Raw genomic sequence first — 110,113 nt, 5'->3', positions numbered from 1 at the left:
CACGGCCATCATGGCCGCTATCGGTGGATAGGTGAACGGCAGTAACTGCGGGGCTGGCGTGACGTAGTCGTACACCGGCCGTCCTTCGAGCAGCATCTGCCCGCCGGTACGGTAAACGTCCAGGTCGACCAGTCGTTGGTCGTCGGGATTGGTGAGCCACGCGTGCACCAGCGGCGCCACGGCCGCCGCGACGGCGAGCGCCACGATCACCCACGCCCACCACTGCCGCTGCGTCACCCGCACCTCGCCACTTGTCACGGTGTGGCACGTTACCGTGGCTGTTGTTGATCGAGGGGCACACATGGGGAGTCCGTACATGCCGAACGCCACGCCGCACCCGCTCCAGGGCCGGCACGGAGCGCGCCACCACCCCAGCCCCCGCCTGTCCTCCCTCTTCCCCGGTCGCCACCTCACCCGCTCCCTCACCACCGCTCTGCTCGCCCTCGCCCTCACCCCCCTCCTGACCGCCCCCGCCACAGCCACCCCGTCCTCCGACGCGGTCACCCACGCGGCCAACCCAACCGAAACCGGCACCCTCACCACCTCCGCGACCTTCACCGCCCCCGGGACCTTCGCCGCCTCCGGTGCCTTCAGGACCTCCGGTGCTCTCGGGACCTCCGCTCCCTCGGTCGCCTCCTCCACCTCCCCCTCCAGTTCCACCGTCGCCCGCGCCGCCATTCCCGCCGCCCTCTCGGCGTCCGGCCCCTCCGCCTCCTCCATCACCTCCACCGCCATCTCGGCCGCCGGCCCCTTGGCCCCCGCCGGTTCCTTCACCTCCGCCGCCTCAGTCGCCTCCCCCCATCTCCCCGCCGCCGGCGCTTCCGCTTTCGGCCGTGGTACGGGTCAGGCGCAGGCCGCGATGGCCGGGCGGGTGGTCATCGTCGGCGTGCCGGGGTTGGAGTGGAGCGACCTGGACGAGGCCAGGACCCCCAACCTGTGGCGCCTGGTCGCCCAGGGCGCTTCGGGCTCTCTCTCGACGCGTGCCGTACCGCCGCCTGACCGTGGCATCACCTGCCCCATCGCCGGTTGGCTGACCGTTTCGGCAGGTCAGCGAGCCGGTACGGCGGGCAAGGGCTGCCCGGAGCCGCCGCAGCCCGAGCCCACCCCACAGGGCGGTGCCACGGTTCCCGGCTGGAGTGCCCTGGCCGCGCACCAGGCGGAGACCGGTTACAACGCTCAGCTGGGCACGCTGGGGCAACTCGTGACGGACGGCGGTGGCAAGGTCGCCGCCGTCGGCTCGGGTGCCGCGCTGGCCGCAGCCGACAAGTCAGGAAATATCGCTAAATACGCCCCCACTCCGGCTGCCCTCGGCGACCCCACTCCGTACCACCTGATCGTCCTGGAAGCCGCCGACCTCGCGGACGCCTGGGCGGAGCAGCCGCTCGACGAGTACGGAGTCCCCGCCCCCCTCACCCCCGCCGCCCGCCAGGAGGCGGCGAAACGAGCGGACCAGCAGATCGGCGCCCTGCTCGGACGGCTCCCCACCGACACCACGGTCCTGGTGGCCGGCGTCTCCGACGTGACCCCGAACGCCCACCTCCACGTCGCCATCGCCACCGGCCCCTCGCCGGACGGCCCGCCGTACCCGCACGGCCTCCTCACCGCCACCTCCACCCGCCAGGACGGCCTCGTCGCCATCACCGACCTGACCGCCACCGCCATCGGCGTCCTGGGCCTGCCCGCCCAGCGCGCGGTGGTCGGCCGCCCTTGGCGCCCCGGCGGCGCCGCTCCTGCCACGCCGTCCGGCACGGTGGCCGAACTCGCCGACGAAGATCTCGCCAGCCAGGTCCTGCGTGAGGTACGCGGCCCGTTCTTCGCCGTCTTCGTCACGATCCAGCTCCTCTTCTACGCCTTCGCCGCCCTGGCCCTCCGCCGCCGCCGCGCAACCGGCCGCACTGCGGCCGAACCGGGTGATCGTGCTACGTACGGCTCCAGCGTTCCGCCGGCGAACGAGGCGGACGTTCGCGTAGCGGATGACTCGGACGCCCGCACCAGCCGGACCGAGGGCGGCACGGACCCCGCCGCACGCGCAGCGGGAGACACGGACAGCACCGCCGCTCGGGCAGCGGGTGACACGGACAGCCCTGTTGCTCGGACAGGGAGCGGCACGAACAGCGCTGCAGGTCGGGCAGGGAGTGACGCAGACAGCACCGCTGCCCGGGCAGAGAGCGACGTGGCCGCTTCTGCGAGCGACCCCGGAGGAGGTGGACGGCCGCAGGCGAGCACGTCCAAACTGCTCGTCTCCGTGCAGATCGTCGCGGTCGTCAGCGGCGCCATCGCCGTCTCCACCTTCCTGGCCCAGCTGGTGCCCTGGTGGAGCCTGCCCGTGCCGATGGTGTCGGTGATCGTGACGATCCTGGCCATCGCCGGTCTCATCACCGCCGCCGCCTTCGCCGGTCCGTGGCGGGCGGACGTGCTCGGCCCGCTCACCGTCGTCTCCGCGGTCACGTCGGTCGCTCTCCTTCTCGATGTCATGACGGGCTCGAAACTGCAGGTCAACGCGGTGTCCGGTTATGAGCCGGTGACCGGGGGCCGCTTCTACGGGTTCAGCAACATCGCCTTCGCCATCTACGCCACGGGCACCGTTCTGGGGCTGGCGGGGGTGGCTCAGTGGCTGCTGCGCCGGGGACTGCCCAGGGTCGTGGTGGTGGTCGTGTGCGGTCTGTACGGGGGGTTCGCGGTGTTCGCGGACGGATGGCCCTCCTGGGGTGCGGACTTCGGTGGTGTGCCGGCGTTCGTGATCGGTCTGGCGGTCTTCCTGATCCTGCTGTCGGGCAAGCGCGTCTCCCTGCTCCGGCTCGTGCTCGTGGGCTTGGCCGGGGTGGCGCTGGTGGGCGCCCTCTCCGTGTTCGACTGGTTGCGGCCGGACTCGGAACGCACCCATCTGGGCACCTTCGTCCAGCAGATCATCGACGGGGAGGCGTGGACCGTCGTCAGCCGCAAGTTCGGCGCCATGATCGGCGTAACCGTGGGGAACTGGTCATTGACGCTCCTCTCGCTGGTCGCGCTGGCCTTCCTGTTCCTGGTGCTGGCCCGTCCTTCGCGCTGGGGCGCCTCCGCCCTCGGCCAGGCCTACCGCCTGGCGCCGACGCTCAGGGCGGGCCTTTTCGGCGCGCTGACGTGCGCCTTCGTCGGCTTCCTGATGAACGACTCGGGCATCGCCATCCCCGCTATGGCCTTGACCGTGGCCGTTCCGCTAACGCTGGCGGCGTGCGTTCGCGCCCTGCAGCTCTCCAAGCCCACACCAGCAGCGCCGCGGTCAGAGCGAGCAGAGCCCAGGCGAGCTGAGGCCTGACCACCTCCCTGAGCCACAGCAGGTCGGCGGGCTGCCCGTCCACCCGCGCGGGCAGGTAGGCCAGCGACAGGACCAGCAGGTGCGCGACCACGAACCCGTCGAGCGCGGAGGCCCCGACGAGCGCCAGCAGCCCGAAGGCCAGCCCGTCGTACCAGGGCAGGATGTACGGCGTCGCGAACAGGTAGGCCACCATCAGCCCGGCCGCCACCACCGGCGCCTCCAGCCCCCCACCGGGCGAAGGGTAAGACCTCTGCGTGAGGGAGGCCGTGCGGCCGGGGCCGGTGAAGGCGCGGGCGTGACGGCGGAGCAGGGACCAGGCGATGAGGGTGAGCAGGAGGAGCGAGCCGATCTGGATCTCTCCCCGATAGGCGCTGCCCAGGCCCACGATCGACTGCAACCAGCCCTGGACGAGCTTCCAGAACGAGACGTGCGAGATGGACTTGCTCGTCCGGGTCATCGGCTCGAACGCCTCCGGCCCGACGATCGCGTACCCCACGGCCACCACCGCGACCGCGCAGCCCGCCATGAGCGCCAGCCGGGCGGGACGTCGCCGCAACTCCCAGGCCGGGCCCAGCGCCACGAGGCCCGCGTTGACCTTGATCGCCACCCCTAGGCCGAGCAGCACACCGGAGCCGACCGGCCGGCTTCTGGCCAGGAGCGCGGCGACCATGCAGGCGATGGCGAGGGTGTCGACGTGCATGCCCGCCACCAGGTGGTAGAGCAGCAGCGGGTTGGCCGTCCACAGCAGGGCGCCGCGCAGGCGTCTGGCCGGGTCGTCTTTGGTGCAGCGGTCGATGAGCAGGGCGGTCGCGATGAAGGCGGCGGCGTTGAACAGGGCCAGGATGAAGATCGTCAGCCGGAGCGAGTCGCCGCCGATCCAGCTCGCCACCACCTGCAGGGCGGTGGCCACCGGGCCGTAGACACTGGGCTCCTCGCGCCATGGGTTCTCCACGGCGTCGGCGATCGGGTCGCCGGGCAGGTCGGCCGCTCCGTGGGTGTAGGGGCTGAGGCCCAGCGTGACCATGCGGCCGTACGCGGCGTAGTTGAGGTGGTCGCCGGAGCCTGAGGGGGGCAGGAAGGCCAGGATCGCGGCGGCCGTGCAGCCGATGAGCACCAGTGCCTGCGCCCCATCGGAGAACAGCCCTCCCTGCGGTCGTCCTTCCGTGGAGGGTAGGGAGCGGGCTCTCCCTTGTGGTCGGGAACGGAGGATTGGTGGGTGGTTGGGGGCTCTTGTCGCGTACAGGGCGGTGAGGAGGCCGAGGCCGCCGAGGATGAGGGCGGCGGTGGCGAGGATGACCACCAGGTGGGGGTCAGGGGCCAGGGCGAGCGAGTACGGCGGGTGCCAGGCCGGCCCTGGCAGGGCGGGGACCATCGGTGACGGGCCCAGAAGGCCGATGATGATCGTCAGCAGGATCGAGACGCCGATCGCCGCCATGGCCAGCCCGGCGAGCCGACCTCTGACCCTTTCCTGCCACGTCTCCGAAGTCACCGGGAAATTCCAGCACACTCCCGGAACGGTGACGGCCAGACCCGGCCCGCCTGTGGATAACGAGCTTGCCTGTGGATGACTACGAGCGGGCGCCGCACCCTCAGATGTGCCCGTGCTCCGCCCACTCCGGCTGCTCAAGGTCAGCACGTCCCACCTCCCGGCCATGGTGGACGACGTCCAGCGCCCGGGCATAGGCGGCAAGTCCGCCGATATCGCACTTTCAAACACTTTGAAGTGAGCCGTCGTCCCGCGAGCACTGGATAGCGTCACGGTTCCTGATCAACACAGGTCCTGAACAACGACAGGTCCTGAACAACGGCACTCGTGGGAGCGACGACATGAAGAGGTTCCCGGTTTACGCCGGCGCGTTGGTGCTGGCGCTCGCCGGCCCGATGGTCACGGCCGCGGTCACGGCTTCCGCCCAGGCGGCCACGGTCCAGGAGCGGCCCCGTACCACGTGGCTGAACCCCGGTCAGCGGCTGCAGGCGGGTGACTCCGTGCGCTCGTCGAACGGCGAGTACGTCCTGCAGCAGCAGAAGGACGGCAACCTCGTCCTCTACCGCGGCACCAAGCCGCTGTGGAACAGCCAGACCGGCGACAGCCCCGGCGCTTTCGCCGCCATGCAGGAGGACGGCAACCTGGTCGTCTACCGGGGCAGGACCGCGCTGTGGGCCTCCAACACCGGTGACACGCCCGGCGCCCGCCTGGCCGTGCAGGACGACGGCAACCTGGTCATCTACGACGGCAAGTCGCCCGTGTGGACCCGCCAGTCCACGATCAGCGTGCTCAAGCCCGGCTTCAGCCTCAAGGCCAACCAGTACGTACGCTCCCAGAACGGCGACTACCAGTTCGTCATGCAGGAGGACGGCAACCTGGTGCTGTACAAGGCGGGCAAGCCCCTGTGGGACACGGAGACGGGCGGCCATCCCGGCGCGTCCGCGCAGATGCAGAAGGACGGCAACCTGGTCGTCTACCTGGGCACGAGGCCGCTGTGGAACTCCGAGACCGGCAAGAACCCGGGCGCCAGGCTGGAGGTCCAGAACGACGGCAACGTGGTGATCTACGACGGCAGGACGCCCCTGTGGTCCACGAAGACGGGCCGCTGACAGCACGTGAGATGACGTGAGACCGCCTCCCTGACGCGTTCCCCGCGTCGAGGGCGGCGGTCTCGCCCGTGCGACCGGGTACGGATCACGGCCGATGACGCCGCCGCCACTATCGGTCAGGACGAAGCCGTACGAAGTGGACGGGCTACTCGCCGACGAAGCCGTACGAAGTGGACGGCCTACTCGCCGACGAGGCCGTCCACCGACTCCCGGATGAGGTCGGCGTGGCCGTTGTGGCGGGCGTACTCCTCGATCATGTGCACCACGAGCCACCGCAGACTGGGCGCCGTCCCGTCCGACCGGATCCGCTGGGCGAGCTGGTCCATGCCGCCGCCGCCCGCCAGCGCCTCCTCCACGGCCGCCCGTGAGCGGGACACCGAGTCGTCCCAGAGCGCGTAGATCTCCTCGGGGGAGTCGTCGGCGGCCGAGTGCCAGTCCCAGTCGACGTCGGCCTTCCAGTCGACCGTGCCCCACAGCGCCTGCCCCTCGCGGGCGTGCAGCGTCCGGGAGAACCAGTAGTCCTCCACGTACGCCAGATGCTTGAGCATCCCGCCCAGCGTCATCGACGACGCCCCGACGGTCGCCTTCAGGGCACCCGCGTCCAGGCCGCCGCACTTCCACGCGAAGGTCGCACGGTGGAATTCCAGGAAGCCCAGCAGGGTCCCCGTCTCGTCGGCGGCGATGGGAGGTTCGGGACGGCCCTGCTCGTCCAGGTCTGTCATGGCCGGTGAGTCTAGATCACCGGACCCGGGACGCGACAGGGTCAGCGTTTGGGGCGCAGCAGCTTGTCGAAGTTGTGGGCGACCAGATGCTCGCGAGCGGCCAGCGCCCGCGCCACGTCCCGCAACTGCCTGGCCCGGTGGAGCTGGGCCCGCCAGTCGGTGCCCGTCGCCCGGTGGGCCATCTCCACCTCGACCTCGGCGATCCGGTATCCCCTGCGCAGCAGGTCGATCGTCAGCGCCGTCTCGACGCCGAACCCGTGTGCCAGCGGCCTGGCCGCCTCGAAGGCCGCCCTGGTGAGGCAGCGCTGCCCGTTGAGCGGCTGGGCGGCGTCGAAGCCGGTGGCCCGGCGGATGCCCTCCTTCGACAGGCGTACGACTAAGCCGTGGCCCCCGAGCTTCACCCTCGTGCTGAACACCGCGATGGTCATGTCGGCGGTGCCCTCGCGTACGGGGGCGATGAGCGGGGCCGCGGCCTGGGCGGTTTCGCCCAGGTCGGCGTCGAGGAAGAGGAGGTGGCGAGGCTCGGCGTCCTCGTCGAGGAGGCGTACGGCCTCCGCTCCGGTCTCCATCGCCGCCGCCTTGCCCCTGTTGCGGCTGTGCCGCACCACCCGGGCTCCGGCCGCGCGCGCCACCCGTCCGGTCTGGTCGGACGAGCCGTCGTCGACGACCACGACGAGATCGACGCCCGGCAGGGCCGCGGCGGCCTTGACCGTCGAGGCGATCCGGTCGGCCTCGTTGACGGCCGGGATGACGACGGCGGTGTCGCCGCTCACGCGCCCTCACCTCCCCTGCGGGAAACCGCGGAACGGCCGCGCTCCGCATCCGCCGATCGCGAGATCGCGGAACGGCCGCGGCCCGCGCCCGCCGATCCGGTCATGATCCCTCGGCGATGAGGAATTCCTGCGGCACCTCATCATGCACGGTGAACACCGAGTCGAGCCCGGTGACCTGCAGAATCTTGCGTACGGCAGGGCGCGGCGCGGCGACTTCGAGCGACCCGCCCTGTTCTTTCATGCGTTTGAGTGCCGACAGCAGCACGTTCATCCCCGTGGAGTCGCAGAAATCCACGGCGGACATGTCGATGACCACCCGGCTGGGCCCGTCCTGCAGCAGCCGAGTGAACTCGGACTGCAGGTGGGGCGCCGTATAGAGGTCGATTTCTCCGGTGATGGCGACGAGCGCGCACCCGGCATGTGATCGAGTCGAGACCTTGAGCTCCACATGGGCAGGCTAGCGGGGCGATGGCTTCCGGTCACGTTGTCACGCCGATAGGGGAACCACAGGTTTTTGTCCTCCGTTTGGGCTCCATGAAAACGGAGAGTACGCGAAGCTTGACAGCGTGACACCGGAAGCGGCACATCTTCGCGGCGAGGGAGGGGCTGGGGCGCGACCGACGGGCCCCGCATCGATGAACGCAGAGAAACCCGAAGATCCTCAGCGTCAGGGGCTCCGTGAACGTCTGGAGGCCATCCTCATCAACACAGAGAAGGCGACGCCATGGCATGACGAAGCCGACCGCCTGCGCGGCCTGGTGAACCACGAGGGCTACGTGCCGATCCGCACCCGGCTCGGGATCGAGGACCTGGAGTTCCTCGGCGGGGCCCGCACCGAGCTGCTCAGGTTCTCCGAGCTGGGGCTCAGGCTGCTCGACCTGCACCAGCCGCGGGACGCGGGCGGGATCACGAGTGACACCGCGCACCCGATCCTGCGCTGCCGGAGCTGCATGTGGCGCTGGCCGTGCCCGACATTTCGCGCCATGTCGGAGTCGTTCGGCGCCACCCGCGACCTGCCGGAGAACGCCTGACCGGCGGTGACGACCGCCGCGCGACGCGCGCACGGCCGGCACGACGACGAACGCGCCTGAACGACGGACACGCGGCCGGTACGACCGCGGGAGCGCGTCCGGCCGGTGGTCAGCCGCCGATCTGGGGCAGGCGGATCTCGAACCGGCACCCCGGCCCGTCGTTGACCACGCCGATCATCCCGTCGTGCGCCTCCACGATCCCCTGCGCGATGGCGAGCCCCAGCCCGGCCCCGCCATCGGCGGTAGGCGTACGCGCGGCCTCCCCCCGGAAAGCCACCTCGAACACCCGGGGCAGGTCCTCCTCGGGGATCCCCCCGCAGCAGTCGGTGACCGACAGGCAGGCCATCCCCTCGTCGTCCACCCCGGCCCTGAGCACCACGCTGCGGTCGGACGGCGTGTGCCTGATGGCGTTGACCACCAGGTTGCCCAGCGCCCGCCCCAGGGCCCCCGCGTCGGCGTCCACGGGCACGGCCGCCGACGCCTCGGCGGTGAGGAGCACCCCCTTGGCCCTGGCGAGCGGCTCGGCGCCGGCCAGAGTGTCGGCGACCAGGTCGGCGAGCCCGATCTTGGCCCGCGAAAGCCGCAGCGCCCCCGCGTGGATCCTGGACAGCTCGAACAGGTCGTCCACCATCCCCGACAGCCGCTCGACCTCCAGCTTGATCTGGCCGTGGTAGCGGGCGACCGTCTCGGGGTCGGACACCACGCCGTCCTCCAGCGCCTCGGCCATGGCCCGCATCCCGGCCAGCGGCGTACGCAGGTCGTGGCTCACCCACGCCACCAGCTCCCGCCTGGCCTCCTCCAGGGCCCGCTCCCGCGCGTACGCCTCCTCCAGGGTGTTGGCGATCGTCTGCAGCTCGGCCGGCAGTCCCTGGGGCGCCACGAACGGCAGGTCGCGTACGGCGGCCATCAGCCTCTTGCTCTCCCCGACCACCCGCTTGGCCAGCACGAACGCCACCCCCAATCCCACGAGTCCCCCCACGGCGACGACGCTGAGCACGAAGTCCTTGATCTCCCCCTCGATGATCATCTTCTGGATGATCGCCACGACGCCCGCCAGCGTGGCCGCCACCGCGACCACCACGACCACGGCCAGCATCACCCCGATCGACCGGGTGCGCAGCCGCCACATCACCCAGACGCCGGCCAGCGCGATCAGCAGCCCGAATCCGGCTGTGACCGCCACCACCATCGGCAACTCCCCGGCCGCCACGGCCGGGGAGGCCGCCGCACGCAGGCCCGCCCCGATCGCCACGACCGGGGCAGCCGCCGCGAGCGCGCCCGCACCGACCATCAGGAGCCCTCCAACGGCTCGTACCGGTATCCGACCCCCCACACCGTGACGATCCTGCGCGGCTCGGTCGGATCGGGCTCGATCTTCTCCCGCAGCCGCCGCACATGGACGGTCACGGTCGAGGAGTCGCCGAACGACCAGCCCCACACCTGGTTGAGCAGCGCCGACCGGCTGAAGGCCTGCCGGGGGTTGCGCATGAGGTAGGCCAGCAGGTCGAACTCCCTGGCCGTCAGCATCACCTCGCCGCCCCGCAGCCGCGCCTCGTGGGCGCCCACGTCCACGACCAGGTCCCCGTCACGCAGCACGCCGGTGCCGCCGGTGACGGAGGCCCCGCGAGCCCGCCGCAGCACCGACTGCACCCGAAGCGCCAGCTCGCGCGGGCTGAACGGCTTGGTCACGTAGTCGTCGGCCCCGGTCTCCAGCCCGACCACCCGGTCGATCTCCTCGCCCAGCGCGGTCAGCATGATCACCGGCACCGGCCAGCGTTCCCTGAGCTTCCTGCACACCTGCAAGCCGTCGATCTTGGGCAGCATCAGGTCGAGCACCATGAGGTCCGGCGGGTTCGCCAGCGCCCTGCGCAGTGCCTCAGCGCCGTCGCCGACGCACTCGACCTCGTGCCCGTCGCGCTCCAGATAGCGCGCCACGACCTCGGAGACCGTGGGATCGTCGTCCACCACCAGGATGCGCGTGTTCACCACTTCACCGTACGGCCACAACCCCAGGAGGCGGCGTTCACGTCATTGGTTCGTAAGCCTCGCAGATCATCCGCCGAGGACGTACGGTTGCCGCATGGGTAAAGTCGTCATGCTCGTCGTCGGGACCTTGCTGGGTCTCTTCGTCCTGTTCAACTTCCTCCTGCCGATGCTGGTAGGCCTGGTCAAGCTGGCCCTGATCGTCGGCGTGGTCGCCCTCGTCGCCTTCATCGCGGTCACCGTCGTGAGCAAGTCCTCCCGCTCACACTGATGCAGTTCCTGTTCGATCCGTGGCTGGTCGGGATCACCATGATGGCGATCCTGCTGCTGGCCGCGTGGGCGGCCACGCTGCTGCCCGTCCTCGGCGGAGAGTCACCGGGCTTCCCGCTGTCCTACGCGCGCCGCACCGCCTTCCAGCGGCAGCGCGATCCTGACGCGGCCGGTCGCCCGCGTCCACGAGCTCCTTAGGCGTGCCCCGCTTCCCGTCAAGCGGGGCTCCCTCCTACGGGTGAGCCCTCGGTTCACGAGACACCCCACAAGGAAACAGGGCTCATGATCGATTCTCTCGTCACGTTCGTCATCGGCATGTCCGGCGGCAGCGCCGCGCTCGGCATCGTGCTGTTCACTCTGGCCGTACGGCTGCTCCTGCTCCCGCTGAACGTGCGCCAGGCCCGCACGATGAAGATCCGCGAACGGCTCGCGCCCAAGCAGAAGGAGTTGCGCAAGCGCTGGAGCCGCAATCCCGAGCGCCTGGCCAAGGAGCTCAACGCCCTCTACGCGAAGGAGGGCAGCTCGCCGTTCGCCGGGATTCTGCCGATGCTGGCGCAGCTGCCGTTCATGTGGCTGATGTTCCGGGTGGCCACGCATCCGACCGCGCTGGCCGGGCACACGTTGCTGGGGGCTCCGCTGGGTCAGCAGGTGGCGGGTATTGTGGCCAATTACGGTCTGGTCAGCGTGCCATTTACGGTCTTTGTACTGGTCATCGCGCTGGTCGTGGCGGTGGCGTGGTGGTCTTCCCGGCTGATCGCGGCGAACGCCGGCCGGCAGGAGGAGATCGCGGGCGTGCGGCCCGAGCTGATGTCGAAGATCACGCGGCTGATGCCGTACGGCTCCGTGCTGGCCGCGCTGGTGCTCCCCCTGGCCGCCGGGCTCTATCTGCTCGTCTCGACGGCGTGGGCCACCGGTGAGCGCGCAGTGCTCGCTAGCCGGCCTCTCTGAGTGCCGCCACCTGCCCGTTCACCGTCTGGCTCGGGGCGGGCAGGATGGCCCAGACCGTCGTCGTGTCACCGTCGTGCCTGACCCCCCAGCTCTCCGCCACGTATTCCACGATGCCGAGCCCCCGGCCCCCGAGCGATGACAGTGTCGGGCGGCCCGCGCGCGGCTCGGTCGCCGCACCTCCGTCACTCACCGCCACCTCTACGTGATCGTCGCTTCGCAGCCACGCCACTCTCACCATGCCGGACGGCAGCGGGTGCGCGTGGCGCAGCGCGTTGCTCAGCAACTCGCTCACCACGAGCACCGCGTCGTCGATCGCGGCGGTGAAGACCCCACTGTCCTGCAGATCTGTGCTCAGACGCTGGCGGGCGACGGCGACGCTGGACGGCGCGTACGGTAGCAGCACCACGCTCGACACACCCACCTCCCCGTTACCTGTGCCCCCCGCGGGAACACTCCCCGGTACGACCGAAATGCCCCGTTACTCGATCCCAGAAACCGCATTGCGATCACAGCTTGTACTCATTGGACGATAGATCAGCTCAACCGTGACCACCTCGTTACCGCATCGGTGTGTCGGATCCGATAGGGGAAGCGCATCGCAGCACGAGTCGCATCCTGGTGCCCCCTTCCGGTCGCGGATGAGCGCTCACATCTCCTCCCTGTGCTCGGGCGAGGCTGCGGACGATGTAGAGACCGAGCCCCACTCCACCAAACCGTCTCCGGTCGCCGCTGTCCACCTGGACGAAGCGCTCAAAGATCCGCTCCCGGTCAGGCGGGGCGATACCGACTCCCTCGTCGTCCACGACGACCACCACGTTGTCGTCCTCGTCCGGCCAGGCGGCCACGCTGATGAGCCCGCCCTTCGGCGAGTACTTGAAGGCGTTCTCCAGCAACTGGCCGAGGATGATGTCCGTGGCCAGCGGATCGCCGAAGACGGGCGGCAGCCCCTCGGCGATGTCCACCTCCACCCGGTGCTTGTCCGACAGCGCCGGCAGGCCCAGCGTGGCCGCGTCGATCCGCTCGGCCAGATCGACCTTCTCGATCCGCACCTTGAGCTCGTCGGCCCCCGCCCTGGCCCCCAGCAGCAGGTGGTCCATGAGCTCACCTAACGACCTGGAGCGCTCGGCGATCGTGTGCACCGCGGCCCGGCGCTCGGGGTCGGCCATCTTGTCCCAGCGCGCGTCCAGCGTGCTGGCGAAGCCCCGCACGATCGTGATCGGCGTCCGCAGCTCGTGGCTGGTCGTGGCCAGGAACAGGTCCTTGGCCTCCTCCAGCTCCTTGGCCGAGGTGACGTCGCGGAAGTCGACGACCACCTCGCCCGTCTCCTCGATCTGCGCGCTCACCACGTCCAGCCACCTGCCGTTCTCCATCTGGAAGGTGACCTTCTCGCCGGGCTTGGGCATGGGGAACGGCGGCGGCGCGCCGATGACGGACTCGGGGGCCAGCGCGGTCAGCCCGGCCGCTGCGGGGTTCCAGCGCACCACCAGGCCGTCCTGGTCGAGCACGGCGATGCCGTCGGCGCTGGCGTCGAAGACGGCCCGCTCGTGCGCCCGCTGGCGTACCGCCTCCTGATAGGCCACCGCGTTGCCGACGGCGATGCCCGCGTGCCCGGCCAGCAGCTCCAGCAGCTCCAGCTCCAGGTGGCCGGGGTTACGCCGGGCGAAGAGCGCGTACAGCGCGCCGTACGGCCGCCCGCCCACGGCGGCCAGGCCCAGCGCGATCGTGTGCAGGCCGCGCAGCCGGGCCCACACCAGGTCGCCGAGCCCGTCGGACTCCAGCATCACGGTCTTGCCGGTGCGTAAGAGCTGATCCACCAGGCTCGTGCGCAGGTCGGTGGTGGTGCCCCTGATCGAGTCGGGCAGCTGGTACGTGCTCACCAGCCGCAGCCGGTCACCCTCGATGAGCACGAACCCGCCGGCGTCCGCCCCGGTCAGCTCGGTGAGGTTGGCCGAGATCCGGTCGAGCACGGCCGACAGCTCCAGCTCGGAGTTGATGTCGCCGACCACGTCGGTGAGCCGGCGCACGAGCCTGGCCCGGCGCGCCATCCGGTTCCTGGCCAGCTCGTCGGCCCGCGCCGGGTGGTAGACGCACACGTAGCCGCCCACGGCGCTGCCCAGCCGCAGCGCGCTGATGTCGACCCGCAGGTCGAGCAGGGCGCCGTCGCTGTGCAGCCGCTTGGTGCGCAGCGACACCGGCTCCCCGGTGCGGACGCGCTCCAGGACGGCGTTGTGCTCGGCGGTCAGCTCGCCGGGCACGATCGGCGCCCTGCGCCCCAGCACCTCCTCGGCCGCCCAGCCGAACACGCGCTCGGCGGCGGCGTTCCAGACCAGGACGCTCTGGTCCCGGTCGAGCGCCACGACGGCGTTGGGCGAGCTGTCCAGCGCCGCGCGAGCGATCTCATCGTCACTACCGGCCCATTCGTCCCCCACTACTCCATAGTGCACGTGGCGCGGTGGGTGCGTCGGGCGATCCGTCCGATACGCTGCGGTCACGGTGATTCCGGCGGGTGGAGGTTGAGGGTATGTCGAGCAACGATCTCGATGCCCTGCTGCGTGTGACCTCTAGCACCTATCGAGGTGATACGCCGCCCGACATCGCTTTCGGCACCTATGACGGGGCTGTGGGCCGGTTGGTGCTGGCCGTGACGGGCAAGGGCGTCGCGGCGTGCAGCTTCGAGGCGGAGAACGACGTCTTCGAGCTGGTCAGCAGGCATGTGGGCAGCTTCATCGGGCCCGACGCGCGACGGCTCGACCCGGTCCGCAGAGAGCTGGACGCCTACTTCTCCGGGCGGCTGCGCGCGTTCACGCTGCCGGTGGACCTGGCGCTGGCGACGCCGTTCGCGCGCACGGTGCTGCAGAAGACGATGGCCGTCCCCTACGGCACGACCACGACGCTGGAGGAGATCGGCCAGAGCATCGGCCGGCCGCGCGCGCTGCGGGCGATCGGCAACGCGCTGTCCTCCAACCCCGTCTGCGTGATCGTGCCCTGCCACCGGGTGGTGCGCGAGGACGGCGCGCTCGGCGACTACGCCGGCGGGTCCGTCGCCAAGCAGCACCTGCTCAACGTCGAACAGCGGGCCGCCGCAGCGCCAGGCCGATGAGCAGCGTGACGAGCGCGGCCACCAAGGCCCCGCCGAGCGCGCCGTTCATCCAGGTCTGCCGGGTGAAGCCGATGGCCTCGCGCAGGCTCGTCCAGAGCCCGTCCCACGCCTCGACCGTCGGCGTCGAGGTGGTCAGCCAGTAGGCCGCGAAGCCGAGCGCCCACGGCACCAGCATCGACCAGCGTGAGGGCGCGTCCTGCGCGGTGTTCCAGCTCTCGCCGCGGCGCAGCACGAAGTAGTCCACGGCGAGGACGGCGAACATCGGCACGAACACCGCCCCGATCACGCCCAGGAACGCGCCGTAGGACGTGACGTCGACCAGCAGCGCGATCACCACGGTGAGCACGCCGATGAGGACGGAGAAGACGCGCCGGTCCATCCGCGGCAGCAGGTTCTGCAGCGAGACGGTGGTCGAGTAGACGTTGGCGAAGGACTGGTCGGTCTCGCGCAGGACCAGGATGCCGAAGAACAGCGCGCCCAGCGGCATCGCCACGAACGGGCTGAACACCGAGGTCCCGTCGGCCTGCACCTGGGCGACCCCCGCCATCGCCACCGCGTAGACGCCCAGCCCGAGGCAGGCGACCTGGGCCAGGGTGTAGCCGCCGACCACGCCGGTGAAGGCGGCCCTGCTGGAGCGCGAGTGGCGGGCGAAGTCCGCGGCCATGGGAACCCAGGACACCGACAGCGCGATCACGTAGTCGACCGCGGCGGGGAAGGCCGTCCACGTCCCGCCGGTCTGCGGCGGCGCCTCGCGCAGGAAGAACACGGTGAACCAGATCATCGCGATGATCACGCCGACGGTGACGTACCGGCGCAGCAGCCGGATCGAGCCGAGCGGCCAGATGCTCAGCGCGGTGGTCAGCACCCCGGCCACGATCACCCACACCTGGTACGGCACCGAGCCGAAGATCGCCGTGGCGCCCTTGGCGATCACCCACAGCTCGAAGGCGCCCCAGCCGAGCATCTGCACGATGTTCAGCACCGTCGGCACGTAGGAGATTTTGGCGCCGAACAGGCCGCGCAGCAGCACCATGGCCGGCTGCCCCGTACGCGTGCCGGGGATCGCGGACAGGCCGACCATGGCGGTGCCGATGAGGCTGCCCACCACCGTGGCCACGAGCGCGGCGCCCAGGGTGAGCGGGGCGCCGCCCAGTGGGTTGATCAGGAACAGGGCGCCGGAGAAGCCGAGGAGGCTCACTCCGAGATTCGCCCAGAGCGCACCCTGATCGAGCACGCCCAGGGTCTTCGGGGGCTCGCCTTCGAGGGTCAGCGGAACTTCTTCGACGCCGTGCGACATCGCACACTCCCTACGCCGGCATTATCCGGACAGGTTCCGGCGGTCGGCAGCGGAACGTGCTGCCCTCTCAGCCCGGCGACCCCGAGCTCCCGCGACAATCTGTAGTTTGCGCCCTCATCATGCCTCAATGGCGGCAGAACCGCCATAGTGGGCGACTTGCTGCCCTACCCCCGATTCAGGCGACGAACGGCTCCTGCCCCGTCTCGCTCACCATCGGCCGGCGGGCGAACTCCCACGACTGCATGCCGCCGCCGACGTTGATCGCCTCGCGCCCGAGCTGGTTGAGCCAGGCCGTGACCTGCATCGACCGGCCGCCCACGCGGCAGACGACGTAGACGGTCGTGTCGGCGGGAACCTCGTCGACCCGGCCCTGAATCTGGGTCATGGGGATGTGCACGGCCTGCGGCGCGTGCCCCGCCACCCATTCGTCCTGCTCACGGACGTCGAGCAGGTAGGCATCGGCGGGAACGGCGTTGGCCTCGATCTCGGGAACGGTCATGCCTCCATCATCTCGCGTCGCTGGTCGTAGGCGGCACGCGCCGCGGCGATCTCCTGCTGGTGCGCCTCGGTCCACGTGACCAGGGACTTGATGGTCTCGTGCAGGGTACGGCCGAGCGGCGTCAGCGCGTAGTCGACCCGGGGCGGGACCACGGGGTGGACCGTGCGGCTGACCAGGCCGTCGCGTTCGAGCTGGCGCAGGGTGACGCTGAGCATGCGCTGGCTGACGCCGTCGATCTCGCGGCGCAGCTGGGTGAAGCGCAGGCTCTCGCAGTCGAGCAGGGCGATCACCAGCAGCGACCACTTGTCCGCGATGCGGTCGAGGATCTGCCGGACCTCGCAGTCCTCGCGGGTGTCCCACTGCCGAACGTCGTAGTCGTCCATGGTGCCTTCGCGGTAACCGAGTGATTCGAAAGTGCCGTCTTCCATCGTCTCCCATGGTGACTCATGATGTGACCGGTTACAAGAAATAACCGATATGCAGAGAAGTAACCGGGGGTCTGAGATGTCCGTGCCTGCCCGATCGTGGGGTGTGCTGATCGTTCTGTGCGGTGCCATCTTTCTCGAAGGCATCGACGTGGCCATGCTGAACATCGCCCTTCCGGCCATCAGGGCCGACCTCGGGCTGTCCACGGGCATGCTGAGCGGGGTCGTGAGCGCGTACGTGCTCGGTTACGGCGGTTTCATGCTGCTCGGCGGCCGGGCGGCCGACCTGCTGGGACGGCGGCGGATGTTCCTGCTCTGGCTGGTGGTGTTCCTGGTCTTCTCCGGGCTCGGCGGCTTCGCGGACGAGGGCTGGGTGCTGCTGCTGGCCAGGTTCGTCACGGGGGTGGCCGCCGCGTTCCTGACGCCCGCCGGGCTCTCGCTGATCACCACGACCTTTCCCGAGGGCAGGCTGCGCAACCAGGCCCTGCTCATCTACGCGGGCACGGCGGCGGGCGGCTTCGCGCTCGGGCTCGTGGCCGGCGGCCTGCTGACCGCGATCGGCTGGCGCTGGGTGTTCTTCGCGCCCGTGCTGATGTCGCTGCTCATCCTGATCGCCGCCGTCCCCCTGATCAGGGAGCCGGTCCGGGAGGACCGTCCGGCGGGCGGCTTCGACGTGATGGGCGCGGTGACGATCACGGGCGCGATGATGCTCCTGGCCTATGGCGTCGTACGTCTGGAGCACCCGGCCGACGGCTGGCCCCTCACGGTGGCGGCCTTCGCCGGCGGCCTGGCCCTGGTGGCGGCCTTCACCGCCGTCGAGCGCCGGTCGGCCAGCCCGCTCGTCCGGCTCGGCCTGCTGCGCTCGGCCACGCTGATCCGCGCCAACGTGATGGCCGTCCTGCTCACGGCCTCGTTCTTCGGCTTCCAGTTCCTGGTCACGATCTACCTCCAGGAACTGCGCGGGTGGTCGACCATCCAGACCGGCCTGGCCCTGCTGGCGGCGGCCGTCGACGTGGTGATCGCCCCGGTGCTCACCCCCTGGCTGGTCAACCGATTCGGCAGCGCCAGGGTCGTGCTCGGCGGCCTGCTGTCGGGCCTGCTGGCCTACGCGTTGTTCCTGGGCGTGGGGCTCGACTGGACGTACGCGGCCATGCTGCCCTCCATGCTGCTCATCGGCCTGATGTTCGCCTTCGTCTACGGCCCGGTGACCATCGTGGCCACGGACGGGGTGGCCGAGCACGAGCAGGGGCTGGCCGGCGGGCTGATCAACTCCTCGTTCCAGTTCGGGGCGGCGCTGGGCCTGTCGATGGTGACCGCGGTCAACGTGGCCGCCCTGGGCGGCGGCACGGACCCCGAGGCCGGGCTGGCCGCGATGCGCACGGCGCTGCTGGTGCCCGTCACGGCCACGCTGCTGGGCGCGCTGGTCGCCGTGAGCGCTCTGCGCCCCCGGACGAGAGACCGCGCCCTCAGCGCCGCCTGAGCCCGCGGGGCCGGCTCCGCCACCCGGGCACGCGGTCAATGGCCAGGCGGCTATTTGAGCAGTTTGGACAGGCGGCGGTCGGCCAGCGGCTTGCCGCCCGTCTGGCACGTGGGGCAGTACTGGAGCGAGGAGTCGGCGAACGACACCTCTCTGATCGTGTCGCCGCACACGTCGCACGGCTGCCCCGCCCGGTTGTGCACGCGCAGCCCCGACTTCTTCTCCGCCTTCAGATCCTTGGCCGCCAGCCCGTGGGCCCGCTCGACCGCGTCCGCCAGCGTGGTGACGATGGCCTCGTGCAGGTCGGCGATCTGGGCGTCCGTCAGACTACCGGCGATCTTGAACGGGGACATCTTCGCGGCGTGCAGCACCTCGTCGGAGTAGGCGTTGCCGATGCCGGCGATGACCTTCTGGTCGCGCAGCAGCCCCTTGATCTGGGTGCGGTTGCCGCCGACGATGCGCTTGAGCGCCTCGACCGTGAAGGAGTCGGCGAGGGGATCGGGGCCGAGAGCGGCGACGCCGGGCACTTGGTCCGGATTTTTCGTCACATAGACGGCGAGACGCTTCTGCGTCCCCGCCTCCGTCAGCTCGAACCCCGGCGCCAGCCCTTCGTCGTCAGGGGCCAGCCGCACCCGCACCGCCAGCGGCCCCTTCCCCGGCCGCACCGGCTTGGCCCCCGACAGGTCGTCCCGCCAGCGCAGCCACCCCGCGCGGGCCAGATGGATGACCAGATGGAGACCGTCGCAGTCGAGGTCGAGGAACTTGCCGTGCCTGGTCACGCCGGTGACGGTCAGCCCGCCGAGCGCGCCGACCGGCGGATCGAACGTCTTGAGCGCCTGGAAGGCGACCACGTCGACCCCCAGAATCGTGCGGCCCACCGCCCGCTCGCGCAGGAAGTGGGTGAGCGACTCCACCTCGGGAAGTTCGGGCATGCCACCAGACTACGACGCGCCACCGACTGTTCTACGGCACGTCCCAGAACGCCAGTTCGTGCGCCATCCCCTCCCTGAACAGGGCCTCCGCCCGCTCCGGGGCCGGATCCGCCTCGTCGATCATGCGCGCGATGCGTTCGGTCAGCGCCGCGAACCCCGGGTCCGCGTACGTGTCCACCCAGGCCCGATATCTCGGCTCAGCAGGCGGATTCTCCGCCAATATCCGCCCGAGACTCGAATATCCCCACATGCACGGATAGAGGGCCGCCAGCCCCTCCCCGTACGTCGCCGCCGACTCCAGCAGGAACCGCGTGTACGCCGCGCACGCCGGCCCCTTCACCGCCCCCTCCAGATCGGCCCCGAACCCCGCCGACATCGACCGGTGCAGGCTCAGCTCGTCGTGATAGGTGGTGTGCGCCAGATCCACCAGGTCGCCGAGATGCCCGTCGGGCGCCTGCCAGGCCAGCCGGGCGAAGACCCGTACATAGTCCAGCAGGAACAGGTAGTCCTGCTCCAGCCACGAACGGAACACCTGCTCCGGCAGGTCGCCACGCCCGATCCCGGCCACGGTCGGGTGCGCGAGCTGGTCCTGGAGCAGGGGCCGCCCGATGGCATGAAGCTTGTCGGAAATGCTCATGGTCAGGAGGTTAAGCCCACCCCTGACACAGACTCATCCGGCGTCCAGGATGTCCTTCGGCACCGGCTTGTCCTCCTTCAGCGCGTTGAACAGCGCCAGCGCCTTGGTGCGATCCCACTTGACGGCCGCACCGCCGCCCGCGACCGTCTCGTTGCCGCCGAACGGCACCACCGTGGTCACCGGGCTGTCACCCATGGCCAGCCCCAGGGAGAGCATGTTGAACGCCCCCGTGCCCGAGTCGACCTCGACCGCGTCGGTGGCGCTCATCGCCAGCGGGATGGCGGTGAACGGGTTGAGCAGCACTCCGGGGCTGGCGGCCTTCTTCACGACCGCGCCGAGGAACTGCCGCTGCCGCTTGGTGCGCTCGAAGTCGGGCAGCGCGCCGCCCTTGCGGGTGCGGACGTAGCCGAGGGCCTGCGAGCCGGTGAGAACCTGGGGGCCCTTCTTCAGCTTGAGCCCCGCCTTGGGGTCGTTGACGGCCGCGCGTACGTTGATCTCGACGCCGCCGACGGCGTCCACGATGTCCACGAAGCCCGCGAAGCCGATCTCCATGTAGTTGTCGACGTGCACCCCCGTCACCGTCTCCACGGTGCGGACCAGCAGCTTGGGCCCGCCCAGCGCGTACGCGGAGTTGAGCTTGTCGCGGCCCCTGCCCGGGATGGTGACGGCCGAGTCGCGCGGCAGGCTGACCAGCGTCGGCTTGTCGCTGCCCTCGGGGATGTGCAGCAGCATCATCGAGTCGGTGCGCTGCCCGGCGGCCCGCCCGGTGGCGAGCTTCTTGCGCTGGGCCGCGCTCAGCCCCTTACGGCTGTCGGAGCCCACCAGCAGCCAGTTGGTGCCGGGGGTGTCGCCGGGACGCCCCTCGTAGTCGTCGAGCACGCCGTCGATGCCGGCCAGCCGGGAGTCGATCCAGAAGAACATGCCGATCGCGGCCACCAGCAGCAGAACCAGTAACCCGGCCAGACCTCCGACGACGATCTTCCAGGAGATCTTCCTACGCGGCCGTCGCGGAGCCGGCTCACCGGAGTCGCTCCGCGACCCGAACGGCTTGACCGGACTCTGCCCGGACCGCTGACGCCCGTAGACCCGCGACCGCGAGCCGGCACCCCGCTGCTGGTCCTCAGGGGCCCCAGGCTGAGGCCCGGGGGAGCCCACGACGGGAAGCTTGTGCGTGGGCGCCGCGGGATTGCCCACAGGGCCTCCCGAGGGGCCCGCGGCGGGCATGCGGTGCGCTGGCGCGCCACCCGAACGCGGCACGTCGCCGGGCCGTGGTGGCAGCGGGCGGCCGTCGCCTGGTGAGCGCATCGCCCGCGTACGGTCGTCCTCAGTCACTTCGCCTACTTCCCTTCGCTTTGTCATAAACGCTACGTCGAACCCCTCAGCAGTGAAGACGTTCCGGCAAGGTTTTCCCACGGAAAAGTACGCGGAACTAGCTGAGAGTCACTGCGGAAACATAGATGCCAACAGCGTCGTTACGGTTATGGACGATGTCTATCGAAGGGATGATCGTGTCCGATCCGGACCCGTGGGATCTTCGCCCGTGCTCGGGCACGGGTTCCTCTGAGGGCTCACTCCGGTGAGCGCCTATCTCGGGCTTCTCGCCCTCCTGCTCCTCACCGCCGCGACCGGTTATTTCGTCGCCCAGGAGTTCGCCTTCGTCGCCGCCGACCGGTCCCTGCTGCGTGAGCAGGCCGCCGCGGGCGACGCCGCCGCCGAGAAGGCGCTGCAAGTGACCTCCCGCCTGTCCTTCATGCTCTCCGGCGCCCAGCTGGGCATCACGGTGACGGCGCTGCTGGTCGGCTTCCTGGCCGAGCCCGCGATCGCCGTCATCGTACGGCCGTGGCTGACCGACGCGGGCCTGTCCGACGCCATGATCACGGGTGTCTCCGTGGCCAGCGGCGTCTTCGTGGCGACGGTCGTGCAGATGGTCTTCGGCGAACTGGCCCCGAAGAACCTGGGCATCGCCAGGCCGGAGCCGGTGGCCAAGTTCCTGGCCTCCTCGACGCTGGTCTACCTGGCCGTCGTGGGCCCGGTGGTCAAGCTGTTCGACTCCGCCGCCACCGGCCTGCTCAAGCGGGTCGGCATCGAGCCGGTGGAGGAGGTCGAACACGGCGCGACCCCGGAGGAGCTCTCTCGCATCATCGCGGAGTCGACGCAGGCGGGCGAGCTGCCGCCGCGGCTGTCGGACCTGCTGGAGCGGGCCCTGGAGTTCGGCGACCGCACCGCCGAGGAGATCATGGTCCCCCGCCCCAGGGTGGTGGCCCTGCGCACCTCACAACCCATCGCCGACCTGCTCGACGTCATGCGCACCTGCGGCCACTCCCGCTACCCGGTGCTGGGCGAGGACGGCGACGTCGCGGGTGTGACGGGCGTACGCGAACTGCTGACCTCCGGCCTGGAGACCGGCGACATCGCCCGCATCACCCGGCCCGCCCTCATGGTGCCGGACTCCGTCCCGCTGCCCGCCGTCCTCGACCGGATGCGGACGGCGAAGGACGACATCGTCCTCGTCATCGACGAGTACGGCGGCCTGGCCGGCGTCATCACGGTCGAGGACCTGGCCGAGGAGCTGGTGGGCGAACTGGTCGACGAGAACGACCCGGAGCCGGCCGGCGCCGTCGAGCAGCCCGGCGGCGTCTGGGAGGTGCCCGGCACCCTCCGGCTCGACGAGGTCGAACGCGCGACGGGCGTCTCGCTGCCCGAGAGCGACGACTACGACACCCTCGCCGGTCTGGTCCTGGCCAGGCTGGGCCGGATGCCGAACCCGGGCGACACGGTCACGGTGCCGGTCGTGCCCGACAACCAGGACCCGTTCGCGGAAGAGGACCAGGAGCACCTGGCTGAGCTCATGGTCATGTCGCTGAACCGCCGCGTACCCGAATGGGTGCGCCTGACCCCCATCCAGCACGCGGAGGCGACCCGCCGATGACCATGATCATTCTCAGCCTCGCCCTGCTGGCGCTCAACGCCCTGTTCGTGGCCGCCGAGTTCGCCTTCGTCTCCTCCAGGCGCCACCGCCTGGAGGAGATGGCGACGGGCGGCAACCGCCTGGTCAGGCTGGCGGCCAAGTCGGCGGCGGGCGGCAGCCGCCGCCTGTCCCTCATGCTCGCCGGCGCCCAGCTCGGCATCACCCTGTGCACGCTGGGTCTGGGCCAGGTGACCGAGCCGGCGATCGAGCACTATCTGGAGCCGGTCTTCGCGGCCATCGGCGTTCCCGAGGCCCTGCGACTGCCCATAGCCCTGACGCTGGCGCTGGCCCTGGTCACCTTCCTCCACATGGTGGTGGGCGAGATGGCCCCGAAGAGCTGGGCGCTTACCCATCCCGAGCGCGCGGCCCTGATCCTGACCTTCCCGTTCAGGGCCTTCACCACGGTCATGCGCCCGCTGCTCTCAGCGCTGAACGCGGTGACCAACTTGATACTCCACCTCTTCGGCGTCCAGCCGAGAGACGAACTGGCGACGACGAGAACCCCACGCCAGCTGGCCCTGCTGGTGGGCGAGTCGGGCCGGATGGGCCTGCTGGACCGGGAGGAGCACGACCTCCTCACCAGAGCACTCCGCCTGGACGACGAGGGCATCGAACGCCTCATGGTCCCCATCGACCAGGCGATCAAGGTCAAGGCGACGGCGACGGCGACCGAGATCAGGAAGACGGCGGCGGGCAGCGCCCACCTCCGCCTCCTGGTGGAGACCCCCACGGGCATCGACCAGGCGCTCCACGTGCGGGACGCCCTGCTGACGCCGGGAAGCACGGCCGGCGACCTGGCCAGGCCGCTGCCCAAGCTGCCCTGCACCACCCAGGTCCCCGAGGCGGTGACCACCCTCCAGGAGCGGCGATCCCACCTGGCCCTGGTAACGAACCAGGAGGGAACCGTCATAGGAATGGTCAGTCTCACCGACCTGGTGGGCGAACTCCTCGACACCAGAGCCGCTTAAGTGTGACCTAACCCACAAAAGGCCCGGATGGCAGCAAGCCACCAGAAACCACCTTGCAACCATCCGGGCTCAAGCTCCGAAGGCGCCCACAGCCGTTACCAACAGGTGCCAGAAAAGAAAGACGCACCCTCTTGCGACCCTCCCCAACCTTCGCCAAGGTGGTGAAGCCAGCAAGCGGCACAAAGACCCAGACGGCCAGACGGGGGGCCACGGCATCAACGCCAAAGCACCCACAAAGCCAAGAACCCAGCAGCATCAGCAAGACCAGAACAGTCACCTGGAGCTGGAACCCAGCAGGACTTGCCCCGGGAACCGACAAGGGAAAACAGTCACCCAAGCCGGAACCCCAACAGGGTTGTGCCGGGGGTCTGGGGCCTCCGGCCCCAGGAGCAAAGCGAAAAACACTGGGGGTCCGGGGGTCATCCCCCGGTCAGATATGACGAGGGGACCCAAGGAAAGCTGGCCAAAGGCCAGCGACCAAGAGTCCCCAGTCACCGAGTGGGCGAGGAGGGATTTGAACCCTCACGTCCTTTCGGACACACGGACCTGAACCGTGCGCGTCTGCCGTTCCGCCACCCGCCCTTGTGGGTGCGGAAAGAACAGTAGCACGGAACAGCCACTGGTACTGAACCCGGATACGATCGCATAAGACACGGGAGCGGAGGAGCTGGGCGCGACAGCCGATGAGCGTCTGGAAGGCCGTGACGTGGGAACGAGCGGAAACCGGGCGCCGGAGCGTCTGGGGGCCGCGATCATATGCACGGAGGAAGGGAGGTACCCGGTGGGAGTCCTTCAGCGCTTCGAGCGAAGGCTCGAAGGCTTGGTTGAGGGAGCCTTTGCGCGGGCGTTCAAATCTGACCTTCAGCCGGTCGAGGTCGCCAGCGCGGTTCAGCGGGAGATGGATGAGCGTGCGGCGATCGTCGCGCAGGGTCGCACGCTCGTGCCCAACGACTTCGTGGTTGAGTTGTCCACGACCGACAGCGAACGGCTTGAGGTCTACGCCGACAGCATCAGCCACGAGCTGGCCAACCTCGCCAGGGAGTACGCCAAAGAACAGGGCTACTCTTTCGTGGGACCGGTCCGGGTCCGTTTCGAAACCGCAGGCGATCTGGCTGTGGGCTTGTTCCGCATCCGGTCTGGGGTCATCCGCGGTGCGACGGTGGAGCAGGACGAGATTCGCCAGCCGGCGAGCGACCTGCCTCCGTCGAGGCCGCACGCGTTCAACGGGCGGCCTCGGCTGCTCGTGTCCACCCAGGACGATCCGCAGGGTGACCGCTCTTACGAGCTCACCACTCCGGTGACCTTGCTCGGCAGGGGCACGGACTGCGATCTTCGTCTAGTCGATCCGGGCGTCTCTCGGCATCACGCGGAGCTACGTGTCGAGGGCCAGCTGGTGGCTCTCGTGGATCTCGGATCGACGAACGGCACTTTCGTCAATGGCCAGCCGGTACGCAGGATCGAGCTCCAGAACGGCACGCGAGTGACTCTGGGGCGTACGACTCTGGTGTTCCGGCGCGATTAGGGGTAGACAGACGGTCCATGTCCGAGCTCACGCTGCTGCTGATCCGGCTCGCATTCCTGGCGGTGCTGTGGTTCTTCGTCATTGCCGCAGTCGGCGTGATCCGGACTGACTTGTTCGGTTCACGCACGGCCACCGCAGGTGCACGCAAGGCCGCGAAACCCGCCAAACCCGTGGCGAAGCCCAAGAGCAAGAAGGGCGAGCCACGCCAGCTCATCGTCACCGGTGGCCCCCTCCAAGGCACCACCATCACTCTCACGGAGACGCCCATCACCATTGGCCGGGCGAATGACGCCACGCTGGTAGTCACCGACGACTACGCTTCCAGCCGGCATGCCCGGCTCTTCCCTCAGGACGGTCAATGGATCGTGGAAGATCTTGGGTCCACCAACGGCACGTATCTCGACCGCTCGAAAGTCACCCGCCCGACCCCGGTGCCGCTCGGTGTTCCGATCCGCGTCGGCAAGACAGTCATTGAATTGCGCAAATGACCATCGCACTCCGCTACGCCGCCCGCTCGGACGTCGGCCTCCTCCGCGAAGGAAACGAGGACTCGGCGTACGCTAGCGGCCGCCTGCTGGCCGTCGCCGACGGCATGGGCGGGCACGCACACGGCGAGGTGGCGAGCTCAGTCGCCATCGCCGCCATGGCCTCTCTCGACGAGGCCCAACAGGGGGGTGACCTGCTCAACGCCATCGAGGCCGCGGTACGCGACGCCAATCGCAAGCTGCACGAGATGGTGGGGCGGGATCCCAGCCTCAAAGGCATGGGCACGACTCTCACGGCCATGCTCTGGCACGGCACCCAGGTCGCCTTGGTCCATGTGGGCGACTCGCGCGCCTATCTACTGAGACGTGGTGAGCTGTACCAGATCACCCACGATCACACGCTGGTGCAGCAGCTCGTCGACGACGGGCGCATCACGCCGGAGGAGGCGGCCACCCATCCGCAGCGTTCGATCCTGCTGCGCGCCCTCGACGGCAGTGGCGAGGTCGATCCCGACCTCACGCTGCGCGAGGCGCAGATAGGCGATCGTTACCTGCTGTGCTCCGACGGGCTCTCCGGGGTGGTGAGCGCGGAGACGATGCACGCCACGCTCACCAACATCGACGATCCTGAAGAGGTCGTCCGCCAGCTCATCGATCTGGCGAACCGGGGTGGGGGGCCCGACAACATCACCTGCGTTCTGGCCGACGTGCTGGAGATCAACGACGGGCAGCAGGTGCCTGTGGAGGCCGCCGTGGTCGGCGCCGCGGGCATGACCAGGCTGCACGGAAGTCCGCAGGACACTTCGCCGGGGCGAGCCGGCGCGGTGACCGCACCCCAGCCGGTGCTCACCGATGACGCGTTCGAGGAGCCGGTCGCCGAGGCGGCGTCCCGGCGGCCGCGGAAACGTCGTCGGATGTGGCCCGTTCTGGTCACCGTGCTCGGTGTAGGCGTCGTCGTGGTGGGCGTCGGCGGTTACTTTGGATATCAGTGGACTCAGGACCAGTTCTTCGTCGGTGCTAGGGGCGACGAGGTGGTCGTGTTCCAGGGGATACAGAAGGAGCTGGGCCCCTTCCCGCTCTTTCACGTCTCCAAGGCCACTGGCAGGAAGATCTCCCAGCTGTCCGAGGCGGACCAGGCACTGATCAAGGGTGGCATCCCCGTCACCACCGAGGCCGAAGGCATCACGAAGATCAACGGTTTGAAGTTCACCGAGCAGCAGAAGGACAACGAGGAAACCCCACCGGAGGCGAGTGAGAGCCCCACTCCCACCGCCTCCGCCACCAAGACGAAACAGCGATAGATGAGCGAAGTCGCCGTCACCCCCGTAGCGATGCCCGCCAAGCGGCGCATGGCCCAGCTGGTCATGCTCGCCCTGGCGGTCGTGGTCATCATGGGCGCGTACGCCAATGTGGGCCTGGCCGTCGACGGCCAGATCCCGGCCGGCATGCTCGCCTACGGGCTCGGGCTCGGCGGCCTGATGCTGGCCGCCTATTTCGTCCTGGCCAAGTTCGCCCCGTGGGCCGATCCGCTGATCCTGCCGCTGGTGACGCTGATCAACGGCCTGGGTCTGGTGGTGATCTACCGGCTGGAGGCGGCCGGGATGGGCGGCGCCTCCACCAACAGCCAGATCATGTGGACCGCGCTCGGGGTCGTCATGTTCTCGATCACGCTGGTCGTGGTGCGTGACCATCGCATGCTGCAGCGCCTGACGTACACGGCGGGCGCGGTGGGCCTGGTGCTGCTGGCGATCCCCGCGCTGCTGCCCGGCAGCCTCAGCGAGGTGCAGGGCGCGAAGATCTGGATCAGGATCGGCGGCTTCTCCATCCAGCCGGGCGAGTTCGCCAAGCTGGCGCTGGTGGTCTTCTTCGCCGGTTACCTGGTGGCCAAGCGCGACGTGCTGGCGCTGGCCGGGCGGCGGCTGCTGTTCATCGACCTGCCGCGGGCTAGAGACCTCGGCCCGGTGCTCGCCACGTGGGTGCTGAGCCTGCTGGTCCTGGTGTTCGAGAAGGACCTGGGCACCTCGCTGCTGCTGTTCGGCACGTTCATCGCGATGCTCTACATCGCCACGCAGCGCACCTCGTGGGTGCTGATCGGCATTCTGCTGTTCGTCGGCGGCGCCTTCCTCGCCGGGCAGGTCTTCGACCACGTGGGGGCCCGCTTCGACTCGTGGCTCGACCCGGCCAACCCGGTCTACTACGGCAACGCCGACGTCTGCCAGACCAGCCCGCCGGGCGACGCGATGTGCGGCAAGAGCTTCCAGATCATGCAGGGGCTCTACGGCTTCGGCGCGGGCGGCATCCTGGGCACGGGTCTCGGCCAGGGGCACCCCTACCTGATCCCGCTGAGCTTCTCCGACTTCATCTTCGCCGCGACCGGCGAGGAGCTGGGCCTGACCGGCCTGATGGCGCTGCTCATGCTCTACGCGCTGCTGGTGCAGCGGGGCCTGCGCACTTCGCTGGCGGCCCGCGACCCGTTCTCGAAGCTGCTGGCGGGCGGCCTGTCGTTCATCCTGGCCTGGCAGGTCTTCATCATCGTCGGCGGCGTGACGAACCTGATCCCCCTGACCGGCCTGGTGACGCCGTTCATGTCACAGGGCGGCTCGGCGCTGCTGGCTAACTGGATCCTTATCGCGCTCCTGGTACGCATGTCGGACGCGGCGCGCAGGCCCCCGCCCCAGGCGATCCAGAACGAAGGACTGACGCAGGTGTTCCAGCGATGAACCGGACATTGAAGCGCGCGGCCGTGGCCTGTCTGGCCATGTTCGCGCTCCTGATGGTCAACGTGAACATCATCCAGGCGGTGCGCGCGGAGAATCTGCAGAGCGACTCCCGCAACCAGCGCAACTTCTTCGAGCGGTACGCGATCGAGCGGGGCCGCATCACGGCCGGCGGCAAGGTGATCGCCCAGTCGGTCGACACCGGCAACAAGGAGTTCCGCTTCATCCGGAAATATCCTGACGCGAAGCTCTACGCCCACGTCACCGGCTTCTTCTCCCCCGAGAGCGCCGACGCCATCGAGGCGACCGAGAACAAGCTGCTCGACGGCTCCAGCGCCGACCTGCTGCTGCGGCGCAGCATCGACCTGTTCACGGGCGAGCCCACCCGGGGCGCCAACGTCGATCTGACCATCAACCCGAAGGCGCAGAAGGCGGCCTACGACGCGTTGCGGCAGAGCGGCAAGCGCGGCGCGCTGGTCGCGCTCGACCCGAAGACCGGCGGCATCCTGGCGATGGTCTCGCTGCCCACCTACGACCCCACCGAGCTGTCGGGCACGAACAAGGGCAAGGTGTTCAGCCGCTACGACGAGCTGGCCAAGGACAAGGACCAGCCGCTGCTCAACCGGGCCATCGGCCAGACGTACGCGCCGGGGTCGACGTTCAAGGTCGTGACGGCGGCGGCTTTCCTCGAGGACGACTCCTCGCGCGGGCCCGACACCACCGTGGAGGCCCCGCAGCGGCTGCCGCTGCCCAACACGAACATCAGCCTGCCCAACTACGGCGGCGCGGCCTGCGGCAGCGGGCAGGTCACCCTGGTCTACGCGCTGGAGAAGTCCTGCAACACGCCGTTCGGCTCGATCGGCATGGAGCTGGGCTACGACAAGATGAAGGAGCAGACCGAGAAGTTCGGCATGGGCGAGCCGATCGCCGTGCCGATGCCGGTGGCTCAGAGCGACTTCGGCAAGAAGGAGGACCAGGCGGCCGTGGCCATGGCCTCCATCGGGCAGCGCAGCAACCGGATGACGCCGCTGCAGATGGCCATGATCGCCGCGGGCATCGCCAACGACGGCACGGTGATGAAGCCGTACCTCGTCAACAAGATCACCGACTCCAAGGGCGACGAGCTCGACGCGGCCGACCCCCAGGAGCTGACCACCGCCGTCAGCTCCGGGACGGCGGGCAAGCTGCGCGACATGATGGTGAGCGTCGTCTCCAACGGAACGGCCAACCTGGCGCAGGTGCCGGGCGTCCAAGTAGCGGGCAAGACGGGCACCGCGGAGACCAGCGACGGCAAGCCTCCGCACGCCTGGTTCATCTCCTTCGCGCCCGCGGAGGACCCCAAGGTGGCTCTGGCCGTCATCGTCGAGTCCGGTGCCGCCTCGGTCGGCGCGGAGGCGACCGGCGGTCACACCGCCGCGCCGATCGCAAAGGCTGTGCTGGAGGCGGTGCTGAACAAGTGAGTGACGGTACCCTGCTGCATCATGCGGCTCCGTAACCGCTATCTGCTGATCTCCCGCATCGCCACGGGCGGTATGGGAGAGGTCTGGCGTGCCCGCGACGAGTTGCTGGGCCGCGAGGTGGCGGTGAAGATCCTGCGCAGCCACATCTACGCCGACCTCACCTTCCGCGAGCGCTTCCGCAACGAGGCGCGCATCACCGCGGCGCTGGCCGACCCGGGTGTGGCGCAGATCTTCGACTACGGCGAGCAGGACGACCTGGCCTACCTCGTGATGGAGCTGGTGCACGGGGAGCCGCTGTCGGCCATCCTGGCGCGCAACGGCGCCATCGGGCCCGAGGTGACCCTCGACGTCGTCCACCAGACGGCCAAGGCGCTGCACGCGGCGCACTCGGCCGGGATCATCCACCGCGACATCAAGCCGGGCAACCTGCTGGTCACGCCCGATGGCGCGATCAAGGTGACCGACTTCGGCATCGCGCGCGCCCTGGAGGCGGCGCCGGTGACGCAGACGGGCACCGTGCTCGGCACGGCCCAGTACGTCAGCCCCGAGCAGGCGCAGGGCTTCGCGCTCACGCCGTCGACCGACCTCTACTCGCTGGGCGTGGTGGCCTACGAGTGCCTGGCGGGGCGGACACCGTTCCGGGCCGACAGCCAGGTGGCGATCGCGCTGCTGCACCTCAACGAGCAGCCGCCGCCGCTCGGGGTCGACGTGCCCGCGCCGGTGCGCGAGCTGGTCATGTCGCTGCTGGCCAAGGAGCCGGCGCAGCGCCCGGCGACCGCGCTGGAGCTGTCCGACCGCGCCTACGTGCTGCGCGAGTCGCTGGCCGGCGTGGCGCAGGGCGCCGAGCTCAGCATGCTCACCGACCCGGGAGGCTTCCGCGTCCGCGAGCCGGCCGCTGAGGACGAGCGGGCGACCGACGACCTCCAACCGGCCGCGACGATGCAGGAGCGGTCTGGGGGCCGCAGGAGAGGCGCCAGGACGCTGGCACTGGTCGCCGCGGCGGGTTGCGCGGCGGCGGTGGGGCTGACGGCGATCTCCTTCGCCAACCGGCAGCCACCGGCGCCGCCCGAGGTGGCCGAGCCGTCGGCGACGGTACGCCAGACGACGAAGAGCCCGTCGCCCCCGCGGGTGAAACCGTCGAAGACCAAGCCGCGCACTCGCCGGCCCACGGTGGTTCCGACGAAGTCGCAGCGGCCTATAGCCTCGCCTTCGGCTACGGTAAGCAAGACGGCTACTCCGACGAGGAAGCCGACGCCGAAACCGACCCGGACCACCCCTACCCCTAAGCCCACCCCGACCCCAACGCCCACAGATACACCGACAAGTCCGACACCCACCGCCTCGCCGGACCCGGGTGAAACAAACCCGCCCAAAGAGGAGACGTGATGCGCTACGGGGTCGATGATGGACACCGGCGGCCCCCCGAGCCGGCCGGTACCCAAGATGAACGGTAAGGGACAGTGCAGGAAATGACTCAGCCTCGGCTACTCGGAGGTCGCTACGAGCTCGACGGTGTCGTCGGGCGCGGCGGCATGGCCGAGGTGTATCGCGCCCGAGACATCCGGCTGGACCGCATAGTCGCGATCAAAACCCTCCGCTCCGACCTGGCGCGCGACCACACCTTCCAGGCCCGCTTCCGCCGTGAGGCGCAGTCGGCGGCCTCCCTGAACCACCCGGCCGTCGTCGCGGTCTACGACACCGGCGAAGACTCCACCGACGGCACCCCCGTGCCGTACATCGTGATGGAGTACGTCGACGGCCGGACGCTGCGCGACCTGCTGCGCCAGGATCGGCGGTTGCTGCCCGAGCGCGCGGTCGAGCTGGTCGACGGCATCCTGCGCGCTCTCGACTACAGCCACCGCGGCGGCATCGTGCACCGCGACATCAAGCCAGCCAACGTCATGATCACCCGCGCCGGCGACGTCAAGGTGATGGACTTCGGCATCGCCCGCGCGATGGCCGACTCGGCGGCCACGATGACGCAGACGGCCCAGGTGATCGGCACCGCCCAATACCTGTCGCCCGAGCAGGCCCGCGGCGAGCGGGTCGACGCGCGCAGCGACATCTACTCCACCGGCTGCCTGCTGTACGAGCTGCTCACCGGCCAGCCGCCGTTCACCGGCGACTCCCCGGTGGCGATCGCCTACCAGCACGTGCGCGAGGACCCGATCCCGCCGTCGCAGATCGACCCCGAGATCCCGGCCTGGGCCGACGCGATCGTGCTCAAGGCCATGGCCAAGGATCCGGCGCACCGCTACCAGAACGCCGGCGAGATGCGGGCCGACATCCAGCGGGCGATGTCCGGCATGCCGGTCGACGCCCAGACGATGGCGATGAGCAACTACCAGGGCACGCGGATGATGACCGCGACCCAGTCCGCCGCCGGCCCGGCCACGCAGCGCTCCGGCGCGATCCCCGACTACGAGTACGACGAGGGCGGCCGCGGCGGCGGCCGGCGCCGGGCCGGCAACAGCGGCGGCAACACCGTGCTCAAGACCGCGTTGTGGATCATCATTCCGCTGCTCATCATCGGTGGCTTCATCACCATCGGCTACGTGGTGTTCGCCGGCAAGGACTCGCCGACCGACACGATGGTCACGATCCCGTCGCTCGCCTCGCAGGAGGGCTCCTACGCCAAGGGCGAGCTGGAGAAACTCGGACTGACCGTCCAGGTGACGCAGGACTTCAGCTCGGAGATCGAGAAGGGCGCCGTCATCAAGACGGAGCCCGCCGAGGGCACCAAGGTCGAGCCGGAGTCCGGGGTCAAGCTCATCGTGTCCAAGGGCACGGAGAAGGTGAAGGTCCCCGACGGTCTCATCGGCAAGTCCAAGGAGGACGCCGAGGCGATCCTCACCGAGGCCAACCTGCGCGGCGTCATCAAGACGAGAAACTCGTCCAGGCCGCAGAACACCGTCATCGCCACCGACCCGAAGGCCGGATCCTCGGTGGAGAAGGGCGGCACGGTCACGCTCTTCATCCCGAAGGAGCTCGGCGAGGTGCCCAGCGTGATCGGGCTCACCCAGGCGGACGCCACCGCGCAGCTCAAGTCCTCGGGCTTCAAGGTCAAGGTCAACCCGCAGCCCAGCAACGAGGTGCCGGAGGGCACGGTCGTGCAGCAGAACCCGGGTGAGGGCGCCAAGTACCCGGCGAACACGACGGTCACGATCGTGGTGTCCACCGGTCCCGAGGAGAGCGCCCCGCCGCCCACCGACGAGGTGCCGACGGACGAGGTCCCGACGGACGAGCAGCCGAGCGACGGTTTCCCGGACCAGGACGAGCCTCCGAGCGACGGTGACACCGGCGGCGACGACGGCCTCGGCGGCGGCCTGAACGGCTGAGGTCCCGCGTACGCGCGAAGGGCCGCCCTTCCCCGGCGAGGGGGAGGGCGGCCCTTCGGCTGTGCGCCCTTCGGGCACAAAAAGAACGCCCCCGCCGCTCGGGGGCAACGGCGGGGACGCTCACTTGTACCTCGCTCCGGGCGAGAGGTTCGTTACACGATTCCGCGCAGCCAATTCCGGAGCAACCGGTGACCATGCTCCGACAGCACGGACTCGGGATGGAACTGGATGCCCTCTATCGGGGCCTCACGGTGCCGCAGGCCCATGATGACGCCGTCCTCCGTGCGCGCGGTCACGTCGAGCGCCGCGGGCACCGTGCCGGGCAGCACGGCCAGCGAGTGGTAGCGGGTCATCCGGACGGGTGAGGGCAGGGTCCGGAACACGCCCTGGCCGTCGTGGGCGACGGCGCTGGTCCTGCCGTGGAAGAGCTCGGGGGCGCGGGTCACGGTGGCGCCGTACGCGATGGCGATGGCCTGGTGGCCGAGGCAGACGCCGAGCAGCGGCAGGCGTCTATCGGCCGCGTGATGGACCAGGGGGACGCTCACGCCGGCCGCCTCGGGGGTGCCGGGGCCCGGGCTGATCAGGACGCCGTCGAAGCCGTCGGCGTCGTGGACGCGTACGTCGTCGCGCGGGCGCACGTCGCAGTCGGCGCCCAGCTCGCGCAGGTACTGCACGATGGTGTGGACGAAGCTGTCGTGGTTGTCCACGACCAGCACGCGGCTCATTTGGCTACGGTCACCTCGTCCAGCGTCACCACGGGCTCCAGGAGCGGGAACACGACATACCAGAGTACGGCCACCGCCGCACCGGCCAGGACGAGGGCCGTCAGGATCCGGGTGCGCGGGCGGCCGGGCAGCTTGCGCCAGAGCCAGGCGTACATTTCACTCCTCGCGTGGTTCGCTGTCCTTCAGGACGCCGTAGACGATGAGCCGCTCGGCGGCCGAGTATTCGGGGTGGCAGGTGGACAGCGTGATGAAGGCGCGGATGGGCCGGATGTCGGGCTTGCCGGGCACGGGGGCCAGTACGTCGACCTCGTCGGGCCGCACGATGTCCTGGGAGGTCACGCGGTAGGTGTGGCGGGCCTCACGGGTCTCCACGACGATCTCGTCGTCGCGTTCGAGCTCGTCGATCTCGTTGAACGGCGCCGCGTACGTGGTGCGGTGGCCCGACAGCACGAAGTTGCCGACCTGGCCCGGCATGGCGGTGTCGGGGTAGTGTCCCGGGCCCTTCCTGAGCTGGTCGGCGCCGACGCCCTCGACCACGGCGTACTGATAGTCGCGGCCCAGCTTGGGGATGCGCAGCAGCGCGACGGCCTGGCCCGGCCGGACCGGCTGCTCGGGCCGGGGCGGCCCCGCCTTCTTCGCGGCGAGCTGGCGCTGGAGCAGCAGCTGCTGGCTCTCGGTGTAGGCGCCGGTGCCCCAGAGCAGGTAGGCGCAGAACAGCATGAGGATCAGGCCCGCGGTGATGCACATCTCCCCCACGGCCCGCAGCATGGCCCGCATCCGGTCAGCGTATTCGGCGGCGAAGCGGCCCAGGGGGATCGCCATGTCATGCGCGTGGCGACTATCCTGGGGCACGCTTCAACTACGCTTATCGAAGAGCCTGTGGACGATCCGGAAGCCCAGGCCGCCAGCAGGAGTTATCCAGTGCCCAAGTCCAAGGCTCGCAAGAAGGCGGTTTACACCCCGCCGCAGAGGTCACAGCAGGTCAAGGTCAGCCCGCGCTGGCTGGCGCCCACGATGGTCGTCGCATGGATCGTCGGCATCCTGTGGATCTCGATCTATTACGTCGCACCGCAGGCGCCCTTCTTCAGCGACCTCCAGAACTGGAACCTGCTGATCGGGTTTGTTTTCATCATCTTCGGTGTGGTGCTTTCCACCCGCTGGCGCTAGTTCTTTCCACAGTCTTTTCCACAGGCTGTTGAAGTCAGGCCGCGCCGCTCAGGATGGCCGACACCCTGACCATCACCAGCACGGCCAGCACGGCCAGCGCTCCCGCGATCGCCAGCACCTGCCAGAGGGTCCTGTTGTTCCTGGGGGCGTAGGCCAGTGCTCCTGACAGCAGCGCTCCGGTGATCAGCCCGCCGATGTGGCCGGTCCAGCTGATGCCGGGGACGATGAACGTGATGGCCAGGTTGATCACGATGAGCACGGCGATGCCGCGCACGTCGAGGTCGAGCTTGCGGCCCACCACGAAGACGGCGGCGAACAGGCCGAAGATGGCGCCGGACGCGCCTACCGTCGGCTGCATGAGCGGGTCGAGCCAGAGGCCGAGCACGGAGCCGCCGAGCGCGCCGATCAGGTAGAGCGCCGAGAAGCGGACGTGGCCGAAGGCGCGCTCCAGATAGGGGCCGACGACGTAGAGGGCCCAGGAGTTGAACAGGATGTGGAAGATGTCGTTGTGCACGAAGGCCCCGGTGATCAGCCGGTAGTACTGGTCGTGGACGGCCACGCCGCCAGGCCACATGGCCAGCTCGGCCGTGACCTGGTTGCCCGTGAGGTATTGGGCGCCGAAGACCAGGACGTTGATCACCAGGAGGGCGTACGTGACGATCGGCGTGCGTACGACGTTGCCGCCGAAGGTGGACCTGGCCTGGCGCAGGCCCTTGTTGCCCTCGGCCACGCACTCGGGGCACTGGAAGCCGACCGCGGCGTCGCGCATGCAGTCGGGACAGATGGGGCGCTCACATCGCTGGCAGCGGACCCACGTCTCCTTGCCCGGGTGTCGGTAGCACGTGGGCACCGCCTGCTCGGGCTGCTCGGGCTGCGGGGGCGGGCTGGGCGGCTGGCTGGTCATGACCGAAGCCTAAGGCTTGCCGAAGCGTGCCGCGCGGGCCGGGAAGGGCAGCGCGGACTCCCCCGGCTCAGGTGAGCCGGGGGACCGCGATCGGGTCAGGTCAGGCGGGAACCTGCTCGATGGTGACCGACTCGATGATGACGTCCTCGGCCGGCCGGTCGCGCTGGTCGGTGCGGGTCTTGGCGATGGCGTCGACCACGTCCTGACCCTCGATCACCTCACCGAAGATCGAGTGCTTGCCGTTGAGGTGCGGCGTCGGCACGACCGTGATGAAGAACTGCGAGCCGTTGGTGCCCCTGCCGCCGCGGACTCCGGCGTTGGCCATGGCCAGCAGGTAGGGGCGGTTGAAGTAGAGATCCGGGTGGATCTCGTCGTCGAACTCGTAGCCGGGGCCGCCGATGCCCTGGCCGAGCGGGTCTCCGCCCTGGATCATGAAACCGGAGATGACCCGGTGGAAGATCGTGCCGTCGTAGTAGCGGCCGGTGCTCTTCGCACCGGTGCCCGGGTGGGTCCACTCGCGCTGGCCTTCGGCCAGTTCCACGAAGTTTCGCACCGTTTTCGGGGCCTTGGTGGGGAAGAGTTCCACCTTGATATTGCCGCGGTTGGTGTTCAGATTTGCGATCAGCTTCTCAGCCACGAGACAGCTGCCCCCCTCTATGCACAGGGTTGGTTTTGTGGTGTTTTGAGATTTATGGCCGTCCGGCCTTCCGAGCCATCCTCCCATGGACGGCCATGATTGAGCCGCCTTGTCCAGGGAAGGTCAGGCTCGGGGCCCCGATAGACAGGGGAGGTTGTCGTGTCCCTGACAATGAAGAGACGCCGCGTGGTCATAGAGGTTCCCGCCACGTGGATGGGCCGAATGAAGGCTCAGGCCGTGCGAACCGGCCACCGGATGCAGCCCATGGCGGACCAGGCCAAGGTGGTCGCCGCCCAGCGCATCGAAGACGCCCGATACTGGGCGGCGCCGCGGCTGGAGTCCGCGGCGCACGGATTCGAGGACCAGGTCGCACCCAGGGTCAGCGAGATGCTGACCACCGCGGCCAGGAAGATCGACCCCACGCCGTCGCGGTCGCGGCGCTGGCCGATGCTCGTCCTGCTCACCGGTCTCGCGGTGGGGGCGATCGGTTACACGTTCTACCGCCGCAACGCACAGCAGTGGACCGAACACATGAAGGACTCCGCCTCCGATGCCTCACGATGGGTCAATGAGCAGGCGGAGCAGACTTCCGGGTCCACGGACCGGATGGCGACCGACGTGTCGAACAAGGCGGACGAGACGTCTCGCAAGATGTCCTGATCTCGCTGGAAAGCGCGCCCTCGCGAGACTGCGGGGGCGCGCTTCCGTCTTCAGCGGGCGCTTCCTCCACGTACGGGAGCGTTGACGTACGACCAAGCGCTTGTTACAACCCCGCTATGGCGCTGTCACCCCTCGACGACTTCCCGGTGCACCAGGCGGCCCAGGTCATGCGGCACGTGACCACCGGCGACCGCAACTTCTACGACCGCTACTACTTCAACTGCCACGCCGCCTCCGACGAGCTGATGCTGATCGTCGGCCTCGGCCAGTACCCCAACCTGGGCGTCACCGACGCCTTCGCCTGCCTGCGCACCCGCGACCTGCACCGTGTCGTGCGGGCCTCGCGTGAGCTGGGCGCCGACCGGATGGACACGCGCGTGGGCCCGTTCCGCGTCGAGGTGATCGAAGGGCTCAAGCGGCTCAGGGTGGTCCTGGAACCGAACGAGCACGGCCTGTCCTTCGACCTCACGTGGGAGGGGACGATCCCGGCCGTGCTGGAGCCGCGGCACTTCCTGCGCTGGCAGGAGCGGGTGGTCTTCGACTCCGTACGCCTGGCGCAGACCGGCCGCTGGTCCGGAAACATCAGGATCGGAGAGGACGAGGAGATCCCGGTCACCTCCGACCGCTGGATGGGCACCAGGGACCGCAGCTGGGGCATCAGGCCCGTGGGCGAACCCGAGCCGCCCGGCATCCAGGCCAAGAACTCCGGCACGTTCTACTGGCTCTACACGCCGATGCGCTTCGACGACCACGCCATCCTCTGCATCATCCAGGAGGACGAGCGGGGCCGCCGGCTGCTGGAGGAGGCCGTCCGCGTCTGGTCCGACGGGCGCGAGGAGGAATACCTCGGCCGGCCGGAGTACCGCCCGGTCTACGCCCCCGGCACCCGCGACGTCGTCGAGGCCACGATCACGTTCGCACCGCCCGGCGGCAAGCCGTTCGACGTGCGCTGCACGCCGCTGCTGCCCGTCCACCTCATGGTCGGCACCGGTTACGGGCTGGAGCAGGAGTGGCGCCACGGGATGTACCAGGGGGCCGATCCCGTCGTGCAGGGCGTGACGCACCGGCTGCCCGACGACGCGGCCAGGATGTGGGGCCTGGTCGACGCCGTCGGGCGCTTCGAGTACGACGGCCTCGTGGGCCACGGGCTCTACGAGTACTGGGCCCTGGGACCGCACCCGTCGTTCACGGACTGACCGGGAGCCGCTACTCCGCCTTCTTGCAGCTGATGGAGACGGTCTCGGCCAGACCGTTCTCCGGCGGCGCCACGCCCTCCGCCGCGTCGCCCGGCTGCGCGAGCCTGGCCGGAAGGGCGACGCCCATCTCGGGGACCTCCTCCGACGCGACCATGCTGCCCTTGACGACCTGGCCCGGCTCTCCCTCGGCGCCGTCGCGCATGGCCGTGACCCGCACGGCCACCCCGTCGGCTCCGGCCCGTACTGCCTCGCCCTCCCGCGCGGCCAGGACGTCCCCGGCCGGGAGCGCCGGCATGAGCTCGATGGTCTTGCCGTCGCTCGTCGTGCAGACCATCTTCGAGCCGGCGGTGGGCGCGGGGGTCTCGTCGGCCATGGCGGATCCGGCCAGACCGGTGATGGCGAGCACGGCGACCGCGCCGAGCACCGCGAGACGTCGTCTGAACATGAGGGCTCCTCACTGGGGTAACGATCGAACGCCTCCGAGACTGGCCTGCCGTACCTGAAGTGATCCTGAAGAGCCCTCAAATGATCTTCAGGTTGGCTTTAGGTCCGGTGCGGCACTCTGGACGGCGTGCGAGTGTTACTGGTGGAGGACGAGGAGCGGCTGGCCGACCTGGTCAAGGGCGGGCTGGCGGGCGAGGGCTTCGCGGTCGACGTGGCCCACGACGGGCGCGACGGGCTGTGGATGGCCACCGAGAACACCTACGACGTGATCGTCCTGGACGTGATGCTGCCCCGGATGAACGGCTACGCCGTCTGCTCCAAGCTGCGCGAGGTGGGCAACTGGACGCCGATCATGATGCTCACGGCCAAGGACGGCATCTACGACGAGGCCGAGGCGCTCGACAACGGCGCCGACGACTACCTGGCCAAGCCCTTCTCGTACGTGGTGCTGCTGGCCAGGCTGCGCGCGCTGGTCCGGCGGGGCGGGCGCGAGCGGCCCGTGTCGATCAGCGTCGGCGACCTCGTGATCGATCCGGCCGGGCTGCGCTGCCGCAGGGGCGAGGTGCAGATCGGGCTGACGCCGAAGGAGTTCGCGGTGCTGCACGCGCTCGCCCGCCGGCCCGGCGAGGTGGTCTCCAAGAGCGAGCTGCTCTCCCAGGCGTGGGACTTCTCCTACGACGGCGACCCGAACATCGTCGAGGTCTACATCAGCGCTCTGCGGCGGAAGATCGACGTGCCGTTCGGCAGGATGACGCTCATGACGGTCCGCGGGGCCGGCTACCGGCTGGAGGCGGCGTGACGATCGAGCCGAACAGGCTGGCGGGTGGGTTGTCGTCGGTGCGGCTGCGGGCGACCGCCGCGGCCACGCTCGTCGTCGCGCTCGCCCTGGGAGCGGCGGCCCTGGTGCTGATCATGGCGCTGCGCGGCACGCTGGAGAGCAGCGCCGACGCCGCAGCGGCCAGGAAGGTCTCGGCGGTGCTGCCGTACGCGGAGACGATAGAGCTCTCCGCCACGGAAGCCGCGCAGGCCGCGGAAGCGCCGCCCGGCCGGGCCGCCGAGCCCCTGAAGCCGCCCGCCAGGACAGAACCCGCCCCCGCGGGCGTGTCCGCGCTGATCAGGGCGGGCGAGGTACAACTGACCGACGGCACGGTGGCGCGGATCGCCGACCCCGACGTCCTGCTGACCAGGCGGGCCGACGCGGTGGAGAACTGGGCGGCGTCCGGCCAGTACGCCGTCGCGAAGGCCCAGGTGGCCACCGCGGCCGGCCCCGCCGTGGTGCTCGGCCGGGTCTCGCTGGAGGGCGCGGAGGAGGCGCTGAACACGCTGTACGGTGCGCTGCTGCCCGGCGTGCCCGCGGTGCTGCTGGTGGTGGCCGGCATGACCTGGCTCTCGGTGGGCCGCGCGCTCGGCCCCGTGGCCGCGATCAGGGCCAAGGTGGCCGACATCACGGCCCGCGATCTGCACCAGCGGGTGCCCGTACCGAGCTCGAAGGACGAGATCGCGGCGCTCGCGACCACCGTGAACGGCACGCTCGACCGGCTGGAGACGGCCGTGGAGCGGCACAAGCGTTTCGTCGCCGACGCCGCGCACGAGCTGCGCAGCCCCATCGCGACCCTGCGGGCCCGGCTGGAGCTGGCCGAGTCGAGCGAGCTGACCGTGGAGGCCCTGGCCGACGTCGAACGCCTGCAGTCACTGGCCGCCGACCTGCTCATGCTGGCCAAGCTGGACGCGGGCGAGCCGCTGCGGGCCGCCGAGCTGGACCTGGGCCAGGTGGCGGCGGAGGCGTCGCTGCGGGCCAGGCGGCGGCCGGAGGTGCGGGTCGAGCTGGACGTCGAGCCCGACGTCGTGATGCGGGGGTCGAGCGCGCATCTCGACCGTCTGGTGACGAACCTGGCCGACAACGCCGTCCGGCACGCGGCCTCGACCGTACGGGTGCGGGTGGCCGCCGAGGACGGCCAGGCGGTGCTGGAGGTGTGCGACGACGGCCCGGGGATCCCGCCGGAGCACCGGGAGGCGGTGTTCGACCGCTTCACCCGGCTGGACGAGGCGCGGGCCAGGGACGCGGGCGGCGCGGGGCTCGGGCTGCCGATCGCGCGGGACATCGCGCTCCTGCACGAGGGCTCACTCGTGTACGCCGGCTCCGGCTTCGTCGCGCGCTTCCCCCTGGACCACGGGTAGCGCGTACGTGGTGTGCCGCCTGGTGATCGCGAACCCGGCGCGCGTGTAGACGCCGACGGCCCCCGTGGCGTTGTCGACGTCGACGCCCAGCCCGGCGCTGTGGTAGCCCTGGCGGGCGAGGACGGTCAGGGCGTGCGCCATCAGCGCGCCCGCCACGCCCTTGCCGCGCCACTCCTTGAGCGTGCCGACGATCTGGATCCACGCCTGGCGCTCCTCGCGGCGGGCGTTCCTGGCCTCGAAGACGTGCGTGATCAGCACGCCCACGGCCCGGTCGCCGGCCAGCGCCAGGAACGACGACTCCGGACGGAAGTTCACGGAGCCGGTGATCTGGCTCGTCCAGCTCTCCCGTGTGTGCGCCACGTAACCCCAGTGGTCGCGGAACGACTCGTCGCGTACGTGGCGGGCCTGTTCGTCCAGCTCGGGCGACCAGGTGGCGATGCGCACGCCGTCCGGCGTCCTGAGCGGGGGCGGGTCGCCCGGCAGGGGGCGTTCCATGTCGGCGAAGGTGCGGACGGCGGCGAACCCGGTCCGCTCGGCCAGTGCCCTGACGTCTTCGTTGTCGTGGGCGGCGAGGAGATGGAGCTCCGCGTCCACGCCGGGGAACGCCCTGGCGCTCAGCCCCGGCGCCGTACGGACGGCCCAGTCCACGATCCGGCGGCCGAGCCCCTGCCTGCGGTAGGCGGGGTGCACCCCGCCGGAGAAGCGCAGATAGTGCTTTCCGCCCTCGGCGGACTGCCGGACCGGCAGGTAGCCGAACGCCACGATGCGCTCGCCCTCCCTGGCCGCGATCGTGCCCTCGGCCAGGTCGATCAGGGGGTGGGCGAGCCGCTCGGCCGCCTCGTCGACCCCGTGCGGCTCGCCGGTCCTGTCCTCTGCCTCCACCGCGGCGTAGAGCTCGGCCAGTCTCCCGGCGTCTCCCCGCTCAAGCGATCCCCACCTCATGCCGGGCAGCCTAGGTGAGCCGGGCCGCACATCCCAACCGCTCGCCGATGCGGGCCAGCCCTTCGGCGAAGGACCTGCGGGTCTGCTCGTCGAAGCCGTGGAAGAACTTGTTCACCAGGGTGACAGCCCAGCTCAGCCGCTCGGCCACGTCGTAGACGCGGTGGATCACGCGCGTGCCCTCGGGGTCTGCGACGACCGCCCACTCGCCGCGGTACCACCAGCCGCCCTGGTAGGCGACGGTGTGCTCGCCGAGCTCGGTCTTCATCTCGTATCGCGGCCGGTCGTCCAGCAGGGCCCGCCACACCCGGTCCACCGGCGCCGCGACCACGCCGGAGACCTCGGTGATGAGCTTCTTCCTCATGGCCGACCCACCCGGGTGTTCTGGAAGGAGGCGAAGCGCCAGCCCTCGGGGGTGCGCAGGGCGGTCAGCGTGATGACGGAGGCGCGGCTGGGGTCGGGCTCGCCGTCCATGGTGGAGGTGCCGCCGATGACCAGCACCGCGACGTCGGCGGTGAGCTGCCTGATCCGCGGCGCCTGGTCGCTCTCCGCCAGCTTGATCGGGGTCTCGAACAGCTTCCTGTGCACCTCCTCGATGGCCTTGCGGCCCTCCAGGTGCAGTCCGAAGTAGGTGATGTAGTCGGCGTCCTCGGTGAACAGGCCGGCGTAGCCCGCGGCGTCCCCGGCGTTCCAGGTCTCGGTCATGCGCTCGACCAGTCGGATGATCTCGGCGGACATGTCATGACTCCTTCTTGTCGCGGCACGGCCGGGGGACCGCGCCAGGTCATGGCATGACGCTATAGCGCTCCCTACTATATTGCAAGTTGCACTATTGAAGATGCGTCAGGTCGCTCGCTGCGTCGTCTCAGGCGTCCAGTTGCATGAAGGCGCGCTCGATGACCTGCCTGGTGACGTCCTCGGAGTAGGGGAAGAGTTTGATCAGGTCGCGCAGCCCCTCCACGTGGGCCCGCTTGGCCAGCTCGGCCACTTGCACCAGCTCGTCGTGCTGCGCCTGGGCGAACGCCCGGTCCACCACCGCGCCGTGCCCCGGCACGATCACCGGCTCCGGCATCTCCGCCAGCATCGCGGCCGTCGTCGCGGGCCAGTCCAGCGGGTACGAGTCGCTGAACGCCGGCGGCGCCCCCTCCTCCACCAGGTCCCCGGCGAACACCACGCCCGCGTCCGGCACCTGCGCCACGATGTCGTTGCTGCTGTGCCCGAGCCCGAAGTGCCGCAGATGCACCATGCGCCCGCCGATGTCGAGGCTGGCCGCGGCCGTGAACGTGTGGTCGGGCGGAACGATCGTGACCTCCTCCATCTCCTCGCGCCGCTCAGGATGATGCTTGATCACGCCGGCCCGGCTGTCCTCGCCGTACCGTTCGATCTCCTCGGCGCACCTGGCGTGCCCCCAGATCTCGGCGGGGCGGAAGAGCGCGTTGCCGAAGTAGTGGTCGAAGTGGGAGTGGCTGTTGACGACCGTCCACGGGGCGGCGGTGATCCGCCTGACCGCCGCCACGAGATCCGCCGCCTCCTGGTGGGAGCTGCGCGTGTCGAGCACCAGGCAGTGCCCGTCGCCCACGATCAGCCCCGTGTTCAGGTCGAACGACCGATGACGCCGGACGTATACCCGGTCGCCGACCTCATGCCATTGCTCGTTCATGCCAAGGAACACTACTTTTAGCCGCGGTGAATGGCATATGCCCCTGCCTCACCCGCGCAGGTACGCCAGCACCGCCAGCACCCGCCGGTGCCCGTCGGCGGCGGGCGGGAGGTCGAGCTTGGCGAAGATGCCGGCGATGTGCTTGGCCACGGCCGCCTCCGTGACGAAGAGCTCCTTGGCGATCGAGGCGTTGGAGCGGCCCTCGGCGATCAGGCCCAGCACCTCGTGCTCGCGCGGGGTCAGCCGGGCCAGCGGGTCGCGCCTGCGTCGCAGCAGCTGGCGCACCACCTCGGGGTCGACGACCGTGCCGCCCGCGGCCACCCGGTCGAGTGCCTCGACGAACTCGCGTACGTCGCCGATGCGGTCCTTCAGCAGGTAACCGATGCCGGCTCCCGCGCCGGACGCGAGCAGTTCGGCGGCGTACGTCTGCTCCACGTACTGGCTGAGCACCAGCACCGCCAGCCCCGGCTCTCGTCCGCGCAGCTCCAGCGCGGCCCGCAGCCCCTCGTCGGCGAAACCGGGCGGCATCCGCACATCCGTCACCACCACGTCGGGACGGTGTGCGGCGACGGCCTCGATCAGGGCGGGGGCGTCGCCGACGGCGGCGGCGACGATGTGGCCGAAGCGTTCGAGCAGCCCGGCCAGGCCCTCGCGGAGCAAAACGGCGTCCTCGGCGATCACCACGCGCACGTGCTCTTCCTTCCCATCCTGGTCACTGGCACGGGATCTCCGCCCGGCACGGGGTTCGCGTTCATGGGCACGGGATCTCCGCCCGGACCAGGGTCGGGCCGCCTGCCGGGCTCGACAGGGCGAGTCTTCCGCCCACCACCGCCAGCCGGTCCGCCAGCCCGGTCAGCCCCGTCCCCTTCGCCTGGTCGGCGCCCCCGACGCCGTCGTCGCGCACCTCGACGACCAGCGTGCCCGCCTCGATCCGGCCGGCGACGTGTCCCCTGGTGGCCTGGCCGTGCCTGGCCAGGTTCGTCAGGGCCTCGCTGACGACGTAGTACGCGGTCACCTCGACCGGCGCGGGCAGCCGGCCCGGCACGGAGACGTCCACGTCGACCGGCACCGGCGAGCGTCCCGCCACGTCGTGCACCGCCGCCGCCAGCCCCCGGTCGGTGAGCACCTGGGAGTGCACGCCTCTGATCAGCTCGCGCAGCTCGGCCAGCGCCTGCTTGGCCTCCGCCTGGGCCACCCCGATCAGCCTGGCCGCCTCGGAGCCCTCGGGCAGGTCCAGCCCGGCCATCCCCAGCGTCATGGTCAGCGCGACCAGCCGTTGCTGCGCGCCGTCGTGCAGGTCCCGCTCGATCCGGCGGCGCTCCGTCTCGTACGCGTCCACCAGCCGCGCCCGCGACCGCAACACCTCGCCCAGCTCGGAGCCCTGCGGCGCCAGCACCGCGCGCACCATGGCCCCCCTCGCCCCGGCCCAGGCGGTGATCGTGTACGCGGCCACCGGCAGCAGCAGGACACCCGCGACCAACGCCAGCACGCCGGCGACCGGCGTCGCCTCGGGCTGGACGAACCAGGTGAGCGCCACCACCAGGGGCCCGCCGACCGTGACCGCCAGCATGACCAGGTCGATCCACCACAGCGCGACCACGGTCATGACGACCAGCCCCGCCTCCCGCCTGCGCCGGTCCTGGGTGTCCGGCAGGGGGACGGCGTCCACCAGGCGCAGCCGGGCGCGTTCGAAGCGGGCGACCAGCGGGATCGCCAGGGCCAGGGCGGCCAGGCCCGTCACGAGGCCCAGCGCCGGGGTGACCAGCGTGCCGCCGTAGGCAGCCGCGGTCACGAGCCCGGCGGCCGCGCCGGGGACGAGCCCGGCCACCAGGTACGCCGCGCCGCGCCACGGCCAGGCGGAGGCGAGGAACGGGAGGGGGCGCTGCGTCAGGGCTTCGAGCGCGGTCCTGTTGAGCACCTTGTGACCGTATCCGCTGGTGGGAGGGCAGGCAGTAGTGCTGGGTAGAGGATTCGTCCCGTACGCCCGCCCCTTGTGCCCGATCAGCGCCCGATCAGCGACGCTTGACTGCGGGGCGTCAGGCGGTCACGGTGCCGCGGCGGCCGTACCGGTCCGCCACGGCGTCGAACAGCTCCACCGCGCGCCCCAGATCCCCGACCTCCGCGGCCGGCTGCCCGAGCTGCGGGTCGAAGCACTCGAACCCGGACGCGCCCGCCACCACGGCCGCCACCTCGTACAGCAGCCCGACCACCCGGCGGGCCTCCTCGCCGTGGGTCCGGTAGGGGACGCTCATCTCCCAGCCGCCCTCCCAGTGGTTCACCGAGATGCCGGTGTCCTCGTGGTCGAGCTCCCAGTTCGGCGGGTACTCGACGATGCGCACCTCGCCCAGCAGCTCGCGGGTGCGGCCGACGATGCTCTCCCACGCCTCCAGATCGGGCCGCAGCGGCTCCGCCCGCGCGTCGTCGGCCGCCAGCGCCTCGTCCCATGACTGGCCGGGCGCGCGGCGGGTGAAGTAAAGGTCGTAGCTCATGGGGGACGAAGGTACTAGGTGCCGGATCTTGACGGTTACGTCCGGAACGTCAGGCCCTCGAAGGCGCCCGACGTACGCCACCGGTCGATGTAGGCGAAGTACGCCACCGCCCCGTGCGGATGGCCGACGTTGAGCCGGTCCTTCATGCCGAGGTCCCGGCCCTCGTTGTTGTAGTAGCCAGGGGTGCAGTCGGGGGAGCCGAGCATGCGACCGGCGCCGGACAGCAGCAGCTCGACCCAGCTCTGCTCGGCTTCCGCCGACGCCTCGACCTGGGCGTATCCGTGCTCGACCGCGTACCTGACGGTCGTGGCGATGGTCCTGCCCGCCTCCGTCAGGTTGTGCGGAATGTTGGAGATGAGGTTGGCGCCCTGCGTCGGCTGCGCGAGGAAGGCGTTCGGGAAGCCGTGCACGTGGATGCCGTGCAGCGTGCGCATGCCCTGCGCCCAGTGCTCCGACAGCAGCACCCCGTCGCGCCCGGTCAGGTCGTAGCCGGCCCGGCGGGTGTAGTCGGTGCCGACCTCGAAGCCGGAGGCGTAGATGACGCAGTCGACCTCGTACTCCTTGTCGCCCGCCAGCACACCCCGCTCGGTGATCCGCGTGACGCCCTTGCCGTCGGTGTCCACGAGGTGGGTGCCGGGCACGTTGAACGCCTGCAGGTATTCGTCGTGGAAGCAGGGCCGCTTGCAGAGCTGGCGGTACCACGCCTTCAGCCGCCGCGCGGTCTCCGGGTCCTGGACGATGGTGTCGACGCGGGCGCGGATCTCCTCCATCTTCTCGAAGTCGGAGTCCTCGAACGCGGCCAGCATCGTGTCCTGGGTGAGCTCGTCCCGCGGGATGGCGTTGATCTTGGAGCGGTAGCGGCGGGCGATGTCGGTCCAGCCGTCCATCACCAGGTCCTCGTCGGCCGCGCCGCCGGTCTGGTTCGCGGTGAAGTTCTCCAGCCAGCGCTGCTGCCAGCCGGGGCTCGCGATCGTGGCGAACCAGCCGGGGTCGGTCGGCCGGTTGTCCCGTACGTCGACCGACGAGGGCGTGCGCTGGAAGACGTACAGCTCGGCGCAGGCCCGCGCCAGATGCGGGACGCACTGCACGGCCGTCGCGCCGGTGCCGATGACGGCCACCCGCTTGTCCGCCAGCCGGTCCATGGGCGCGCCCGAGGGGTCGCCGCCGGTGTAGTCGTAGTCCCAGCGGCTGGTGTGGAAGGAGTGGCCGCCGAACTCCTCGATCCCGGGGATGCCGGGCAGTTTCGGCAAGTGCAGCGGCCCGATGCCCATGGCGACGAACTGCGCGGTGAACGCGTCGCCTCTGTTGGTCCTGACGAGCCAGCGGGAGCGGTCCTCGTCCCAGGTCAGGTCCAGGACCTCGGTGTGGAACAGGGCGTTGTCGTACAGGCCGAAGTGTTTGCCGATGCGGCGACAGTGTTCGAGGATCTCGGGGGCGTGCGCGTACTTCTCGGTCGGCATGTGGCCGGTCTCTTCGAGCAGCGGCATGTAGACGAACGACGCCGTGTCGCACTGGGCGCCGGGGTAGCGGTTCCAGTACCAGGTGCCGCCGAAGTCGCCGCCCTTCTCGACGATGCGCACGTCGTCGATGCCGGCCTCCTTCAGCCGGGCGCCGGTGACGAGCCCGGCGAAGCCGCCGCCGATGAAGGCGACGGTCACGTGGTCGGTCTTGGGGTCGCGCTCGGTCATCGGGGTGTACGGGTCGTCGAGGTAGTGGGCGAATCGGCCAGTGAGGCGGAGGTACTGGTCGTTGCCGTCCGGCCGGAGCCGCTTGTCGCGCTCTTCGCGATATTTCCGGCGAAGGGCGTCCCTGTCGATGGTCGGGCGCTCTGTCATGCATCCCTCCGGGGGCGACGACGGTAATTCCAGAATGGCATTCGGAAATGGCGTCCGACAAGCTCCGCGCCGCGATTGCGCGCGGCCTGCCACCCGGCGGCCACGGGGGCAGGATGAAACGCCCGATTACCTGAGCGGGATGTCCACTATTGTGGTGGCTCGGACACACGGAGGAAGCGGATCCATGCTGGCCCATCGCGCACTCGTCATCGCCATGTTGCCGGCGATCGGGCTGCGGGTGCTGGCCGTGCTCGGCTTCCCTCCCGCGATCCTCTTCTACGGCGACTCCTTCGCGTTCCTGCGTGAGGAGCTGACGCCCGGGACGACGAGACCGTCCGGCTACTCCCTGCTCCTCGCCGTGCTGCGGCCCGCGCACAGCCTCAGCCTGGTCACGGTCCTGCAGCACCTGCTCGGGCTGGCGCTCGCGGTCGGGGTGTACGCGCTGCTGCGCCGCCGCGGCCTGCCGGGCTGGGGCGCGGCGCTGCTGGTCACCCCGCTGCTCTACGACGAGTTCCTCCTGCTGCTCGAACACATGATCATGGCCGACGCCGTCTTCATCGTGCTCGTCACGGCGGCCATCGGGCTCATCGTCTGGCGCGTCTCGCCGACGACGGCGGCCGTGGGCGGGCTGCTGCTCGGGCTGGCCGGGATCACCAGGACGGTCGGCCTGCCGCTGCTCATCCTGACCGCCGCCTACCTGCTGATCAGGCGGTACGGCTGGCGCCCGCTGGTGGCGCTGCTCGTCGCCGGGGCGATTCCGCTGGGCGCGTACGCCACCTGGATGAAGGTGGAGAAGGGCAAGTTCGGCCTGACCGAGGCCGACGGCAACTTCCTGTGGTCAAGGACGATGAGCTTCGCCGACTGCGCGGTGATCAAGCCGCCGGAACGGCTGGCCGTGCTCTGCCCCGACATGCCCGTGGCGCAGCGGCCCTATCCGCCGCACTGGCTGTGGGAGAGCTTCTCGCCACTGCTCAAGGTGCCGGGGGCGGCCAACCGCAACCAGCTGGCCGGCGAGTTCGCCAGGCAGGCCATCCTCGCCCAGCCCGGGGGCTACCTCGGGGCCGTCGCGACGGATCTCACCCAGCTGCTGCGCTGGGAGCGCACGGCCGTCGACGAGAAGACGCCGTACAAGCTGCCGGCCTCCGAGCGACCCATCAGCGAGTCCGTACGCGGCGTGGCCGAGTCGTACGAGGCCGGGCCGGCCGCGACGCGGGTGGTGGAGCCGTTCGCCGGGTGGCTGCGGGCGTACCAGCGGTTCGGGTACGTGCCGTTCCCGCTGCTCGTGCTGGCCCTGGTCGGCGCCCTCGTGGCCGCGCCGCTGCGGCGGCGATGGGACGCGCTCCTGCCCGGGGTCGCCGCGCTCGCCCTGGTCGTCTCGCCGCCGTTCCTGGCCGCGTTCGACGTACGGTACGTGATCCCGGCGATCCCCCTGGTGTGCCTGACGGTGGGACTGACCTTCGCCGGCACCCGTACCCCGTTCATCGCCCGCCGCGCGCGGCCTGCCGAACAGCGAGAACCGGCCCAGGTCGCCTAGCCACCTGTCCGCGCGTGCTGGCAGGCGCCCGGCGGCCGGTGTTACCGTTGCACCTGTAACAGCGCACTTACACGTGATGGGAAGCTATGACGCAGGCCGGGCCGACGGGTGACGACCTGGTCGAGATGCTGGCGGCGCTGTCCAACCCGCTGCGACTGCGCATCGTCGCGCAACTGGCCGCCGGGCGCGACTACGTGAGCCACCTGGCCCGCGTGATCGGCATCAGCCGCCCGCTCCTGCACATGCACCTGCGCCGACTGGAGGCCGCCGGCCTGATCGCCGGCAACCTGGAGCTGTCGGACGACGGCAAGGCCATGAAGTACTACCAGGTCACCGACTTCAGCCTGCACCTGACCGCGTCGACGCTGGCCGAGGCGGCCAAGACACTCACCACCCCCGACCCCACCGAGGGTCCCGGACGCTAGGAGCCCTCCCGATGCCCATGGCCTGGCCCGAGGTGATCTTCTTTCTCGGTGTGCTGATCCTCGTCACGTTCCTCATCAGCGTGGTCATCGTGGGCCTGTTCGAGTCCCGCAAGTCCAGACTCCAGGCCGACCAGGCGGACGACCTGCGCCGGCTCGTCCAGCGCTTCGAGCAGTTGGCCGAGAACACCATGGACGCCCAGCAACGAGTGGCCGCCGACCTGGCGGAGCTACGCGCCCGCACCGCCACGATCGAGCAGATCTTACGCACGGTGGAGTGACACGGGGCGGAGTCCTCCGCAGATGGCCGGTCGAGCACCGGTCGGCCGATTGAGAACCGCTCGGTGGCCAGGGCCTCTCGGGTCAGCACCACCCCGGGACACGGCCGCTCGGTGATCAGGATGGCTGGGCGGTCAGGGTTGCTGGGCGGTCAGGGGCGGTCGGGCATGCTCGCGTCGAAGCGGGATACGAAGCGGCGCTGCCAGGGGGTCTCGACGGCCTGTTTCGCGTAGTGCTCGCGAACGTAGGCCACCGCCTGATCCGCCGGCACGCCGTCGAGCACGGCCAGACAGGCCAGGGCGGTGCCGGTGCGGCCGCGCCCGCCGCCGCAGGCGACCTCGACGCGCTCGGACCCGGCCCGCTCCCACGCCTCACGCAGCGCCTCGGCGGTGGCCGCGCGGTCGGAGGGCAGCCAGAAGTCGGGCCAGCGTAACCACCGATGCTCCCATTCGACCGGTGGCGGCGGCTTGCCCAGCAGGTAGAGGGCGAAGGCCGGCTGCGGCCCCGGCGGCAGCGGATGCCGCAGACCTCTGCCCCGGACGAGACGACCCGAGGGCAACTTCAGCACTCCCTCGGCAGCGGGCTCCCACGTCATGTCCCCGAGGCTAACCCGCCCGCACGGCACGACCCCGCCCGTTCATCCCAGGGCGGACAGCGGAACGGCTCCTGGGAGCCAGCGCGTGGTCAGGTCGGTGACGACGGCGCCGCCCGTGTCGGTGAGGTGGACGTGGTCCACGAGGATGCGCCGTCCGCCCGCGCGGGCGATGTCGTCCCAGTCGCGCCCGAGCAGGTGGTGCTGGGCCGCGACCCAGAAGGCGAGCGGAAAGCCGAAGTCGTAGGCCGTAGGCGAGCCGCCGTCCTGCCGCAGCAGGTCGGTCAGCCGCTCGTGCAGGGGCAGGTAGTCGGCCCCGGTCCGCTCGGCGACCTCCTTGACGGCGGTGTTGTAGCGGGTGAGCCGGCGGTTGATCTCCGTGTCCTGGTCCTCGCCCAGCGGAGGGAGGGACATGAGGGCGACGCGGGCGCCGGTGGCGGTCCTGACGCGGGTGACGATCTCGCCGAGGGTGTCGCGGTACTGCTCCACGGGAACCGCATTGCGTACGTCGTTGGTGCCGACGAGGAGCGTGACGGCGGCCGGGCGGCAGGCCACGATGTCGGTGCCGACGCGCCGCGCCAGGTCGGCGGCGGTGTCGCCGTTGACGCCCGCATTGACGAACTCGTACGCGGGCAGCGCGGCACGCAGCGCTCCCACCCAGTCCGCGCCGAGCGCGCCCTGCGTCATGCTGGCCCCGGCCGCCACCACGCGCGGACGCGCCCCCGGCCCCTTGGCGCACGCCTCGGCGGGCGAATTGTCCGGCGGGCGGAGAAAGGTGCGGTAGCCCACGAGCCCGGCAGCCCCCAGGGTGACGGCGAGCAGAAGGGAGACGGCGATGAGGATGGCTCGCTTCATGATCAGTACCCCAGGGAGACGCAGTGGCCGACGGTGGCCGGGTCGTCGATGGCTTCGAGCACGGCGTGGGCGAGGTCGGCCCTGGCGATGGTGACGCCGCCCCGGACGTTCAGGTCGACGGCGGTGCGGTAAGCGCGCCGTCTGCCGTCGGTGAGGCGTGGCGGCCGCATGATCGTCCAGTCCAGACCGCTGGCGCGGACCTCCTCGTCGGTACGCGCGAAGTCGGCGAACCCCGTCCGCAGGAAGCGGCGCAGCAGTGGCTTGACCAGGACGCGGCTCGCGAAGCCGTCGCCCGCGTCGACGACATGCCCACTGGCGGTCACGACGACCAGGCGACTCGTGCCTGTGGCGCGCATCGCGGCGATGATCGACCGCGCTCCGGCGGCACACACGTTCCCGGCGTCCCGGCCGCGCGGTCCGAGAGCGGAGACCACGGCGTCGCTGCCGCTCAGCGCCGCTTCAATGGCCTCGGGCCGCATGACGTCTGCGGTCACGAGGGTGAGCCCGGAGTGGCGAGGACCGGTCAGGCGGGCGGGGTCGCGTACGACTGCGGTGACGTGGTGGCCGACGGTGAGGGCCTGCTGCACGAGGTGTCGTCCCGTGCCGCCGGTGGCGCCGAAGACAGTGATCTTCACTTAGACTCCAGGTTAGTAAACGCTTGCTAACAAGCCGAGACGATAGTGAGCGTTTACTAACCACGTCAAGCAGGAAGCGGGAAAGGGCGCGTGATGGGCACCAGAGACGTGATTCTCGACGCGGCGGCCGAGGTGATGGCGGAGCGGGGCCTGGCCAATGTGACGACCAGGCAGATCGCCGGCGCCGCCGGGTTCACCGAGGCGGCGCTCTACAAGCACTTCACCAACAAGGCCGACCTGCTCGTGGCCGTCATCAGGGAGCGCTCACCCGGCTTCACCCAGCTGGCTCAGGCGCTCAAGGGCGACAACAGCCTGCTGGACGACCTCACCGCCGCAGCCAGAGCGGCCATCGACTTCTACCGGACCGGATTCCCCATGCTGGCCTCGATCTTCGCCGACCCCGGCACGCTGGCCGCGCACAAGGAGGAGCTGCGGCGGCAGGGCGCGGGCCCGCACATGGCCAACCAGGCAGTGGCCGCCTATCTGCGGGCCCAGCAGAAAGCCGGGCGGGTGCGGCGGGACGCGGACGTGACAGCGGCGGCGGGACTGCTGCTCGGAGCCTGCTTCCAGCACGCCTTCCTGAGCCACATGTCGGCGCCCGGGCACCACGACGACGGCGAGGCGGCCGCCTCGTTCGCCCGCACGCTCCTCGAATCATTGACCGACTGAGCCGAGCCGGGCCGGCCTGTCAGCGGGTACGGCCGGCCCGTCGCCGGTTGCGGCGGAAGATGCCGAACTCGGCCGCGAGCCCCAGCACGGCTCATTCAAGTCCGGAGTGGGCGTCCTGATGAGAAAGCGGCGAAGTCCGTACGTCAGTGCCGCCCTGCCCACGCGGCCAGCCGGCTCAGGAAGGTCGTGGCCGTGGGCAGGTGCTCGTCCTCGGCGACCAGTACGGCCGCGTGGAAGGCGTGCGGCATCCCCTCGTACACGTCGAGGTCCACCGGTGTGCCCGCCGCCGACGCCGCCTCGGCGAAGCGGTGCACGTCCTTGAGCAGGATCTCGTCGCCCCCGACCGACAACAGGAGCGGCGCGAGCCCGCGCAGGTCGCCGTAGAGGGGCGACTGCGGCGCCTCGTCGGGGCGGGCGCCCGCCAGGTACTGGGTGGTGATCGGCTCCATGTTGGACGGGTCGATCGAGTCGCGCCCGCCGCCCTCGCCCGGCGCGGGGAACGAGGCCGCGAGGTCGGTGATCGGGGAGACGGGGACGGCTCCGCCGGGCATGGGGTCCCCGGCGGCGGCGACCAGCAGCAGGGCCGACAGGACCAGCGTGGCGCCGGCCGACTCGCCGACCAGCAGGATCCGGCCGGCCGGCACTCCTTGGGCGAGCAGGGCACGGTACGCGGCCAGCACGTCCTCGATCGCGGCCGGGTACGGATGCGCGGGCGCCAGGCGGTAGTCCACGGCGTAGACCGGCCGGCCGGTGGCCTCGGACAGGCGGTGGGCCATGATCCGCTCCATCGGCGGGTTGCTCATGGAGAAGCCGCCGCCGTGCACGTACAGAGTGACGCCGTCCTCCAGGGTGCGGCCGCCGGCCGTGACCCAGGCGCCGGGCACTCCGCCGGTCTCCGGCAGCACGGGGTCGAGGCTCGCGTCGCCGTCGAGCGACGGCGGGTCGGTGAACAGCCGGCCCATCTGGGCACGGACGCCATCCGCTTCGTGTTGATTTGCAGGGATGTGGGTGAGGTTCAGGTTCGGGTTCATGAGGAGGTCCTTTTCGATCGCCCGAGGCAAGCAAGGCACGCGGGTACACGGGCACGCAGGTACACGGGCATGGGCACGCTGAGATGAACCGCGAAGACGCGGTGGAACAGCTGGACACCGCCAAGCGCGGGTAGAACAGCCGGACACCGTCGAAACGCGGCGAAGAAGCCGGAGACCGTGAAATGCGCGGTCAGAGCCGGAAACGGTGCGTCGTCATCGCCCGGACGGCGAGCACCGACCTGATCGGTGAGCCGACAAGGGGCAGGTCATCCAGGGATGACGCGCGGGCGCTGAGCGCCTAGGCGCGACCTGTGACGTGTGAGTCCACGATGATCATCCCCTTGGTACCGGTGCCGCCCACCCGCCGACGTCCTCCCGATCGGCGTCACACGACACGCCCGGCCATTGAAGCCGCGCCCGCCCCCCGGTGTCAACCGCGCGCTCGACGACGTACCAGGAAGATCGCTACGCTGTCCGCCATGCGGGACGGTGTCTATCGCTACAACGAAGAGCGCTGGCAGGCCCTGGTCGAGGCGGACGCCCTGTTCACCAGGCCCATGCTCGACCTGGACCAGGACAGCGCCCGCGGCTACCTCGGCCTCGAACGGCTCGGCCTGCCCGGTGACGTGGCGGGCCGCAGGGTGCTCTGCCTGGCCAGCGGCGGCGGCCAGCAGTCCGCGGCGTTCGCCCTGCTCGGCGCGGACGTGACCGTCTTCGACATCTCCTCGGGGCAGTTGGAGCGCGACCGCCAGGCGGCCGACCACTACGGCGTCGGCATCCGCACGGTCCAGGGGGACATGCGGGATCTGTCGGCCCTCCGCGGCTCCTCGTTCGACCTGGTCTGGCATCCGTACTCACTGACCTTCGTCCCCGACGCGCGGGTCGTGTTCCGCGAGGTGGCCGGCGTCGTCGCGGCGGGCGGCCACTACTACCTGATGTGCGCCAACCCGTTCTACTCCGGGCTCACCCACCACGCCTGGAACGGCGCCGGCTACACACTCGACCAGCCCTACGAGGACGGCGCCGAGACGAGCTACCCCGACCAGGACTGGGTCTACGAGCGCGAGCCGGGCGGCCGGGCCGTCCAGCGGCCCCGCGAATACCGGCAGACGCTGAGCCGCATCGTCAACAGCCTGGTCGCCGAGGGCTTCACGCTGCGTTTCCTGGCCGAGGTCGATGACGGCGACGCCGAGGCGGAGCCGGGGACCTGGCACCATTTCATGGCGGTGGCTCCGCCGTGGCTGGAGTTCGTCTGGCGGCGTTGAGCACTACTCCTCCTCGGTGAACACGACCTCGCGCCGCCGCCGGATCGCGGGCAGCACGGCGACGACGAGCGCCGCCACGGTCAGGGCCAGGAGCACCGCGGAGATCGGCCGGGTCAGGAAGACCGACGCGTCGCCGCGGGAGATGATCAGCGCCCGGCGCAGGTTCTCCTCCAGCAGCGGCCCGAGGACGAAGCCGAGCAGCAGCGGCGCCGGCTCGCAGCCGCACTTGATCAGGACGTACCCGAGGAGCCCGAAGAAGACGATCGCGTAGACGTCGTAGGCGTTGAAGCCCAGCGAGTACGTGCCGATCGACGCGAACAGGATGATCATCGGGAACAGCACCTGGTACGGAATGTGCAGCATGCGCACCCAGATGCCGATCAGCGGCAGGTTCAGCAGCACGAGCAGCACGTTCCCGATCCACATCGACGCGATCAGCCCCCAGAACAGCGCGGGCTCGTCGGTGATGACGTTCGGTCCCGGGGTGATGCCGTGCACGATGAACGCGCCGACCATCAGCGCCATCACCGGATGGGCGGGCAGGCCCAGGGTGAGCAGCGGGATGAACGAGGTCTGCGCGGCGGCGTTGTTCGCCGACTCGGGGCCGGCCACGCCTTCGATCGCGCCGCTGCCGAACTCCTCCCGCCGCTTCGAGATCCGCTTCTCGACCGCGTACGAGGTGAACGAGGCCAGCACGTGGCCGCCGCCAGGCAGGACGCCGAGCGCGGCGCCGAGACCGGTGCCGCGCAGGATGGGGCCGACGATCCTGCGCCGGTCCTCGCGGGTCGGCCAGAGGTTCTTCACCCTGCCGATGACGGCCGCGCGGGTCTGCTCGTTCTCCAGGTTGCGCAGGATCTCGGCCAGCCCGAACATGCCGACGGCGACGGAGACGAAGTCGATGCCGCCGTACAGTTCGCGCTGGTCGAACACGAAGCGCGGGGTGCCGGTGTAGATGTCCTGGCCGACGGTGCCGAGCAGGACGCCGAGCGCGATCATGGCCAGCGCCTTGAGCGCCGTGCCGCGGGCCAGCGCGATCGACACGATCAGGCCGAGCAGCACCAGCGCGAAGTACTCGGCCGGGCCGAACTGCAGCGCGACGCGGGCCAGCGGCGGCGCGGCGACGGCGAGCGCGACGGTGGCGATCGTGCCCGCGATGAAGGACCCGACCGCGGCGGCGGCCAGCGCCGCGCCGGCCCGGCCCTGTCTGGCCATCTCGTGCCCGTCGAGCGCGGTGACCGCTGCCGACGACTCGCCGGGCAGGTTGATCAGGATGGCGGTCGTCGAGCCGCCGTACTGGGCGCCGTAGTAGATGCCGGCCAGCATGATCAGCGCGGTGACCGGCTCGAAGCTGAACGTGATCGGCAGCAGCATCGCCACCGTCGCCGTCGGACCGATGCCGGGCAGCACGCCGACCGCCGTGCCGAGCAGCACTCCCACGAAGCAGTAGAGGACGTTCTGGACCAGGAGGGCGGTGGAGAAGCCCAGGGCGAGGTTGTCGAGGAGTTCCATGCCTCAATCCGGAAGCCGCGTCAGAATCCCAGCCACGGGCCCACGAGCGGGATCCGCAGCTGGAGTCCGACGACGAAGATGAGCGTGCTGGCCGCGGTCAGCCCGGCCGCCACGGCCACGGCCATGAGCGGCCGTACGCGCGTGCTGGCCAGCGTGGTGAGCAGGGCCGTCACCGCCGAGGTCGGCACGAACCCGAGGCCGCGTACGGTGAAGCCGAAGAACAGGACCGCGACCGTGATGACGGCGACCGCCCGCCACGGGACCGGCCCGAACGCGATCACCTCGCCGGCGACGAGGCCCTTGACCACGATGGCCAGGCCCAGCCCGGCCACGATCAGGCCGACGAGCAGCGGGAAGGCTCCGGGGCCCATCCGCAGCGGGGTGCCCAGCTCGTAGCCGAGCGCCCCCGCCACGAACGCGCCACCGATCAGGATGAAGATCCCCCCGGCGAGGACGTCGGGAAGAGAGCGGCGGCGCTCCACTCAGGAGGCCTTCACGCCGGCGTCGGCGATGACCTTCGCCCAGGTGCCGAGCTGCTCCTGGAGCTTGGTCAGGTGCGCCTGCGGCGTCGCGTCCGCGGCCGGGACCGGGGCGGTGCCGAGCTTGGCCATCTGGTCGATGACCTTCTGGTCGGCCAGGGCCGCCTGCAGCGCCTCGGACAGCTTCTGCACGACCTCCTTCGGCGTGCCCTTCGGCGCGTAGAGGCCGTGCCAGACGCTGACCTTGAGGTCGGGCAGCCCGCCCTCGGTGGTGGTGGGCAGGTCGGGCAGGCTCTTCACCCGCTCAGGCGTGGTGACCGCGTACGCCTTCACCTCGCCCGCCGTGATCTGGCCGCTGGTGTTGGTGGTCTGGTCGCACATGAAGTCGACCTGGCCGCCGACGAGGTCGGTCAGCGCGGGGCCGGTGCCCTCGTACGGGACCTCCTGCAGTTTGACGCCGGTGGCGCTCTGGAAGAGCAGGCCGCACAGGTGGGAGGCGGCGCCGATGCCGGCGTTGGCCAGGGTGACCTTGCCGGAGTTGGCCTTCACGTAGGTGACCAGCTCCTGCAGGGTCTTGGGCTCGAAGTCCTTGCGGGCCACGATCGTCATCGGCACCTCGGTGACCAGGCCGATCGTCTCGAAGCTCTCGACCGGCTGGTAGCCGAGGTTCTGGTAGAGCGCGGGCGCCGTCGACATGCCGATGTGGTGCATGAGCACGGTGTAGCCGTCGGCCTCCGCCCGCGAGACCTCGCCGGCGCCGACCGTGCCGCCGGCGCCCTCGACGTTCTGCACGACGATCTTGCCGCCGAGCTTGGCCGCCATGGGTGTGGCGATCAGGCGGGTGACGGTGTCGGTGGGGCCGCCCGCGCTGAACGGCACGACGATCGTGATGTTCTGCTCCGGGTAGCCGGCGCCGGCCGCGGCCGTCGTGCCCCCGCCCGCGCCGCCGTTGCCGGAGCAGGCCGCGACGAGCGTGACCACACCGATCGCGGTGATCATCCGCGTGGCGGTCCTGTACGTGCGGAACGTCTTCATGTCGCGTCTCCTCGTCGCACATGCGCATATTTCGATGAGTGCGCCGACTCAGTCTCGAATGGCGGGAGCGCGGATGGTGTCAGAGGAATCCCAAGGAATGCGCCTGATGTCAGAGAAATCCCAAGAACTCGGGGGGTGACGCTGGTAGGGACGCCGGTCGTACAATCCGGTATGCGGATCACCATCATCGAGGATGACGACCGCGTGGCGCGGGGCCTGGTCACGGTCCTGGCTCAGGCGGGTTTCGAGGTGCATCGCCTGGCCACCGCGGCCGAGGCGGTCCGCGCCGCACCGTCCGACGTGGTCCTCGTCGACCTGGGCCTGCCCGACGGCGACGGGCTGGACGTGATCCGCAAGCTCCGCGACCGCCCCGAGACCGCCGTCATCGCCGTGACCGCCCGCTCCGAGGAGCACGAACGGGTCCGCGGCCTGCGCGCCGGCGCCGACGACTACATCGTCAAGCCGTTCGGCATCCCCGAGCTGCTGGCCAGGATCGACGCCGTGCTGCGGCGCACCAGGGTGGCCCGCGCCCTGAGCCACCCCGACGAGCCGCTCGTCCTCGGCCCGATGCGGATCGGCGTCGGCACCCGCGAGGTCACCGTCGAGGACACGCCCGTGACGCTGACCCGCAAGGAGTTCGAGCTGCTCCTGCTGCTGGCCCGCCGGGCGCCCAACGTGGTGAGCCGCGACGTCATCCTCGACCAGATCTGGGGCGCGACCTGGGAGTCCTCCAGCCGTACCCTCGACACCCACATCGCCGCGTTACGCCACAAACTCGGGCCCGCCGTCATCATCCGCACGATCCACGGGGTCGGATATCGGCTCCTGGCCGACCATCCGGAGCTGATCGGCTGACCTCCCGTGCATCGTCGCCTGCTGGTCGTCCTCGTGCCCCTCGCGGTGCTGCTCGTCGCCGCGCTCGGGGTGCCGCTCAGCGTCAGCGTGGCCGAGCGGGAGATCCAGGAGACGTACGTCGACCGGCTCAACGACGTCGGCAGGTTCGCCTCGCTGGCCGAGACCGCGCTGTCCACCGGCAGGACCGAGGCGCTGCACCGGGAGCTGGCCCGCTACCACGAGCTCTACGGCATCCCGGTCGCGGTCATCGACACCTCGGGCACGGTGCTGATCGGCCCTGTGGGCGCGTACCAGAAGGCGGCCAGGAACGAGCCCGCGCTGCCGCGCATCGTGACCGCGGCGCTGGCCGGGACGAGACCGGAGCCGTCCGGCGACTGGGCGCCATGGGACGACTCCGCGCTCGTGGTCGCCGAGCCGGTGGGCCGCGACAGCGAGGTCGTCGGCGCCGTCGTGACCATCTCCGACCTGTCGAAGACCCGGCAGGGCATCCTCGTGCGGTGGGCCCAGCTCGCCGCGCTCGGCCTGCTCCCCCTGGTCGCGCTGACGGCCGTGGCCTGGCCGGTGTCGGCGTGGGTGCTGCGGCCGGTGCGCGAGCTGGACGCGGCGAGCTCGCGCATCTCCCAGGGCGACCTCACCACCCGGGCCGACGCCGAGGCGGGCCCGGTCGAGCTGCGGCGGCTGGCGGAGTCGTTCAACACCATGATGGACGCGGTCGAGAACGCCGTGCAGCGGCAGCGGGCGTTCGTCTCGGACGCCTCGCACCAGCTGCGCAACCCGCTGACCAGCCTCCGGCTGGCCGTCGAGAGCCTGGAGCCGCACCTGCGGGAGAACGGCGAAGGGCGTCAGGTGTACGACGTCGCCGTGGACGAGCTCAAGGCGATGCAGCGGATGCTGAACTCACTGCAGGCCAGCGCCCGGATGGAGAGCATCAGAACGGCGTCGCCCGTCGACCTGGACGCGGTACTGGCGACCCGGGTGGAGCGGTGGCGGGCGCTGACGGCGACGGCCGGGCAGACCTTGACCGTCGAGGTGCCGGCCGGGCTGCGGCTGCTGGAGCCGCCCGGCGGGCTGGGCAGCATCCTGGACGAGCTGATCAGCAACGCGTTGCGATTGTCGGACGCCCGGCTGGTTGAGGTCAGTGCCCGCGTCGCCGTCCCCGACGGGGCGGGCGCCGGTGGAGCCGTCGAGATCGCCGTCCGTGACGACGGGCAGGGGATCGACGTGTCGGAACGGGCTCAGGCGCTGCGGCGGTTCTGGCGGTCGCCGCGGCATCAGAACGTGCCGGGGACCGGGCTGGGGCTGGCGATCTGCGCCGATCTGGTCGGGGCGGCGGGGGGTGAGCTACGGCTGGAGGACGGCCTGCCGCGGGCGGGCGGGGAGGGGCACGGCTTCGCCGCGGTGGTCGCGTTGCCGGTCGTGAGTCAGACGAGCTGATCGCGCTCATGGGCTGGACGTGGTCGCGCTCGCCGATCGTGCCTTGAAGGCGAGCCGACCTCAGCGTTCGCGTACGACGCGGTGTTCAGCGTTTGCGTTCGGCGATGACGTTCAGCGTTTGCGTTCTTTGAACCAGGCGGCCGCGCCAGGATGCAGCGGAGCCGAGGCGGTGGCGATCCCCGTGCGCACGTTGATCTGCCACGCCTCGGGAACGGCCTCGGCCGCGTCGCGGCTGGCCGAGGTGATGGTGCGGGTGTGCGTGAAGACCGTGTCGGTGATGGCGTACACCAGGTCGGCGGGCAGATCATCGCGGGCGAGCAGCACGTTCGGCACCGCCACGGTCCGGGTCGCGGGGACGCCGGTGTAGGCGGTCGCCGGGATCATGGCGGGCGCGTACGGGCCGGGGAACGCCGTGAACAGCCCGTCCGCCTGCTCGTCCATCGGGATCAGCCGGATCGCGTGCCGCTGCGCCAACTCGGTGATGGCCGGCGTCGGGACGCCGGTCAGGGAGAACATCGCGTCGATCGTGCCGTCGCGCAGCGCCGCCGCCGACTCGGCCTGACTGAGGTAGCGGCCGTCCGTCTCCACCCGGCCGAGCCGCAGCAGCCGCAGCGAGGTGAACTCCGTGCCCGAGTCGCGGGCGCCGAGGGAGATGCGTTTGCCGTGCAGGTCACGGAACTTCCTGATCCGCGAACCGGCCATGACGACCAGGTGCAGGTGGCTGTCGTACAGGCGGCAGATCGCCGAGAGCCCGCCCGGCGTGCTGCCGTCGGCCGTGATCAGGGCGTCGAGGCTGGTCAGGCCCAGGTGCACCGCCCCCGCCCGTAACAGCTGGATGTTGTCGGTGGACGCCCCGCTCGGCACGGTGACCACCGTGGCGCCGGGCACCTGCTCGGAGATGTGCTCGGCCAGCGCCCCGCCGATCCGCCGGTACACCGCGCCCGCCGGTCCGGTGGCCAGCCGTAGATGGGTGCGGCCGGCGTCGGAGCGCCGGGCGGAGCAGCCCGCGAGCACGCCCCCGGCGGCCAGCAGCACCGCCCGCCGGCTGAGCCGTAACCCTCCGCCGACCTTGCGGACGAGCGTCTTCGCGCTCGCTCCGCTCGCCTGAGGGACGGGCACCCTCGCGCTCACTTCGTGAACCCGCCGGTCCTGCTCCACCGCAACACGGACGATCCGCGCTTGAAGGTGATCTGATCGCCACCGTCGCCCGCCGAGATCCGCTCCCAGCCGTCGAAGCTCCGCGTCAGGTGGTGCGCCCATGTGCGCAGGTTGCCCACACCCACGGCAGCGATGGACTCCATCGGCGGCTCTCCGTCCGAGCAGTAATGGCCGAAGTCCGCGATGGCCGCGACGGTCTTTCCGAAAACCCGGAGCTCGATGCCCTGACACGCCTCGGTCTTCGTGCCGTAGATGAGGCGCGGTCGCGTCCAGGTACCGGTCGGGCCGCTGGAGTGCTGCTCGAACAGCCCCTTGCCGCGCCGATAGTGCATGGCCACCCGCCGCCCGTCGGCCAGCTCGGCCATGGCGTTGTACGGATCCCCTTCGCCGTTCCAGCGGATGTCACTCTTGCGCAGCCCCACAGTGGCAGGCGGCGCGGAGGTGGCCGGCGCGGGGGTGGCCGGCGCGGGCGTCGCCCGTACGCTCACAGGCTCTTGACCTCCACACGCCGCCACCAGCAGGAACACCTCGGCGAGCACCAGCGGACCGATCTTGTTCATCTCTGACCATCACCGCTCTGTTCACGGGCCGGACTCGTAGGGGCGGCGGCGTCGAGCGCCGGGGCGAGCGGCGACAAGGCCGCCCGCATCAGGTCGGGCAGCGAGCCGGACAACACCATCAGCCCGCCCGCCGACGCGCCCGCCGCCGACAGCCAGGACTGGAGCGCGAGCTTGGCCGCCGTACCGACGCAGGCGGCCAGCACCTCGGCCGCGAGCCGGTCCATGCCGCCCGTACGCTCGACCAGCGCCTCCGCGAGCGGCCCGGCCAGCGAGCCCGCGGTCTCGGCGTAGGTCTCGCGCAGGGCCGGGCTGGCCGTGATCATCAGCAGCACGTCACGCGCCTCGTCGCCCGGATCCGTGAACTGCTCGACGACGGCGTCGATCACGGCGTCGGACAGGCGGACGCCCGCCGGACGGGCGGTCACGGCCGCGGCGATGCGTGACTCCCTGTCCGCGGTGACCGCCGCGACGATCGCCTGCTCGCGGCTGGAGAAGTAGTTGTTGTACGTCCTCGGGGACACCCCCGCTGCCTCGGCGATGTCGTCGACGCGGACGTTCTCCGGCCCCTGCTCCAGCGCGAGCCGCAGGGCGGCGACCCGGAGCGCCTCCCTCGTGGCCTGTTTCTTCCGCTCCCGCAGGCCCGGACGGCGTGTACTCACCCCACCACCCTTCCAGGATCGCCTGCCTCCGCGCAATATGCGCACACGCAATTTTGCGCGCACGCACGTTTTGACGGTACGGTCGAGCCCTCGTCTCCTACGAAAGGACCTGATCCCCCATGCGAGCCAAGGGCATCGCCTACGACACCGGCTTCATCAGCGCTCCCGGTCAGCCCAGCTCCCGCGAGCCCTTCGACCCCGAGACGGTCCTGCGAGAGCTGACCATCATCCGCGACGACCTGCACTGCGACGCGGTCCACATCGTCGGCGGCGACCCCGACCGGCTGGAGATCGCCGCACGCCACGCCGCCCGGCTCGGGCTGGAGGTCTGGTTCTCGCCGTACCCGCTGGAGCTGACGCCCGCCGAGATCCGCACGCTGTTCGCCGACTGCGCGGAGCGGGCCGAGCGACTCAGGGCAGAAGGGGCGGAGGTCGTGTTCGTGGCCGGCGTCGAGCTGAGCATCATGAACCGGGGGTTCATCGACGGCGACACCATCGCCGAGCGGCTCGGCCACCTGCTGGCCGACCCGGAGCGCAGGCCGGAACGGCTCGCCGCCGTCAGCACCCGGCTCAACGCCTTCTTCCGCGAGGTCGTGCCTTCCGTACGTGACCGCTTCCAGGGGAAGGTGACGTACGCCGCCATCCAGTTCGAGCAGGTCGACTGGGACCTGTTCGACTTCGTCACGCTCGAACTCATCCGCTCCGCCGAGGTCGCCGACCGGTTCCGCAGCGGCGTACGCGACATCGTCACCGCGCAGCACAAGCCCGTCGCGATCACCGGCTTCGCCTGCGCGACCTGGCGCGGGGCCCCCGACGTCGCCCCGCGCAGCATGGAGATCGCCCGCCACGACGAGGCCACCGGCGTCACCCGCATCGACGGCGTGTACGAGCGCGACGAGGCCGGGCAGGCCGCATACCTGGTCGAACTGCTCGACATCTTCGACGGCGAGGGGGTCGACAGCGCCTTCCTCTACCTCTTCGCCCTCTACAACTACCCGCACCGCCCCGACGGCGACCCCCGCGACGACCTCGACCTGGCCAGCATCGGGATCGTCAAGGTCCTCGAACCGGGCCGCACCGGCGCCACCTATCCCGGCATGCCCTGGGAGCCCAAGGAGGCGTTCGCCGCGGTCGCCGCCTATTACGCCGGCACCCGAACGGACGAACCCGCACCGTCCTCTTAGTCAGAGTCAGCGGCCGTGGCCGCACCATCGGTGACCCCGGTCAGGCTCGCCGGACGACCGAGCTGTTGCAGGAGCGGAACGTCACGCCAGGAGGTGCCGTGAGCGCTCGGCCGACTCCAGCATGTCGAGGCAGACCCTTTCCAGGAACACCCCGCCCTTGGCCAGCCGCCGCCCCACGGCGCTGTCGGGGCCGAACGTCTCCTTCGCCGCCAGCGCGGCCCGCACCGTCTCCAGGGTCTGCCGGGCGCCGATCACCACCGACCGGTACCAGGCCTCGTCGTCGACCACGTAGATGTCGCGGCGCCGCCGCGGGTCGCGCTCGCGCCGGACGTACCCCTGCTCGACCAGGTAGTTGACGGCCACCGAGACGGACGCGGGGCTGACCTTGAGCCTGCTGGTCAGCTCGGCCGCGGTGCGCCTGCCGTCCTCGGCCAGCAGCAGGTCGAGGTGGACGCGCGCGGTCAGTTTCGGCAGCCCCGTCCTGATCGCCAGGTCCAGGATCTCCGCCTCCATCGCGCTGCCCGGCGATCCGTCCCCGCGCGGAGGCGCCGGCGTGCCCCGCCGGGCTCGCCGGACCGTCGCCTGGTGTGCCTGCTGGGGCCGGTAGCCGCCGGGGCCGCCGTTGCGTGCGACCTCCCGGCTGACCGTCGACGTCGGCCGGTCGAGCCGCCGGGCGATCTCGGCGTAGGAGAGCCCGCCGGTCAGGCCGGCCGCGATGTGCTGGCGTTCGCGCTGGGTCAACCGTCCTCCTGGCATGCCGCCAGTATTGCCTTCGTCAGCAGTCATTGCAACGCTACATTGCGTTCGCGCACAGCGTCATTGCACCGATTTATCGGCTTTTAGCTGGGCAAACAACCTTAGGTCGATTGACGTTGTTGCGAATGCAACGTAGCTTTCATGCTGAGCCGAACACGTACTATCGCGAAAGCAGGACCAGGCATGAGCGAAACCGTCCACACCGCGCCGGCGCTGCCGACCGCGCGGCCGCCCGGCTGCCCCTTCGACCCGCCCAAGGAGCTGCTCCAGGCCCGCGAGCACGGCCCGATCAGCCGTTACCTCTTCCCCGGCGGACACGAGGGCTGGCTGGTCACCGGCTACGACCTGGTCCGATCGGTGCTGGCCGACCCCAGGTTCAGCTCGCGCAAGGAGCTGATGCGCCACCACCCACTGATCGACTACGGCGACATCGAGGTCCCCCCGGCGCCGCCCGGCGAGTTCCTGCTGATGGACGAGCCCCAGCACAGCCGCTACCGCAAGCCGCTGGTGGGCAAGTTCACCGTACGGCGGATGCGGCTGCTCACCGAGCGCGTGGAGCAGATCACCGCCGCGCACCTGGACGCGATGGAGCAGGCCGGGCCGCCGGCGGACCTGGTCACCGCGTTCGCCAAGCCCATCCCCGCGGTCGTCATCTGCGAGCTGCTCGGAGTTCCGTACGAGGACAGAGGCTCCTTCCAGGAGAACATCGACATGTTCCTCGGCGGAGAGGCGACCGACGAGGAGCTGTACGCGGCCTACCTCGCCACTCAGCAGTACCTCGCCGAGCTGGTCGCCGCCAAGCGCGCCAACCCCACCGACGATGTGCTCAGCGACCTGCTCGACAGCGACCTCACCGACGAGGAGCTGCGCGGGATGGCGCTGATCCTGCTGTCGGCCGGATTCGACACCACCGCGAACATGCTGGCCCTGGGCACCTTCGCGCTGCTGCGCAACCCGGAGCAGCTGGCCGCGCTGCGCGCCGATCCCGCGCTCACCGAACCGGCGGTGGAGGAGCTGCTGCGCTATCTGAGCGTGGCCAAGACGTTCACCAGGGTGACGCTGGAGGACGTCGAGCTGGGCGGGCAGAGCGTCAAGGCCGGTACGACGCTCATCCTGTCGTACAACACCGCCAACCGTGACCCCGAGCGCTTCGCCGACCCGCACGTGCTCGACCTCGGCCGGCGGGACGGCGGCCACCTGGCCTTCGGCCACGGCATCCACCAGTGCCTGGGCCAGCAGCTGGCCCGCGTCGAGCTGCGGGTCGCCTTCCCCGCGCTGCTCAACCGCTTCCCCAGCCTGCGGCTGGCCGTACCCGCGGAAGAGGTCGCCGTACGCCCGGAGACCGCCGACATCTACGGGCTCAAGAGCCTCCCCGTCACCTGGGACGCCTGATCTCGCGGCCTTTCACCCGGCCTGCTGCCTGCGGACGATCTCGTTGATCCAAGTCGGCGCGAACGGAGACGTGCACCCCGGGGACGTCGGATAGTCCTTGAGCACCTCCAGGCGCTCGCCGATGTCGAGGGCACGGGCGCGGTGCTGGGCGTGGTCGATGCCGATCTGGGCCAGACAGTGGTTCATCGCCCACTGCAGGCGATCCGGGGCGTCCCGCATCTCCGCCTCGATGACGTCGAGCAGCGCGGGCAGGTCGAGGCCCTCGGGCTTCTTGGCCACCCGCTCGGTGGTCAGCGCCCAGCCGGCACTCGCCACCACCGGATCGGGATCGGCGAACCAGGCCACCCGCAGCTCCTCGGCGTGCGGGCTCTTCTTCACCACGTAGTTGACCAGCCAGTCGTGCACCTTGGGCGCGCGCGTCTCACGGATCATGGCGTCCAGCTCGGCCCGCGAGAACGCCTTCGGGCGGCAGATGAGCAGCGCCAGCAGCCTGGCCGCGGTGTCGTCCGTCTCCCAGAGGCGGCAGGCGAGCTCGTGCTGCGTCTTCAGGCGCTTGGCGACGGCGCGGAGCTTGCCGAGGTTGACGCCGTGATCGTCGCCGTGCCGCTCGTTCACCTCACGCGCCTGAGCGTCTTCGAGCCCGGCCAGCTCGGCCATGACCTCGGCCACCGTCGTCTGGGGCGCCGTCTTGGCCACCGTCGTCTGAGCCACGTCAGCCTCCTGTCCGTTCCGTCCCGTGCTGGCAGCCTACGACGGAGCCCGCCGTGCTGCCGTACTGACGACCTGTCTGCTCGTCACGACACCACCCCCGCCAGCCTCTCAAGCCGCCGGACGACCTCGTCGATCGGCGTGGACGTGTCGATCTCCACCGTGCACGTCGCCCTGAGCAGCGGCTCGACGTCGGCCAGATCCCGCAGGATGGCCGCACGTTCCTCAGGACGCTTGCCGAAGGGGTTGTTGGTCCTGGTCGCGATCCGGGCCAGCATGATCTCGGCGGGCGCACTGAGCAGGACGACGTGGTCGAAGTGCGGATAGAACCGCCCCTGGTTGGACTTGCAGCCCGCCACGAAGAGGGCGCCCTCACGGTGTTCGGCGAGCAGTTCGCTGATGGCCGGCTCCTGCCACACCCAGTCGGCCGTCCCGTCGGGCAGGGTCTCCCAGCGGCTCCACCGGTCGGTGTCCGTATCGACGGCGCGATGCCCCCTGGCGGCCAGCATCTCCGACGCCGTGGACTTGCCAGTGCCCGACATCCCCGTGATCAGGATCTTCACCATCCTCGAAGTCTGCCCTCAGCCACGTCCGCCGGGCGCGCGCGACGATGAAACTTTCAACATTCGCGCCGGCAATACGGCTCCGCGGGGCCGATCCCCGGCCTGGTGAGCAGACCTCGCCCCGCTCCCCCTGGTCCCTTCGCAGCCCTTAACGCCGGGCCGAATCAGCCGCCCCCGACCCGCCTCTCTGGACGGCCTGGGCCCTCGACCGTACTCTCCGGGCGGGCTCCACCGACATCATTGAAGAGATGAGGTTGGAATTGACACGTTCGCCAGCACGTCGCGCGGCCGGCTCTGTCGCCATCGTCATCGCCACCCTCGCGGCGATCCTGATGCCCGTCACCCCCGCCCACGCCACTTACGGTCCGGACCAGCCCGTTTCCATCACGGTGACCTCGAACGCCGGCCCGCCGCTCATGCTCGCCCAGGTGACCGGCACGGTCGCGTTCGACGACGGGAACACGAAGTTCAGGTACGCGCTCCGGCTGTGCTGGGGCAGCGGGGCCTATCCCAAGCCGAACCTCTACGTCTCCGTCAACGGCAGCAGCACGTTCTATCCGGGCCAGACGAGCACGTCGCCCGCTCCGGCCGGATGCCAGTTGTCGCTGTACCACCACGACGGTGAGTACACCCACCCCTCTACCATCACCAACATCACTGTGTACGTGACGGGGGGCTGGTTCTATCCAGGCCAGACGTACAACAGCCGTACCAAGTCCTTCACCTACGACAACCCGTACAACTGAGTGGCGCTTCGAGCCCGGGCAGGTGGTCTTCGGCCACCTGCCCGGGGCCCGCTGCGAGAGGAGAGTCGCCCGCGCCCCGCATTCGCGCCCACGCCTCGCACTCACCCGCGCATGACACCGCACGGGTCGCCGCACCGGCCGCTCACCGTGCCTCGGGCACCCAGGACCCGTCGACCGGGACGCCGGCCGCCGCGGCGATGCGTTCGCGCGACTCCAGGAGCCGTGCGCGCAGCGCCGGCAGATCCACGCCGAGCAGCCGGCCGTCCCGTTTGACCGCTCTGCCCGCGACGAAGACGCTGTCCACCAGGCCGGGATGACCGGCGGCGACGATGGTGCCGACGGGGTCGCCGACGGGGAAGACGGAAGGGTCCTCGGCGTCGAGCAGGATCAGGTCGGCGTCCTTGCCGACGGTGATGCTGCCGGTCTTCGCCTCCAGCCCGCACGCCCGCGCGCCGTCCACCGTGGCGAAACTGACGACGTCCCGTGTTGTGAGCGTGCCGCGCCCCACGGCATCCCGTGCCGTCAGGCCGCCGTCCACCGGGGTGTGACCGCTGTCCAAGCCACGCTGCACGGCGAAAGCTGTTCGCATGGTGGCGAACATGTCTCCCCCCGCGGACGGGCAGTCGTCGATCGACAACGACGGACGGATCCCGGCGGCCAGCATGCGTCCGGTCTCCGGCCAGCCGATGCCCATCTTCAGCTCGACGTCCGGGCTGATCGACACCGAACAGCCCGCGTCGGCCAGCATTGCCACCTGGTCGTCGGACAGGCCGTTGCCGTGCACGAAGGTCGTACGGTCGTCGAGCAGCCCACGTTCATACATGTCGGCGACCGGGCGGCGGCCGCTGGGCCAGCCGGTGCCGCCGTGCACGTGCACGCTCACCCGCAACCCGAGCTCGCGCGCCAGGGCGACGTCGGCGGCGGTCTCGTCCATGGTGCTCAGTTGCGGCCCGCGCAGGCCCAGCGCCATGCCGTCGTCCGGCAGTTGTGCCCGTACGCGCGTGATCTCCGGCGTGATGTCCGGCCCGATGGCCCCGTAGCAGAACACCGAGCGGCCGGGCGCCTCGCGCAGCGCCTGGATCGCGGCGTCAGCGTTCTCGGGACGGTCGGAGCAGTGGAACCAGTCGAGCATGGTCGTGACCCCCGAGCTCAGCGCCTCGATCCGGCCGAGCAGGTTGCCCAGGTAGACGTCCTCCGGCCGGTAGTGGGGGCGCAGCGTGCCGTGCACGGCGACGTGGTACTGCTCGAACGTCCAACCCGCGCCGATGCCGCGGAACGCGGTCTGCCAGGTGTGCCGGTGGGTGTCCACGAACCCGGGCATCACAATCTTGCCCGTGGCATCCACGACCTCGGCGTCGGCCGCGTCCACGGTCACACCGACCGCGGCGATCCGCCCGTCCTCGATGAGCACGTCCCCTCGCGGCAGATCCCCAATGTCCGGATCCACACTGACCACCATGCCACCCCGCACCACTGTCCTCATGGCCATGCGCGTTCCTTCCCCTAGAAGTTGATGCATCAACTCTAGATCGGTGAAGTTGTCGCGTCAACTGCCCTTCACCAGGTACGATTCCGCCATGCCGGAGACGCTGGAACCCGACGAGTGGAACTTCTGGGATACCTGGATGCGCGCGCAACGCCTGCTCGTCCGCGAACTCGACCGCGCCCTGCAGCGCGACCACGGCATCTCGAAGGCGGAGTTCAGCGTGCTGGTGACGCTGTCGCGAGCGTCAGGCGGGGAGATGCGCGTCGGGGAACTCGTCGATTCCCTCGAATGGGAGAAAAGCCGCGTCTCACACCAGCTCACCCGCATGGAGAACCGCGCCCTCGTGGCACGAACCGAGGGCGGCCCCAGCGGCCGCCGCACCCGCATCGGCCTGACCGCCCAGGGACGCCGCGTCGTCCAGGACGCCGTACGCGGCCACGCCGGCAACATCCGCCGCTACTTTTTCGACTCACTCACCCCCGAGCAGGCGGTGACCATTCGCGAGTGGAGCGAGCAGTTCATCAGCCGCATCGAACCACCCAGCGATAACCCGACGCCCTGAGGACTTCACCACGTTTTACGGACTTAGTGGGCAATTCATTACGCGACCTGAGGGATGCCCGCGAGCGACATGCTGTTGCCGTCCGGATCGAGAACCTCCACATGACGCACGCCATTGGAGTAGGTCTCCACGGGCTCGTGCTCGATGCCGTGTGCGGCCAGCCGGGCCAGAATCTCATCAAGGTCGGTGACACCGAACGTGATCATGGTGCCACCGACGCGTGCGGTCCGCACATCCCGATCGTCGATGACCAGATAAGCGTTCTCACCCACCCGCCACAGGTACTCCTCGCCGATCACCTCGTCCGCCGGCCGCCCGAAGAACACCTCGTACCACTTCAGCGACACCGCCCGATCCCGTACGCACACCACGCTGTGCATGTCCACGCATCCGCTCCTTTCATTTGGCACTCATCAAGGAGACGTCTCCCGCGACCGAAACTCATCGCCGACCGGGAGTGATCGTGAACCACCTTTCGGACAGGTAGCGCACACGATCGTGCACACGAGAGATGCCGAGCGCGCTGTTGTAGGCGGCGAACGGCGGCCATTGGAACACGAATATCGCCAGTTCTTCCAGCAACAGGGCCCGCTCGAACGCGGCGCGGCTTCCGCCGCAACGATCCAGGTAAGCGGTTGTCGCGGCGGGGGAAACGAGGGCGCCGTCCGGCACTGCGCCTCGGTTTCCAGTGAATCGAACAACGGCGGTGTGCGGAGTGGCACCTTGGCCGCCAGTTCCGTGTAGAAGCGCAATTCGCGGCGGGCGCCGTGCAACGCCTCGACGCCAAGGCTCGCGGGCGTGACCTTGAGAAAGGCCGTCCGGCCCTCGAACGTCCGCGCCGAATGCAGACCCGCACCGGAACGTGCATCCGCCGGCTCAGCGTCATCGCGATCGATGGTGATCCCGAACCTACGTACAGCCAGAGAGATGATGTCGGAGCTCACGGAGTGGCCCCTCACGATTCAGGCGGCGAATACCACTGTCCGCTTCTACTCTTCTCCGGTCTCCTGCTTCGGCGCGAACGCGTACGAGAAGGCGATTCCGAGACTCACGGCCATCGACATACCGAGGATGAAGCTGTCCAGCGCGACACCCAGGGCCACGCCCATCGCGATGCCCGGCCACACGCCGACCTTCCAATTGAAGGAGTCCTTACGGTTCGTCATGGTCCGATCCTCGTACAGAAGCGCGTAGCAGCATAGACGTCACAGTCACAAGTACGACATGACAGTTGTCATCCGCGACGGCAACGACAGCCCGCCCCAGGCTCGACGAAGGACCGCCACGATCACTGCCGCACTGGCCAGAAAGCTGATCGACACACAGTTCCCCCAGTGGCTATTGCAGGGACAGGTGGTGGAGCTGAAACCATAGGTACGGCGGCGCCGTTCACGGAGGGCTCCGTCGTACCCCCCGAGAACCGAAGGCGACCCCCCTGACATGCCCCTGTCCTTGAAGTTCGCTCGGAACCTGATCTGGTTCCAGGCGACGATCGCCCTGATCAGCGTCGTTCTGGTCACCCTGGCGCTGACCGCCGGCTTCGACGAGAACCTTGAGCGCCTGCTCTACGCCCCCTCCTACGCCCTGTCGCTCGCGACCGGTTGGCTGGCGAACCGGTGGCGCACCCAGCGCCCGCGGGTCCGGCTCATCACCATCGCCGTCCAGCTCGCGATCCCCTTGTTCGATCTCGTCTACTTCCTGATCGAGGGCACCCTTGATTGGATCATCACCGCACCCTGGTCCGCGCTCATCGTGACTCTGCTCCTGCTTCCTCCGGCGAGAACCTGGTTCACCCCCGCGGTCCAGGAATCGCAGCCGGCGCCACCTGCCGCCGTCTGACGGGTTCGCGGGCGTCGAGAGGACCCGAGACCCGGCCCGATGCCAGCCGGAACAGCGCCAAGAATTATTCATGTGAATTGCAACCGTGACGTGTTTATTGTTGACCTGTGCGGTTTCGGGCCAGGATTCTCGACGACGGGGCGCCGGGGCCTGATTTCGCATAGCAGGACGGCCGTCCCGGGAACGGCCGCGCGCTGATACACCGGTTTCTCCTCTTTTGTGAAGGAATCCGGTACTGACGGCGGCTCGGCTCTTCCGCCGATCATTTAGGCTTTTCGGCCCTCATTAGGGACATCGGAGGAGTTCGTGTCTGGTAAGGGAGCGGGTATCGCGGTCGCTCTCATCGGCGCGGGGGCGGCCATCACCGCGGCGCTCATCACGTCGCGCGCGCCGATCTGTCCTGATTTCATCTGCGGCGACGACAAGGCGACCGTTGATGAGCGGCCCCGTGGCGGGGGCGACAAGCAGATCATCAAGGTGCCCGGGGGCAAGGCGGACGTGGAGGTCACCCCGGGTGAGATCACCTGCACCGCCGAGGGCGGCTGTGACAGCGAGGTGCACATCGAAAGCGTGGGCGACGCCACGCTGAAGGTCACCTACATGGAGATCAGAGGCGACGGCAAGGCGTACTTCAGCCACGACGCCACCTGCGAGCGCAAGAATCTGGCTGCCGGTGTGTCCTGCTCGTTCGGGGTGAGCTTCAGTGCGCCGGCCGAGGGTGGCACGACGCAGGCCACACTGGTCATCCACCACAACGTCGGCCCTCATCCCTCTCTCGTCACCCTTCACGGCGAGGGGGCGGCTCAGCAGCCGACCGACACTCCCACGACGGTTTTTCCGGAGAACGGGTGACCCTCCGGGGCCGCGGCCCGGCGCGGAGGAGCAGGCGGTGGGCCGTCACCGTGCCGCTCATCTTCGGCCCCGACCACGGCCGCCGCCCTGCTCGGCAGCGGGACGGTGTGCGCCGTACGAGCCACACTGGCGATCAGGGCACTTGCCCTCGCAGGCTAACGGCACGACCGTCCCGTCAGCTGCTCAATCGCAGAGCGTTTCTGGCTGGTGAAGCTCAGAAGACACCGACTTTACTCACCACTGCACACAATCTTGCTCGGACTTGTCGAGAAGCGGCGGACCACGTAAGAATCAGTTTCGCGTTCAACTACTTGGTTGGAGCGCCACCGCACGGATGAGGAGAGGCATGAAGCGCACCATCCCCATGCTCGTCACCACCGGCTTACTCGGCGCCACGCTCACCGCCGTCAGTCCCGCGTCCGCAGCCACCTCTTCTGCAGTCGACTGCACCAAAGGCGGCTACACCAGGGTCGTGAACAGCTACGTCCCGACCAACATCGAAAGGCCCGCGATCGACGGCCGCAGCTACAACATCGGCGGCCCGCTGGCGTACACGTACGAGATCTGCCTCGACATCCCGGACAACGAGAGATTCACGATCGAAGTACGGAGCTGGACCAACCAGCAACAGAGTTCGTTCGTGGACGACCGGCCCGGAGACAAGGTCTTCCGCTACTCGATCCCTCCCAACAGCTTCTGGCAGATCTACGGCACGTTGACCGGGCCGGGCAGCACCTACATCTACTACACCTGGCACGAGAAGCAGACCCAGGCCTGACGCGAACCGGGCCGGCCACCTCACTCAGCGACGTGGCCGGCCCGCCATGAGCACGGATGCGGCCGTTTCGGACGACATGACGGATCGGGTCAGGCAGGACCCTCGGCGCGGGCGTGGGCGTCGAGGAGGTGGGCGACCGCTTCGGTCACCTGGACGGCGAACGGGATGTTCAGCCATTCGTCCGGTACGTGCGCGTTCGAGTCCGCGCCGAGCGCGCCCGTGACCACGAACTGCGCCTGCGGGTACCGGCGGCCGAGCAGCTCCATGAACGGGATCCCCCCGCCGATGCCCAGGTTCTGGCACGGCTTGCCGAAGACGCGGTCACCGACCTCCCGCAGCGCCGAGGCCAGCCAGGGGGCCGTGGCCGGCACGTGCCAGCCGTTCATGACCATGTAGTCGCCGACCTCGACCTGCGCCCCGTACGGTACGTCGGTCGTGAGGGTCTTCTCCAGCGCGGCCCGCGCCGCCTCGGCGTCGGCCGTGGGGGGCAGGCGGAAGCTCAGCCGCAGGGATGTCCAGGGGCGCAGCACGGCTCCCGCCACCGCGGGGTCCGGGAGCCCGGCGGCGCCGGTCACGGACAGGGTCGGCCGCCAGGTGTTGTTGAGGACCAGCTCGACATCGTCGTCGGAGACCCGCGTCATCCCCGGGAGCAGCGGGAGCTGGGGCACGGCGACCTCCGGATGGAGCGCGACGAGCTCCGCCGCCTCCGCGCGCCGTTCGTCCGGAATGGGCACCACCATCTCGGCCACCTTGACCTCGCCTGTCTCCGGGTCCTCCACCCGATCGAGCAACTGGCGCATGACGCGGAACGAGCTCGGCGCGATGCCGCTGCCGAGCCCCGAGTGGATGCCCGACTCGAGGATGCGCACCGTGACGGTCGCCTGCACCGCGCCACGCAGGCTGGAGGTCAGCCACAGCCGCTCGTAGTCGCCGCCGCCCCCGTCCAGGCAGACCACCAGCGACACCTCGCCGAGCCGGTCGCCGAGATGCTCCAGGTACGCGGGCAGGTCCGGGCTGCCGGACTCCTCGCCGGTCTCCAGCAGCAGGACCGCGCGGGAGTGTTCGCCGCCTGCCCCGCGTACGGCCTCCAGCGCGGTCGTGGCGGCGTAGCCCGAGTACCCGTCGTCGGCGGCGCCGCGGCCGTAGAGCCTGCCGTCGCGGATCACCGCCTGCCACGGGCCAAGGCCCTCCGACCAGTCGCCGAGCGGCGGCTGCTTGTCGAGGTGCCCGTACAACAGCACGGTCCCGGTCGCCGTCGCGCCCGGCGTCGCGGGCACGTCCACCAGCAGGAGCGGGGCACGGCCGTCGAGCTGCACGACGTCGCACCGCGCGCCGGGCAGACCCCGCGCCGCCACCCAGGCCCGCACGTGCTCGACGGCGGCCCGCAGGTGACCGTTCTCCTCCCAGGCGGCGTCGTAGCCGGCGGACACGGCGGGAATCTCCACCAGACCGGAGAGGCTGGGCAGCACCTCCGTCTTCCAGGATTGGCTGATCGATTCGCGAAGTTTCTGAAGGTCCATGCGGTAATACTGGCCCAACCACCGCACCGCTCACGCACGGCGAGCGCGCTCAATGGCACGCTTGTGGCACGGCGATCATGTCGTCGTCAGGACGGGAGCTCCCACAGGAGGGCATTGATGACGAATGCGATCAAGCGGGTGCCGTTCGATGTGGAAAGCTACAGCCGTCGTTCGCGGACGAGACCGTGCTTCATCTGCACGATGGTCAACGGGGATACTGACCAGCCGGAGGAGATCATCTACGACGACGGCGAGCACATCGCGTTTCTTCCGAACTTCTTCGTACTGCCGGGGTACGTCCTCGTGGCGCCCAAGACCCACATCGAGCACGTCGTCCGAGATCTCACCGAGGATCAGTTCGTCGCAGTGATGAGGGTTGTGCGTCGAATCGCGCTGGCCGTGGAGGCATGCGTGCCGTGCGAGCGGACGTATCTGCTGTCCTTGGGCAGTCAGCAGGGAAACGCCCACCTGCACTGGCATATCGCGGGCCTGCCGCCTGGGGTGCCGTATGAGCAGCAGCAATATCACGCTCTTATGGCAGAGAACGGGGTCATCGAGCGCACTCCTGAGGAGACCACCGCCTTGGCCGCCAGAATACGGAAGGCCTTGGACGCGTAGCTGTCAGCTTGAGCGCCCTTGATGGCACGCGATCATAAGTTCGCCGGCTCCCCATCCGCTGACTGCTGATAGAGCTATGTCGGCGAGGAGTTTTGCAACGCTCCAACCGACTGCCGCCATTCGAGAGCTTCGGCCGTGTCGCGGTACTCCAGGAGATGTTGTCCGGCGATCTTCTGCAGCAGGTCTCGTACCTCGGCCGGCGTGGCGTGGAAGAACTCACGGCGAAGGTTCACCTTGTTGAGCCGCCGATCGCTCAGTTCCGCGTGCAGCCGTGCTTCCAGCTCCACCGCGTCCTCGCTGAAGATCAGTGCGTGTGTGTCGAACCTGAACGGCACCGAAGCGTCGCCCAGCTCGCGAACACGGTCCTCTGGCTCCAGCCGCCGGACGACTGCTCGCCCCTCTCTGGCCATTTGCTTGATACTCGCCTTGACCTCGGAGAGCCGATCTTTGTAGGCCACGGCGTCACTCAGCGGATGCCGGTACTCATAGACCCCCATCTCCTGGAGCAGGACCGTCTCCTCGGTCTGAACGACCCGCGCCTCCATTTCCCGCAGGCGCCGAGTGGCGTCGCTGATGGCGACCTGCAATCCCGCGTGCTCAACATGCAGGGCCTCGGTCATGGCGGCGATACGCATGGCGTCCATTCCGCCCAGACGCTCCACCCATAGGTGTAGCTCACTGTTCTCCTCTTCGAGCCGCTTCTTGCCTCCGAACAGGCCGCCGCCCTTGCGTTCCGGTGGCTGCCGTACGCTCGCGGCCGGTGCCGGCGTCTCCTCCAGAACCCAGAACTCCCACCCGGCCGGAGCAGGAGGCCACGACGGATCCGGCTTCCATTCCCGCGACGGCTTCCACCCGGGAGGCGGGACGGGCCAGCCAGGGGGACAGTTGAATCGGTACTCGGGCATGAGCGCTCCTCACCTGCACACAAAGAGCCGTACACAGGTGAAATAGCTGTGAGCACCACGGGGGTTACACGAAGCGAGTGCACAGCTCCGCGATTGGCGCACTGGTCGCCTCCATGCGCCTCGGGTTCTTCCGCGCGGCTGGCCGTAGCTGGTTGTGGGCGTTGCCCCAGGCAAGGTTGAGATGCTCCGCCAGATCCTCAGCCGTGCCTCCTTGGTTGAGGAGAGCCCGTGCTGCCTGGGCCTGCTTGATCGTGGGCAGGTGCCCGTCGAGGAGGAAGGGGAGCGAGAGTCGCCGTGCCGCTACCTCACGCCACGAGATTCCGGAGGGCCTGCGCACCACCGACACGTTGACCCGTAACGCGTGCTCATTGCCTGGTGGAACGCCGGGCCGATCGACCTCGATGGCGACGTACCGGAACCCGTTCGCCAGGTCGCAGGCGGCGCAGCCGGACGGCCCTCGGCTCAGCCTGCTGCCGCACTCGGTGCAGGCGAGCCGGTCGTAGGCGGCGTCCACCACCCGCCACAGGTGCCTGTTGGCTCGTCGATCACCTCGCCGTCCCAAGCCGGACTCACCCGATTATCGCGTCGGGACCTCACGCCGTAATGGACCGCGGCCGCCGTACCGCTGCAATACCCAACCGGCTCGTCCTCACCCCTCGCCGGTGGCCGCGGCGCGCAGGGCCGCGGCGACGACGCGTTGTCCTTGCGACGGCTCAGGCCTGGTCACGGTCAGAGTGGTACGCCCGGACCACGCGGGGTCGTCGACCTCGACGATGGCGATCCCGGCAGGCAGACCGGGAACGGCGATGCGGGCGACGGTGGTGATGCCGAGTCCGGCGGCGACGAAGCCGAGCCTGGCGTTCCAGTCGCGGATCCGGTGGGCGATCCGGGGCTCCGGCAACGTCGGCCACGCGCCGAACTGCGGGTCGCCCCGCAAACCCGCGCCGACGATCCAGGGCTCGCCGGCCACGTCGTCGACAGTGACGCGCGACCGTCCAGCCAGGCGGTGCCCCAGTGGTACGGCGACGACGCCCATGCCGCTGTCCGTCAGTCGCTCGGTTCTCAGATCGTGCAGGTCGTACTCGGGCAGTCCCTGACCGACGGCGATCACGGCGACGTCGACCCCGCCGGCCCGCACCTGGCGCAGGAGCGCCGGGCTGGAGGCCTCGTGCAGCTCCACGGCCAGCGCGGGGTGCTCGCCGGCGAGCGCGGCCACCGTACGGGGAATGAGCGACCAGGTCGCGGTCGGAAAGGCCCCGAGCCTTACCTGCTCGGCGAGCGTGTCGGAGAGCAGGGCCAGATCGCGGTTCATCGCGTCGAGCTCAGCCAGCACGATGACCGCCCGGCGCGCGACCGCCTCGCCGGCCCGGGTGGCCTCCACCCCACGGGCCTTGCGTACGAACAAGGGCATTCCGGCAGCCGACTCCGCGGCCGCCACTTGCCGGGAGATCGCCGACTGGGTGTAGCCGAGGAGGTCGGCCGCCGCGGTGAAGGATCCGGTTCCGACGACGGCGTGCATGACGCGTAGTGCGGGAACGGTGAACTCCGCCATGCGAGCAACCTAATCCATGCGTACTCCGCATGTCTAATATGCGAAAGACTCGTTTGTGGAATGGCTTGTGCGCCGGGATGCTGGAACCAAGAGGAAACACCTTTGGAAGGGAACGACCCTGATGTCCAAGATCTGGTTCATCACCGGCGCATCGCGGGGCTTCGGCCGCCTGTGGACGGAAGCCGCACTGAATAGAGGTGACCGGGTCGCGGCCACCGCCCGCGACGTCACCGCGCTGGAGCCGCTCGCGCGGCGGTTCGGGGACGCCGTCCTGCCGCTGCCGCTCGACATCACCGACCGGAAGGCGGTGTTCGACTCCGTGGAGCGAGCCGTCGAACGGTTCGGACGTCTCGACGTGGTCGTCAACAACGCCGGCTACGGACTTTTCGGCATGGTCGAAGAACTCACCGAGGCCGAGCTGCGCGCCCAGATGGAGACGAACTTCTTCGGCACCGTCTGGGTCACTCAGGCGGTCCTGCCCGTGCTCCGGGCCCAGCGTTCCGGCCGGATCATGCAGGTCACGAGCGAGGGCGGCGTACGCGCCTACCCCGGGATCGGCGGATACCACGCCTCCAAGTGGGCGGTGGAGGGCCTGTCCGAATCGCTCGCCCAGGAGGTCGCCTCGTTCGGCGTCCATGTGACCGCGGTCGAGCCTGGCCCTTATGCCACGGATTTCGGCGCCGGTACGAGCATGCGAGCCACCGACCGTCACCCCGATTACGCCGCCGTCCACGAGGCGACCGCCAAGGAATGGATCCTGGGCGACCCTGAAGCGACCGCGGACGCGATTCTCGCGATCGCCGACGCCGAGAATCCTCCCCGGCGGATTCTCCTCGGGCACACACTCCCCGAAGTCGAGGACATCTACGCCGAACGGCTTCGCGTGTGGCGGGAGTGGGCATCGGTCACGGAGGCGGCGTTCGGCGAGCGGATCATTCCCGAGCCCGCCTGACGCAAAGGCATGGCTCGACTGGAAGCAGCAGCTGCGGAGCGCATTCTGGGCTTCAAACTCCCTTGAGTGCTGGCGCGGCTCTACGGTGAAACGGTGTGGCGGCTCGTTTCGCGGATCAGATCCAGCCTTCCTCCCAGGCGCGGCGGGCGGCGGCGTGGCGGGAGCCGACGCCCAGTTTGGCCATGGCCGCCGACAGGTAGTTGCGCACCGTGCCGGGCGCGAGGTGCACCTGGGCGGCGATCTCGCTGACCGATGCCCCGGTACGGCAGGCACGCAGCACGTCGAGTTCCCGGTCGGTGAGCGGGCAGGGGCCTTCGGTCAGGGCGGACGCGGCGATGTCGGTGTCGATGTACCGCCGGCCCGCGGCGACGTCGCGGATGATCTCGGCGAGCCGGGACGCCGGCGTGGTCTTGGGCACGAACCCGCTGACGCCGGCCGCCAGGGCGCGGCGCAGCACCCCCGGCCGCGCGTGCCGGGTGACCAGCACGACCCGGGCGCCGGGCAGCGCGGCCATGATCCGTGCGGCGGCATCCAACCCGTCGGCCGGCGGCATCTCCAGGTCGAGCACGGCGATGTCGGGGCGGTGCTCGCGGGCCAGCCGTACCGCGTCGGTGGACGTGGCGGCCTCGGCCACCACGGTGAGGTCGGGTTCCAGCGCCAGCAGCGCGGCCAGGGCGCTGCGCAGCAGGTCCTCGTCGTCGGCGATCAGCAACCGGATCATCGCGCCTCCGCGCTCGCGCCGACCGGCAGGCAGGCGGCCACGACGAAGCTTCCGTGTTCGTGCTCCCAGGTCAGCTCGCCTCCGGCGGCCCGCAGGCGGTCGGCCAGGGTGCGCAGCCCGGTGCCCGCCCCCGAGCCGGGCGGGCCGGTCGCGCCGTCGTTGCGTACCCGCAACCGGGCCAGGCCGTCCGTGAGGCGGTAGTCGACCTCGGCGGCGCGAGCCCGGCTGTGGCGCAGCACGTTGGTGGTGGCCTCTCGCACGACCAGCCCGAGCAGGTGCCGGCACGCGTCGGGGAGCGGCCCGGTGCCCGCGGCGGGCTCGACGTTCATCTGGACCCGGATGTCGGCCGCGGCGAGCACCCGGCCCGCGTTGGCCAGCTCCGCCTCCAGCGTCGTACGGCGGTAGCCCTGCACGACGGCCCGCGTGTCCGAGAGCGCGTCGGTGGCGAGCCGCTGCACCTCCAGCATCTCCGCGGTCGCGCGGGCCGGGTCGGCCGCCGCCAGCCGGGCGGCCAGTTCGCTCTTGCGCGCGATCACCTGTAGGTGGTGACCCTGGATGTCGTGCAGGTCGGCGGCGAACCGCAGCCGTTCCCGGGTGACGGCCAGCTCCCCGTCGAGGCGCCGCGCCGCGTTCAGCCGTTCCGCGATGTCCCACGCCCACAGCGACCCGAGCGTGACCCAGGCGCTGAACGCGACCAGTCCCGGCGGGAACAGCACCGCGCGTACCGGGTCGTCGCCTCCCGCGACCGCGCCCGGCACGGCCGCGGCGGCCATCGCCACGGCGATCAGCGCCCACCGGCGCGGCGGCGGCAGGAACGTCGCGACGACCGACACCGTCATCGCCGGGGCCAACGCCCACAGCGCGTCGTCCCGTACGGCCAGCAGAACGCCCCCGAGCGTGGCCGTACCGGCTGCGCTCGCGGCCATCCACGCCAGGAGCGGGCGGCCGGGGCGCTCGCCGGGTGCGGTGGCGGGGTCGAACGCCAGCCGGCGGTGCAGCAGCACCGCGCAGCACACGGCTGTCACGGCCAGCGCGGCGGCGCCCGCACCCCTGGCCCAGACCGGTACGCCGGAGGCCAGGAGCCCCGCGCCGGCCACGGCGACCAAGAAGAACGCGGTGCTGCCGGTGAGGCTCCACCAGGTGTAGCGGCGGAAACTCCGAAGTGCCGCCGTCCCGCCGTCGGTCCCGTGGTCGCGCACGCAGTCATTGTGACAGCACGCCGCGTCGCGGGCCGGTCGCGATTTCCGCCGCGGTCGTTTCATGACAGTTGTCACGAGATTTAGTGACAAAGCCACGCGCACGCCTGTGGTTTCGGCACTACTGGCGGCCGCCTCCAGCGGCCAGGCTGAGCGCGGTAGATGCCCGGCCCCGTAGGGAGGAACCGCATGGACGGCCCGCCCGCGCACCCCGATCCGTCACCTGTCACCCCATCACCCCACCAGGAGGTCTCCATGGCGAGCGTGTCCCATGGACGCGGGCATCGGGTCCGCCGGTTGCTCGACCGCTGGCCCACGGCGCTGGCTCTGGCGCTGTCCGCGGCGACCTTCGGCGGCACCGAGTCGGACGCGGCGGTGGCGTCGTTCGCGTCGATCCTCGTGCTCCTGCCGTTGCTGTACCTGGTGGTCGCCAAGCTGGAGGCGCGCCGCGCGACGTGGCCGCTGCTCGTGGGCGGGCTGGCCGGCGTCGTCGCGCTGCGCGCGCTGGAGGTGATCGAACCGGCCGTCGTGTTTTCCGCCCTCGCGCTGATCGTCCTGCTCTGGAGCGTCGTGGACGGGCACGTTTTCCGGTCCGGGACGTTCCGGGTGCAGGCGCTGGGGATGCTCGCCTTCGGTGCGCTCGGGCTGATCGGGCTGGCCGTGGATCCGGATCTGGGCCGTTACCTGGTGGCGGCCGGATGGTTCTGCCACGGCGTCTGGGACTTCGTCCACCTGCGGCGGGACAAGGTGGTGGCCCGGTCCTTCGCCGAATGGTGCGGCGTCATCGACGTCGTGATCGCCGCAGAGTTGATCTTCAGGTGGTAGGCCAGGGCCGGGGAAGAACGGGGCGGCCGCTTTGGTTGGATCCGCACTCGCATATGGAGAACCACTTCTGGAAGTCGATGATGTCGTCGAGCGGGAGTTCGGTGAGTTGCTCCTCCAGCCGGATCAGGCGCGCCTTCCTGGTGCCGGTCTCCTGGGCCGACTGTTCGATGAGTGCCCAGAACGCATCCTCGTACCTGGGCGGATGATCGTATGAGCGGTCAGTTCTGCCCAGAGCCGGTGCGGCGGCGTGGCAACCCTGGTCGGTGCGTTCGGTTGGTACGGCAGGGTCGGCGTGCGGTGGCCGGCCCGGTGTCGCGTCACCGTCCGGGACCGGCCCTCAGGCCGCACATGCGGAGCACCGGAGGGCTTCTTGCGCCCGCCGAATGACGTTTGACGCCGCCCTCCCACCGGGGCATGATCTCTACTTCGAGATTCATCCAGAGGATCCGAGGGACCTGGCCCAGCGACGGTCCGGCAACCTGCCCGAAGAAAGGGAAAGGTGCCAACGCCAGGAACGATGAGGAGGGCTCGATGAGCCTGGGGCTTGATGTTCCTTTGCTGCATGGATCGCTCGTTCGGCTGGAGCCACTCGCGATGAGCCACGCGTCGGATCTGAGGCGGGCCGCGGAAGAGGACCGTTCCTCTTACGGTTTCACCTTGGTTCCCCATGCCGCTGAGGTGGAGGCGTACCTGGCGGCCCAGTTCGCTCGTGAGAGCGACGGGCTGACTCCCTTCGCACAGGTTCGGGTGCGCGACGAGATGGCGGTGGGATGCACGGCGTTCTGGGATCCCCGAACATGGCCGGATCGGCAGGATCTGCGCGCCATCGAGGTCGGCTGGACATGGCTCGCGGCATCCGCACAGGGCACCGGAATCAATGCCGAGGCGAAGCTCCTCCTTTTCACGTATGCGTTCGAGACGTTGGGCGTGGCCCGCGTCGACCTGAAGACGGACGCCCGCAACCAGCGGTCGCGCCAGGCGATTGAGAACCTCGGCGCATGCTTCGAGGGCGTGCTGCGCAGTTGGTCACCCTCCTGGGCGCCTGGCGAAGCGGGGTTGCTGCGAGACTCGGCCATGTTCTCTGTGGTCGCTGCTGAGTGGCCGACCGTCAAGCAGGCGCTGCGTGCTCGCCTCGCCAATGCGAGCACCGGGTAGTTCGGGCGTCTTTCCCAGTGACCGGACAGCGCGAGTTGCCTGGGTCGGCGACGAATAAGGCGGACGGGCTGCCCCACCGTCCTCAGCACCGGAAGCGGCGGGCAGCGCAGGCGTAGCCTGCGCCTTCCAGGAGTAGCGTCTGAGCGGAGCGAAGGCCTGCACGGGGTCGAGGCTTGGCTCGACTGGGAGTAGCGGCTGAGCTCCGTGCGCGAAGCGCCCCATCGTGATGACCTTGCGTGCCGGAGGCGCGCTGCAAAGAAGGCAGCCCGAGCGGAGCGAGGACCGCTCGGGGCGGGGTCCCGGGAGGCAACCACGACATCGGGCAACGGGTGGGTGGCTGAGGGCCACCTACCCGAGCCGCTTCGATAGTGGAGCCTAGGAGATTCGAACTCCTGACTTCCTGCTTGCAAAGCAGGCGCTCTGCCAACTGAGCTAAGGCCCCTTCGACGAAGATAGCTTACCGGGCGGTGGAAGCTACCTGCGTCGTACCAAGGTCATCGCTCAGGACCAGATTCGGGAAGTCGGCGATCGAGTCGAGGATGTGGGTTGCGCCGCCCTTGAGCAGGCGTTCCTTGCTGTGGACGCCGGTCATCACCCCGGCCACGATGGAGGCGCCGGCGCGTTTGCCGCAGAGCATGTCGCTTTCCGAGTCGCCGATCACGGCCACCTGGCGGACGTCGGGGACTCCTGAGCGGAGGACCGCGTGGAGGACCATGTCGGGCCAGGGGCGGCCGCGGCCGCCGGCGTCTTCGGGGGAGATGGCCAGGTCGATCTTGTCGTGCCAGCCGAGGACGCTCAGGATGCGGCTCAGGGTGGTGCGGCTGAAGCCGGTGATGAGGGCTAGTTTGATGCCGTTGCCACGGAGTTTGTCGAGGACCTCCATGACTCCGGGCATGGGTACGAGACCCGCCCGCTCCAGCGCTCCCTCGTAGGAGCGTTCGAACGTCAGGTTCGCGGCCTGTGCCTGGGCCTCGTTGCCGGGGAAGATCCCACGGAAGACATCGATCTTGGGGCAGCCCCGGGACCGGTGCACGTGAACCATGGCTCGCGCGTACGCTCCGGTCCCGGGCACTATGCCCTGGGTCGCGATCGCCTCGGCAAAGGCGCGCTCGACCATGGCGATGTCACCGACTGTGGTGCCTGCCAGGTCCAGGCACACCAGCTTGATGGGGACGACGTCACTCATCGCCTCGCCGGTCGGTTAGTTCTCGCTGCCGGTCGCCTCGGTCCAGAGATCGAGCTCTGCGCGGTCGGCCTGCACCTTACGCCAGATCAGCAACCCCCCAAGGGCGATCAGCGCCAGAACGAGCAGCTTCTTCACGGTGTGACCCCACTTCTTCGACGGTCTCACCTGCCGGGGTGAGACCCAACGGTTGACAAGCAGCCTAGCAAGGGATGGCTGGGCTCCCTGTGTTGCGCACGGACCAGATGTGCGGAATGTGCGAAGGACGGGCGTTCAACCCCTGGTGGGGCCGCTTTACCCGTCCCATCTTGGACAACATCCCATGTGACAAAGGTTCGAGCGTGGATGCTTCATGGTTCGTGGTTCTTGATTGGACAACAGCTCGATCATGCCAAAATTCCCCGCTTGATGCGCACAGGGGGATAGGGGACGGGGATCTGTCGCCTGTTCCCAGTCCGTGGTCTCCTCGTGCACGCGGGCGTGGACGCAACCTGGAGACGCGGGCTCTCCTGTGCTGCTGCTCCGGTGGGGTTGGGGTTTGAGAGAGCGCGGAAGGTGAGGGCGGCTCGGGAAGTTGGTCGCTACTCTGCCCGCCCGTGGGCGCGCTTCAGCCGTATCTGAAGTCGAGAAGGTGTTGCGGGTCCTCAACCGACCGCGGACGGCGGCGGCTCGCTGTTCAGGCTCAGGGGGTACGGTGCCAGGTTTCAGGTGGAGCTGTGGGCAGGCCGCCGGCTGCTACGGGGTGGGGCTGGCATGAAGGCGGCGGGCAAGCTCGGTTCGTACGGTCTGGTGCTGGTCGTGGTGTTCGGGGGTGCTCTGGGGGTGGGCACGATGGTCGGCCCGGTGACTCCCCGAGAGGGAGCAAGTGTGGCGGCGGGGGAGGGAGATGGCCATTCCGATCATTCCGGGCATGGGGTCGGTGGCCAGTCCGGTGCGGTGCCCGGTGGGCTGCAGGTGTCCCAGGATGGTTACACGCTCAACCCCATCAGCACGATCGCGACCGGCGCCCCGGCGGAGTTCAGGTTCACCGTGATCGGCCCCGACGGCACCCCGGTCACCGCCTACCAGGTCGAGCACGACAAGAAGATGCACCTCGTCGTCGCCTCCCGCGATCTCACGAGCTTCCAGCACGTGCACCCGAGCATGGCCCCCGACGGCACCTGGTCGGTCGGCCTGGCGGTGCCGAAGGCGGGCTCGTACCGGGCGTTCGCCGACTTCGTCCCCGCCGAAGGGGAGAAGCTCACTCTGGGGGTGGATCTGCAGGTTGCGGGCGACTATCGGCCTGAGCCGCTGCCGCACGTCAGTCGTACGGCGGCGATCGACGACTACACCGTGAACCTCGCGGGGAACATCGTTCCCGGCCAGGCGAGCAAACTGATCATGACCGTCAGCAAGGACGGCGAGCCGGTCGACGATCTGGAGCCCTACCTGGGCGCGTACGGTCACCTGGTCGCCCTGCGCGCCGGCGATCTCGCCTACCTGCACGTGCATCCGGAGGAGAGCGACGAGGCGGGGCCCGAGGTCACGTTCGTCGCCGAAGCCCCTAGTCGGGGCGACTATCGGCTGTTCCTCGACTTCAAGCATGAGGGGAAGGTGCGGACGGCGAGTTTCACGGTGCCGGCGGTGCTGTCCGATGGACACGCCCCGTCCGCGACCCATGACCACACCCATTGAGCGTCCGGTGCGGGTTCGCGGGGCGCGGTGCAACGTCAGGCGCGGGTTAGCCGGGCGCGTCTGACGGCCGGGGTCATCGCCGCGCCGGCCAGGACGAACATGACGCCGATCAGCAGCCACCCCAGCGTCCCCGCCCCCAGCACGACCGTCGTGAGCACCACAGGCCCGAGCATCCTGGCCACGGCCACCCCGCTGCCGAAGAAGCCCTGGTACTGCCCCTGCCTGTCGTCGGGGGCGAGGCCGAAGCCGATCTCCCACGAACCGGAGGCGAGCTGCATCTCGCCGGCCACCAGCAGCGCCGTCGCCACCAGCAGGAACCCCCACCAGTACGGGCTCAGCGCGAACACCGCGCACGCCGCGAACATCGTCACCCCCGCCCGCCGCACCGCCGCCGAGGCGTCCCGCAGGCTCCGCACCCGCCTGGCCACCCGTACCTGGAACAGCAGCACGCCACCCGTGTTGATCAGCAGCAGGACGGCGACCACCCACGTGGGCGCGCTGGTACGAGCGGCGATCCACAGCGGCACCACCAGGCTGAGCAGCGGCATGTAGAAGAGCATCACCGCGTTGACCAGCGTGACGAGCGCGTACGGCCGGTCCCTGAGCACCGCGAGGCGGGGGCCGGCGGAGGGGGCGGTGATCCGTACGGAAGGCAGCCGGAGCAGGACGATGGCGGCGAGGAGGAAGCCGAGGGCGTCCACCGCGAACGCGGCCAGGTAGCCCTCGCGGGTGCCGAGGTGCAGCGCGAGCCCGCCCAGCCCGGCTCCGACGGCCAGGCCGCCGTTGAGCGTGGCCTGCAGCGTCGCCCGTACGGTGGTCCGCTCGGCGGGCTCGACCAGGGCGGCGAGCAGGGCTTGGCGGGCGGCTGACAGGCCGGTCTGTGCGGTGCCGTACAGGCAGGCGACCAGGACGAACGCCACGAACGAGCCGACGAACAGGAACGAGCCGACCGCCACGGCGGTGGTGAGCGCGAGCAGGACGGCGACGCCGCGGGGACCGCACCGGTCGGCGAGGTGGCCCAGGGGTACGCCGGCCACCAGGCCGACGGCCCAGCCGAGGGTGAGCCCGAAGCCGATCTGCGTCGCCGACAGGCCGATGATCTGGGAGAAGTAGAACGCCGAGGTGACGAGGTAGAGGCCGTCGCCGATGGAGTTCGTCAGCTGCGCCTGTGCCAGGATTCGCCGATATTTCGGTACTTGGGGGACGGTGCAGCTGGGCGATCCGGTGGCGAGTAAGTCGGACGCCGTACGGGTGGGGGCTGATGTCATACGTTCATCCTCGCCCCCGACTTGTCCCAAGGTAAGCTCCAATTCATCGTCAAATGATTGGGCCAAGATGGACGTCCACATCAGCCTTCACGGCCGCGGTGACCTGGCCGCACAGGTCTACCGGCAGTTGCTCGACGCCATCCTCGACGGCCGCCTGCGGTCGGGCGAGCGCCTGCCCCCGACCAGGGACCTGGCCCGCGGCCTGGAGATCTCCAGGAACACGGTCGCCCTCGCCTACGACCGCCTGGTGGCCGACGGGTTCCTCGTGGGCCGCGCGGGCGCGGGCACGTTCGTCTCGGCGGAGCCGGTCAGGGGGCGGGCCGCGCCGAAGGGCGTCGTACGCCCGCGTCCCGTCTGGGACGACCTGCCCCTGCCCCAGCCCATGATCCCCGCCCGGTACGACTTCCGCGCCGGCGTCCCCGATCCGCGCCTGTTCCCCATGGAGACCTGGCGCCGCCTGGTGGCCCGCGAGCTGCGGGTGAGCGCGGCCGGCTACGGCGATCCGGCCGGTCACGAGCCGCTGCGCGCGGCGATCTCCCGTCACATCGGCCTCAGCCGCTCGGTCCACGCGGGCCCGGACGATGTGCTGATCACGAACGGCGCCCAGCAGGCGCTCGATCTGATCGGCCGGGTGCTGATCGAGCCGGGCGCGGTCGTGGCCGTCGAGGAGCCCGGCTATCCCCCGGCCCGCCTGCTGTTCCGCTCGCTGGGAGCCCGGGTGGCCGGCGTGCCCGTGGACGGCGAGGGCATCGACGTCACGGCGATCCCCGGTGAGGCGCGCGTTGTGTACGTCACGCCGTCGCACCAGTTCCCGCTCGGCACGCCCATGTCGCTGGCCCGCCGCGCCGCCCTGCTGGCCTGGGCCGAGCGCCGCAGGGCGGTGGTGATCGAGGACGACTACGACAGCGAGTTCCGCTTCGGCGAACGGCCGCTGGAGCCGCTGCAGAGTCTCGACCGGGCGGGCCGCGTCATCTACGTGGGCTCGTTCTCCAAGACGCTGCTCCCCATGCTCAGGCTCGGCTTCCTGGTCGCGCCCGCCTCGCTCGCGCGGGCCCTGCGCGCGGCCAGGCAGCTGTCCGACTGGCACGGGGAGTTGCCCACGCAGGCGGCGCTGGCCCGCTTCATCGACGAGGGCCTGCTGGCCAGGCACATCAGGAAGGCGACCCGCGAGTACGCCGCCAGGCACGCCATGATCGCCGAGGCGCTGGCCGGCGACGACCGGCTGCTGCCCGTGCCGTCCACGGCGGGGCTGCACCTGTGTGCCCGGCTCGCGCCTGATGTGTCGGTACGTCCGGTGCCGGAGCTGGCGGTGGAGTCACTGGAGGCGTACTACGGCGGGAGCATGCCCGAGCCGGGCCTGGTGCTGGGATACGGCGGGATCGGCAGGGACGCCATCCCGGAAGGACTGCGCCTGCTCAGGTCCGCGATTCGCTAGAGACCCTGGTCAGGGATGTCGGCGGGTCCAGAACCTGCGGTTGCGCTCCCCCGACATCTCCGGGTCGTCCGGCGGCGAGGGCTGTTGCACGATCACGACCGTCGTACGGGCGTGCCGCGCGCAGTACATGCTGGTCGAAGGCAGGAAGATGCGGCTGAGCACCCCGCGTCTCCCCCTCCCGAGCACCAGCAGGTCACCTTCACGGGCCAGGTCGACGAGATGGTAGCCGGGGTCGCCCACCCGGCCGACCATGAAGGTGGCCAGGTCCTCGGGCACCCCGCCCGCCACGTCCTCGAACACGCCCGTGATCACCTCGGTGCAGCGCGCCTCCTCGCCCGCCCTGACGGCGTGCTGCACGGGCAGCGCCTCGGGGAAGGGGTGGACGGGCGCGCGGCTGACGTGCACGGCCACGAGAGCCATCCGGTGCAGCCGTGCCGCGCCGATGGCCCAGGCCAGGGCCCAGCGCGCCGCCGGGGATTCGTCCACCCCGACGATCAGCCGCGCACCGCCGGGCAGATCCTGTTCCACGGTGCCTCCTGTCGAAGTACGACCATAGTGCGCCTACCCGCTGGTTACCGGGAGGTGGCACTTTGCGAACTCTGGAGTCCTCCGGCGAGGCCAGGCGTAGCATGCGGGGGTGGAACGAGGGTGGGTGCGGCCTCGTCCCGCCCTCGACCGGCGGCTCGACGGCGCACTCGTACACCGGCTCACCTCGCTCGTGGCGACGACAGGCTACGGGAAGTCGACCGTTCTGGCCGGTTGGAGCCAGGCCGTGGGTGCGGTGCTGCACCGCCTCGGGAGCGCCGATCGTGACCTGCCCACGCTGGCCGCGACGGTGGCCGCCGCGGTGGCGGGCAAGGTGCCCGATCTGCCCGCCGAGCTGGTGACCGCGGCGGGGGCGCCGCTCGGGCCCGGCGCCGACGAGCCGTCCAGGGCGGCGGCGCTAGCGGGCGCGCTGGCCGAGGCGCTGGCGCGGCGGCTGCGGCGGGGGCTGGTCCTGGTCTTCGACGGGGTCGAGGTGATCGCGGGCGCGCCGGGTCCCGTTCGTTACGTGGAGACGCTCGTACGCGCCGCGCCCCGTCACCTTCACCTGGTCACCGCGTCGCGGGCGCCGCTGCCGTTCCCGACGGCCCGGTTGCGCCAGGACCACGAGGTGCTCGACCTGGACGCCACGGATCTCGCGCTGACGCCGGAGGAGACCGCCGCCTGGGCGCGGGCCCTGCTGGGTGAGGCGGGCGCGGACATCGCGGCCGAGTTGCACCGTACGTGTGCCGGCTGGCCGGCGGCCGTGCAGGCGGCGCTCGACGCGCTGGCCCGCGAGGCTCCGGCCGCCTGGCGCGGCACCGTGGCCGGGCTGACGGCGAACTCCGCCACGCTCGACCGGCTCACGCTGGCCGCGTTCGAGGACCTGCCCGCCGCCATGCGGGAGCTGCTGCGCGCCGCCACGGTGCTGCCAGTGCTGACGCCGGATCTGGCCGGGGCGCTCGGCGCGCCGCCCGACACGCTGGACGCGCTGGCCTGCCGCGGCCTGTTCCTCGAATTCCTGGAGCCGGACCGCGAGAGCTGCCGCCTGACCTCGCAGGGCGGCCAGGTGCTGGCCAAGTACGCCCCGCTGGACCGGCACGAGGCCCACGACGTGGCGGCGGTCGCGGCCCGCTGGTACGTCGAGCACGACCAGCCCGAGCTGGCCCTGCGCGCGGCGATCTCGACCGCCCACCCCCTGCTCGCCGCCTCGCTCCTCGACGCCCACGGCCCGCGCCTGGCCGAGCGCGGTGACGTGCCGGCCGCACTGGAGCTGCTGCCCGAGTCCGCCAGGCGCTCTCCCCCGATGCTCAAGCTGGCCGGCTTCGCCGAGCAGAACCGCGGCCACTGGACCAGGGCCCGCGAGCTGCTCGCCCAGGCCGCGGAGGGGCCGGCGTTCGACGCCTCCGTGGCCAGGCGGCTGGCCTTCATCGACCACATGCGCGGCGAACTGGACCGGGCGCTGGCCATGTACGAGCAGGGTCACGCCTTCGGCCTGCCGCCCGCCGACGCGGCCATGTGCACCGCCTCGATGGCCTCGGTGCACTGGCTGAAGGGCGACCGGGTGTCCTGCGCCGAGCTGGCGGACAAGGCGCTGGAGCAGGCCAGGAGCCTGGGCGATCCGGCCGCGCTGGCCATGGCCAACACGGTCCTCGCCATGCTGGCCGCGCTCGACGGCGACCGCCGCGCCAACGACGCCTACTACCTGCGGGCGCTGGCCTACGCCGAGCGGGCCGGCGACCTGGTCCAGCTGATCCGCATCCACGCGAACCGGGCTTCTCGCCACCTGGACGAGGCCGCGTACGAGGACGCGCTGGCCGAGACGGAGATCGCCGGCCGCCTGTCGGATCTGGTGGCCTTCGCCCCGTTCGCCGCGCTCAACGTGGCCAACCGCGCGCAGGCCCTGGCCCGGTTGGGCCGCCTGGAGGAGGCGCTGACCGAGGCCGCCGACGCGGTGGCCCGGTGGGAGGCGATGGGCTCCAGGCTGACCGGCACCGGCATGAACCAGCTGGCCGCCGTGCACGCGCTGCGCGGCGACCGCGGGGCGGCGGTGGCGCTCTACCGGCGGGTGATCGCCCAGGCGAAGCCGTCGGGGGAGGTGCAGGCGCTGTCGCACGCGCTCAACGGGCTGGCCGGGCTGCTCGCGTACGAGGATCCCGACGAGGCCGCCCGCGTCGCCCGGCAGGCGCTCCGGTACGTCGGCGGCATCGCCGGGGTGGCGGCCAGGCTCGCCGCCGTACGGGTGGCGCTGGCGGCCGGGCGGCGCAAGGAGGCCGGGGCGCTGCTGGCGGAGGCCGAGCCGGTCGCGGTCGGCCGCAGGGATCACGCCGCGCAGGCGGCCGTCGCGGAGCTGCGCGCGGAGCTGGACGGCGACGCCGCGTCCGCCGACGAGGCGGTGCGCCGGTGGACGATGCTCGACGATCCCGTCGGCCGGGCCAGGGCCGAGCTGGTCAGGGCCGCGCTGGCCGATCCGGCGACCGGCGTCGAGGTGGCCGTGGCGGTGCGCGAACGCATGCACGCGATCGGCTGCCGGGCGCTCGACGACCGCATCGACGCGCTGGTGGCCCGCGCCGCTCCCCCGCGCCAGGCCAAGGTGGTCGTCGCGACCATGGGAACGTTCCGCGTGCTCAGGGGCGCGGTGCCGGTGCCGCGTACGGCCTGGCAGTCGCGCAAGGCGCGTGACCTGCTGAAGATCCTGGTCGGCCGCAGGGGCGGCGCGATCGGCAGGGAGCGGCTGGTCGAGATCCTCTGGCCGGAGCAGGAGGACCAGGCGGTCGGGCTGCGGCGGCTGAACGTGATGGTGTCCACGTTGCGCGCCGTGCTGGATCCGGGGCACGAGTGGCCGGCGGACGAGATCGTGGTCTCGGAGGAAGGGGCGTTGCGGCTGGAGCTGGCCAACGTACAGGTCGATGTAGAGATATTTCTTGATCTGGTGGCTGAGGCCGTGCGGCTCGATCAGGCCGGACGTCCGGCGGAGGCGCTGGAACGGTGGGCGGCGGCCGAGAACGCGTACGGCGGGGAGTTCTGCGAGGAGGACCCCTACGCCGACTGGGCCGTGGGCCTGCGCGAGCAGGCCCGGCTGGCATACGTGCAGGCGGCGGCCAGGCTCGCCACCGAGCGGGCCGGCGCGCACCGCTACGACGAGTCGGCCCGCTACTGGCTGCGGCTGCTCGAACGCGACCGCTACGACGAGCGCGCCCACCTCGGTCTGGTACGGGTGCTCGACCTGGCGGGCCGGCGCGGCGACGCCCGCAGGCGCTACCAGTTCTACGCGGAGCTCATGCGCGAGCTGGAGGTCGAGCCCGCGCCGTATCCGACCTAGGCACCCCGACCTGAACCAGACCTGAACCGCCCGGCGAGATCGTGCACAGTTGACATCCTCCCCTCATGAAGGAGGGGATTCCCACGGTTGCCCATGAGGTTTCCTGCTTCATCGCCGGTTGCCCGCCCGAGAGGACTCTCGTTGAGGTCTGACACCAGCTCCACAGGCGTTTCAGCTCTCCGCCAGCCCGGCGGCGAGCACGTTCTTGGCCGCGTTGGCGTCTCGGTCATGGCCCGCGCCGCAGGCGCACTCCCATTCGCGGACGTCCAACGGCATCGTGTCCCGCAAGGTTCCGCACGCCGAGCACAGCTTGCTGGAGGGGAACCAGCGGTCCACCACCACCAGCGTCCGCCCGTACCAGCGCGCTTTGTACTCCAGCATGGAGCGAAACTGTCGCCATGCGGCGTCGGAGATGGCGCGGGCCAAACTGTGGTTCCTGACCAGGTTGCGGACGGTCAGGTCTTCCACGGCGATCACTTGGTTCTCGCGAACAAGCCGTGTGGTGACCTTGTGCAGGTGATCCCTTCGACGGTCGGCGAGCCGGGCGTGAGCGCGGGCCACCTTCAGGCGGGCCTTGGCCCGGTTGTTCGACCCCTTCTCCTTACGGGCCAGCGCCCGCTGAGCCTTGGCGAGTTCGCGCCGGTCGCCGCGCTCGTGACGAGGATTGACGATCTTCTCGCCGGTGGACAGGGTGGCCAGCGCGGTGATCCCGGCGTCGATTCCCACCTTCGACGCGACGCAAGGAAGCGGGCTGATCTTCTCCTCCACCAGCAGGGACACGAACCAGCGCCCCGCAGCGTCCTTCGCCACGGTCACCGTGGACGGCTGCGCAATTTCCGGCAGCGGACGGGACCACACGATCGCCAACGGGGCGTCCATCTTCGCCAGCGTCAACTCCCCGTCCCGCCACCGGAACGCCGACCGGGTGTACTCCGCCGACGCCCGCGACCTCTTACGGGACTTAAAAACCGGGTACTTGGCGCGCTTGGCGAAGAAGTTCGCGAACGCGGCCTGAAGATGACACAGCGCCTGCTGAAGAGGCACCGACGACACCTCGGACAGGAAGCCGTATTCGCCGCTGCGCTTCCACGCCGTCAGACGCGCGGACGACTCCACATAGGAGACGCGACGGCCTTCCAGGGTATAGGCGCGGGTGCGTTCTTCGAGGGCTTTGTTGTAGACCAGACGCACGCAGCCGAACGTCCGGGCAAGCTCTCCGGCCTGCTCGGGGGTCGGGTAGAAGCGGTACTTGTAGGCCCGCTTCACGATCTGCGCCACGCCCCACATCATACCGAACGATCAAGAAATACTCGCGTGTTTGTTCGATACGACAGTTCGCTTGACGGGGAACCGGCTGCCCCTGTTCTGCCCCGCAGGGGTCCGAGTTCTTCTCCGCCTGAAGGCGGGGGCCTCCTCGGAGGTATCCAATGAGAACGGTCATCGTCCGGCTGGTCGAGCCCGAGCAGTCCGGCGGCCAGCTCCGCGGGCTGCTCGAAGAGGTCGGAGGCGAACCGGTGCCGTTCAGCGGCCCGGAAGCCGTCATCGAGATGCTGATGGTGGCCGCCGGACTACACAGAGATCCGGCCTGAACCTCCCGCGAACACCTCTCGCCACGATGGGTGACGAGAGGAGGCACGATGAGCGAGCACGGGAGCTGTTGGCCGTTCGTCGGGCGAAGGGGGTCACTCACGACCGTACGGGAGGCATTGCGGTCGGGAGCGGGCATGATGATCGCCGGGGCGGCAGGGGTGGGCAAGAGCAGGCTGGCGGCGCAGGCCGTCGCCGGGCTGCCGGGATACGCGGTGGTGCACGCGCTGGGGACGGAGACCGCTGCGGCGATCCCGTTCGGCGCGTTCGCGCACGTGCTGACGGGGCCGCCGCGCAGCGGCGAGAACCTGCTGCGCTGGGCGGCGCGTCATCTGCGCGGGCAGGCGGGGCGGCGGGGGCTGCTGGTGAGCGTGGACGACGCGCAGCGGCTGGATCAGGCGTCGGCGGCGCTGGTGCACTATCTGGCCGAGAGCGGGGAGGCGCAACTGCTGGTGACGGTCAGGTCGGAGGAGCCGCAGCCGGCTCCGGTCACCGCCCTGTGGAAGGACGAGCTGCTGCGGCGGATCGAGCTGCCGCCGCTGACCGTGGCGGAGGTCGGCCAGGTGCTCGAAGCGGCGCTCGGCGGGGAGGTCGCGGCGCGGACCGTACGGCAGCTCGCGGGGATGAGCGAGGGGAACGTGCTCTACCTGCGCGAGCTCGTGCACGCGGGGCGCGACTCCGGCTGCCTGGCCGAACGCGGGGGCGCGTGGCGCTGGCGGGGCGAGCCGGCCATGACCACCCGGCTGCGCGAGCTGGTCGGCGACCGGATCGGCCACCTCGACCAGGACGAGCGCGAGGTGCTTGAGCTGGTGGCGTTCGGGGAGCCGGTCGGCATCGAGCTGCTGACCGCGCTCACCTCGGCGCGGGCGGTCGAGCGGGTCGAGGCGCGCGGCCTGGTCGTGACCGTGACCGACGGCCGGCGCGAGAACCTGCGGCTCGGCCATCGGATCTACGGCGAGGTGATCCGCGGCGACTGCGGCACCCTGCGCACGCGGCGCCGGCTGCGGACGCTGGCCGAGGGGCTGGAGGCGACGGGGCTGCGGCGGCGCGAGGACGGGTTGCGCGCGGCCGTGTGGCGGCTGGACAGCGGGTCGCCCGCCGATCCGGCGCAGCTCACCTCGGCCGCGCGGCTGGCCTGGGGCCGGCAGGACCCCCGGCTGGCCGCGCGGCTGGCCAGGGCCGCGATGGACGCGGGTGCGGGCGTGGGGGCGGTGGCGGTGCTCGGCGAGGTGCTCACGGTGCTGGGCGAGACCGGCCCGGCCCTGTCGGCCCTGTCGGCGGTGTCGGTGTCGGTGCCGCTGTCATCATCGGCATCGGCGGAGGCGGAGGCGGAGGCGGAGGCGGCTGGGGCGCTGGCAGTTGCCGGGGCTTGGGCGTCGATGACCGAGGGCGAGCGGGCGCAGCACGCGTGCAGTCTGGGGATGAACCTGGCATGGGCGGGCGCGGACGCCGAGGCGTGCCGGGTGCTCGACGCGGCGGTCGCGACGCTGACCGAGCCGGGATGGCGGCAGGAGGCGTACGTCTACCGCGCCGTCGCCGACTGCTTCGCCGGCCGGATGGGCGGCGCGGCCGAGTCGCTGTCCGAGGCCCGCGCCTGCGCGCCCGGCACCGCCCGCGGCCTGGCGCACGCGGCGGCGCTGCGGACGTGGGTGGACGCCTACACGGGCCGCCCGGAACGCGCCCTCGCCGCAGCCGGACGGACGGCGGAGGATGGGCCGGGCCGGGAGGAGTCCGCGCACGCGTTGCCGACGTTGCTGGACGCGCTGTGTGCCGCGCAGCTGTTCTGCGGGCGGCCGGAGGAGGCGGCGGGTACGGCGGAGCGGGGTATGGAGCTGCCCGCCGCCGAGCTGCCGGTGACCGGGTTCGCGGCGCACCTGGCGATGGCGGCCAGGCTGCGTGGCGACGCGGCGGAGGCGGTGCGCCGGTGCGGGGACGACCTGGCCAGGCTGCCGGAGCGGGAGCCGTACCTGGGGCGCTGCCTGGCCGAGCAGGCGCACGCGTTCGCGCTGCTCGGCAGGCTGGGGGAGGCCACGCGGGCGCTGGCCGAGGCCGAGGAGGCGGCGGCCAGGTGGGCGTTCACCCGGCAGCACGTGCTGAGCGCCGCGGTCTGGGTGGCGGCGGCGGGCGGCGACGTGGCCGGCGCCGTACGGCGATGCCTGGCGGCGGCCGAGCACGCGGAGCGGCACGAGCTGCGCGGCCACCTGATGTTCGCGCTGCACGACCTGGTACGCCTCGGGGCCGCACCCGCCGCCGTGGAGCGGCTGCGGGAGCTGACGTCCCTGGTGGAAGGGCCGCTGGTGCGACTGTTCGCCCGGCACGCGCGGGCGCTGGGGGATCCGGCCGAGCTGCGGGAGGTGGCCGGGGAGTTCGAGCGGCTGGGCCTGCTGCTGTACGCGGCCGAGGCCACGGCGCACGAGGCGGCGGCGTACCGGGAGGCGGGGCGCGGCACCCTGGCCAGGGGCGCGCGGACGCGGGCCTGGGCGCTGGCCAGGGTCTGCTCGGGCATCAGCACGCCGGCGCTGATCGAGCTGGCCACGCCCGAGCTCACGCCGAGGCAGCGGGAGATCGTCCAGCTCGCGGCCTCCGGGCTGACCAACCGGCAGATCGCCGACCGGCTCACGCTGTCCACCCGGACGGCGGCCAACCATCTGCAGGCCGCCTACGACAAGCTCGGCGTGAACGACCGCACCCAGGTGGCCCGCCTGCTGACCGTCCTCTGAGCGGCCGGCCCGCGCGGGCCGTCCCAGGTCGGGACGGCTTGTGCGGGTCGGCTGCGCGGCGGGGTCAGACGAGTTTCAGCAGGGCGTCGTACAGGCTGTCGCGTTCCCGCTCGGACAGCACCCCGTACGGCGTCGCGGCGCGCCGGTTCGTCTCGGTCTCGATCGCGACGCGCTCGGGCCCGTCCCGCAGGCCGACGATCTCGGTGGCGGACAGGCCCGCCGCCTCCCACGCCGCGGCATGGGCGTCGGCGCGGTGGTAGCGCAGGACGGCGAGCCGGTTGAACAGCCGCAGCCCGGGCCCCGACCCCTCCGGCTCGTACGGCGGCGCCACCAGCTCCAGCGCCCCGCCGGGCAGCCGCTCGGCGGCGTCGAGCACCCGGCCCACCAGTTCGGCCGGACCGGCCAGGTCGTGGCCCGCCCAGACGCGGCCGACGGCGGCGGCGTGCAGGTCGTAGAGGCGGTGCACGAACGCGAGACCCTTGCCCGTCAGCCGCAGCAGCCCGTCGCCGTCCTCGGTCAGCGTGCCCTCGTCGAGGTGCCGCCGGAGGGTGTGTTCCTGGTCGGATGCGTACCGGTAGAGGGCGGAAAGGCCCATGCGGGGCAGCGGGCGGAGGGGGAGGGTGAAGCGCAGGTCGTACAGGTAGGCGGGGGTCAGGCCCGAGGTCGCGGCCAGGTCGGCGAGGGCTGGGGCGGCCGAGGCGTGCACGTTGACGTGGGCGACGTTGATGACCGGGGCGATTTCCGCCGCATACTCCGACAAGTCCCGAAATTTAGGCATCAGCGGCGATTATCCGGGTTACCGCGGCGAGAAGAGAGGTTTCACGTGAATCGGGATCAACGCCCGGACCGCCGGGCCGGCGTGGAATGCTAGGCCCATGGCGCTGCCGTTCCGTCTCGCCCGCACCGCGGTGTTCGCCGTCGTGTGCCTCGGGCTCGGCGTGGCGGCTCACGTGCTCGGCGGCTCGTCCGTGCCCGCTCCCGCCATGGTGGTGGCGTTGGGGCTGGCGTTCGGGGCCGCGTACCCGCTGGCGGGGCGTGAGCGCTCGCTCGCGCTGATCCTGCCGCTGCTCGCCGGCCTCCAGGTGCTGCTGCACCTGCTGTTCAGCCTGTCCCACACCGTCTCGCCGGCAGCGCCGGCCCTCCACCTCCACTCGGGGCTGGTGCCGGGCCTGGGCATGCTCGCCGCCCACGGCTGGGCTGTCGGGCTGACCGCGCTCTGGCTGGCGCGCGGCGAGGCCGCGCTCTGGGGGCTGCTGCGCCGCCTGGCCGTGCGGTTGCTGGTCATCGTCCGGCTGCCGCTGCTCGTCACTCCTTTCTCCGCCTCCCCGGGCACGCCCGAGCCGCGCGTGCTGCGCTCGGCCGTGCTGCGGCACGTCGTCAGCAGAAGGGGCCCGCCGCGGGCCGTCGCCGCCTGACCTGCGGGTCCGGCAAGACGTTCTCCCCTCTCAGACGACCCCCGCCGCCCGGCTGGGTCTGCTTCGGCATGCCGGGCGGAGAAAGGCTTTGCCATGTTCGTTCGACATGCCCTCGTCCTCACCACCGCCGCGGTGGCGCTGACCGCCTGCGCCGGCACCTACGACCCCGCCGCGAACGCCGGCGCGCAGTCCACCGCGACGGCCACGGCGTCGGCCCAGGCCGCCGCTCCCGCCACCGCCCCGGTCGCAGGGGCCGGGCTGAGCATCACCGACCCCTGGGTGAAGACCACGAAGAAGGGGATGACCGCGGCGTTCGGGACGCTGGTCAACAACGGCACCGCGTCCGTCACGATCGTCTCCGGTGCCTCTCCGCTGTCGCCCATGATCGAGCTGCACGAGGTCGTCGACTCCGGCGGCAAGATGGTCATGCGGCCCAAGGAGGGCGGGTTCGTGGTGCCCGCGGGCGGCACCCACGAGCTCAAGCCCGGCGGCGACCACATCATGCTGATGGGCGTCACCGAGCAGGTGCGGCCGGGGGCGAAGATCCCGTTCACGCTGCAGGTCCAGGGCGGGCAGCCGCTGGAGTTCACCGCCGTGGGCAAGGACTTCGCCGGCGGCGAGGAGGACTACCAGCCGGGGCACAAGTGATCAGCCGCAGAGGGCTGATCGCCGGCGGCGCCGTCACCGCCGCCGGCGTGCTCGGGCCGCACCGTTCCGAGCGGCAGGTGATCAGGCTCGCCTCCACCGAGGTGACGCCGTTCCACGGGACGCACCAGGCGGGCGTGGCCACGCCGCCGCAGGCGCACGCGGTGTTCCTCGGCTTCGACCTGCTGCCACGCACCCGTAAGGAGGCGATCGTCCGGCTGCTCCAGCTCCTGACCGACGACGCGGCCCGCCTCACCCAGGGGCGGCCCGCGCTGGCGGACACCGAGCCCGAGCTGGCCGCGACCCCGGGCGGGCTCACGTGCACGTTCGGGTTCGGGCCGGGGCTGTTCGCGGCGGCCGGGGTGGACTCGCCGGTGGCCGCGCTGCCCGCGTTCAAGACGGACCGGCTGGACAAGCGGTGGAGCGGAGGTGATCTGCTGGTCCAGGTGTGCGCGGACGACAGCGTGAGCGTGGCGCACGCGGTCCGGATGATCGTGAAGGACACGCGCTCCTTCGCCCGCGTACGGTGGACGCAGCGCGGCTTCCACAGCCCCACCCGGCGCAACCTGATGGGCCAGATCGAGGGCACCGGCAACGCCACCGACCTCGACAAAGCCGTCTGGATCGGACAGGGCCCGCTGCGCGGCGGCACCACGATGGTGCTGCGCAGGATCCGGATGAAACTGGAGACCTGGGACGCCGCCGACCGGGTGGCCAGGGAGTTCACCATCGGGCGGCGGCTGAGCGACGGTGCGCCGCTCACCGGTGCGGCCGAGCGCGACGCGCCCGACTACGCCCGCAAGAACGCCCTCGGGTTCCCGGTCATCTCCGAGTTCGCCCACATCCGGCGGGCGCACGTGGCCGATCCCGCGTCGCGGCTGCTCCGGCGGCCCTACAACTACGACGAAGGGCTGAGCGCCGAGGGCGAGTCGGACTCGGGGCTGCTGTTCGCCTGCTTCCAGGCGGACGTCGGCAAGCAGTTCGTCCCGGTGCAGCGCATGCTGGCCGAGGGCGACCTGCTGAACGAGTGGATCAGCGCGATCGGGTCGGCCGTGTTCGCCGTCCCGCCGGGGTGCGCGCCCGGCGGGTGGATCGGGGAGACCCTGCTCTCCTGACGATCGGGAAGGCCGCCAGGAGGGCTCGCTCACCTGACGGCCGGGAAAGGCCGCCGTCCTAGCCGTACCTGCCCGTCGGGGCGGGGCGCAGGGCGGCGGCCAGGTCGTCGGCCAGCGGCTCGATCTCCTCCTGGGTCAGGGTGGAGACGGTCAGGCGCAGCGCGGGCGGCGAGCCGATGCGGTTGCGCGCGCCGGGCGCGCACGCCCAGCCCCGGGCCAGCAGCCGGGTGATCGCGGTGGTCTCGTCCGCGACGGGGATCCACACGTTCAGCCCGCTGCGGCCGTACGCGGTGACGCCGCGCGCCGCCAGCGCCGCCACCAGGCCGTTCCTGCGCAGCCCGTACGCCGCCGCGACCGCCGCCGTGTCCACCGCGTCCGTCCGCCAGAGGTGGGCGACGGCGCGTTGCAGCAGGTGACTCACCCAGCCCGCGGCCAGCCGCTGCCGCCCGCGCAGCCGGTCCAGCGTGACCGGGTCGCCGGCGATCAGGGCGAGGCGCAGGTCGGGGCCGAACGCCTTGGCCGTGGAGCGGGTGTGGACCCAGCGCGCGGTGGCCCCGGCCAGCGAGTACGGCGGCAGGTCCACGAAGCCCGAGCCGTGGTCGTCCTCGATCAGCAGCACCTCGGGACTGGCCGCGAGCAGCGCCCGCAGCTCCCGTGCCCGTGCGGCGGACAGGCACGCTCCCGTCGGGTTCTGGGCGCGCAAGGTGATGACCACGGCCCGCGCCCCCGCCTGCAGTGCCCGCGCGAGCTCGTCCGGCAGCGGGCCCTCCTCGTCCAGCCGCATCGGCACCGGGCGCAGCCCGAGGACGGCGACCAGGTCGAGCAGGGCCGTCCAGCCCGGGTCCTCGACCGCGACCGCGTCGCCTGGGCGCAGGTGGGCGGTCAGCACGCGTTCGACGGCGTCGAGGGTGCCCGAGGTGATCGCCAGCGCCTCGGCCGGGATGCCGTCCGCCCGCAGCCGGGCTCCGGCCAGGGCGATGAGCTCCTCGTCGTCGCCGGTGCCGTACATGGCGGGGCTCTCCTCGTGCGCCCGCGCGGCGGCGGCGAGGGCCTCGCGCAGCGGCGGCAGCAGGGAGGGGTCGGGGTTGCCCTTGGACAGGTCGCGCACGCCCGGCGGCGCCTCGATGCGGATCTCCTCGCGGAACGTGCTGGCCGGGCGCGGCCTGACCCGCGTCCCGCGCCGTCCCGCGGTCTCCACGACGCCGCGCTCGCGCAGCAGCCGGTACGCGGCCGCCGCCGTGCCGGGGCTGACCCCCGCCCGGTCGGCCACCTCGCGCACCGGCGGCAGCACCGCCCCCGGCGGCAGCCGTCCCTCGGACACGGCGAGCTCGACGCCGGCCGCTATCTCACTGGCCGTTCTGCCGGTGAACGGATATGTTTCTAGCACAATGTTAATTATGTACTAATACAAAGAGGTTCGCATGCTCATCAACCCATGGGACGCCGCCAGGGACGAGGACGAGTGGCGTGAATGGCTGCGTACGCGCGACTTCGGCCAGATCGCGGTCAACGGCGTGGGCGGCGCGGCCCCCGTGGTGGTGCCGACCCACTTCCTGTTCGACGGGGAGGAGATCGTGCTCCACCTGGCCCGGCCCAACCCGATCTGGGCGGCGCTGGAGGCCAACCCCGCGGCGCTGGTGAGCGTGTACGACGACTACGCCTTCATCCCGAGCGGCTGGCGCGGCGACTCTCCGCAGACGGGCGTGCCGACCAGTTACTACGCCTCCGTCCAGCTCGACTGCCTGGCGGAGATCGTGGACGACAGGGAGGGCAAGGCGGAGATCCTGCGCCGCCAGCTGGCCCACCACCAGCCGGCCGGGGATCACGGCGAGATGGCGGCCGACGCGGGGCCGTACCACAAGAGGCTGTCGGCGCTGCGCGGGCTGCGGCTGCGGGTGGTGGAGGTGCGGGCCAAGTTCAAGTTCGACGACCACCGGCCCGAGGTGCGCGAGCGGGTCTCGGCCGGGCTGGCCGAGCGCGGGCTGCCCACGGACGCCGGCGCGCGGGCCCGGCAACTCGGGCGCGCGGCCGGCGGCTGAACAGGGGCTCCGCGGAGCGGTTTTCCACACGATGCACAGTCTGTGGATAACCGGCCTTGCCTGTGGATAACGTCGTTTCCAGCCTCTCGCCGAACGGCTCCCGCGGCCGCCCGTCCGCCGGTGACGGCCACGACCTGCGGCGACCCTATGGGCCGACCTCGACAGAGAGTGCGTTTTCCCAGGTCAGGGCCGTGCCGTCGGCGAGCAAGGAGTATCCGTACCACACCTCAAAAGCTGCCTGAAACGGCGGCGCGGAAGGGGCCCGTACCTGTATGGGGACGGGTACGCGCCCCTCCCCGGCCGACACCCCACACCCTGTGGACGAACGGGCCGGTGGAGCGGCCTTCGTCACCAGTTCCAGTACGACCGCGCCTCGGACTTCCACTCCTTCGGGAAGTACTGGTGGATCTTGAACGCCATGCCCTTGCCCCGGGCGATGTACTGGTCGCGTTCGAGCTTCCTGGTGATCGGCTTGCCGGGGTTGCCCTGGTTGTCCCACCAGGACTCCCACTGCTTGACGCAGGTCTGGCCGCCCAGGTACTGGTTCGAGCAGGAGGCCGGCGGCGACCAGATCTGGGTGTGCCCGAAGTCGACGGTCTTGCCCGACGACTGCTCGGTGATCGTCCCCCACGCCTTCATGCAGTAGCCCTGCGCGGGGATCGCCCACTTGACGTAGTGCTGCCGCCCCGACGTGGCCAATGTCGTGAGATTTCCGCACTTGGCGTCACCGATCTGCTCCTTGGTGACCCGCACGGTGTAGTAGGTGCCGTTGTCACGCCAGCCGTCCAGCATCAGCCAGTCGCCGCTGTGGACGAACTTCTCGGCGTAGGAGGGCGGCCACTTCTTCGGGTCGCCCCAGCTGATCTCCGAGGACGTGGACGACAGGGGCTTCCAGGTCCACTGCCCTGCCGCCTGCCCGTCGGCCCAGTGCTGGCCGGCGCTGCGCGCGCTGAACATGGAGTACTGGCCGTAGTTCTCCGCCGCCTGGGCCGGGGTGCTCACGCCGGCGAGCACGGTGACCGCCCCGACGACGACGGCGGCGGTCCGTACGCTCAACTTCTGAATCATCACCGGCGAGATGGTACCGACGGACTGATGAACCGTCCGTCGGATCAAAATTTCTCGAACTGATCGGCGGGACCCCGGCGCGAAGGACCGGGGCCCCGCCCTGGGTCAGCCGGAACGCCTCATAAGGGCGAAGATGCCCCAGCCGAGGTATTCACGCTGGTAGCGGACATGCCGCAGCGGCGACTCGGTGAGCTCCGCGCGCAGCTCGGCCGCCAGCTCGTCCTCGGGGTTGGAGTCGAGCCAGCGCCGCAGGTTGAGCCACTGCGGAGCCACGTACCTGTCCCAGCTGTCCTGGTCGGCCAGGACCATCTCGACGACGTCCCAGCCGAGCTCGCCGAACTGTCCGACCAGCCCGGGCAGGGAACGCAGGTCGTCCGCGTCGCGCATGTGGCAGGCTTCGACGGTGGCCTGGTCGGGCGGGTCGAGCCGCCAGTACGGCTCCCCGATCAGCATCAGGCCGCCGGGGCGCAGGCTGCGTTCGAGCAACTCAACGGTGCCCGGCAGGCCGCCGCCGATCCAGGTCGCGCCGACGCAGGACACGACGTCGACCGGCTCGTCGGCGATGTAGGCGGAGGCGTCGCCGTGCACGAACGTGACGGCCCCGTCGACGCCCAGCTCGGCGGCCCGAGCCCGCGCCGCCGCGGTGAACACGGTGCTGACGTCGACTCCGGTGCCGCGCACGCCGTGGTCGCGGGCCCAGGTGCACAACATCTCGCCCTTGCCGCTGGCCAGGTCGAGCAGCCGGCTGCCGGCCGGCAGGTCCAGCGCCCGGCCCAGGGTGGCGAGCTTGTCGGCGGTGACGGGGTTGAGGATGCGGTGGCTGTGCTCGCGGATGGTGAAGCTACGTGGCAGATCCACTTCTGAGGTTCCTTCTGGTCGTAGACGCGATTCGTAGGTGACGGGACCGGATCACACCGGCCGAACGCGCCTGGACCGTCATACAATGCACCTCTTCGAGTGGCTGGAGAGTCGTCCGGGCGAGGCTAGAACACCCGGTCCGCCGACGTCCACCGGTTATCCCCCGGTCTCCAGGTCCGTGGCGATCCGGCCGCGCATCATGGCCTCCATGACCTTCATGAACCGCTGCGTCCGCGCCCGCCCCAGGACGAACGAGTTCGCGGCCGCCCCCGCGCGCAGTTCCTCCATGCGCGCCAGGCCGTAGTCGGCGGCCCCGTGGTTGTTCAGCTCCACGTCCACCCCCGCCTTGCGCATCGTGGCGGCGAAGGCCAGCACGGAGTCGAGGTAGATCCGCTTGTCGGCGACGGCCGCCGGCGGGTTGGTGCCGCCCCACAACATCGCCGTGTGCCGCCGTCCCCTCCACCGCGCCGGGAAGATCATCGACACGGTGCCCGGCGTGTGGCCGGGGGTGTGGTGGAAGGAGACCGTCGTGTCGCCGAGGGTCAGGCGGCCGCCGTCGGCGATGTCCAGGTCACGCTTGGGGGCGTTCGGCGGCTTCTCGGCGGCGACGAGCTTCCAGTCGGCCGGGCTCATCATGACGCGGGCGCCGTACCGGTCGGCGAGGTACTGGGCGCCGCCGAAGTGGTCGTCGTGCCCGTGGGCGGCCACCACGTACTTGATCGCCGACGGGTCGACGCCGAGCGACTTCAGCTGGGGGACGATGACCTTCCCGGCCTCGTCCGGCGAGCTCAGCGCGTCGATCAGGATGACGCCGCCCGAGGTGAGCAGGGCCGTGACCGAGACGAACCCGGTGCTGACCACGGCCACGTTGTCGAAGATCTTCAGCGGCTTCGGCGCCTTGGGCTGGGCCGGTGTCACACCCGGTGTGAGCGCCTTGACCAAAGTTGTGAGCACCGGGTCGCGGCCGGCCAGCTTCGCCGCCCTGGCGTAGTGGTCGCGCGCGCTCCCCGGCGCGGCGGTGGCCGCCTCGGCTCTGCCACCCGCCAGCGGCAGCAGGGCCGCGGCCGACAGCAGGGCCCGGCGGGAGGTGGTGGACTGCGCAAGGGACATTCGCCTCGTACCTGCTTTCACTCGCCCGGATGCGACGTCGCTCCAGCAGAGCAGAGCCGATCAAGGGGCGTCCAATATTGACATCCCCCGCGCGTCGATAACGGAGCCGATATCAAGGCTGGTCGATGCCCTGGCAAACGTGTGTGCGCGGTCGGCGGGTGAGCCGTGTTCGCCGCCGTTCCTCTGCCTACTGTGAGCCCCCGATTGATCGGGAAAGGCGGGAAATCATGCCGGTCGGGAGCCTTCGCCGTGATTCGCCCCTCGTCGAGCCCCTGCCGGGCGCGCTGGGCAGGTGGGGGTCGGCGGTGGCCCGCCGGGGGCGGTTGGTGATCGCGTTGTGGCTGGTCCTGGCCGCCGGCTCGGCGGCGCTGCTGCCCGGGTTGCCGGCCCGGCTGGCCCCGCCCTCGCTGGAGGTGCCGGGCTCGGAGTCCGCCGTCGCTGCGGCCGTGATCGCGCGCGGCTTCCCCGAACAGGGGACCGAGCAGGTGCTGCTGGCCTTCACCTCCGCCACGCTGCGTGCCTCCGAGCCGGGGTACCAGCGCGTGATGGCCGCGGTGATGAGCGCGATGGCCGCCCGCGGGGACGTCGGGGCGCTGCTGCCGCTGCCTGATGTGGCCGGCCAGCATCCCGGGCACGCATACGCGCTGATGGGTGTGCACGGCGACGAGCCGGCCAGGCAGCGCAACCTGCCCGCCCAGCTCGCGACCGCTCAGGAGAGCGCGAGGCGGGCGTCGGCGGGAGCCGTCTCGGTCACGATCCTGGGCGTCAGCCGCGCCTTCGCCCAGCTCGCCCACACCGACATGGCCGATCTGCGGGCGATGGAGACCATGACCGTCCCGGTGGCCGTGCTGCTGCTGGTGCTCGGGCTCGGCGCGGCGGGCGCGGCCCTGGTGCCGCTGCTCGTCGGCGGTGCGGCGATCCTGGCCGCGATGGGCGCGCTCGCCCTGGCCGGTACGTACGGCGACGCCGACTCGACCATGCTCACCTACACCGTCACCATGACCCTGGGCCTCGGCCTGGACTACAGCCTGCTCATCCTGCTGCGCTACCGCCAGGCCCGCGCCGGCGGCCGGTCCCCGCAGGCCGCGGCCGCTCACGCCGTCGCCACGGCGGGCAGCACCGTGACCTGGTGCGCCCTGGCCATCATGATCACCTCCTGTGCGCTCTTCCTGGTCGGCGTGCCGTGGGCGGGTTCGATGGCGCTGGCGGGCCTGCTGTCCGCGCTGGTCACGCTCGCCGCGGCGCTGACCCTGACGCCGGCGCTGCTCCCCCGGCTCGACGGCCTGCTCGCGTGGGGCACGCTCCCCTGGCGGCGGCACGACTCGGAGCCGCGCGAACCGGCCTGGGTGCGGGGCGCCCGGCACCTGATGCGCCACCCGGTCCTGTACGCGGCGGCGGCCGTCGCGGCGTTGCTCCTGCTCGCCCTGCCGGCCCTGCACCTGCGTACCGGGCTGCACTACGACCGCGCCACGCTGGCCGGCACGGACATGGGCGCCGGCCTGGAGCAACTCGAACGCGACAAGGTGGCCAGCCTGACCAGCCTGGCGCTGCCGCATCCGCCCGGCTCGGCCCCGGTGGACACCGGTGCGCTGAGCGCCGCGCTGCGGGCCGACCCCCGGGTGTCCGTGGTGAGCGTGTTCGACAACGGCAGGGACCTGACCCTGATGCTGCTCGCCGACAGGGCCGCGCCGGACAGCGCGGCCGCGACCGCCTTCCTGCGGGACGTGCGCGAACGGGCCGCCCGCCTGCTGCCCGCCGGTCAGCGGGTGCTCGCCGTCGGACCGGCCGCGCGGCTGCGCGACCTGACGGCGGGCGCGCTCGACGGGCTGTGGCGGGTGCTCCTCGTCGTCCTGCTGGCCTCGTTCACGCTGCTGCTGATCACGTTCCGCAGCCTGCTCATCCCGCTGAAGGCCGTCGCGATGAACCTGCTCTGCGTGTGCGCCACGTTCGGCCTGCTCACGCTGGCCTTCCAGGATCCGGCGACGGACGTCAACGCGCTGCTCCCCCTGATCGTCTTCACCATCGTCTTCGGCCTGTCCATGGACTACGAGGTCTTCCTCGTGCACCGCGTCCACGAGCACTACCGCCGCACCGGCGACAACACGGCCGCCGTGCTGCACGGGCTGCGGCACACCGCGCGCCCGATCACGCTGGCCGCCGCCATCATGGCCGGCACCTTCTCCGGGCTGATGTTCACCCGGCGGCTCGACTTCCAGCAGGGCGGCTTCGCGGTGGCCGTCGCGATCGTGCTCGACGCCACCCTCATCCGGATGGTGCTGGTCCCGGCGCTGATGCGGCTGCTCGGTGAGCGCAACTGGTGGCTGCCGGGTCAGCGCCGCAGGAACGCCTCGATGGCGGGGACGAGCCGTTCGTACGCGTCCTCCAGCACGTAGTGGCCCGCGTCGGGAAAGGCGTGCACCTCGGCGCCGGGGAAGCGCCGGCGCCACTCGGTCAGCATGAGCGGGTCGAAGACCGGGTCGCGCAGCCCCCAGCCGATCAGCACGGGCCGGTCGGCGAACTCCCCCAGGCTCTCCCCCGTCCGCGTCAGCAGCGGCCAGGCCCCGTCGCCGGGACCGAGCGGGATGTCCCCCACGAACCGCCGCACCGCCACCCGGTGCCCCCGGCGGTCGTCGGGGGCGAGGAACGCGTCGCGCACCTCCCTGGGCAGGCGACGCCGCACGCCGAACGGCGGCAGCGTGGCCAGCCTGGCGAAGGCGTGGTGGCGCAGGAACAGCCGGGCGCCCACCCGGGTCTCGCGCAGCAGCCACAGCGGCAGGCGCAGCGCCGGGCGTACGCGGGCGCCGTACGGGTTGGGGAAGGCGGCCGTGTTGAGCACCACGAGGCGGGCCACCCGCTCGGGGTGGCGGCTCGCCCAGGCCATGCCGATCGGGCCGCCCCAGTCGTGCATCACCACCGTCCACCCGCGCTCAGGCGCGCCCTCCGTGGCGATGAGGTGGTCGGTGAGCGCGTCCAGGTCGTCCACGCGGGAGGCGAGCGTGTACGCGTAGCGGTCCTCGCCCGGCTTGTCCGACAGGCCCATGCCGATGTGGTCGGGCGCGACGCAGCGGTGCTCGGTCCGCAGTGCCACGATGAGGCGGCGCCACAGGTAGCTCCACGACGGGTTGCCGTGCAGCATCAGGACGGGCGCGCCGTCGCCCTCGTCCACGTAGTGCTGGCTCAGGCCGGCGCGGGTGAGGAAGCGCGAGGTGAACGGGTAACCGGGCAGGGTCATGGGGCTCCGGCATCTCGGTCGGCTGCGGTCCGGTGGTCGGCGTTCCGGTCGGCGAGGTGGGCGGCCAGCCGGGACAGGCCCTCCGCCGTGCTGACCAGGGGTTCGTAGCCGAGGTCGCGGCGGGCGGCGGTCAGGTCGAACCAGTGCGACGTGGTGGCCTGCACGACGGTGAGCCGGGTCAGCGGCGGCTGCGACCGTACGCGGGCGAGCCGGTAGGCGTGCTCGACGGCCCCGCCCGCCAGCCGGGCCAGGCGGGCCGGCACCCGGGGCCGGACCGGAGGGAGCCCCGCCGCCGCGAGCAGGCCGTTGATCCAGTCCGCGATCGGCGCCGGCTCGTCCTGGGCGACGAAGTAGGCCCGGCCGGCGACCTGCGCGCCGGGGGAGAGCGCCTCCAGTGCCAGCACGTGGGCCCGTGCGGCGTTGTCGACGTAGACGGTGTCGACCCGCTTGCCCGGCACGCGCGGCAGCAGCAGCCGCCCACGCCGTGCCCGCGCCACGAACCGGGGCAGGAAGTGCGGGTCCCCCGGCCCCCAGATCAGGTGCGGGCGCAGGGCCACGGTGGCCAGCCGCGCGCCGGCGGCGGCCAGGACCAGCCGCTCGGCCTCGGCCTTCGTCGCCGGGTAGGGGGCGAGGAAACGGCGGGCGTAAGGGGCCGACTCGTCCACGCCCTCCAGGTCCCGCCCGTCGTGGACGACACTGGGCGAGGAGGTGTGCACCAGACGGGGGACACCGGCCCGCAGGCAGGCGTCGATCACGTTGGCCGTCCCGGTGACGTTGACCTCCCGGTAGTCACGGGCAGGACCCCAGACCCCGGCCAGAGCGGCACAGTGCACGACGGCATCGCGACCCTCGACGGCGGCGTACACGGCATCGGGGTCACGGACATCGCCGGCAATCCGGACGACGTCCCGTACGGCCGGGTCACGGACCTCGGCGGCGTCCCGTACGGCCGGGTCACGGACCTCGGCGGCGTCCCGTACGGCCGGGTCACGGACCTCGGCGGCGTCCCGTACGGCCGGGTCACGGACCTCGGCGGCGTCCGGTGCGGCCGGGTCCGGGACGGAGCAGGCCGGTCCTTCGGGCGTGGCCGGTTCCGGCTCGGGACGGAGGTGACGCTGGAAGGTGGCCACCTCATGACCACGCTCGGCGAGCTGGCGGCAGACGGCGCGGCCGAGGAAGCCTCCGCCGCCGGTCACCAGGACCCTCATCGCCCGCCCCGGCCCAGCTCGCGCGCCGCCCACCGGGCCAGCAGCGGCCGGCGGATCTTGCTGGCGTGCCTGACGTCCATCGGGAACCCCCGGTGCGGCAGCACCTCGCTCAGGTCGGGGCCGTGCGCGCGAACCCGTTCCACGATCTCGCGCCG

The 110,113-nt window shown here is 70.7% G+C and carries 115 protein-coding genes, 2 tRNA genes, 2 pseudogenes and 2 riboswitches (2 of these 121 only partly in view); of the genes and pseudogenes, 51 read left to right on the top strand and 68 right to left on the bottom strand.

Going from position 1 to position 110,113, the window contains the following annotated elements; translation table 11 throughout:
• Nucleotides 1-258, bottom strand: partial view of a glycosyltransferase 87 family protein gene (locus OIE67_RS48410; protein WP_326633324.1) — the start only. Its footprint begins 948 nt before the window's first position; only the first 258 of its 1,206 coding nucleotides appear in the window; its start codon is at nt 256-258; its stop codon lies off the left edge, out of view.
• Between the two features lie 58 nt (nt 259-316).
• On the opposite strand from OIE67_RS48410, the gene OIE67_RS48405 reads away from it, so the two are divergent.
• Nucleotides 317-3,295, top strand: coding sequence for a hypothetical protein (locus OIE67_RS48405; RefSeq protein WP_326633322.1), 2,979 nt, complete (start codon nt 317-319; stop codon nt 3,293-3,295).
• A 307-nt stretch (nt 3,296-3,602) separates the two neighbouring features.
• Here the strand turns inward: OIE67_RS48405 and mptB are convergent.
• Nucleotides 3,603-4,667: pseudogene (gene mptB / locus OIE67_RS48400) on the bottom strand (polyprenol phosphomannose-dependent alpha 1,6 mannosyltransferase MptB); the annotation flags it as partial.
• 455 nt (nt 4,668-5,122) lie between these two features.
• Between mptB and OIE67_RS48395 the strand changes: the two are divergent.
• The gene (locus OIE67_RS48395; protein ID WP_326633320.1) at nt 5,123-5,890 is read left to right on the top strand and encodes a hypothetical protein; all 768 of its coding nucleotides are present in this window, start codon (nt 5,123-5,125) and stop codon (nt 5,888-5,890) included.
• Between the two features lie 179 nt (nt 5,891-6,069).
• On the opposite strand, the gene OIE67_RS48390 is transcribed toward OIE67_RS48395, so the two are convergent.
• The 3 genes from OIE67_RS48390 to OIE67_RS48380 all read right to left on the bottom strand — a co-directional run bounded on the left by OIE67_RS48390 (nt 6,070) and on the right by OIE67_RS48380 (nt 7,833).
• A complete protein-coding gene (locus tag OIE67_RS48390; RefSeq protein ID WP_326633318.1) occupies nt 6,070-6,612 on the bottom strand; it encodes a DinB family protein in 543 nt (180 codons plus the stop codon).
• 41 nt (nt 6,613-6,653) lie between these two features.
• Nucleotides 6,654-7,385, bottom strand: coding sequence for a glycosyltransferase family 2 protein (locus OIE67_RS48385; RefSeq protein WP_106247415.1), 732 nt, complete (start codon nt 7,383-7,385; stop codon nt 6,654-6,656).
• Between the two features lie 100 nt (nt 7,386-7,485).
• Nucleotides 7,486-7,833: an STAS domain-containing protein gene (locus OIE67_RS48380; RefSeq protein ID WP_106247413.1), complete on the bottom strand. Its 348-nt coding sequence runs from the start codon at nt 7,831-7,833 to the stop codon at nt 7,486-7,488.
• Nucleotides 7,834-8,020: 187 nt separating this feature from the next.
• Between OIE67_RS48380 and OIE67_RS48375 the strand changes: the two genes are divergently transcribed.
• Nucleotides 8,021-8,416, top strand: a complete 396-nt coding sequence (locus OIE67_RS48375; protein WP_106247412.1) for a hypothetical protein — start codon at nt 8,021-8,023, stop codon at nt 8,414-8,416.
• A gap of 109 nt (nt 8,417-8,525) precedes the next feature.
• Here OIE67_RS48375 and OIE67_RS48370 read toward each other — a convergent pair whose 3' ends face one another.
• Nucleotides 8,526-9,707, bottom strand: a complete 1,182-nt coding sequence (locus OIE67_RS48370) for a sensor histidine kinase (RefSeq protein ID WP_326633313.1) — start codon at nt 9,705-9,707, stop codon at nt 8,526-8,528.
• Nucleotides 9,707-10,402 carry a response regulator transcription factor gene (locus OIE67_RS48365; RefSeq protein ID WP_106247703.1) on the bottom strand — a complete coding sequence of 232 codons (696 nt, stop codon included), beginning with the start codon at nt 10,400-10,402 and terminating at the stop codon, nt 9,707-9,709. Before OIE67_RS48365 ends, OIE67_RS48370 begins: the two co-directional genes overlap by 1 nt.
• 94 nt (nt 10,403-10,496) lie before the next feature.
• On the opposite strand from OIE67_RS48365, the gene OIE67_RS48360 reads away from it, so the two are divergent.
• The 3 genes from OIE67_RS48360 (at nt 10,497) to OIE67_RS48350 (ending at nt 11,617) form a co-directional block, all read left to right on the top strand.
• The gene (locus tag OIE67_RS48360) at nt 10,497-10,670 is read left to right on the top strand and encodes a hypothetical protein (protein WP_326633310.1); all 174 of its coding nucleotides are present in this window, start codon (nt 10,497-10,499) and stop codon (nt 10,668-10,670) included.
• The gene (locus OIE67_RS48355; RefSeq protein WP_326633307.1) at nt 10,670-10,867 is read left to right on the top strand and encodes a DUF6412 domain-containing protein; all 198 of its coding nucleotides are present in this window, start codon (nt 10,670-10,672) and stop codon (nt 10,865-10,867) included. Before OIE67_RS48360 ends, OIE67_RS48355 begins: the two co-directional genes overlap by 1 nt.
• Nucleotides 10,868-10,951: 84 nt before the next feature.
• Nucleotides 10,952-11,617, top strand: a complete 666-nt coding sequence (locus OIE67_RS48350; protein ID WP_326633306.1) for a YidC/Oxa1 family membrane protein insertase — start codon at nt 10,952-10,954, stop codon at nt 11,615-11,617.
• Here the strand turns inward: OIE67_RS48350 and OIE67_RS48345 are convergent.
• Nucleotides 11,601-12,023, bottom strand: coding sequence for an ATP-binding protein (locus tag OIE67_RS48345; protein ID WP_245956229.1), 423 nt, complete (start codon nt 12,021-12,023; stop codon nt 11,601-11,603). The genes OIE67_RS48350 and OIE67_RS48345 overlap by 17 nt on opposite strands.
• A 151-nt stretch (nt 12,024-12,174) precedes the next feature.
• Nucleotides 12,175-14,046, bottom strand: coding sequence for a sensor histidine kinase (locus OIE67_RS48340; protein ID WP_326633303.1), 1,872 nt, complete (start codon nt 14,044-14,046; stop codon nt 12,175-12,177).
• Between the two features lie 92 nt (nt 14,047-14,138).
• On the opposite strand from OIE67_RS48340, the gene OIE67_RS48335 reads away from it, so the two are divergent.
• Nucleotides 14,139-14,717: a methylated-DNA--[protein]-cysteine S-methyltransferase gene (locus OIE67_RS48335; protein ID WP_326633300.1), complete on the top strand. Its 579-nt coding sequence runs from the start codon at nt 14,139-14,141 to the stop codon at nt 14,715-14,717.
• Here OIE67_RS48335 and OIE67_RS48330 read toward each other — a convergent pair.
• The 3 genes from OIE67_RS48330 to OIE67_RS48320 all read right to left on the bottom strand — a co-directional run bounded on the left by OIE67_RS48330 (nt 14,677) and on the right by OIE67_RS48320 (nt 16,941).
• Nucleotides 14,677-16,014, bottom strand: coding sequence for a purine-cytosine permease family protein (locus OIE67_RS48330; RefSeq protein WP_326633298.1), 1,338 nt, complete (start codon nt 16,012-16,014; stop codon nt 14,677-14,679). The two genes, OIE67_RS48335 and OIE67_RS48330, sit on opposite strands and share 41 nt — an antisense overlap.
• Nucleotides 16,005-16,117, bottom strand: a riboswitch (TPP riboswitch). (Overlaps the previous gene by 10 nt.)
• A gap of 72 nt (nt 16,118-16,189) precedes the next feature.
• Nucleotides 16,190-16,513: a rhodanese-like domain-containing protein gene (locus OIE67_RS48325; RefSeq protein ID WP_106247399.1), complete on the bottom strand. Its 324-nt coding sequence runs from the start codon at nt 16,511-16,513 to the stop codon at nt 16,190-16,192.
• Nucleotides 16,510-16,941: a winged helix-turn-helix transcriptional regulator gene (locus tag OIE67_RS48320; protein WP_326633295.1), complete on the bottom strand. Its 432-nt coding sequence runs from the start codon at nt 16,939-16,941 to the stop codon at nt 16,510-16,512. Before OIE67_RS48320 ends, OIE67_RS48325 begins: the two co-directional genes overlap by 4 nt.
• A gap of 103 nt (nt 16,942-17,044) precedes the next feature.
• Here OIE67_RS48320 and OIE67_RS48315 point away from each other — a divergent pair, with 103 nt between their 5' ends.
• Entirely contained in the window at nt 17,045-18,418 is a 1,374-nt protein-coding gene (locus OIE67_RS48315) for an MFS transporter (protein ID WP_326633293.1), read from the top strand.
• 50 nt (nt 18,419-18,468) lie between these two features.
• Here OIE67_RS48315 and OIE67_RS48310 read toward each other — a convergent pair whose 3' ends face one another.
• Genes OIE67_RS48310 through OIE67_RS48300 form a run of 3 tightly spaced genes read right to left on the bottom strand, consistent with a single transcriptional unit; the run spans nt 18,469 to nt 21,316 of the window.
• Nucleotides 18,469-19,347 (bottom strand): Fpg/Nei family DNA glycosylase, encoded by an 879-nt coding sequence (locus OIE67_RS48310; RefSeq protein WP_106247395.1) that lies wholly within the window; start codon nt 19,345-19,347, stop codon nt 18,469-18,471.
• A gap of 31 nt (nt 19,348-19,378) precedes the next feature.
• Nucleotides 19,379-19,984: a TenA family protein gene (locus OIE67_RS48305; RefSeq protein WP_326633291.1), complete on the bottom strand. Its 606-nt coding sequence runs from the start codon at nt 19,982-19,984 to the stop codon at nt 19,379-19,381.
• Between the two features lie 33 nt (nt 19,985-20,017).
• Nucleotides 20,018-21,316: an LCP family protein gene (locus OIE67_RS48300; protein ID WP_326633288.1), complete on the bottom strand. Its 1,299-nt coding sequence runs from the start codon at nt 21,314-21,316 to the stop codon at nt 20,018-20,020.
• A 244-nt stretch (nt 21,317-21,560) separates the two neighbouring features.
• On the opposite strand from OIE67_RS48300, the gene OIE67_RS48295 reads away from it, so the two are divergent.
• The gene (locus OIE67_RS48295) at nt 21,561-22,913 is read left to right on the top strand and encodes a hemolysin family protein (protein ID WP_326633286.1); all 1,353 of its coding nucleotides are present in this window, start codon (nt 21,561-21,563) and stop codon (nt 22,911-22,913) included.
• Nucleotides 22,910-23,920: a hemolysin family protein gene (locus OIE67_RS48290; RefSeq protein WP_326633284.1), complete on the top strand. Its 1,011-nt coding sequence runs from the start codon at nt 22,910-22,912 to the stop codon at nt 23,918-23,920. The genes OIE67_RS48295 and OIE67_RS48290 overlap by 4 nt, the downstream gene beginning before the upstream one ends.
• A gap of 499 nt (nt 23,921-24,419) precedes the next feature.
• Here OIE67_RS48290 and OIE67_RS48285 read toward each other — a convergent pair.
• A tRNA-Leu gene (locus OIE67_RS48285) sits at nt 24,420-24,502 on the bottom strand.
• A gap of 199 nt (nt 24,503-24,701) precedes the next feature.
• Between OIE67_RS48285 and OIE67_RS48280 the strand changes: the two genes are divergently transcribed.
• The 7 genes from OIE67_RS48280 to pknB all read left to right on the top strand — a co-directional run bounded on the left by OIE67_RS48280 (nt 24,702) and on the right by pknB (nt 33,442).
• The gene (locus OIE67_RS48280) at nt 24,702-25,442 is read left to right on the top strand and encodes an FhaA domain-containing protein (RefSeq protein WP_106247387.1); all 741 of its coding nucleotides are present in this window, start codon (nt 24,702-24,704) and stop codon (nt 25,440-25,442) included.
• Nucleotides 25,443-25,459: 17 nt separating this feature from the next.
• Nucleotides 25,460-25,930, top strand: coding sequence for an FHA domain-containing protein FhaB/FipA (locus OIE67_RS48275; RefSeq protein WP_106247386.1), 471 nt, complete (start codon nt 25,460-25,462; stop codon nt 25,928-25,930).
• Nucleotides 25,927-27,228, top strand: coding sequence for a Stp1/IreP family PP2C-type Ser/Thr phosphatase (locus OIE67_RS48270; RefSeq protein ID WP_326633280.1), 1,302 nt, complete (start codon nt 25,927-25,929; stop codon nt 27,226-27,228). Before OIE67_RS48275 ends, OIE67_RS48270 begins: the two co-directional genes overlap by 4 nt.
• A complete protein-coding gene (locus tag OIE67_RS48265) occupies nt 27,229-28,647 on the top strand; it encodes an FtsW/RodA/SpoVE family cell cycle protein (protein ID WP_326633278.1) in 1,419 nt (472 codons plus the stop codon). It begins immediately after the preceding gene.
• Entirely contained in the window at nt 28,644-30,104 is a 1,461-nt protein-coding gene (locus OIE67_RS48260) for a peptidoglycan D,D-transpeptidase FtsI family protein (protein ID WP_326633276.1), read from the top strand. Before OIE67_RS48265 ends, OIE67_RS48260 begins: the two co-directional genes overlap by 4 nt.
• Before the next feature lie 21 nt (nt 30,105-30,125).
• Nucleotides 30,126-31,490, top strand: coding sequence for a serine/threonine-protein kinase (locus OIE67_RS48255; RefSeq protein ID WP_326633273.1), 1,365 nt, complete (start codon nt 30,126-30,128; stop codon nt 31,488-31,490).
• Between the two features lie 83 nt (nt 31,491-31,573).
• On the top strand, nt 31,574-33,442 hold the full coding sequence (gene pknB / locus OIE67_RS48250) for a Stk1 family PASTA domain-containing Ser/Thr kinase (RefSeq protein ID WP_326633271.1): 1,869 nt from the start codon (nt 31,574-31,576) through the stop codon (nt 33,440-33,442).
• 152 nt (nt 33,443-33,594) lie between these two features.
• On the opposite strand, the gene OIE67_RS48245 is transcribed toward pknB, so the two are convergent.
• The 3 genes from OIE67_RS48245 to OIE67_RS48235 are packed head-to-tail and all read right to left on the bottom strand — an operon-like array spanning nt 33,595 to nt 34,989.
• Complete coding sequence (locus tag OIE67_RS48245) at nt 33,595-34,167, bottom strand: anthranilate synthase component II (protein ID WP_106247377.1); 573 nt, start codon at nt 34,165-34,167, stop codon at nt 33,595-33,597.
• Nucleotides 34,164-34,322, bottom strand: coding sequence for a hypothetical protein (locus tag OIE67_RS48240; protein WP_181308151.1), 159 nt, complete (start codon nt 34,320-34,322; stop codon nt 34,164-34,166). Before OIE67_RS48240 ends, OIE67_RS48245 begins: the two co-directional genes overlap by 4 nt.
• Before the next feature lies 1 nt (nt 34,323).
• On the bottom strand, nt 34,324-34,989 hold the full coding sequence (locus OIE67_RS48235; RefSeq protein ID WP_245956226.1) for a class E sortase: 666 nt from the start codon (nt 34,987-34,989) through the stop codon (nt 34,324-34,326).
• A gap of 99 nt (nt 34,990-35,088) precedes the next feature.
• Between OIE67_RS48235 and OIE67_RS48230 the strand changes: the two genes are divergently transcribed.
• Nucleotides 35,089-35,334: a cell division protein CrgA gene (locus tag OIE67_RS48230; RefSeq protein WP_106247376.1), complete on the top strand. Its 246-nt coding sequence runs from the start codon at nt 35,089-35,091 to the stop codon at nt 35,332-35,334.
• Nucleotides 35,335-35,368: 34 nt separating this feature from the next.
• Here OIE67_RS48230 and OIE67_RS48225 read toward each other — a convergent pair whose 3' ends face one another.
• Nucleotides 35,369-36,238 (bottom strand): rhomboid family intramembrane serine protease, encoded by an 870-nt coding sequence (locus OIE67_RS48225; RefSeq protein ID WP_326633265.1) that lies wholly within the window; start codon nt 36,236-36,238, stop codon nt 35,369-35,371.
• Nucleotides 36,239-36,338: 100 nt separating this feature from the next.
• Entirely contained in the window at nt 36,339-36,875 is a 537-nt protein-coding gene (locus tag OIE67_RS48220) for a peptidylprolyl isomerase (RefSeq protein ID WP_106247374.1), read from the bottom strand.
• A gap of 237 nt (nt 36,876-37,112) precedes the next feature.
• Between OIE67_RS48220 and OIE67_RS48215 the strand changes: the two genes are divergently transcribed.
• Complete coding sequence (locus OIE67_RS48215; RefSeq protein ID WP_326633263.1) at nt 37,113-37,535, top strand: hypothetical protein; 423 nt, start codon at nt 37,113-37,115, stop codon at nt 37,533-37,535.
• Nucleotides 37,536-37,651: 116 nt separating this feature from the next.
• Nucleotides 37,652-38,731, top strand: a complete 1,080-nt coding sequence (locus OIE67_RS48210) for a hypothetical protein (RefSeq protein ID WP_326633261.1) — start codon at nt 37,652-37,654, stop codon at nt 38,729-38,731.
• A gap of 10 nt (nt 38,732-38,741) precedes the next feature.
• On the opposite strand, the gene OIE67_RS48205 is transcribed toward OIE67_RS48210, so the two are convergent.
• Nucleotides 38,742-39,176: a hypothetical protein gene (locus OIE67_RS48205; RefSeq protein ID WP_326633259.1), complete on the bottom strand. Its 435-nt coding sequence runs from the start codon at nt 39,174-39,176 to the stop codon at nt 38,742-38,744.
• A 126-nt stretch (nt 39,177-39,302) separates the two neighbouring features.
• Between OIE67_RS48205 and OIE67_RS48200 the strand changes: the two genes are divergently transcribed.
• Both OIE67_RS48200 and OIE67_RS48195 read left to right on the top strand, forming a co-directional pair.
• Entirely contained in the window at nt 39,303-39,974 is a 672-nt protein-coding gene (locus OIE67_RS48200) for a response regulator transcription factor (RefSeq protein ID WP_326633257.1), read from the top strand.
• Nucleotides 39,971-41,353, top strand: a complete 1,383-nt coding sequence (locus OIE67_RS48195; protein WP_326633255.1) for a sensor histidine kinase — start codon at nt 39,971-39,973, stop codon at nt 41,351-41,353. The genes OIE67_RS48200 and OIE67_RS48195 overlap by 4 nt, the downstream gene beginning before the upstream one ends.
• Here the strand turns inward: OIE67_RS48195 and OIE67_RS48190 are convergent.
• The 8 genes from OIE67_RS48190 to OIE67_RS48155 form a co-directional block, all read right to left on the bottom strand.
• Nucleotides 41,297-42,295 carry a GNAT family N-acetyltransferase gene (locus OIE67_RS48190; RefSeq protein ID WP_326633253.1) on the bottom strand — a complete coding sequence of 333 codons (999 nt, stop codon included), beginning with the start codon at nt 42,293-42,295 and terminating at the stop codon, nt 41,297-41,299. The genes OIE67_RS48195 and OIE67_RS48190 overlap by 57 nt on opposite strands.
• A 10-nt stretch (nt 42,296-42,305) precedes the next feature.
• Complete coding sequence (locus tag OIE67_RS48185; RefSeq protein WP_106247363.1) at nt 42,306-42,656, bottom strand: hypothetical protein; 351 nt, start codon at nt 42,654-42,656, stop codon at nt 42,306-42,308.
• On the bottom strand, nt 42,653-43,030 hold the full coding sequence (locus OIE67_RS48180) for an SgcJ/EcaC family oxidoreductase (protein WP_106247361.1): 378 nt from the start codon (nt 43,028-43,030) through the stop codon (nt 42,653-42,655). Before OIE67_RS48180 ends, OIE67_RS48185 begins: the two co-directional genes overlap by 4 nt.
• 127 nt (nt 43,031-43,157) lie before the next feature.
• Nucleotides 43,158-43,952: an MBL fold metallo-hydrolase gene (locus tag OIE67_RS48175; RefSeq protein ID WP_106247359.1), complete on the bottom strand. Its 795-nt coding sequence runs from the start codon at nt 43,950-43,952 to the stop codon at nt 43,158-43,160.
• A gap of 48 nt (nt 43,953-44,000) precedes the next feature.
• A complete protein-coding gene (locus OIE67_RS48170) occupies nt 44,001-44,642 on the bottom strand; it encodes a response regulator transcription factor (RefSeq protein ID WP_326633247.1) in 642 nt (213 codons plus the stop codon).
• Between the two features lie 61 nt (nt 44,643-44,703).
• Nucleotides 44,704-45,870, bottom strand: a complete 1,167-nt coding sequence (locus OIE67_RS48165; protein ID WP_326633245.1) for a sensor histidine kinase — start codon at nt 45,868-45,870, stop codon at nt 44,704-44,706.
• A gap of 118 nt (nt 45,871-45,988) precedes the next feature.
• A complete protein-coding gene (locus OIE67_RS48160) occupies nt 45,989-46,441 on the bottom strand; it encodes a hypothetical protein (RefSeq protein ID WP_326633243.1) in 453 nt (150 codons plus the stop codon).
• A gap of 35 nt (nt 46,442-46,476) precedes the next feature.
• Nucleotides 46,477-48,276, bottom strand: a complete 1,800-nt coding sequence (locus OIE67_RS48155; protein ID WP_326633241.1) for a flavin-containing monooxygenase — start codon at nt 48,274-48,276, stop codon at nt 46,477-46,479.
• 184 nt (nt 48,277-48,460) lie between these two features.
• Between OIE67_RS48155 and OIE67_RS48150 the strand changes: the two genes are divergently transcribed.
• The 3 genes from OIE67_RS48150 (at nt 48,461) to OIE67_RS48140 (ending at nt 50,513) form a co-directional block, all read left to right on the top strand.
• Nucleotides 48,461-49,810: a hypothetical protein gene (locus tag OIE67_RS48150; RefSeq protein ID WP_326633239.1), complete on the top strand. Its 1,350-nt coding sequence runs from the start codon at nt 48,461-48,463 to the stop codon at nt 49,808-49,810.
• Between the two features lie 86 nt (nt 49,811-49,896).
• Nucleotides 49,897-50,235, top strand: coding sequence for an ArsR/SmtB family transcription factor (locus OIE67_RS48145; protein ID WP_326633237.1), 339 nt, complete (start codon nt 49,897-49,899; stop codon nt 50,233-50,235).
• A gap of 11 nt (nt 50,236-50,246) precedes the next feature.
• Nucleotides 50,247-50,513 carry a hypothetical protein gene (locus OIE67_RS48140; protein WP_219912180.1) on the top strand — a complete coding sequence of 89 codons (267 nt, stop codon included), beginning with the start codon at nt 50,247-50,249 and terminating at the stop codon, nt 50,511-50,513.
• 149 nt (nt 50,514-50,662) lie between these two features.
• Here OIE67_RS48140 and OIE67_RS48135 read toward each other — a convergent pair whose 3' ends face one another.
• The 3 genes from OIE67_RS48135 to OIE67_RS48125 are packed head-to-tail and all read right to left on the bottom strand — an operon-like array spanning nt 50,663 to nt 52,593.
• A complete protein-coding gene (locus OIE67_RS48135; protein WP_326633234.1) occupies nt 50,663-51,106 on the bottom strand; it encodes a protein-tyrosine phosphatase family protein in 444 nt (147 codons plus the stop codon).
• Between the two features lie 42 nt (nt 51,107-51,148).
• Nucleotides 51,149-51,958: an SGNH/GDSL hydrolase family protein gene (locus tag OIE67_RS48130; RefSeq protein ID WP_326633231.1), complete on the bottom strand. Its 810-nt coding sequence runs from the start codon at nt 51,956-51,958 to the stop codon at nt 51,149-51,151.
• Between the two features lie 2 nt (nt 51,959-51,960).
• The gene (locus OIE67_RS48125) at nt 51,961-52,593 is read right to left on the bottom strand and encodes an NAD(P)-dependent oxidoreductase (RefSeq protein ID WP_326633229.1); all 633 of its coding nucleotides are present in this window, start codon (nt 52,591-52,593) and stop codon (nt 51,961-51,963) included.
• Nucleotides 52,594-52,686: 93 nt separating this feature from the next.
• Between OIE67_RS48125 and OIE67_RS48120 the strand changes: the two genes are divergently transcribed.
• Complete coding sequence (locus tag OIE67_RS48120; RefSeq protein ID WP_326633227.1) at nt 52,687-53,262, top strand: TetR/AcrR family transcriptional regulator; 576 nt, start codon at nt 52,687-52,689, stop codon at nt 53,260-53,262.
• A 143-nt stretch (nt 53,263-53,405) separates the two neighbouring features.
• On the opposite strand, the gene OIE67_RS48115 is transcribed toward OIE67_RS48120, so the two are convergent.
• Entirely contained in the window at nt 53,406-54,293 is an 888-nt protein-coding gene (locus tag OIE67_RS48115) for an alpha/beta fold hydrolase (protein ID WP_326633224.1), read from the bottom strand.
• Nucleotides 54,294-54,772: 479 nt separating this feature from the next.
• On the opposite strand from OIE67_RS48115, the gene OIE67_RS48110 reads away from it, so the two are divergent.
• Nucleotides 54,773-55,558, top strand: coding sequence for a class I SAM-dependent methyltransferase (locus tag OIE67_RS48110; protein ID WP_326633222.1), 786 nt, complete (start codon nt 54,773-54,775; stop codon nt 55,556-55,558).
• A gap of 3 nt (nt 55,559-55,561) precedes the next feature.
• Here OIE67_RS48110 and OIE67_RS48105 read toward each other — a convergent pair whose 3' ends face one another.
• The 3 genes from OIE67_RS48105 to OIE67_RS48095 are packed head-to-tail and all read right to left on the bottom strand — an operon-like array spanning nt 55,562 to nt 58,581.
• Entirely contained in the window at nt 55,562-57,067 is a 1,506-nt protein-coding gene (locus tag OIE67_RS48105; protein WP_326633220.1) for a tripartite tricarboxylate transporter permease, read from the bottom strand.
• Nucleotides 57,068-57,087: 20 nt separating this feature from the next.
• Nucleotides 57,088-57,549: a tripartite tricarboxylate transporter TctB family protein gene (locus OIE67_RS48100; RefSeq protein WP_106247342.1), complete on the bottom strand. Its 462-nt coding sequence runs from the start codon at nt 57,547-57,549 to the stop codon at nt 57,088-57,090.
• On the bottom strand, nt 57,550-58,581 hold the full coding sequence (locus OIE67_RS48095) for a tripartite tricarboxylate transporter substrate-binding protein (RefSeq protein ID WP_326633217.1): 1,032 nt from the start codon (nt 58,579-58,581) through the stop codon (nt 57,550-57,552). It lies immediately after the preceding gene.
• Between the two features lie 171 nt (nt 58,582-58,752).
• On the opposite strand from OIE67_RS48095, the gene OIE67_RS48090 reads away from it, so the two are divergent.
• Together OIE67_RS48090 and OIE67_RS48085 are read left to right on the top strand one after the other, a co-directional pair.
• Nucleotides 58,753-59,436 carry a response regulator transcription factor gene (locus tag OIE67_RS48090; RefSeq protein ID WP_106247341.1) on the top strand — a complete coding sequence of 228 codons (684 nt, stop codon included), beginning with the start codon at nt 58,753-58,755 and terminating at the stop codon, nt 59,434-59,436.
• A 6-nt stretch (nt 59,437-59,442) separates the two neighbouring features.
• Nucleotides 59,443-60,870, top strand: a complete 1,428-nt coding sequence (locus tag OIE67_RS48085) for a sensor histidine kinase (protein WP_326633214.1) — start codon at nt 59,443-59,445, stop codon at nt 60,868-60,870.
• A 111-nt stretch (nt 60,871-60,981) separates the two neighbouring features.
• On the opposite strand, the gene OIE67_RS48080 is transcribed toward OIE67_RS48085, so the two are convergent.
• The 3 genes from OIE67_RS48080 to OIE67_RS48070 are packed head-to-tail and all read right to left on the bottom strand — an operon-like array spanning nt 60,982 to nt 63,247.
• Nucleotides 60,982-61,989, bottom strand: coding sequence for a TAXI family TRAP transporter solute-binding subunit (locus OIE67_RS48080; protein ID WP_326633212.1), 1,008 nt, complete (start codon nt 61,987-61,989; stop codon nt 60,982-60,984).
• A gap of 8 nt (nt 61,990-61,997) precedes the next feature.
• Complete coding sequence (locus OIE67_RS48075; RefSeq protein ID WP_326633210.1) at nt 61,998-62,588, bottom strand: hypothetical protein; 591 nt, start codon at nt 62,586-62,588, stop codon at nt 61,998-62,000.
• Entirely contained in the window at nt 62,585-63,247 is a 663-nt protein-coding gene (locus OIE67_RS48070; RefSeq protein WP_326633208.1) for a TetR/AcrR family transcriptional regulator, read from the bottom strand. The genes OIE67_RS48075 and OIE67_RS48070 overlap by 4 nt, the downstream gene beginning before the upstream one ends.
• Nucleotides 63,248-63,366: 119 nt before the next feature.
• On the opposite strand from OIE67_RS48070, the gene OIE67_RS48065 reads away from it, so the two are divergent.
• Nucleotides 63,367-64,431 carry a hypothetical protein gene (locus OIE67_RS48065; RefSeq protein ID WP_326633206.1) on the top strand — a complete coding sequence of 355 codons (1,065 nt, stop codon included), beginning with the start codon at nt 63,367-63,369 and terminating at the stop codon, nt 64,429-64,431.
• An 81-nt stretch (nt 64,432-64,512) separates the two neighbouring features.
• Here OIE67_RS48065 and OIE67_RS48060 read toward each other — a convergent pair whose 3' ends face one another.
• The gene (locus OIE67_RS48060) at nt 64,513-65,172 is read right to left on the bottom strand and encodes a MarR family transcriptional regulator (protein ID WP_326633204.1); all 660 of its coding nucleotides are present in this window, start codon (nt 65,170-65,172) and stop codon (nt 64,513-64,515) included.
• Between the two features lie 198 nt (nt 65,173-65,370).
• Here OIE67_RS48060 and OIE67_RS48055 point away from each other — a divergent pair, with 198 nt between their 5' ends.
• On the top strand, nt 65,371-66,579 hold the full coding sequence (locus OIE67_RS48055) for a cytochrome P450 (RefSeq protein WP_326633202.1): 1,209 nt from the start codon (nt 65,371-65,373) through the stop codon (nt 66,577-66,579).
• 12 nt (nt 66,580-66,591) lie between these two features.
• Here OIE67_RS48055 and OIE67_RS48050 read toward each other — a convergent pair whose 3' ends face one another.
• Both OIE67_RS48050 and OIE67_RS48045 read right to left on the bottom strand, forming a co-directional pair.
• Complete coding sequence (locus OIE67_RS48050; RefSeq protein WP_326645714.1) at nt 66,592-67,236, bottom strand: DNA alkylation repair protein; 645 nt, start codon at nt 67,234-67,236, stop codon at nt 66,592-66,594.
• Between the two features lie 137 nt (nt 67,237-67,373).
• Nucleotides 67,374-67,853: an AAA family ATPase gene (locus tag OIE67_RS48045; protein WP_326633199.1), complete on the bottom strand. Its 480-nt coding sequence runs from the start codon at nt 67,851-67,853 to the stop codon at nt 67,374-67,376.
• Nucleotides 67,854-68,098: 245 nt separating this feature from the next.
• Here OIE67_RS48045 and OIE67_RS48040 point away from each other — a divergent pair, with 245 nt between their 5' ends.
• Nucleotides 68,099-68,596: a hypothetical protein gene (locus tag OIE67_RS48040; RefSeq protein WP_146178437.1), complete on the top strand. Its 498-nt coding sequence runs from the start codon at nt 68,099-68,101 to the stop codon at nt 68,594-68,596.
• Between the two features lie 142 nt (nt 68,597-68,738).
• Here OIE67_RS48040 and OIE67_RS48035 read toward each other — a convergent pair whose 3' ends face one another.
• Nucleotides 68,739-70,085, bottom strand: a complete 1,347-nt coding sequence (locus OIE67_RS48035) for an amidohydrolase family protein (protein ID WP_326633197.1) — start codon at nt 70,083-70,085, stop codon at nt 68,739-68,741.
• Nucleotides 70,086-70,173: 88 nt separating this feature from the next.
• On the opposite strand from OIE67_RS48035, the gene OIE67_RS48030 reads away from it, so the two are divergent.
• A complete protein-coding gene (locus OIE67_RS48030; protein WP_326633194.1) occupies nt 70,174-70,644 on the top strand; it encodes a MarR family winged helix-turn-helix transcriptional regulator in 471 nt (156 codons plus the stop codon).
• Between the two features lie 38 nt (nt 70,645-70,682).
• On the opposite strand, the gene OIE67_RS48025 is transcribed toward OIE67_RS48030, so the two are convergent.
• The 3 genes from OIE67_RS48025 to OIE67_RS48015 all read right to left on the bottom strand — a co-directional run bounded on the left by OIE67_RS48025 (nt 70,683) and on the right by OIE67_RS48015 (nt 71,810).
• Nucleotides 70,683-71,024, bottom strand: a complete 342-nt coding sequence (locus OIE67_RS48025) for a VOC family protein (RefSeq protein ID WP_326633192.1) — start codon at nt 71,022-71,024, stop codon at nt 70,683-70,685.
• 61 nt (nt 71,025-71,085) lie between these two features.
• Entirely contained in the window at nt 71,086-71,316 is a 231-nt protein-coding gene (locus OIE67_RS48020; RefSeq protein ID WP_326633190.1) for a hypothetical protein, read from the bottom strand.
• A gap of 317 nt (nt 71,317-71,633) precedes the next feature.
• Entirely contained in the window at nt 71,634-71,810 is a 177-nt protein-coding gene (locus tag OIE67_RS48015; RefSeq protein WP_326633188.1) for a hypothetical protein, read from the bottom strand.
• 58 nt (nt 71,811-71,868) lie between these two features.
• On the opposite strand from OIE67_RS48015, the gene OIE67_RS48010 reads away from it, so the two are divergent.
• The 4 genes from OIE67_RS48010 to OIE67_RS47995 all read left to right on the top strand — a co-directional run bounded on the left by OIE67_RS48010 (nt 71,869) and on the right by OIE67_RS47995 (nt 74,113).
• The gene (locus tag OIE67_RS48010) at nt 71,869-72,018 is read left to right on the top strand and encodes a hypothetical protein (protein WP_326633186.1); all 150 of its coding nucleotides are present in this window, start codon (nt 71,869-71,871) and stop codon (nt 72,016-72,018) included.
• Nucleotides 72,019-72,096: 78 nt separating this feature from the next.
• A complete protein-coding gene (locus OIE67_RS48005; protein ID WP_326633184.1) occupies nt 72,097-72,483 on the top strand; it encodes a hypothetical protein in 387 nt (128 codons plus the stop codon).
• 306 nt (nt 72,484-72,789) lie between these two features.
• A complete protein-coding gene (locus tag OIE67_RS48000; protein ID WP_326633182.1) occupies nt 72,790-73,335 on the top strand; it encodes a hypothetical protein in 546 nt (181 codons plus the stop codon).
• A gap of 346 nt (nt 73,336-73,681) precedes the next feature.
• Complete coding sequence (locus OIE67_RS47995) at nt 73,682-74,113, top strand: hypothetical protein (RefSeq protein WP_326633180.1); 432 nt, start codon at nt 73,682-73,684, stop codon at nt 74,111-74,113.
• Between the two features lie 89 nt (nt 74,114-74,202).
• Here the strand turns inward: OIE67_RS47995 and OIE67_RS47990 are convergent, their stop codons facing one another.
• Nucleotides 74,203-75,633: a M20/M25/M40 family metallo-hydrolase gene (locus OIE67_RS47990; protein ID WP_326633178.1), complete on the bottom strand. Its 1,431-nt coding sequence runs from the start codon at nt 75,631-75,633 to the stop codon at nt 74,203-74,205.
• Between the two features lie 117 nt (nt 75,634-75,750).
• Between OIE67_RS47990 and OIE67_RS47985 the strand changes: the two genes are divergently transcribed.
• On the top strand, nt 75,751-76,251 hold the full coding sequence (locus OIE67_RS47985; RefSeq protein WP_326633176.1) for an HIT family protein: 501 nt from the start codon (nt 75,751-75,753) through the stop codon (nt 76,249-76,251).
• Between the two features lie 74 nt (nt 76,252-76,325).
• On the opposite strand, the gene OIE67_RS47980 is transcribed toward OIE67_RS47985, so the two are convergent.
• The 3 genes from OIE67_RS47980 to OIE67_RS47970 all read right to left on the bottom strand — a co-directional run bounded on the left by OIE67_RS47980 (nt 76,326) and on the right by OIE67_RS47970 (nt 78,708).
• A complete protein-coding gene (locus tag OIE67_RS47980; RefSeq protein ID WP_326633174.1) occupies nt 76,326-77,156 on the bottom strand; it encodes a GIY-YIG nuclease family protein in 831 nt (276 codons plus the stop codon).
• A gap of 64 nt (nt 77,157-77,220) precedes the next feature.
• Complete coding sequence (locus tag OIE67_RS47975; protein WP_326633172.1) at nt 77,221-77,670, bottom strand: hypothetical protein; 450 nt, start codon at nt 77,668-77,670, stop codon at nt 77,221-77,223.
• 135 nt (nt 77,671-77,805) lie between these two features.
• On the bottom strand, nt 77,806-78,708 hold the full coding sequence (locus tag OIE67_RS47970) for a LysR family transcriptional regulator (RefSeq protein WP_326633169.1): 903 nt from the start codon (nt 78,706-78,708) through the stop codon (nt 77,806-77,808).
• Nucleotides 78,709-78,829: 121 nt separating this feature from the next.
• On the opposite strand from OIE67_RS47970, the gene OIE67_RS47965 reads away from it, so the two are divergent.
• Nucleotides 78,830-79,660, top strand: coding sequence for an SDR family NAD(P)-dependent oxidoreductase (locus OIE67_RS47965; RefSeq protein WP_326633167.1), 831 nt, complete (start codon nt 78,830-78,832; stop codon nt 79,658-79,660).
• 115 nt (nt 79,661-79,775) lie between these two features.
• Here OIE67_RS47965 and OIE67_RS47960 read toward each other — a convergent pair whose 3' ends face one another.
• Together OIE67_RS47960 and OIE67_RS47955 are read right to left on the bottom strand one after the other, a co-directional pair.
• Nucleotides 79,776-80,381, bottom strand: a complete 606-nt coding sequence (locus tag OIE67_RS47960; protein ID WP_106247306.1) for a response regulator transcription factor — start codon at nt 80,379-80,381, stop codon at nt 79,776-79,778.
• Entirely contained in the window at nt 80,378-81,580 is a 1,203-nt protein-coding gene (locus tag OIE67_RS47955) for a sensor histidine kinase (RefSeq protein ID WP_326633162.1), read from the bottom strand. Before OIE67_RS47955 ends, OIE67_RS47960 begins: the two co-directional genes overlap by 4 nt.
• A gap of 186 nt (nt 81,581-81,766) precedes the next feature.
• Between OIE67_RS47955 and OIE67_RS47950 the strand changes: the two genes are divergently transcribed.
• On the top strand, nt 81,767-82,402 hold the full coding sequence (locus OIE67_RS47950; protein ID WP_326633160.1) for a hypothetical protein: 636 nt from the start codon (nt 81,767-81,769) through the stop codon (nt 82,400-82,402).
• Here the strand turns inward: OIE67_RS47950 and OIE67_RS55685 are convergent.
• Entirely contained in the window at nt 82,392-82,634 is a 243-nt protein-coding gene (locus OIE67_RS55685; protein WP_407674937.1) for a DUF4240 domain-containing protein, read from the bottom strand. The two genes, OIE67_RS47950 and OIE67_RS55685, sit on opposite strands and share 11 nt — an antisense overlap.
• Before the next feature lie 198 nt (nt 82,635-82,832).
• Nucleotides 82,833-82,926: riboswitch (SAM riboswitch) on the top strand.
• 7 nt (nt 82,927-82,933) lie between these two features.
• On the opposite strand from OIE67_RS55685, the gene OIE67_RS47945 reads away from it, so the two are divergent.
• Nucleotides 82,934-83,557 carry a GNAT family N-acetyltransferase gene (locus tag OIE67_RS47945; protein ID WP_326633158.1) on the top strand — a complete coding sequence of 208 codons (624 nt, stop codon included), beginning with the start codon at nt 82,934-82,936 and terminating at the stop codon, nt 83,555-83,557.
• 369 nt (nt 83,558-83,926) lie between these two features.
• Here OIE67_RS47945 and OIE67_RS47940 read toward each other — a convergent pair.
• The 3 genes from OIE67_RS47940 to OIE67_RS47930 all read right to left on the bottom strand — a co-directional run bounded on the left by OIE67_RS47940 (nt 83,927) and on the right by OIE67_RS47930 (nt 84,878).
• Nucleotides 83,927-83,999: transfer RNA gene (locus tag OIE67_RS47940), tRNA-Ala, on the bottom strand.
• A 15-nt stretch (nt 84,000-84,014) separates the two neighbouring features.
• Nucleotides 84,015-84,743 (bottom strand): HAD-IA family hydrolase, encoded by a 729-nt coding sequence (locus OIE67_RS47935; RefSeq protein WP_106252653.1) that lies wholly within the window; start codon nt 84,741-84,743, stop codon nt 84,015-84,017.
• A gap of 15 nt (nt 84,744-84,758) precedes the next feature.
• On the bottom strand, nt 84,759-84,878 hold the full coding sequence (locus OIE67_RS47930; protein WP_020542320.1) for a DLW-39 family protein: 120 nt from the start codon (nt 84,876-84,878) through the stop codon (nt 84,759-84,761).
• A gap of 615 nt (nt 84,879-85,493) precedes the next feature.
• Here OIE67_RS47930 and OIE67_RS47925 point away from each other — a divergent pair.
• A complete protein-coding gene (locus OIE67_RS47925; protein ID WP_326633153.1) occupies nt 85,494-86,414 on the top strand; it encodes a hypothetical protein in 921 nt (306 codons plus the stop codon).
• Nucleotides 86,415-86,449: 35 nt separating this feature from the next.
• Here OIE67_RS47925 and OIE67_RS47920 read toward each other — a convergent pair whose 3' ends face one another.
• A complete protein-coding gene (locus OIE67_RS47920) occupies nt 86,450-87,682 on the bottom strand; it encodes an MFS transporter (protein WP_326633151.1) in 1,233 nt (410 codons plus the stop codon).
• Nucleotides 87,683-87,749: 67 nt separating this feature from the next.
• Between OIE67_RS47920 and pdxR the strand changes: the two genes are divergently transcribed.
• On the top strand, nt 87,750-89,117 hold the full coding sequence (gene pdxR, locus OIE67_RS47915) for a MocR-like pyridoxine biosynthesis transcription factor PdxR (protein WP_326633149.1): 1,368 nt from the start codon (nt 87,750-87,752) through the stop codon (nt 89,115-89,117).
• A gap of 9 nt (nt 89,118-89,126) precedes the next feature.
• On the opposite strand, the gene OIE67_RS47910 is transcribed toward pdxR, so the two are convergent.
• The gene (locus tag OIE67_RS47910) at nt 89,127-89,645 is read right to left on the bottom strand and encodes a universal stress protein (protein WP_326633147.1); all 519 of its coding nucleotides are present in this window, start codon (nt 89,643-89,645) and stop codon (nt 89,127-89,129) included.
• Nucleotides 89,646-89,754: 109 nt separating this feature from the next.
• Here OIE67_RS47910 and OIE67_RS47905 point away from each other — a divergent pair, with 109 nt between their 5' ends.
• Nucleotides 89,755-92,961, top strand: a complete 3,207-nt coding sequence (locus tag OIE67_RS47905; protein WP_326633145.1) for a BTAD domain-containing putative transcriptional regulator — start codon at nt 89,755-89,757, stop codon at nt 92,959-92,961.
• Between the two features lie 85 nt (nt 92,962-93,046).
• Here OIE67_RS47905 and OIE67_RS47900 read toward each other — a convergent pair.
• Nucleotides 93,047-94,239: pseudogene (locus OIE67_RS47900) on the bottom strand (RNA-guided endonuclease InsQ/TnpB family protein); the annotation flags it as partial.
• 149 nt (nt 94,240-94,388) lie between these two features.
• Between OIE67_RS47900 and OIE67_RS47895 the strand changes: the two are divergent.
• The gene (locus OIE67_RS47895) at nt 94,389-94,550 is read left to right on the top strand and encodes a hypothetical protein (protein WP_181308760.1); all 162 of its coding nucleotides are present in this window, start codon (nt 94,389-94,391) and stop codon (nt 94,548-94,550) included.
• Between the two features lie 135 nt (nt 94,551-94,685).
• Complete coding sequence (locus tag OIE67_RS47890; RefSeq protein WP_326633139.1) at nt 94,686-97,268, top strand: LuxR C-terminal-related transcriptional regulator; 2,583 nt, start codon at nt 94,686-94,688, stop codon at nt 97,266-97,268.
• 64 nt (nt 97,269-97,332) lie between these two features.
• Here OIE67_RS47890 and OIE67_RS47885 read toward each other — a convergent pair whose 3' ends face one another.
• Nucleotides 97,333-98,028 carry a hypothetical protein gene (locus tag OIE67_RS47885; protein ID WP_326633138.1) on the bottom strand — a complete coding sequence of 232 codons (696 nt, stop codon included), beginning with the start codon at nt 98,026-98,028 and terminating at the stop codon, nt 97,333-97,335.
• A gap of 115 nt (nt 98,029-98,143) precedes the next feature.
• Here OIE67_RS47885 and OIE67_RS47880 point away from each other — a divergent pair, with 115 nt between their 5' ends.
• The 3 genes from OIE67_RS47880 to OIE67_RS47870 all read left to right on the top strand — a co-directional run bounded on the left by OIE67_RS47880 (nt 98,144) and on the right by OIE67_RS47870 (nt 100,443).
• A complete protein-coding gene (locus OIE67_RS47880; RefSeq protein WP_106252666.1) occupies nt 98,144-98,683 on the top strand; it encodes an MFS transporter in 540 nt (179 codons plus the stop codon).
• Nucleotides 98,684-98,776: 93 nt separating this feature from the next.
• Nucleotides 98,777-99,331 carry a copper chaperone PCu(A)C gene (locus OIE67_RS47875; RefSeq protein WP_326633135.1) on the top strand — a complete coding sequence of 185 codons (555 nt, stop codon included), beginning with the start codon at nt 98,777-98,779 and terminating at the stop codon, nt 99,329-99,331.
• On the top strand, nt 99,328-100,443 hold the full coding sequence (locus OIE67_RS47870; protein ID WP_407674789.1) for a Dyp-type peroxidase: 1,116 nt from the start codon (nt 99,328-99,330) through the stop codon (nt 100,441-100,443). Before OIE67_RS47875 ends, OIE67_RS47870 begins: the two co-directional genes overlap by 4 nt.
• Before the next feature lie 58 nt (nt 100,444-100,501).
• On the opposite strand, the gene OIE67_RS47865 is transcribed toward OIE67_RS47870, so the two are convergent.
• On the bottom strand, nt 100,502-101,830 hold the full coding sequence (locus OIE67_RS47865; protein WP_326633133.1) for an aminotransferase class I/II-fold pyridoxal phosphate-dependent enzyme: 1,329 nt from the start codon (nt 101,828-101,830) through the stop codon (nt 100,502-100,504).
• Between the two features lie 34 nt (nt 101,831-101,864).
• Here OIE67_RS47865 and OIE67_RS47860 point away from each other — a divergent pair, with 34 nt between their 5' ends.
• On the top strand, nt 101,865-102,482 hold the full coding sequence (locus OIE67_RS47860) for an FMN-binding negative transcriptional regulator (protein WP_326633131.1): 618 nt from the start codon (nt 101,865-101,867) through the stop codon (nt 102,480-102,482).
• A gap of 348 nt (nt 102,483-102,830) precedes the next feature.
• Here OIE67_RS47860 and OIE67_RS47855 read toward each other — a convergent pair whose 3' ends face one another.
• The 3 genes from OIE67_RS47855 to OIE67_RS47845 all read right to left on the bottom strand — a co-directional run bounded on the left by OIE67_RS47855 (nt 102,831) and on the right by OIE67_RS47845 (nt 105,518).
• The gene (locus OIE67_RS47855; protein ID WP_326633129.1) at nt 102,831-103,553 is read right to left on the bottom strand and encodes a hypothetical protein; all 723 of its coding nucleotides are present in this window, start codon (nt 103,551-103,553) and stop codon (nt 102,831-102,833) included.
• Nucleotides 103,554-103,655: 102 nt separating this feature from the next.
• On the bottom strand, nt 103,656-104,408 hold the full coding sequence (locus OIE67_RS47850; protein WP_326633127.1) for an SAM-dependent methyltransferase: 753 nt from the start codon (nt 104,406-104,408) through the stop codon (nt 103,656-103,658).
• A gap of 156 nt (nt 104,409-104,564) precedes the next feature.
• On the bottom strand, nt 104,565-105,518 hold the full coding sequence (locus tag OIE67_RS47845; RefSeq protein WP_326633125.1) for an MBL fold metallo-hydrolase: 954 nt from the start codon (nt 105,516-105,518) through the stop codon (nt 104,565-104,567).
• A gap of 227 nt (nt 105,519-105,745) precedes the next feature.
• On the opposite strand from OIE67_RS47845, the gene OIE67_RS47840 reads away from it, so the two are divergent.
• Nucleotides 105,746-107,911 (top strand): MMPL family transporter, encoded by a 2,166-nt coding sequence (locus tag OIE67_RS47840; RefSeq protein ID WP_326633123.1) that lies wholly within the window; start codon nt 105,746-105,748, stop codon nt 107,909-107,911.
• On the opposite strand, the gene OIE67_RS47835 is transcribed toward OIE67_RS47840, so the two are convergent.
• The 3 genes in view from OIE67_RS47835 to OIE67_RS47825 are tightly spaced (at most 8 nt apart) and all read right to left on the bottom strand, a layout consistent with a single transcriptional unit that may run on beyond the window.
• The gene (locus tag OIE67_RS47835) at nt 107,848-108,750 is read right to left on the bottom strand and encodes an alpha/beta fold hydrolase (RefSeq protein ID WP_326633121.1); all 903 of its coding nucleotides are present in this window, start codon (nt 108,748-108,750) and stop codon (nt 107,848-107,850) included. The two genes, OIE67_RS47840 and OIE67_RS47835, sit on opposite strands and share 64 nt — an antisense overlap.
• The gene (locus OIE67_RS47830) at nt 108,747-109,946 is read right to left on the bottom strand and encodes an NAD-dependent epimerase/dehydratase family protein (protein ID WP_326633119.1); all 1,200 of its coding nucleotides are present in this window, start codon (nt 109,944-109,946) and stop codon (nt 108,747-108,749) included. The genes OIE67_RS47835 and OIE67_RS47830 overlap by 4 nt, the downstream gene beginning before the upstream one ends.
• A gap of 8 nt (nt 109,947-109,954) precedes the next feature.
• A protein-coding gene (locus OIE67_RS47825; protein ID WP_326633117.1) for a fatty acid CoA ligase family protein crosses the window boundary here: on the bottom strand, nt 109,955-110,113 show its final stretch. The gene runs 1,497 nt beyond the window's last position; 159 of the gene's 1,656 nt are visible here — the last part of the coding sequence; its start codon lies beyond the right edge, outside the window; it ends in the stop codon at nt 109,955-109,957.

The organism is Nonomuraea fuscirosea (genome assembly GCF_035917475.1).
GTDB lineage: Bacteria > Actinomycetota > Actinomycetes > Streptosporangiales > Streptosporangiaceae > Nonomuraea > Nonomuraea fuscirosea.
This window is presented reverse-complemented; position numbering and strand designations above follow the sequence as displayed.

Coding starts and splice junctions, on each gene's coding strand:
- OIE67_RS47965 (WP_326633167.1), top strand. CDS start 78,830: ATGTCCAAGATCTGGTTCATCACCGGCGCATCGCGGGGCTTCGGCCGC.
- OIE67_RS48110 (WP_326633222.1), top strand. CDS start 54,773: ATGCGGGACGGTGTCTATCGCTACAACGAAGAGCGCTGGCAGGCCCTG.
- OIE67_RS47890 (WP_326633139.1), top strand. CDS start 94,686: ATGATGATCGCCGGGGCGGCAGGGGTGGGCAAGAGCAGGCTGGCGGCG.
- OIE67_RS47970 (WP_326633169.1), bottom strand. CDS start 78,708: ATGGCGGAGTTCACCGTTCCCGCACTACGCGTCATGCACGCCGTCGTC.
- OIE67_RS48045 (WP_326633199.1), bottom strand. CDS start 67,853: ATGGTGAAGATCCTGATCACGGGGATGTCGGGCACTGGCAAGTCCACG.
- OIE67_RS47835 (WP_326633121.1), bottom strand. CDS start 108,750: ATGACCCTGCCCGGTTACCCGTTCACCTCGCGCTTCCTCACCCGCGCC.
- OIE67_RS48255 (WP_326633273.1), top strand. CDS start 30,126: ATGCGGCTCCGTAACCGCTATCTGCTGATCTCCCGCATCGCCACGGGC.
- OIE67_RS48245 (WP_106247377.1), bottom strand. CDS start 34,167: ATGAGCCGCGTGCTGGTCGTGGACAACCACGACAGCTTCGTCCACACC.
- OIE67_RS47950 (WP_326633160.1), top strand. CDS start 81,767: ATGGACGGCCCGCCCGCGCACCCCGATCCGTCACCTGTCACCCCATCA.
- OIE67_RS48265 (WP_326633278.1), top strand. CDS start 27,229: ATGAGCGAAGTCGCCGTCACCCCCGTAGCGATGCCCGCCAAGCGGCGC.
- OIE67_RS48155 (WP_326633241.1), bottom strand. CDS start 48,276: ATGACAGAGCGCCCGACCATCGACAGGGACGCCCTTCGCCGGAAATAT.
- OIE67_RS48335 (WP_326633300.1), top strand. CDS start 14,139: ATGTCGAGCAACGATCTCGATGCCCTGCTGCGTGTGACCTCTAGCACC.
- OIE67_RS48240 (WP_181308151.1), bottom strand. CDS start 34,322: ATGTACGCCTGGCTCTGGCGCAAGCTGCCCGGCCGCCCGCGCACCCGG.
- OIE67_RS47860 (WP_326633131.1), top strand. CDS start 101,865: ATGCTCATCAACCCATGGGACGCCGCCAGGGACGAGGACGAGTGGCGT.
- OIE67_RS48175 (WP_106247359.1), bottom strand. CDS start 43,952: ATGAACGAGCAATGGCATGAGGTCGGCGACCGGGTATACGTCCGGCGT.
- OIE67_RS48355 (WP_326633307.1), top strand. CDS start 10,670: ATGCAGTTCCTGTTCGATCCGTGGCTGGTCGGGATCACCATGATGGCG.
- OIE67_RS47980 (WP_326633174.1), bottom strand. CDS start 77,156: ATGCCCGAGTACCGATTCAACTGTCCCCCTGGCTGGCCCGTCCCGCCT.
- OIE67_RS48030 (WP_326633194.1), top strand. CDS start 70,174: ATGCCGGAGACGCTGGAACCCGACGAGTGGAACTTCTGGGATACCTGG.
- OIE67_RS48025 (WP_326633192.1), bottom strand. CDS start 71,024: ATGCACAGCGTGGTGTGCGTACGGGATCGGGCGGTGTCGCTGAAGTGG.
- OIE67_RS47995 (WP_326633180.1), top strand. CDS start 73,682: ATGAAGCGCACCATCCCCATGCTCGTCACCACCGGCTTACTCGGCGCC.
- OIE67_RS48015 (WP_326633188.1), bottom strand. CDS start 71,810: ATGACGAACCGTAAGGACTCCTTCAATTGGAAGGTCGGCGTGTGGCCG.
- OIE67_RS48095 (WP_326633217.1), bottom strand. CDS start 58,581: ATGAAGACGTTCCGCACGTACAGGACCGCCACGCGGATGATCACCGCG.
- OIE67_RS47875 (WP_326633135.1), top strand. CDS start 98,777: ATGTTCGTTCGACATGCCCTCGTCCTCACCACCGCCGCGGTGGCGCTG.
- OIE67_RS48105 (WP_326633220.1), bottom strand. CDS start 57,067: ATGGAACTCCTCGACAACCTCGCCCTGGGCTTCTCCACCGCCCTCCTG.
- OIE67_RS48375 (WP_106247412.1), top strand. CDS start 8,021: ATGAACGCAGAGAAACCCGAAGATCCTCAGCGTCAGGGGCTCCGTGAA.
- OIE67_RS48150 (WP_326633239.1), top strand. CDS start 48,461: ATGCTGGCCCATCGCGCACTCGTCATCGCCATGTTGCCGGCGATCGGG.
- OIE67_RS48290 (WP_326633284.1), top strand. CDS start 22,910: ATGACCATGATCATTCTCAGCCTCGCCCTGCTGGCGCTCAACGCCCTG.
- OIE67_RS48305 (WP_326633291.1), bottom strand. CDS start 19,984: ATGAGCATTTCCGACAAGCTTCATGCCATCGGGCGGCCCCTGCTCCAG.
- OIE67_RS48010 (WP_326633186.1), top strand. CDS start 71,869: ATGACAGTTGTCATCCGCGACGGCAACGACAGCCCGCCCCAGGCTCGA.
- OIE67_RS48350 (WP_326633306.1), top strand. CDS start 10,952: ATGATCGATTCTCTCGTCACGTTCGTCATCGGCATGTCCGGCGGCAGC.
- OIE67_RS48395 (WP_326633320.1), top strand. CDS start 5,123: ATGAAGAGGTTCCCGGTTTACGCCGGCGCGTTGGTGCTGGCGCTCGCC.
- OIE67_RS47895 (WP_181308760.1), top strand. CDS start 94,389: ATGAGAACGGTCATCGTCCGGCTGGTCGAGCCCGAGCAGTCCGGCGGC.
- OIE67_RS48185 (WP_106247363.1), bottom strand. CDS start 42,656: ATGAGGAAGAAGCTCATCACCGAGGTCTCCGGCGTGGTCGCGGCGCCG.
- OIE67_RS47925 (WP_326633153.1), top strand. CDS start 85,494: ATGAAGGCGGCGGGCAAGCTCGGTTCGTACGGTCTGGTGCTGGTCGTG.
- OIE67_RS48320 (WP_326633295.1), bottom strand. CDS start 16,941: ATGGAAGACGGCACTTTCGAATCACTCGGTTACCGCGAAGGCACCATG.
- OIE67_RS47840 (WP_326633123.1), top strand. CDS start 105,746: ATGCCGGTCGGGAGCCTTCGCCGTGATTCGCCCCTCGTCGAGCCCCTG.
- OIE67_RS48310 (WP_106247395.1), bottom strand. CDS start 19,347: ATGCCCGAACTTCCCGAGGTGGAGTCGCTCACCCACTTCCTGCGCGAG.
- OIE67_RS48325 (WP_106247399.1), bottom strand. CDS start 16,513: ATGACCGTTCCCGAGATCGAGGCCAACGCCGTTCCCGCCGATGCCTAC.
- OIE67_RS48035 (WP_326633197.1), bottom strand. CDS start 70,085: ATGGCCATGAGGACAGTGGTGCGGGGTGGCATGGTGGTCAGTGTGGAT.
- OIE67_RS48135 (WP_326633234.1), bottom strand. CDS start 51,106: ATGACGTGGGAGCCCGCTGCCGAGGGAGTGCTGAAGTTGCCCTCGGGT.
- OIE67_RS48260 (WP_326633276.1), top strand. CDS start 28,644: ATGAACCGGACATTGAAGCGCGCGGCCGTGGCCTGTCTGGCCATGTTC.
- OIE67_RS48190 (WP_326633253.1), bottom strand. CDS start 42,295: ATGAGGTGGGGATCGCTTGAGCGGGGAGACGCCGGGAGACTGGCCGAG.
- OIE67_RS48160 (WP_326633243.1), bottom strand. CDS start 46,441: ATGAGCTACGACCTTTACTTCACCCGCCGCGCGCCCGGCCAGTCATGG.
- OIE67_RS48390 (WP_326633318.1), bottom strand. CDS start 6,612: ATGACAGACCTGGACGAGCAGGGCCGTCCCGAACCTCCCATCGCCGCC.
- pknB (WP_326633271.1), top strand. CDS start 31,574: ATGACTCAGCCTCGGCTACTCGGAGGTCGCTACGAGCTCGACGGTGTC.
- OIE67_RS47920 (WP_326633151.1), bottom strand. CDS start 87,682: ATGACATCAGCCCCCACCCGTACGGCGTCCGACTTACTCGCCACCGGA.
- OIE67_RS48360 (WP_326633310.1), top strand. CDS start 10,497: ATGGGTAAAGTCGTCATGCTCGTCGTCGGGACCTTGCTGGGTCTCTTC.
- OIE67_RS48040 (WP_146178437.1), top strand. CDS start 68,099: ATGAGGTTGGAATTGACACGTTCGCCAGCACGTCGCGCGGCCGGCTCT.
- OIE67_RS48065 (WP_326633206.1), top strand. CDS start 63,367: ATGCGAGCCAAGGGCATCGCCTACGACACCGGCTTCATCAGCGCTCCC.
- OIE67_RS48120 (WP_326633227.1), top strand. CDS start 52,687: ATGGGCACCAGAGACGTGATTCTCGACGCGGCGGCCGAGGTGATGGCG.
- OIE67_RS48370 (WP_326633313.1), bottom strand. CDS start 9,707: ATGGTCGGTGCGGGCGCGCTCGCGGCGGCTGCCCCGGTCGTGGCGATC.
- OIE67_RS48225 (WP_326633265.1), bottom strand. CDS start 36,238: ATGACCAGCCAGCCGCCCAGCCCGCCCCCGCAGCCCGAGCAGCCCGAG.
- OIE67_RS48050 (WP_326645714.1), bottom strand. CDS start 67,236: ATGGCCGAGCTGGCCGGGCTCGAAGACGCTCAGGCGCGTGAGGTGAAC.
- OIE67_RS48275 (WP_106247386.1), top strand. CDS start 25,460: ATGTCCGAGCTCACGCTGCTGCTGATCCGGCTCGCATTCCTGGCGGTG.
- OIE67_RS48090 (WP_106247341.1), top strand. CDS start 58,753: ATGCGGATCACCATCATCGAGGATGACGACCGCGTGGCGCGGGGCCTG.
- OIE67_RS47935 (WP_106252653.1), bottom strand. CDS start 84,743: ATGAGTGACGTCGTCCCCATCAAGCTGGTGTGCCTGGACCTGGCAGGC.
- OIE67_RS48270 (WP_326633280.1), top strand. CDS start 25,927: ATGACCATCGCACTCCGCTACGCCGCCCGCTCGGACGTCGGCCTCCTC.
- OIE67_RS48075 (WP_326633210.1), bottom strand. CDS start 62,588: ATGAACAAGATCGGTCCGCTGGTGCTCGCCGAGGTGTTCCTGCTGGTG.
- OIE67_RS47960 (WP_106247306.1), bottom strand. CDS start 80,381: ATGATCCGGTTGCTGATCGCCGACGACGAGGACCTGCTGCGCAGCGCC.
- OIE67_RS48130 (WP_326633231.1), bottom strand. CDS start 51,958: ATGAAGCGAGCCATCCTCATCGCCGTCTCCCTTCTGCTCGCCGTCACC.
- OIE67_RS48405 (WP_326633322.1), top strand. CDS start 317: ATGCCGAACGCCACGCCGCACCCGCTCCAGGGCCGGCACGGAGCGCGC.
- OIE67_RS48330 (WP_326633298.1), bottom strand. CDS start 16,014: ATGTCGCACGGCGTCGAAGAAGTTCCGCTGACCCTCGAAGGCGAGCCC.
- OIE67_RS48145 (WP_326633237.1), top strand. CDS start 49,897: ATGACGCAGGCCGGGCCGACGGGTGACGACCTGGTCGAGATGCTGGCG.
- OIE67_RS48115 (WP_326633224.1), bottom strand. CDS start 54,293: ATGAACCCGAACCTGAACCTCACCCACATCCCTGCAAATCAACACGAA.
- OIE67_RS47845 (WP_326633125.1), bottom strand. CDS start 105,518: ATGTCCCTTGCGCAGTCCACCACCTCCCGCCGGGCCCTGCTGTCGGCC.
- OIE67_RS48205 (WP_326633259.1), bottom strand. CDS start 39,176: ATGTTCAGACGACGTCTCGCGGTGCTCGGCGCGGTCGCCGTGCTCGCC.
- OIE67_RS47985 (WP_326633176.1), top strand. CDS start 75,751: ATGACGAATGCGATCAAGCGGGTGCCGTTCGATGTGGAAAGCTACAGC.
- OIE67_RS47990 (WP_326633178.1), bottom strand. CDS start 75,633: ATGGACCTTCAGAAACTTCGCGAATCGATCAGCCAATCCTGGAAGACG.
- OIE67_RS48140 (WP_219912180.1), top strand. CDS start 50,247: ATGCCCATGGCCTGGCCCGAGGTGATCTTCTTTCTCGGTGTGCTGATC.
- OIE67_RS47945 (WP_326633158.1), top strand. CDS start 82,934: ATGAGCCTGGGGCTTGATGTTCCTTTGCTGCATGGATCGCTCGTTCGG.
- OIE67_RS48210 (WP_326633261.1), top strand. CDS start 37,652: ATGGCGCTGTCACCCCTCGACGACTTCCCGGTGCACCAGGCGGCCCAG.
- pdxR (WP_326633149.1), top strand. CDS start 87,750: ATGGACGTCCACATCAGCCTTCACGGCCGCGGTGACCTGGCCGCACAG.
- OIE67_RS48180 (WP_106247361.1), bottom strand. CDS start 43,030: ATGTCCGCCGAGATCATCCGACTGGTCGAGCGCATGACCGAGACCTGG.
- OIE67_RS48235 (WP_245956226.1), bottom strand. CDS start 34,989: ATGGCGATCCCCCTGGGCCGCTTCGCCGCCGAATACGCTGACCGGATG.
- OIE67_RS47880 (WP_106252666.1), top strand. CDS start 98,144: ATGGCGCTGCCGTTCCGTCTCGCCCGCACCGCGGTGTTCGCCGTCGTG.
- OIE67_RS48055 (WP_326633202.1), top strand. CDS start 65,371: ATGAGCGAAACCGTCCACACCGCGCCGGCGCTGCCGACCGCGCGGCCG.